Origin of the sequence: Halomonas sp. MCCC 1A13316 (genome assembly GCF_014931605.1) — a bacterium.
Classification (GTDB): Bacteria; Pseudomonadota; Gammaproteobacteria; order Pseudomonadales; family Halomonadaceae; genus Halomonas.
The window spans coordinates 1,529,898-1,644,985 of the sequence record NZ_CP053382.1 but is presented as its reverse complement, the minus strand read 5'-3'; the positions used below and the strand labels follow the sequence as shown (position 1 = coordinate 1,644,985).

Below are 115,088 nucleotides of genomic sequence, written 5' to 3'. Positions count from 1 at the left end.
CGTTGATGTCGCCGGGCTCTCCCTCATGCTCCACCAGCATCGTCTCGGGAACGACTTTCACACCGGTGACCCCGACGTGCTGGATACGCGCCGAGAAGCGCTTGCCTTCGTGGTCGACGACCACGCGTTCGCCGAACATGCATCGCCCCACCTGGTCGCGCAGCTCTTTCTTCTCCACCTGCTTTACGGTCATTGCGGCCTCCCTGTCCCACCGTGCTGAATCGTCAACTGAAGCGAGATGCCCCGCCCTTTGTCATCACTGTAGGAGACACGACGGTTTACGACATCCTCACCGCAGCTGGAGGGAGACCATTCACTGGCGCTATGCTGAAAACATCCTTGACCTCCTTTGACACCAGACCGGGAATCCCATGGCGCTCAGCAAGACCCAGTCCAGCTTCTACCGTCGCCTCTACCTCGCTCACCTGATCGAGCAAGGCGTCGCCAGCGTACCGGCCATCGTTGCTGCCACCGGCATGCCCCGACGTACCGCCCAGGACACGCTCAAGGCGCTCGAGGAACTGGATGTACGCTGCGAGTTCAGGTCTACGCCGGGCGAGCGCCACAACAGCGGGCAATACGCCATCATGGACTGGGGGCCTATCGATCGGACCTGGGTGGCACAGCATGCCGAACGCCTGCGTACTGCTTTGGGCTATCCAGCTCTGGCATGAGGCAAACCCGAGGGACAAGGCGGTTCCTGGCAGCGACGGTACTACTGCTGGCTGGCTGTGCCGCCCCGGTATTGCAGACACCTGGGACTGCCCCGAGCGAGCCCCAGTTGATGCCTTACCAGGTCATTGCCGAGGATGGCTACCGCTTGCCGCTGCGCCACTGGCCTGCCAAGGAGAGTGCCCAGGTGGTCGTACTGGCCGTACATGGCTTCAACGACCATGCCGGCAGCTTCGAGATCATGGCCAACGCCCTCACGCCGCATGGCATCGAGGTTTATGCCCACGACCAGCGCGGCTTCGGCACCACCGACCAGCGTCGCCTGTGGCCCGGCCACGAGCGGCTGCGTAACGACGTTATCCTGCTCGCCGAACTCCTGCGCGAGCGTCATCCCGACACACCGCTCTATCTCATCGGCAAGAGCATGGGCGCCGCGGTGTCGATGCTCGCCATGGCCGCCGAGGCGCCACCGCCGGTGGATGGCAGCGTGCTGATCTCACCCGCCGTGTGGAACGAGGAGACCATGCCCTGGTACCAACGCCTCGGGCTGTGGCTTGGCATACGCCTGATACCCCAGGCCACCTTCTCGGTGAGGACCACGCATCGTCTCGGCATCGAGCCGACCGATGACGAGGAGATCAAGCGACGCCTGGCCAACGACCCGCTGATTTTGCGCAGCGCCCGGGTCGATACGCTTTATGGCCTGACGCGCACCATGGGGCTGGCACTCGAGGCGGCTGAAGCGCTCCCGCCCCCCGCGCTGATACTGTATGGCGACGAAGACCAGATCATACCCATGAAGGCATACTGCGCCCTATTGCAGCGTCTTCCCGATGACGACGCCATACGCCTGGCACTCTATTCCGATGGCTACCACATGCTCACGCGCTACACCCGGCGCGAGCGGACCGAGCAGGATCTGGTGGCCTGGCTGCACGATCCCAGCAGCGAGCTACCCTCGGGCTTCGAAATGGCCCACAAGCAGGCCCACTCCACGCTGTGCGATGATGCCAGCGGGTAAAGGGCAGCGGGCATGCCCCCGAGCTGGCGGGGGACTTGCGAGGCCAAAAAAAGCGGCGGGCCAAGGCCCGCCGCAAGACACCGATCAGTCGCACTGACCGAGAGAGATGCCTGGTTGGATCAGATCTCGAAGCCGAGCCCGAAATCCTCCGCTGCGAGCGCCATCAGCGGCTCGGCGCCGGCCTGGATCATGCGGGCATGGGCCAGGGTGCGCGGCAACAGACGCTGGAAGTAGAAGCGAGCGGTGTTGATCTTGGCCTCGTAGAAGGCCGCTTCGTCGCTGCCAGCGGAGAGCGCCTCACGAGACTGCCTGGCTGCGCGTGCGAAGAGGTAGGCAAGCGTCACGTAGCCGGAGTACATCAGGTAGTCGACGCTCGCAGCGCCCACTTCCTCGCGGTCGCTCATCGCCTTCATGCCGATGCCCATGGTCAGCTCGCCCCACTCGGCATTGAGCTTGGCCAGCGGCGCGATGAATTCGGCAAGCTCGGCGTTACCCTCTTCGGCCTTGCAGAACTTGTGGATCTCCTTGGTGAAGACCTTGAGGCTCTCGCCCTGACTCATCAGTACCTTGCGGCCCAGCAGGTCGAGGGCCTGGATACCGGTGGTGCCCTCGTAGAGGCGAGTGATACGCGCATCGCGTACCAGTTGCTCCATGCCCCACTCCTGAATGAAGCCGTGGCCACCGAAAACCTGCACGCCTTCGTTGGTGGCCTCGAAGCCCACCTCGGTGAGGAACGCCTTGACGATCGGTGTCAGCAGGCTGAGCAGGGTCTCGGCATGCTCACGCTCCGCCGCATCCTGGCCATGCTCGACGACATCAAGCATCTGGGCGGTGTACAGCACCAGCATCCGCCCGCCTTCGGCGAATGCCTTCTGCGTCAGTAGCATGCGGCGCACATCGGGGTGGACGATGATCGGATCAGCGGGCCTTTCCGGCGCCTTGGGCCCGGAGAGTGCACGCATCTGCAAGCGGTCGCGGGCATAGGCCAGCGCGTTCTGGAAGCTCGCCTCGGTCAGGCCCAGCCCCTGGATGCCCACGCCCAGGCGCGCGGCGTTCATCATGGTGAACATGCATGCCAGGCCCTTGTTGGGCGGACCCACCAGGAAGCCGCGGGCAGTGTCGAAGTTCATCACGCACGTCGCGTTGCCGTGGATGCCCATCTTGTGCTCGAGCGAGCCACAGCTGACGCCGTTACGCTTGCCGGGATTGCCTTCATTGTCAGGCATGAACTTGGGCACCACGAACAGCGAGATACCCTTGGAGCCCTCCGGCGCATCCGGCAGCTTGGCCAGCACCAGGTGAACGATGTTCTCGGCCAGGTCGTGCTCGCCGGCTGAGATGAAGATCTTGGTGCCGGTGATCTCATAGGCACCGTCGGCGGTAGGCACGGCGCGGGTCTTGATCAGCCCCAGGTCGGTGCCGCAGTGCGGTTCGGTCAGGCACATGGTGCCGGTCCACACGCCTTCCACCAACTTGGTGAGATAGGTGGCCTGCTGCTCCTCGGTACCATGGTGACGCAGCGCATCGGCGGCGCCATGGGACAAGCCGGGGTACATGCCCCAGGCCAAGTTGGTGGAGCAGATCATCTCGTTGAGCGCCATGGCCAACGAATGGGGCAGCCCCTGCCCGCCGTGCGCGGAATCGGCGGCAAGGCTCGGCCAGCCGCCCTCGACGAACTGCTGGTAGGCCTCCCTGAAGCCCTTCGGCGCCTTCACCTCGCCCCCCTCCAGCAGGCATCCCTCCTGATCGCCGCTCTGATTCAGCGGCAACAGCACCTCGCGTGCGAAGCGCGCGCCCTCCTCGAGGATGGCGGCAACCACGTCGGGCGTGGCCTCTTCTCCGCCTGGCAGGCGGGCGTAGTGAGCGGGATAGTCGAGCATTTCGTCCATCACGAAACGAAGGTCGCGCAGGGGGGCCTGATAGTCGGGCATCTCTACTTCTCCAAAAGATCGCCTGGGCAAAAAGGTCGCCTGAAGTCGGTCGTGTGAAAGCGGCGGCGCCTCTTTCAAACATGTGTTTGAAACTAGCCTGCATGCCACGCTTAGTCAAGCGCTCGTTTTATTCTTGTCCCGACTATCTTTCGTGGACTCTCTCATGTCGCACCGGCAGCCAGACCCACCCCCGGGGCGCCAGTCGACAAACCTTGCCCATCCGTTTCGAGAGAGAGCGAAAAGAGAAAAATAATCTGCTGCAGCAGACAACATGGCTTACAAGTCGCACCATTAGAATGCGCAAAAAACGAATGAGTACAAATTTCTTGCGCACCAGTCAATGAATCGGACCATACCGTGAGAGCATGCCTGTATTACGGCGGGCAACGGTCAGGGCATGGCTTCCTCGAGCCTCTCGCGCAGCGTCTCCAGCCGCGCCTTGAGTTCGGCCAGCTCGTCTGGCGACTGGCCGCTGGCCATGATCACGCAGTCGGGTATCTCCTCGGCCTGCGACTGCATGTCCCTGCCCCGCTCGGTGAGAAACAGTTCAACGACCCGTTCGTCACGGCGACTACGCACCCGTTTTAGCAGCCCATCGGCCTCCAGGCGCTTGAAAACGGGCGTCAGCGAGCCGGTATCGGTCATCAGGCGCTGGCTGATAGCGCCGGCACTTTGGCCGTCTTCCTGTCACAGTGTGAGCAGCACCAGGTATTGGGGATAGGTAAGGCCAAGCCCCTTGAGCAGGGGCTTGTAGAACTTGGTCATCAGCAGTGAGGTCGTGTAGAGCGTAAAGCAGAGCTGATTGTCGAGCTCAAGGTCGGAGCCGGTCTCCTGGCTGGCCATGCGGGTGCTCCCCTGTTCTTGTCGTGCGTCTCGTTGAGCGCCCTACGCTAGCGTGCCAGCCAGTACCTGCCAAGTGCGGCCGCCAACGCTCACTGCATTCGAATGCCGCCGTCCAGGCGCACCACTTCGCCGTTGAGCATGGCGTTGGTGATGATCTGCTCGGCCAGGCGGGCGAACTCGTCGGGATGCCCCAATCGTTTGGGAAACGGCACCGAGGCAGCCAGCGCCTGGGCCGCTTCGTCAGGTATCTCGCTCATCATCGGCGTCTGGAACACGCCTGGCGCAATTGCCATGACGCGAATGCCGTGTCGCGACAGTTCACGTGCCGCCGGCAGGCTCATGCCTACCACGCCGGCTTTCGAAGCACTGTAGGCGCACTGCCCCACCTGGCCGTCGAAGGCGGCAACCGAGGCGGTATTGACGATCACCCCGCGCTCGCCGTCCTTGCTGGGTGCATTCTTGGCCATGGCGGCGGCGGCAAGTCGCATCACGTTGAAGGTGCCCACCAGGTTGATCTGCACGGTGCGCGCGTAGGCGTCGAGATCGGCCGGGTTACCTTCACGGTCGACCAGCTTGGCCACGCTGACCACGCCGGCACAGTGCACAACGCCGGCAAGGCCGCCTTCGCCGCCCAGTGCGACGGCCGCATCCACCGCCGCCTGCATGTCCTCGGCCGACGTCACGTCGCCGCGCACCGCGCGGGCGGCCTCGCCGAGCTTTTCGGCGTGCGCCTCGACGGTGTCGCTGAGATCGCAAAGCACTACCTGGCCACCGCCGGCGACGAGGCGCTCGGCTGTAGCCGCTCCCAATCCGGAGGCGGCGCCGGTAATCAGAAACGTACGATCCTGCACTTGCATCTAGTGTTTCTCCCGGTTCATTTCGCTGCCGGCGCGCCGGACTCCGCCTTTTCGGCGGCATCGGCGCGCAACTTGAAGCGTTGGATCTTGCCACTGGGCGTCTTGGGAAGGGTGTCGACAAATTCGATGACGCGTGGGAAGGCATGGGTGGAAAGCCGCTCACGCACGCGTTGACGGATCTCTTCGGCCAGCTCGTCGCTCGCTTCGAACCCCTCCCTCAGCACGACATACGACTTGATGATCTCGCCGCGGATCTCGTCGGGCTGGCCCACCGCAGCGGACTCAGCCACTGCCGAATGGGTCATGACGGTATTCTCCACGTCGGTGGGCCCCACGCGGTAGCCCGCAGTGGTAATGATGTCGTCGTCGCGGCCGGCAAACTGGAAGGTGCCGTCCTCGTTGCGGATCACCACATCACCGGTCAAGTAGTAGCCATTGGCGAATGGATGCTTCTCCTGCCAGGTGTAGCCGGCGAAGAAGTGCGCCGGTGAGCGCTCGATATCCACCGCCAGCACGCCCGGCTCCCCCGGCGGCAGCTCGTTGTACTCGGCGTCGAGGATGGCCAGGCGGTAGCCCGGCATGGGCACACCCATGGCTCCGACGTGTTTGGGATGCTCTAGGGTATGGTGGTTGCAGCAAGTCATGCCGGTCTCGGTCTGGCCGTAGTGATCCATGACAGGGCACCCCAGCGAGCGCTCGACCCAGGTCACCACCTCGGTGTTGAGAGGCTCGCCGGCGGAGCTGGCAACACGCAGCTCGAGGCTCTCGTGAGCAGTATCGAACAGGCCCGAGGCCTTCATCAGGCGATAGGCAGTGGGCGCGGCGGCAAAATTGGTGATGCGGTGCCGCTGCATGAAATCAAGAGCCCCGTCCGCGCTGAAGCCTGCCTCGCAGAAGTGCGTGGTCACTCCCAGCAGCAACGGGCCGGCAATGGCGTAGTAGAGGCCGTAGGCCCAGCCGGGGTCGGCCATGTTCCAGAAGCGATCGCTCTCGCGAAGGTCGATGGCAAGCTCCATGTAGAGCGCGAAGGCCGGCATGCCGGAGAGCGGCACCGCCACGCCCTTGGGCTTGCCCACGGTACCGGAGGTAAACATCTGCAGGAAAGGCGCCTCCGGCGAGAGCCGCGGCGGATTGGCTTCGATGGGTGAATGCCCCAGTGCCTCGCTCCAGTCGAGATCGGCATCGTGGCCTTCGCTCGGGCCGCCCACGGCAAGCACGGAGGGGCATTGCGAAAGGCCGTCGAACTTGAAGCGGTTGGCGTGATCGGTGATGACCAGCTTGGTGTCGGCGCGCCCCAACCGGTAGTCGACGGCGTCGGGGCCGAAGGCAGTGAACAGGGGCTGATAGACGGCGCCGATGCGCCAGGTGGCCAACACTGCCACCAGCAGCTCGGGTGAACGCGGCAGCATGCAGGCTATGCGATCGCCCACGCCGAGGCCGCGCTCGGCGAACCAGCCGGCAAGCCGGGCGCTGCCGGCTTCCAGTTCGGCATAGGTGAGTCGGTTGACGTTGCCCCGAGTATCCTCGTGGATCAGCGCCGGCACCTCACCGCGGCCGGCGCGCAGATGACGACCGCAGCAGGATTCGAAGGCGTTGAACTTGCCATCGCCATGGTCATCGAGCCGGGCGATGACGTCGTCGACGGAAAAAGCCTGGTAATAGGTGGAGTACTCAGGAAGCTGTTGGGTGCTCATGACTGCCCTCTTGTACCGGTTTATGCTTGTTGTTGAAACGCCGCCTCGGCTTGGCGCACTACCGAGGTTGGTTCGCGGTCCTATTCAGCTTTTGATTCTTCTGCTTAGATGCCGTTGACGTAAGCGTCAACCTAGCAAGCGCTCGGTACAAGCTAGAAGTAAAGACGGGGCAGGGCAACCCCCGAGACAGGGTTCCCGGGCTAGACCTTGGTCGACTGCCCAGGCTGGGAGTGGGTTGAAGGAGCAATCATCGCAACCAATTCGTGAGCCAAGTCCTCCGGCTTGCGCGGCCCTTCGGGATCGTACCAGCGCACCGTCCAGTTCAGCGCGCCCATGACGAAGCGCGATACCAGAAAGCGATCGCCATGAACGAGCCCGGCCTCCAAGGCTTCGTCTATGACCTGCTCCCACAGCTCCTCGTAAGCGTCGCGCAGATGGCTCAGGTGGTCTCGAGCAGCCGCATCCAGCCGCCGCCATTCATAGAGGGCGACGACATGCGCATTGCGATCGGTCAGCAGCGTTTCCAGGTGAGCCCTGGCCATTGCATGCAGGCGCTCGCTAGCCGAACCGCCGCATTCATCCAAGGCCTGCCGAGCCAGCATCAGAGCGTTCTGAGTGCCCTCCTCGATGACGGCCGCCAGGATCTCCTGCTTGTCGCGAAAATGGTGGAACAGACTGCCGGACTTGATGCCCATCTCTTGGGCGAGCATGCGCACCGTCGTGCGATCGAAGCCCTCCTGAACGAACAATTGTGCGGCCAGACGGGTCAATTCCTTACGGCGTGGGGACTCGTTAACGACATTCATCGGGTTTACACTAGCGCTTGCTTGGTTGATCTTGAGAAAAACACAGCGACGTCGGCAGGTCAACGCGACATATCGCAGAGAATACCCCGACGAGACGGCCGCAACGCCTGCTGAGCCGGCTCTCGTCAACGACAAACATAACGGATGATTCGACAGGAGAGTGCCACCATGAGCAGCCCCAACGATATCGTTTTCCTCTCCGCCGCACGCACCCCGATGGGCGGCATGCTCGGCAGCCTGGCAAGCCTCACGGCTCCTGAGCTTGCCGCCACCGCCATTCGCGCCGCCATCGAGCGCGCCGGCATCGAGTCCAGCGCCATCGACGAAGGCATCATGGGCTGCGTGCTGCCGGGCGGCGTCAAGCAGGGTCCGGCCCGCCAGGCCATGCGCCAGGCCGGCATTCCCGATGGCATCGGCGCGACCACCATCAACAAGCTGTGCGGTTCGGGAATGAAGGCCACCATGCTGGCCCATGACCTGATCCGTGCCGGTAGCGGCGAAGTGGTTCTCGCCGGCGGCATGGAGTCGATGTCCAACGCCCCGCACGTGCTGACCAAGGCGCGTACCGGCTATCGCCTGGGTCACGGCGAGCTGAAGGATCATATGTTTCTCGATGGCCTGGAAGACGCCGAGACTGGCAAATTGATGGGGGTATTCGCCCAGGATGTCGCCAGCGAGCGCGGCTACTCTCGCGAACGCCTCGACGATTTCGCCATCGCCTCGCTGGAGCGTGCCATGGAGGCCACCAATGCCGGTCACCTGAAGGCCGAGATGGCGCCGGTCACTGTCACCAGCCGCCAGGGCGAGAGCGTGGTCGAGCACGACGAGCAGCCGTTCCAGGCCAAGCTCGACAAGATCCGCCAACTACGCCCCGCCTTTGCCAAGGACGGAACCATCACTGCGGCCAACTCCAGCTCCATCTCCGACGGCGCCTCGGCTTTGATCCTCGCCAGCCAGGCCGCCGCCGACCGCCTTGGCAGCAAGCCGCTGGCCCGCATGCTGGGTCACAGTACTCACTCCCAGCATCCCAGCGAGTTCACCATCGCCCCGGTAGGCGCCATCGAGAAGCTATTGAAGAAACTCGACTGGAGCGTCGCCGACGTCGATCTGTTCGAGATCAACGAGGCCTTCGCCGTAGTCACCCTGCTGGCCATGGACGGACTCGATATTCCGCACAATAAAGTCAATGTGTTCGGCGGCGCCTGCGCCCAGGGCCACCCCATCGGCTCCACCGGTTCGCGCATCATCGCCACCCTGATCCATGCCCTGCGCACCAAGGGCGGCAAGCGCGGCATCGCCAGCCTGTGCATCGGCGGCGGCGAAGCCACCGCAGTGGCCATCGAACTGATGGATTAGAAGTTGTTTGACTGACCGATTGATCGATCGAGTCACTGCCTGAACGACGCCCGCCCCCATTGAAGGAGGCGGGCGTTTTTACGAGCGAGGTAAAGAAAGCCGGTCGAGGCGCAGGCGCTCGCGGGAATCGAATAGCCGTCGGCTGCCTACGGTCACCGCTGCCAGGGTGCCGAAGCCGGTCCCCAGCGTAATCGTGAACATGATCAATATCTGGTACTTCACCGCCAGACCCGGCGCGGTGCCGGCGAGTATCTGACCGGTCATCATCCCCGGCAGGCTGACCACCCCGGCGGCGGCCATGGCGTTGATCATCGGCATCAAGCCGCTGCGCATTGCCTCGCGACGAATATCGCCGATTGCCACCTGCCAAGGTTCACCGAGCATCAGCCGGCTCTCGATCACGCCACGCTGGCGCCAGGCAGTATCGGTCAGGCGATCCAGCGCCAGCGCCACGCCGGTCATTGTGTTGCCCAGCAGCATGCCCAATAGCGGAATGGCATATTGGGGGTGATACCAAGGGTCAGGGCCGATGACGACGGTCAGTGTCAGTACGGCGACGGTGAACGACGAGAGAAACATCGACAGCGTGCCGATGCCGAAGGCCCAACCGCCCAGCAACCGTCGCTTCTGGCGTGCCATCACTTCGCGTCCGGCAATCAGCAGCATCGCCAACGCCATCAGCACGACCCATACCAGCCGCTCGGCGGCGAACAGCGCCTCCAGCACCAGGCCGACCAGCGCCAGCTGAATAACGGTACGCAGCGCGGCCACCAGCAGGCTGCGGCTCATGCCCAGCCGCATTGCCGCTGTGCAGCCGGCAAGCACCACGACCATCAGCGCCGCCAGCGCCAGCTGCCACCAGGAGAGTTCGATCACGCCCATGCGACGTTCACCTCCTCCAGTCGCCCGCTCGCGATCCGCCAGTGGCGGCTGGCCACCCGGGCGATCTGTCCTCGGTCATGGGCCACCCATAGCGTCGGCCAGCCACGCTCGTGAATGCGCGCCGTCAGCCAGGCTTCCACCCGCTCGTTGGTTGCGTCATCCAGGTTGGCGGTGGGCTCGTCGAGCAGTAGAGCGCTGGGCTCGCGGCTCAAAGCCCGCAATAGCCCCAAGCGCTGCTTCTCGCCGGTGGAGAGGCGCCCCACCTGCCAGGCCAGGGCATCGGGAGCCAGCCCCAGCGCTTCCAGTTCCGCAGCTTCAGGCTCATGGATGAAGTGCTCGACCACCGTCTCCGCCCACCAGTGGCTTTCGGCCGGCACCAGCATCACTTGGCGCCGCCAGGCGTGGCCCGGCATCTGCGACTGGCCCTGCTCGCCCAGCCAGACCTCGCCAGCATGGGGTTCGAGATCGGCCACGGCCCGCAGCAGGCGGCTCTTGCCCGAGCCGCTGGCACCGGACAAACAGACGATCTCTCCGGGCTCGACGGTCAGGCTGACCTCGTCGAGATCGCCGATGGCAATACGGTCGAGTCGCAAGGAATCGGCTACGCTCAAGTCGCTTCCTCGTCGGGAATGAATGGCCGCATCATAGCAGGGCAATGAGCTCGATACGTCTCTTGACGTTGCCGACATATGGAAAAACATATATCTTCGCCAAGCCCTTACTTCCGACGGAGCGACGCATGGCAGACGACTCATTATCGCAGACGCCAACCACCACTGAAGGCATGGGCCTCTTCGAACGCTTCCTCTCAGTGTGGGTGGCGCTGGCCATCATCGCCGGGGTGCTGCTCGGCCAGTTCGCCCCGGCGGTTCCCGAGACGCTTTCACGGTTCGAATACGCCCAAGTATCGATTCCGGTGGCCATCCTGATCTGGGCGATGATCTTTCCCATGATGGCGCAGATCGACTTCTCCGCCGTGCTCGGCGTGCGCCGCCAGCCCAAGGGGCTGATCATCACCACCTCGGTGAATTGGCTGATCAAGCCCTTCACCATGTTCGCCATCGCCTGGTTCTTCCTGATGGTGCTGTTCCAGCCCCTCATCCCTGAAGAGCTTGCCAGCCAGTACCTGGCCGGAGCGATCCTGCTGGGGGCGGCGCCCTGCACGGCCATGGTCTTCGTATGGAGTTACCTGACCCGAGGCGATGCCGCTTACACCCTGGTACAGGTCGCCCTCAACGACCTGATCATGCTGTTCGCCTTCGCCCCGATCGTGGTCTTCCTGCTCGGCGTCTCCAACATCCAGGTGCCTTGGGATACCGTGGCGCTGTCGGTGGTGCTCTACATCGTCATCCCGCTCGCCGCTGGCTACCTGACCCGGCGCAGCCTGATCGCCCGCCACGGCATCGAGTGGTACGACAACGTCTTCATGAAGAAGGTAGGGCCGGTCACTCCCATCGGGCTGATCATCACCTTGGTGCTGCTGTTCGCCTTCCAGGGCGACGTGATCATCGCCAACCCGCTGCACATCGTGCTGATCGCCATCCCGCTGATCATCCAGACCTTCCTGATTTTCTTCCTCGCCTACGGCTGGGCCAAGGCTTGGAAGGTGCCCCACAACGTGGCCGCCCCCGGGGCGATGATCGGCGCCAGCAACTTCTTCGAGCTGGCCGTGGCCGCCGCCATTGCCCTTTTCGGCCTGCAGTCGGGCGCGGCGCTGGCTACGGTGGTGGGTGTACTGGTGGAGGTACCGCTGATGTTGGCGCTGGTACGTATCGCCAACAGGACTCGCCACCACTTCCCTGAGGCCGAGACGCAGCCAGCAGCCGAGGCCAGGGACTGACCCATGGCCATCGAGGTCAGCGACCGGGCTCGCGAGTGGCTGAAGAACAAGGGCGGAGTAGCCACGGTGCGCCTCTCGCCCCGTCACGGCTGCTGCGGCGGTGGCGCCGATATCGCGGTGGCCGAGGCCAGGGCCCCGGAGGCGCCGGAGCGCTACACCCGCCTCGACCTGGACGGCGTGGCCGTGCACATCGACCCGACGCTGGTCGACCAAGGCCTGAGGCTCGACGTCGAGGGCTTCCTGGGCTTGAGGCACCTCTTCGTGGAGGGCGCCTCTCCCACCCGCCCCAAGGAGTAATACCTTGTTCAAGCACATCCTGGTCGCCGTGGATTACTCTCCTGCCTGGCCGCTGCTGCAAGCGCGCCTGAAAACGTTGACCACCTGGGGCAACGAGCAGGTGGAGTTCCTGCTCGGCAGTACCGACGAGGCGATCGCCCGTGATGCCTACTGCCCGGTACTAGTGTTACCCAAAGAGATGGATTGATAGCACTCTTATTTTCTTGATGTCTGTCAGGACATGTCTAACAACTGAATGCTATAGGTGAGATGGCCTGTCAGGCGACCAATCTGGCCACCTGACCACACGACAGAGGAGCATGCTCATGTCATCGCGAGACGTTGTCATCTGCCATCCCGTTCGTACCGCCATCGGCACCTATGGTGGCAGTCTCAAGGAAACTCCCGCCACTGAGCTCGGCGCGCGCGTTATCCATGAGACCCTCACCCGTTCCGGCCTCGCTGCTGACAAGGTGCAATCGCTGGTGATGGGCCACGTCATCCAGGCCGGTTGTCGCATGAACTCCGCCCGCCAGGCCGGCATCGGCGGCGGTCTGCCGGTGGAGGTCCCGGCGCTTACCGTCAACCGGGTCTGTGGCTCAGGCGCCCAGGCCGTGGCCAGCGCCGCCATGGAGATCTGGAGCGGCATGGCCGACTGCACCATCGCCGGCGGTATGGAGAACATGGACCGGGCCCCCTATGTGATGCCCCAAGGCCGCTGGGGCGCGCGCATGGGAGACGTTACCATGCACGACACCATGCTGCTCGATGGCCTCAACGACGCTTTCAGCGGCAAACACTCCGGCTGGCACACCGAGGACCTGGTCGCACGCTATGGCATCTCCCGCGACGACCAAGACGCCTGGGCGCTTCGCTCCCAGCTGAGCTTCTCCAAGGCCCAGGAGGCCGGCCACTTCGACGCCGAGATCGCCGGCGTGGAGCTCACCACCCGCAAGGGCACCACCACCTTCGCCCGCGACGAGCACAACCGCGGCGACACCACCGCGGAGTCTCTCGCGAAGCTCAGGCCCGCCTTCCGCAAGGAGGGCACCATCACCGCTGGCAACGCCCCGGGGCTCAACAGCGGTGCGGCGGCGATGATCGTCGCCGAGCGCGGCTGGGCCGAGAAGCAGGGCCTCGCGCCCATGGCGCGGCTGGTTTCCTTCGGCGTCGGCGCTGTGGAGCCAGACTACTTCGGCATAGGCCCGGTGCCTGCGGTCCGCCAGGCGCTGGAGCGTGCCGGCTGGTCGGTGGGCGACCTGGACCGGGTGGAGATCAACGAGGCCTTCGCCGCTATCGCCCTGGCCTGCCAGCGCGAGCTGGGCCTGCCGCAGGAGATCGTCAACGTGGAGGGGGGCGCCATCGCCCACGGGCACCCCATCGGCGCCAGTGGCGCGGTGCTGACCACCCGCCTGCTGCATGCCATGCAGCGCAACGGGGAGCGTCGCGGTATCGTCACCCTTTGCATCGGCGGCGGTCAGGGCATCGCCTTGGCCCTGGAAACCCTCTGATGACCGGGCGCTGGCACGCCATGGCGTGCCAGCGGCGTTACCCTACTCACTGCACCAAGCGTTGCCCGAAGAGCATCGTATGACGGTCGATCCCAATCACCAGCCCTGCATCGAGCCTGCCTGACAAGCCCACCAAGGAAGAGCGAGATTTTTTGCATCGCGCCGGTATCCTTTTGTCACCTGCTGCGGTTCGCTACACTTCTTCGTCGAGGACACCACCAAGATCTTCGCGCTGCTGGTGGTGATGATCTACGTCATAGCCCTGATGCGCGCCTCGCTGAACCTTGAGCGGGTGCGTCACTCGATAGGCAGTGAGTTCAGGCGCTGCCTCAACGCCACGCCCACCTCCCACGGTTAGTATCACCCATTGGGCCGAGGGAGGCAGAAAATGTGAGTAGATGAGGTGCGCAGGCTGCGTCTTAGCACATCGCCAGACGCCGATCGGGCCGGTTGCCCATGTCAGCCAGACGAACCTGCAGGCTCGAGAGACGCTCGTCCTGGCCCTTTTCGGCCGCTGACAGCGCCTCATTCACCCACTGCGGTATCGTGTCGGCGAGCCGATAGTAGACCCACTGACCCTCACGCCGATCGCTGAGCAAGCCGCAGTTGCGAAGCTGAGCCAGATGACGCGACACCTTGGGCTGGGATTCTTCCAGGGCGTGAGTCATCTCGCAGACGCACAGCTCCTCCTCACGGAGAATCAGCAGGGTCAGCATTAGACGCGTCTCGTCACCGAGACACTTGAACAGTCTTGGGGGGTCAAGCGGGGTCAAGCGATATTCCTCATGCAAGAGACATTCATCATTCTACGTTAACACTCGCCGGTCCGACAGCAATGCCACGCCACCGGTGCCCCTGCCACGGCCCATCACGCCGTCTCCCGCGGTAGCGCTAGTGCCATCAGCGCGCTTGCCAGCACCAGCGCCGCCGCGATCCACAGGCAGGCGGCCAGCCCAAAGATCTGATAGACCCACCCCGACAGCAATGTCCCCAAGAGCCTGCCCATGGCATTGGCCATATAGTAGAAGCCCACGTCCATGGAGACCCCGTCGGCACGGGCGTAGTGAACGATCAGATAGCTGTGCCAGCTCGAATTGATGGCGAAAAGCACGCCAAAGGCGAGCAGTCCCGCCACCAGCCAGCCGACTTCGGCCAGGGGCAACATCGCCAACAGCGCCGGCAGGCCGGCCAGCGCCAAGGCCCAGAACGCGGTGATGCCGCGTGCCCCCCCTTTTATCAGGCCCGTGAGGCGGGGTGCCTGGGTCTGTACGCCCCCATAGCCGATTACCCATACGGCGAGAAGCCCCCCCACCGTCCAGTGGCTCCAGCCGTGCTGGTCGTAGAGGAAGACCGGCAACGCCACCACGAACCACACATCGCGCGAGGCGAACAGGCAGAGCCGGGCCGCCGAGAGCACGTTGATCGCCCGGGACTTGGAGAAGACCTCGCTGAATTTCGGCTTGCGCTTCTGGCGGCCCAGGTCGGCCTTCAGGCGCATCAGCGAGAGGGCCAGCACCGCGACGAGCATCACGGCCATGGCAATGACCGCACCGCGGAAGCCGATCAGCGTCAAGAGCAGGCCACCGAGGAAGAACCCGGCGCCCTTGAGCGCGTTCTTGGAGCCGGTGAGGATCGCCACCCAGCGGTAGAGAGCGCTACCGGCACTGGGCCTGTCCTTGGGTACCAGCACCTTCACCGCGCTCTTGGCGCTCATCTTGTTGAGGTCCTTGGCGATCCCCGAAAGTGCCTGGGCGGCCATCACCCACGGCACGGTGAGTGCCGTAGCGGGTACCATCAGCATGACCAGAGCAACGATCTGCAGCCCTAACCCCATGTTCATAGTGCGATTTAGCCCCAGTCGCGCCCCCAGCCAGCCGCCGACCAGGTTGGTGACCACACCAAAGGCCTCGTAGAACAGGAACAGCAGGGCCACTTCCAGCGGCGAGTAGCCGAGCTGGTGGAAGTGCAGCACCACCAGCATGCGCAGGGCGCCATCAGTGAGCGTTAAAGCCCAGTAGTTGCCGGTGATCAGCAAGTACTGACGCACCTCGAAGGGCAGCCCCCGCAGGCGGGGGGTGAACGATTCAGCCACGGCCCACCTGCTCATTCCCCACCTTGAGGGCCAGCTCCGCGGTACGGTTGGCGTAGCCCCACTCGTTGTCGTACCAGGCGTACAGTTTCAGCTGCGTGCCGTTGACGACCATGGTCGAGAGAGCATCGATGATCGAGCTGCGCGGGTCGGTACGGTAGTCGACCGAGACCAGCGGGCGCTCCTCGTAGCCCAATATACCGGCCAGCTCGCCCTCGGCGGCCGCCTTGAGCGCCGCGTTGACCTCCTCGGCGGTGACGCTGCGCTCGAGCTCGAAGACCATGTCGGTGAGCGAGGCGTTGAGCAGCGGCACGCGGATGGCATGGCCGTTGAGCTTGCCTTCGAGCTCGGGGAAGATGGCGGTGATCGCCTTGGCCGAGCCGGTCGTCGTGGGAATCAGGCTCTGGCTATTGGCACGCGCCCGACGCAGATCCTTGTGCGGCGTGTCGAGGATCGACTGGGTATTGGTGATGTCGTGTACGGTGGTCATCGAGCCGTGGCGAATGCCGAAGCTATCGAGGATTACCTTAACCACCGGTGCCAGACAGTTGGTGGTACAGCTTGCGGCGGTGACGATGCGATGCGTTTCTGGATCGTAGCGATCGTCGTTCACTCCCATCACGACGTTGAGGATACCTTCCTCCCTGACCGGAGCCGTGACGACCACACGGGAAACCTCTTGGTCGAGATAGGCTTGCAGCTTGTCCCGGCTCTTCATCTTGCCCGAAGCTTCGATGACGACGTCGCAGCCGGACCAGTCGCTGTCGGCCAATTCACGGTTATTGGTAAACGATATGCGTTTGCCGTCGATCACCATCGCCTTCTCTTCGGCCTGGAACCCCTGCCCCGGTAGCCAGCGGCCATGCACGGAATCGAACTCGAGCAGGTGGGCGAAAGTCGCCGCATCACCTCCCGGATCGTTGAGATGAGCGATTTCTACGTCGCCGCGCGTTACATGGGGCCACAGGCAACGCAGGGAAAGTCGCCCCATGCGGCCAAGGCCGTTGATACCGATACGAATCGTCATGACGTTCTCCGGGTTGGAAAAGATTTATCGGATCCTACGAGCCCTAGATATATGAAATTACATATATACAAAACTGCCGTGTCAAATTTATGTCAGCGGTCCCGACACCTTCCCGGTCGCCTGCTTCTGATAACTGATTGGACGCGACGAATGGCGCCTTGCCTCACCTGTTTGGCGCGGTGACGATAGAAAAATGAAGACTCGCCTCCGTCAGCGCCACCCCCTGGCCCTCATTGTTTTGGCCCAGCTCTGCGGCACGTCGCTCTGGTTCAGCGTCAACGGCGTTGGCCTGTCGCTCTCGCGCGACCTGGGCCTCTCCGAGGTCGACCTGGGCCGCTTGACCCTGGCCGTGCAGGCAGGCTTCATCGCCGGCACCCTGGCTATCGCCGTGACCGGCCTCGCCGATCGCTTCCACGCCAGCCGTATCTTTGCCGTCTCCTGCCTGCTGGGTGCCGTCGTCAATGCCGGTTTCGTCCTGGTCGCCGATCAACCGACGCTGGCACTCATGCTGCGCTTCGCCACCGGGCTGTGCCTGGCGGGCATCTATCCACTGGGCATGAAATTGGTGATCGGCTGGACACCCCGACACACCGGGGCGGCGCTGGCCTGGTTGGTGGGCATGCTGACACTGGGCACCGCCCTGCCGCACCTGCTGCGAGGGAGTACTCTGGGTATGCCCTGGGAGTGGCCTTTGCTGGGCGCCTCGCTGCTGGCCCTGCTGGGTGGCGCCATGGTTCACGCCCTGGGCGACGGCCCTCACCTGCCGCCACCGGCCGGCAGGGTACGCCTGACTGAAGGCCTGGCAGCCCTGGCCGCGGGGCGTTTTCGCGCCGTGGCGGGTGGCTATTTCGGCCACTGCTGGGAACTCTACGCCTTCTGGATGCTGACGCCTTTCCTGGTACATCGCGAGATCCAGAGACTCATGGCGTCTTCCGACCTGGTGGCCTGGCTGTCGTTCGGCATTATTGCGCTGGGGCTGGCGGGCTGCGTCGGCGGCGGCCGGTTGAGCCGGCATCTGGGCAGCCTGTGGGTGGCTCGTTGGGCACTGATGGCTTCCGGGACGATCTGCCTGACCTATCCGCTGCTGGGCTGGGCGCCGCCGGGTCTGTTGCTGGCGCTACTGTTCCTGTGGGGTCTTACGGTGATTGCCGATTCGCCGCAGTTCTCGGCCCTGGCAGCGGCCACGGCACCCCGCGAGCGCATCGGCTCGACACTTGCCGTGATGAATGCAGTGGGCTTCGCCCTGACCATTCCCGCCATTTCACTGACGACCTCGCTGTGGTCGCTGCAGGGCACCTGGGTACTGTGGTGGTTACTGCCGGGGCCGATTCTCGGCCTGTGGGCTCTGCGCGGGCTGGCCGACCCGGCCGTTTCGCCGTCGCCACCGGTACACCAGGAGTGAGCCGCTAGGCCGGCTCGAGTTCATGTTCGTCCTGGTGGCGTTGCCTGCCAGCGTCATCAACCACTGCAGCCATGCCCCACTGCTCGACACCGCACCATGGCGTACGCCACCGCTGTAAATCCGCTGGAAGGGCGAGCGTAGCGGGCAGTACGAAGCGCTTGGCTTGCTCCTGCATGTGCAGCGACTGGGCTTCGAGCTCCCTGGCATTACCAGCGGCCTGATCCACCAGTTGGCTGCTCTCGCGGGTTGCACCCTCCATCTGGCCCATGGCCCGGTTCACCTCCTCGATGCCGAGGCGCTGCTCGTTGGAGGCATGCACGACCTGCTCCATGAGCCTGTCCACCCGCTCGATGGCCTCGATGATGACACGCGTATGTTCGGCAGCTCGCAACGACAGGGAATTGCCCTCAGCCACGCTCGCCTGTGAGGCCTGGATGCGCTGCCGAATGTCCCGCGCCGCATCGGCGCTGCGCGATGCCAGGGCACGGACTTCGTTGGCCACCACGGCGAACCCCCTGCCCTGCTCGCCGGCACGCGCCGCCTCCACGGATGCATTCAGGGCCAGGATATTGGTCTGGAAGGCGATCGACTCGATGACACCCACGATGCTGGCAATCTCATCGGAGCGGCAGTGGATCTCGTCCATGGTCGCGATGAAGCGAGTGATGACAGCCTCTCCCTCGTGGGCACGCTGGGTCGCCGATTCGGCCGACTCACCCACCTGGCGGGCGCTGTCAGCATTGCTGGCCACGGTAGCCGTCAGCTGCTCCAGGTTGGCTGCGGTCTGCTCCAGCGCCACGACCTGCTGGCGAGTCTGCGCCGCCAGCGCCTGGTTGTGCCCGGCCATCTCTCGGCTACCCGAATGGACATAGTCGCTGCCGCTGCGCAGAAAACCCACGGTCTCGATGAGCGAGCGCTGCATGGTGGCCAGCTCGGCATACAGTTGACCGATTTCGTTGCGACCCCGCGCTTCTATGGGAGCGGCGAGGTCGCCCTTGGCGATACGCTTGAAATGCTCGACGATGCGACGCAGCGGTCGAATGACATTGACCGTGACGCCCCATATGACAGCTACCATCATCGCACCTGCCACGACCAGCGCCGCCAGAATGGCCCAGGTCATCCAGTCGGCCAGACGCTCGAAACGCAGCGTCAAGGCTTCTCCCTGGGCAGCCGAAGCGGCGAGAAAGGTATCGGCCGCCTCGATGAAGGCCTGGCCACTGTCGCTGACGCGAGACTGACCGGAGCGATAACCCGCATGGTCGCCCTCCTCGAGCAACAACATCTGAAGCTTCAGATTGTTGTTCACCAGCGACTGGTAGCGATCCGCAAGAGCTTCGACGTTCGCCTCGCGCTGCTCGGCCGGGGGAATGTCGAGAAATGCCTGGAAGGCGAGCTCGGCATCGGCCAGCTTCTCCTGCGCGCGCTCGAGTACCGGCTCCGGCAGCTCGAAGGCTGGCGCACGCATCAGTTCGGCGGCCCGATCCATATCCAGTCGCGCCTGCAGCACGCGGGTATAGGTGCGATTCAGCGCGCCAGCCTGCTCCACGTTGAGCCGATCAAAAGTGCCAAACGCATCACGACTCAAGTGATTGGAGACCAGCCCCAGCGCGCCGGTGCCGAGTATCAGTACGCTGAAAGCCATCAGCACCAGCGACCAGCTGAGCCGAACCGTCATGTCCTGGAATCGTTTCATACGCTCCCCGCGCATTTGGTTATCGTCCGGCACGGCCAAAGCTGGCCGCCCTGCGGGGTACATAAGTAACAGGCCAAGATGACAGTTCGGGGAAGGCAGGCAGAGGAGGACGAGACGGTAAGGGGGATATGCAGGAAAGGGGGCAGGTGCAATGGCCACCCTGCCCCACGTAATGACGAACGATCAGCCGTAGCGGCCGGTGATGTAGTCCTCGGCCTTCTTGGTGGCCGGGTTGGAGAACATCGTCTTGGTATCGTTGTATTCGAAGATCTCGCCCAGGTGGAAGAAGGCGGTGTAATCGGCTACCCGCGCCGCCTGCTGCATGTTGTGCGTCACCGTGATGATGGTGAACTGCTTCTTCAGCTTGTCCATCAGGTCTTCGATGGTGGCGGTCGAAATGGGGTCGAGTGCCGAGGTCGGCTCATCCATCAGGATCACGTCGGGCTGCACGGCGATGGCACGGGCTATGCAGAGGCGCTGCTGCTGTCCGCCCGACAGCGAAGTGCCCGGCTGGTGCAGCTTGTCCTTGACCTCTTCCCACAGGCCGGCATCGCGCAGGGCACGCTCGACCAGCTCATCCTGCTCGGCCTTGCGCCCGACCAAGTCGTGCATACGCGGTGCGTAGGCGATGTTTTCGTAGATCGACTTGGGAAAGGGGTTGGGCTTCTGGAACACCATGCCCACGCGACGCCTGAGGGCCACTTCATCCATCTTTCGCCCGTTGACGTCACGACCGTCCATCTCCACCAGTCCTTCGATACGCACGCCGGGGATCAGGTCGTTCATGCGGTTGAGGCAGCGCAGGAAGGTGGACTTGCCGCAGCCCGACGGGCCAATCAATGCGGTGACGTTCTTCTGGTACAGGTCGATGCTGAGGTTCTTCAATGCCTGGGAGTCGCCATACCAGAGACTGAGGTCGCGTACGCGAATGCTCAGTTCGTGGTTGGCATCCGGGTTGCGCGTCACCGGTTGACCGGCCTGGGGTTGAGACATGGGGGTGCTACTCCGCTCGGAAACTTGGATGTTCATCGATTCGTGACCTCCCTGGGCCTACCAACGGCGCTCGAATTTCTTGCGCAGGATGACCGCACTGGCATTGAGGAAAATAAGGATAGACAACAGCACCAGGATGCCGCCCGCGGTCTTCTCGACGAAAGCGCGCTCCGGCTCCCCGGCCCAGGTGAAGACTTGCGCCGGCAGCACCGTGGCAGCCTCGGTGAACGACGCCGAAACATCCGGAATGAAGGCAACCATACCGACGATGATCAGCGGTGCCGTCTCGCCCATGGCCTGCGCCAGGCCGATGATCGAGCCGGTCATGATGCCCGGCATGGCCAACGGCAGCACATGGTCGCGTACGACCTGCCAGCGCGAACAGCCGACGCCGAACGCAGCATGTCGGATCGAGTCAGGTACGCTGCGCAGCGCCGTCCGCGTGGCAATGATGATAACCGGCAGCGTCATCAGCGCCAGCGTCATGCCGCCCACCAGTGGCGACGAGCGAGGCACGCCGAAAAAGCTGATGAAGATCGCCAGGCCCAGCAGACCGAAAAGAATCGAGGGAATGGCCGCCAAGTTATTGATATTGATCTCGATGAACTGGGTCAGTCGGTTGTCAGGAGCGAACTCCTCGAGGTATATCGCAGTCATCACACCGATCGGAAAGGCAATGGCGAGTGTTACCAACATGGTCATCACCGTACCCACCGCGGCGGCAAGGATGCCCGCGCTCTCGGCCATCTTGGAGTCGCCGCGTGAGAAGAAGGCGGTATTGAAGCGCAGCTCCAGACGCCCGTCCTCGACCAGCTCGTCGACCACCTCCTGCTGGTTGCCGCGCAGCTTGTTCTCGTGCCCCTTGAGGTACTGATCCACTTCGCTGGTGGCCAGGACCCAGCGCGTCTCGCTGGTTCCCAGCAGCTCGGGGTCGTCGCGCAGCATACCGGGAATGAGGCGCTCGAAGGTACGGCTGACCAGCCTGGCCACATCAGGATCCATGGCGGCGCGTCCCATGCGGGTGGCGTCCTCGTTGTACTCCAGCTCGACCTGGATGTAGGCCTGCTGGAAGGCCGGCAGCCCCTTGCTCAGCATGTCGGCGAAGAACAGCACCAGGAACAGGCCTGCCAGCCCCAGCGCACTCATGGAGATCCATTTCAGCCGCGCCGACTTGCGATGGCGTTTGCGCAGCTGCGCGCTGATGGTGTCGAAGGGTTGACTCATCGGGTCGTTTCCTCGGCGTTACAGGTTGTTGACACGATACTTGGCGCGGAAGCGGCGAATCATCAGCACCGACACCAGATTCAAGCTAAGGGTGACGGCGAACAGCACCAGCCCCAGGGCAAAGGCCGAGAGCGTCTCCGCGCTCTCGAACTCGAGGTCGCCGGTCAGCGCGGCCACGATGCGCACCGTCACGGTGGTCATGTCCTCGAGCGGATTGGCCGTGAGGTTGGGACGCATGCCGGCCGCCATCACCACGATCATGGTCTCGCCCAAGGCACGCGACACCGCCAGTAGCGAGGCCGAAATGATGCCGGGCAGCGCCGCAGGTATGACCACGTCGCGAATGGTTTCACCCTTGGTCATTCCCAAGGCCAGCGAGCCCTGGCGCATGCTGTCGGGAACCGAATTGATGACGTCATCGGACAGCGACGAGATGAACGGGATGATCATGATCCCCATCACCACGCCCGGTGCCACGGCATTGTTGAACGAGGCGTCCAGGCCGAAGAACCCGGCGATATTGACGATGATCGGGGCAACCGTAATGGCGGCAAAAAAGCCGTAGACCACGGTAGGAATGCCCGCCAGCACCTCCAGGGTCGGCTTGGCCAGGGTACGCACTCGCTGCGGGGCGAATTCCGACATGTAGATGGCCGCCAACAAGCCGATGGGGATCGCCACCAGCATGGCGATGGCGGTGATCATGAACGTGCCGGCGAATAGCGGCACCGAACCGAACTGAGCGGCGCTTGCGGCATCGTCCGCACGTCCGGCCGCTGCCAGGAAGCTCGCGCCCGGGTTCCACACCGTGCCGGTCACGAACTCCCAGAAGCTGTGCATCTGGAAGAAGCGCAGTGCCTCGAAGATGATCGAGAACAGGATGCCGAAGGTGGTAAGGATTGAGATCAGGGCGGCACTGATCAGCAACCAGCGGATCACCCGCTCGATCGCCTGGCGAGCATGGAAGTCGGGGCGGATGCACGCGAGTCCGACGATGGCTCCCACAGCGGCAACTGCCAGGCTGCCGGCCAAAAGCATCAGAGTGGGGATCTCGGCCCCCAGCAGCAGCATGACGAAGGCGCCAACGACACTGACCAGCAGTGCCGGACCCGCGGTAGCGACAACCGTAAACCAGGCGTACTGATCGGGCTGGGCGTACATGGCCTGGCCCGAAGCCCGCACCTTGGCTGCCTTGGTTCGGCCCAGGACGAAGGCGATCAGTCCCAGCAGCAGCAGGCCGCCGATGAAAATTATCAAAAGTTGATTGGTCTGCATGACTCTCTCTCTGATGACTGTCGACGGCAGGTTGCCGGAACGTGCAACGGCCGGCAACCCGAGAGTTGCCGGCCGATCAGGCCTCCTTGCCCGCCACCTACCTTATTTCAGGTCGGAAGCCTGCAGGCTAACCCGCTCCTCGACCTTCTCGCGGGTCTGCTCGCGCTCTGACTCGAGCAGCGGAATCAGCCCCAGGTCGGTCAAGTAGCCGCCCTCGCCGATCATTTCTTCGGAAACAAACATTTCGACGTAATCGTAGAGCGGCGGCACGTCCTGGGCATGCTGGTTCTTGACGTAGAACCACAGCGAGCGGGCGATCGGGTAGTCACCGGCACTGATCGCCTCGGCCTCCGGCTCGACGCCACCAATGCTGGAAGCGCTGAGCGCCTCCTGATTCTCGACCAGGAAGGAGTAGCCGAAGATGCCGAAGGCGTCGGTATCTTCTGAGAGGCGCTGCACGATCAAGTTGTCGTTCTCGCCAGCATCGATGTAGGCACCGTCAGCGCGGATATCGGTATAGCCTTCCTCGCCGTAGACGTTCATCTCGCTGGACGCGGCCTCCATGACCAGCTCCTCGAAGGCGTCGCGGGTACCGGAGGTGGTGGGCGGGCCGTAGATGGAGATCTCGCGGTCCGGCAGCGACGAGTCGATATCGCTCCACTTCTGGTAGGGGTTGTCGACCAGCTCGCCATCCTGCGGCACCTGAGCGGCCACGGCCAGGAACAGCTGCTCAAGGGTGAGATCCATTGACTCGTTTTCGCTGGACTGGGCGAAGACGATGCCATCGGAGCCGATCTTCACCTCGGTCACATCGGTGACGCCATTCTCTTCGCAGCGCTCAAGCTCGGAGGACTTGATGCGACGCGAAGCGTTGGAGATATCGGGAGTTCCCTCGCCCACACCGTTACAGAACAGGCGGATACCACCACCGGAACCGGTCGACTCGATGACGGGAGTCGGATATTCGGTGACGGCACCGAACTCTTCCGTCACGTAGCTGGCGAAAGGGTAGACGGTGCTGGAGCCGACGATGCGGATCTGATCGCGAGCCTGCGCGACGCCTACCACGCCCATGACGGCAGCGGCGACGATGGTTGTCTTGAAGGCACGGCTCTTCATGGTGCGGTTCATGCGAGTCACTCCTGTCGATGAGAAAGGTATCTAGCCTTTGCACGGCATACGATGCCGCAGCTCCATGACAACTTCGTGACAATGTGACCGTTCTTATTCGCTGCATCAGATGAGCAGGCCCAGCGCGGCCAGCGTGCACAACGCCAATGACGCCCCCTGCAGCCGCCGGCGGTCGAGGCGATGTGCCACGCGGTTGGCAAGAGCGCTGCCGAGCAGCACCGACGGCAGCAGGGTCAGCGCCAGCCCCAGGTGCCACAGGCGCACCTGCCCGGCCAGCGCCAGGGTGGCAAGGGTCAGGCTCGAGGTGATCAGGAAAAATGCCGCCAGGTTACCGCGCAGTCGATCCGGCGTCAGGCCGTGCATCAGCAGGACCATGGGCGGACCACCAATAGCGGCCACGGTGCCGAAGATTCCCGACAGCACACCGGCGCCGAACAGGCTCGCACGGTTGACCGGCAGGCGCAGGCGGAACAGTGTGACCGCCACGGCGAACAGCACGCTGGCGGCGATCAGTTTCTCCAGCACCGCCAAGGGTGCCGTGAGCAGCAACCACAGCCCCAGGCCGTTACCGGGCAACCGCCCAGCCAGCGCCATGCCGAGCTCGGCCATACGCACCTCATGGCGATAATGCCGCATCATCAACAGCGATACGGTAAAGCCGAACAGTACCAGGGTTACCGGCACCAGCCGTGGATCAATAAGCAGCAGCAAAGGGGCTCCCACCACCGCCAGGCCGAACCCGGTGGCCCGCTGCACGAAAGCGCCCAGCGCCAGCACCAGGGCACAACTCAGCCATGTGCCGAGCGTCATGTCGATCCACGCCAGCCAAGCGTCAGGCATGCTCAACCCGAGCCGACAGCAGACGCAGCCCCAGGTTGCCGGCCAGCGACGCCCCCAGCATGGTGGCCACCATGGGCCAGGCGCTATCGATCTGGAAGGCGCCCACCAGCACGCCTGCCAGCGCCCCGCAGGAGAATTGAATGCTGCCCTGCAAGGCAGCCGCCGTGGCGCTCATGTGATGGAAGTGATCCAGCAGTGAGGAGATGGCATTGGGTGCGATCAGGCCGATGGTACCGGCGAACAGCATGATCAACGGCACCACCGTCCACAGCGACTCCAGGCCGGTGGCGACCAGCAGGGCGAGACCGGTCGCCGCCGCCAGTTGGATGGCCAACCCCAGGCGCAGATTCTGCTGTGGGCTGCGCCAGCGCAGCAAGCGGATGTTGAGTCGATTGGAAGCCGCCATGGTCACCACGTTGACCCCGAACACCAGCGGATAGAGCCCTGGGCTCAGCCCGTAGTGCTCCAGATAGAGAAAAGGCGAGGCGGTGATGAAAGCGAACAACCCGGCGAAGGACATGGAGGCAGCGCACACGTAGCCCATGGCCTCGCGGTGGCGCAGCACGCTGAGGTAGTTGCCCAGCATTTGACGTGGCGAGGCGCTTGGCGACCCGGGGGCTCGGGTCTCGGGCAGTCGTGTGCCCATCAGCCACATCAGGAAGGCGGCATAGCCGGCCAGGAAGATGAAGATCAGCCACCAGTCGCCAAGATAGAGCAGGCCGCTACCCACCACCGGTGCCACCAGCGGCGCCAGCAGCATGATGATCGCCATGGTCGACATCACCTTGGCGGCCTCTCGGCCGCTGAAGCAATCCCGCACAATGGCCGCCGAGTTGACCACCGTGGCCCCACCGCCCAAGGCCTGCACGAAGCGCCAGGCCAGCAGTTCCGACAGCGAGTCGACCGTGGTAATCACCAGACTGGCCAGGAAGAAGGCCACCAGGCCACCCAGCAGTACCGGCTTACGCCCGACCCGGTCGGAGAGCGGCCCGAACAGCAACTGGCCCAGGGCGAAACCGGCCAGGAAAGCGCTCAAGGAGAGTTCGGTATGGTGAATACTGGCGCCGATAGTGTCGGCCAGTGCCGACATGGCGGGTAGATAGGCATCGATGGCGAAAGGTGCCAGTGCCGTATTGGTTGCCACCAGCAGGGCCACGCGTCGGGGAGAGAGTGCCAATATAACTCCGTTGCGACCTCGAAAAGAGAAAGCTAGGAGGCTAATCATAGCGCAACTCAAGAGTCGTTGCCGCGCCAACGCGTCTGTTCGCCTTACCGCCCAATTGTTAAAGTGGCTCAATACCGACACTCAGGAGAGACTGCAATGGCAGAGGATCTGCTTAGCCAACTCAAGACGATGAGCACGGTGGTGGCCGACACCGGAGACATTGGTGCCATTCGTCGTTTTCAACCGACCGATGCCACCACCAACCCCTCGCTGATCCTTCAGGCCGCGCAGCACGAGGGGCGCCGCGAGCGGCTGGCGGAAATCGCACGGCAGGCCACCGACATCGACGACGCCCTGGATGCTGTCGCCGTGGAAATCGGCAGTGAGATCAGTAGCCTGGTACCCGGCTACGTCTCTACCGAAGTCAGCGCCCGGCTCTCCTTCGACACCGAGGCAACCCTGGCTCGAGCCCGCTCGTTGATCGAGCGCTACGATCGCCACGGCATCGGTCCCGAACGCATCCTGATCAAGATCGCCTCGACTTGGGAGGGTATCCGCGCCGCCCGCCAGCTGGAGCGCGAGGGTGTCCATTGCAACCTGACCCTGCTGTTCAGCTTCGCCCAGGCACAGGCCTGCGCCGATGCCGGCGTGACGCTGGTGTCGCCCTTCGTCGGTCGAATCCTCGACTGGTACCGGGCAGAGTGGCCGGATGCCGATTTTCGCGGCGACAACGATCCCGGCGTCAAGTCGGTCAGACGCATCTACGAGCACTACAAGGGACACGGCTACGGCACCATCGTCATGGGGGCCAGTTTCCGTAATGTCGGAGAGATCCTATCGCTGGCTGGCTGCGACCGCTTGACCATCTCCCCTGCTCTGCTTGGCGAGCTGGCCGAAAGCCATGACCGGCTCGAACGCCGACTGAGCCCGACCGACGCCGAGACCTCGCCGCCGGAGCCCCAGGATGAGGCGGAGTTCCGCTGGGAAATGAATGAAGATGCCATGGCCACGGAGAAGCTGGCCGAAGGTATACGCAAGTTCGCCGCCGATCAACGCAAGCTGGAAAAGCTGCTGGGCGAATTGCGCCAGTAACCGGAAGCGACAGACACTCGAGCAGGCAGGTGTGGCATCACGCCTGCCGAAACAGACAAGCCGAGCGAGCTAGTGCTTGTCGGTGTGGGAGGTCTCCTGCCCTTCCAGCATCTCGACCAGCGGCTGAAACTCTTCCCGATTGTGCTCGCTCATGCGCATCAGGATGCGATGTGCCTCGAGGATACGCTTCCGCATCTCCTCCATGTCGGCCGGAATCTCGGGCAAGTCGCTGAGTTCACTGGTTTCCGTGAGAGGTGCTTCGACCATGGCGAAATACTGGGCAAAACCCATAACTTCGAGCATGCGCTGCACATCGGGGTTGTTAACCACAATGGTCGGCTTGTAGAGAATCCTGTCCTTGACCGCCATGGCCACCTTGGCCAGAAACCCAAGGGCGGTAGAGTCCACGTTGGTGGCCTCGCGCAGATCGATGATCAGGGACTGCAGGCCCGGCGTACGAGCAAGCTGCTGGGCCTGGGTATCCAGCGTCGCGCATAGCGTCAAGCGTACGTCGCCGCACAGCTTGAGAACGAAGACACCGGAGTCGAACGCCGCCTGGACGCGGCCTTCATTCGTGATCATTGCCAAATCCGCTCAACATCATGATCGTCAGGTCATCGGGCAGTTCCTGTCCGCCGTCATCCCCTTCGGCATCGATGTCACGGGGAGAGTCCAGCATCAGGCTGTCGCGAAGCCGCTCCAACGTCGTACAGGTCAGCACACGTTGCTCGAGTTCCCTGAGCCGTGCGTCGAGCGTTTCGCCCGGCAGACACTCCAATATTCCATCCGAACACAACCATAACCGGAAGTTCGACGGTAACCTATACCTCAAACGTGGATACTCTACGCCGGGAAACAGGCCCACCGGCATGCCTTCGCCGGGTAGTTCCTGGACTTTTCCATCGGCCACCAGCAACGGCGTCGGCAATTGCGCGCCAAGCGAATAGTGAAGCTCCCGGGTCTGCTGGTCAATGACACCGACGAACAGCGTGGCATGCTTGCCTATCCCGGTATCCAGCAGCTCCCGGTTGAGTGCCGCCAACCAACGCGCCGGCAGTTCCTCCGGCTGGCTGGCGTCCCAGTCGCCCAACCAACGGTTGAACAGATACTTTAGCAGGACGGTGACAAACGCGGACGAGGCCCCATGGCCAGACACATCGGCGAAGTAGAATAGCGTGTAGCGCTCGTCGAAGCGCTGGAAATCGAGGAAATCACCCGAAAGATAGAGAGACGGGATCAGCCAGTAGTCACAGGTCACGCCACCGATGGTCTGAGGATGAGGCGGCAGCAGCTTGCGCTGGATCTGGCCTCCCGCCTGCTGGTCGAGTCGCAGCAGCGCCAGGTGTGTCTCGAGGCTCTCGTTGAGCTCTTCCAGATGGGCATTGAGCTGAGCGAGGCGCTCGCGATCCTGCTTGCGCTCATCCTCCAGTTGCCGCAGCTCGATCGCCTTGCGGATCATTCGTCGCAGCAGTTGGCCATGGCGCATTGGCTCTACGACGTAGTCCACCAGCCCCACGTCAACCGCGGTCAGCAGGTCGGCGTCGAGACGTGAGTCGCTGACCACCACAGTGGGCAGGCGCTCCGTCAGGCTCGACCACGCCAGGCTGGGAATGGCCTGGGCATGGGCGACGACCAACATCGTTTCCGCCGGCAAGTCCTCGAAGCGCTCCGCGGCATACACGGCCAGACCGTCGCGAGCGATGGTATCGGCCAGGGCATCGCGATAGGCGCCGGGCTCGTCGAGCAAGCCGATCAGCGGTTTGGGTGCATCCATCGGCTCAGGCCTCAATCGGCGAAGTCGGCATCGTCGAAATCGAAGTCGAATTCGTCGCTGGCGAAAGGATCGTCTCCCATCTCGCCGTCACTGACTTCGAAGCGCCGGCGCTGCAAGTAAGCATCGCGAATGAAGACATAGCGGTCTCCGCGGATCAACTCCTCCTGGTCGAGAAAGCCTGCCCGCGCGTCGACAATACGCAGCGCGGTCAGGCTATAGCGCACCTTGTCATCCTCGACGTAGGTCAGCGGGTAGGTATAGGCGTCCAGCGGCAGGCCGGACGTGTCCCTTACCGTGCTGGGCCCCAACAGCGGCAGCATGAGATAGGGCCCTTCGCCCATCCCCCAGACGCCCAGGGTCTGGCCGAAATCCTCCTCCTCGGCGGTAATGCCCATGTGAGTCGCGAAATCCCACAGGCCGACGATGCCCACCGTCGAATTGATCAGGAAGCGCGAGGTGGAGAGTCCGGCGTTGGCGGGCTTACCCTGCAGTAGACTGTTGAGCGCGGTACGGATTTCACCCAGGTTGGAGAAGAAATTGCCGACACCGGTCTGAACCGGATCGGGTGTAATGGTGCGGTAGCCGCGCGCAACCGGCTTGAGTACCGCTCTATCGATTGCCTCATTGAAGGAGAATACCCGGCGATTGAAGCCCTCCCAAGGGTCATCGGGGTGGCGATCCTCCACCGCTACCCGCCCGGCACAGCCGGCCAGCATGGCCACGGCCGCCAGGGCGACCAAGGCTCGTGAAAAAAAGCCGGTCTGCTTCACGACCATCGACTAAGTCTCCTGCAGGTTACCGTAAGCGGTGCCTTCACAACCGGCGCACCACAACGCAGCCGGCACTGTACCCGGCACCGAACGAGCAGACCACCCCCACGTTGCCCGATTCAAGATCGGCATGGTGCAGGTGGAAGGCGATGATCGATCCCGCCGAGCTGGTATTGGCGTAACGATCGAGGATGATTGGCGCCTGGCCGGGCTCGGGGTCGTGGCCCAGCACGCGCCGCGCAATCAGGTCGTTCATGTGGTGATTGGCCTGGTGCAGCCACAGGCGTGAGAGGTCGTTGCCCTCGAGCCCAAGGCTCTGCAGGTGATCGTTGATCAACGCCGCTACCATGGGACACACTTCCTTGAAGACGCGCCTGCCCTCTTGCACGAACAGTTTGTCGCTGGCCAGGGGATCGCTGTCCGTTACCCGGTTGAGGAAGCCGGCATTGTTGCGAATGGCGTTGGAGAAGCGCGTGGCCAGACGCGTGCCGAGAATCTCGAAACGGGTTTCCGACGTAGCCAGCGCGGCGTCTTCCAGCACGACGGCCGTACAGGCGTCACCGAAGATGAAGTGACTGTCACGGTCGCGGAAGTTGAGATGCGCCGAGCAGATCTCCGGATTCACCACCAGGGCGCGCCTGATATTGCCACCGCGTATGGCATTGGCCGCGAGGTCGATGGCAAAGGTAGCCGAACTGCATGCCACGTTCATGTCGAAGGCATGTCCCTGGGTTCCTAGCTGTGCCTGCAATTCGACCGCGACCGCCGGATAGGCCCGCTCCAGGTTGGAGCAGGCCACGATCACCATGTCGATCTCGCCGGGTTCGACGCCGGCCGTCTCCAGTGCCTGGCGCGCGGCGGCCATACCCATTTCGCACTGGATCGAGGGCTCGTCGTTGCTGCGCGAAGGCAGGCGTGGGCGCATCCGCTGGGGGTCGAGGATACCGGCAGCGTCCAGCACGTAGCGGCTGTGTATGCCGGACGCCTTGACGATGAATTCGCTGCTCGAGTGCTGGAGCGGTTCGCGCTCGCCCGCCTCGATGGCGGCGGCATGCCGCGCATTCTCCGCGTCCACCCAGGTGTTGAACGAGGCTACCAGGGCCTCGTTGTCAATGGCGTGCTCCGGCGTGAAGAGTCCCGTACCGGTAATCACGACGTCTGTCATTATCTTCTCCCTCGTGCGGCCGTGTCGCCGCTGGCTGAGCATCGGCTAGCCGATGCCTCATGTCTCTATTATCGGCACGTCAAGGTCAGCCTTGACCATGCCCCACCAGCTCCGCCCAGCGCCGCTCGAGGCGCTTGACGGAGACCGGCATGCGAGTGCCGAGCTGCTGGGCGAACAACGATACCCGCAGCTCCTCGATCCACCAGCCGAACTCCACCAGCTCGGGATACTCGTGGCCGCCGCGGCGCTGGCTCTCGCGTCGCGCCGCCAGGCGCATCTCGAAATCCTGCACCTCCTGCATGTGCATCTGGTCGCGCATGCGCTCACGCGGCGCCTTCTCCAGGCGGATCAGCGCCGCTTCCATGTAGCGCGGATACTCTTCGAGCCACTCGCCCGCTTCCCTCACGAAGCCGGGATGCACCAGCCGTTGCATCTGTGCCTTGATATCACTGTATACCAGCGCCAGCGCCAGATTCAGGTTACCCTTCAGCGCCTTTGCGATCGCCAGATGCCCTTCCAGGGCCTTCTTGAGCGTCGCTACCAGCTCCTCGGCATTGGGTATCAGCTCGGCACGCGTCGCCTCGAGCCGAACTTCGAGTTCAACTGACGAGCGCGGCAGCGGCGACATCGCCACACTGCGAGCGAAGACCGCCTCGACCACATCGTCCAGTAACTCGCGCTTGCTGCCCACTTTGGTAAACAGCAGAGCGCACGCTTCGAGCCCCTTGAGCCGCTGGATGGTTCTCACCTGATCCGGCAGGCGGGCCATGGCTAGCCTGACCACACCGCGGCGATGTGCCTGCTCGGCCTTGCCGGGATGATCGAACAGCTCGATGCGGAACGCCTCGCCTTCCGCCGGCACCAGCGCCGGGAATGCCTCGACCCTGATGCCTGCCTGGGTGGTCACTCGCGATTCGGGCAGCGGCGTCTCCGGCAGGCCGGCGACATCGGGCGCGTCGCTGACCTCGGCGGCCAGCGCCCGTGCGCCTTCGCCCGCCGCGGCTTCGAAGCGCCGCTCGAGCTCGCGCACGTCGCGCCCCTGGCCCAGCGTGTTGCCTTCATGGTCGACCACGTGGACGTTCATGATCAGGTGAGGCTCGAGCTGATCGTAGCGCCAGTCGTCTGGATGCACTCGAACGCCGGTACGGCGGCGCAGGAACTCTCCCAGCGCCTCGCTGAGCGGTACGTCGTCGGGCGTGAGCGTCTCCAATGCGGCATCGACCCAATCGGGAATCGGCACCACCTGACGGCGGACAGACTTGGGCAGCGACTTGAGCAGGGCGATGCATTTCTCGCGTAGAAGCCCCGGCACCAACCACTCGAGCCGTGCCCGAGGAAGCTGTGGGAGCATCGCCGCCGGCACCGTCAGGGTCACGCCGTCGTCCGGCGCGCCGGGCTCGAAGCGGTAATCGAGCGGATAGCGCACGCCGCCGAGCACGAGTTCGTCGGGATACTGGGTCTCGGTAACTTCCCCGGCCTCGCGTGCCAGCAGCGCGGCACGATCGAACTTGAGGACGTCAGGGCTCTTGGCCTCGGCTTTCCTGCGCCACGCCTCGAAGCCCTTGCCGTTGACGATATCTTCGGGAATCCGCTCGTCGTAGAAGGCAAACAGGGTCTCTTCGTCGACCAGTATGTCGCGCCTGCGTGCCCTGTCCTCGAGATCCTCGACCTCTTCCACCAGAGCGCGATTGTAGTCGAAGAATGCCCCCTTGGTACGAAATTCCCCTTCCACCAGGGCGCGGCGAATGAACAGCTCACGTGCCTCGTGCGGGGCGATCGGACCATAATGAACGCTGCGCCCGGTGACGATGGGCAGGCCGAACAGGCTGACCTGCTCCTTGGCCACCACCTGGGCACGTTTCATCTCCCAGTGCGGCTCGCTGTAGCTGCGCTTGACCAGATGCCCCGCCACCGGCTCGATCCACTGAGGCTCGATCCTGGCCACGGTGCGGGCAAACAGTCGAGTGGTCTCGACCAGCTCGAAGGCCATCAGCCACTTGGGCGATTTCTTGGCCAGCCCGGAACCGGGATGGATGACGAACTTGCGGTTCCGAGCGCCCAGGTATTCGCGATTCTCGGTGAGCATGCCCAAGTGCGAGAGCAACCCCGGCAGCAGCGCCTTGTGCAATTGCACGGCATTCTGTCGGCGCGCCTGGAGCCTCGCCTTATCTTGCTCTTCTCCTGCCGCCTGCTCGGGCAGTGGCGCAGGCGGAGGCACCTCGATCTCCATCTCGCGCAGCAACTGGCGCAGCTGCCGGAAGGTATCGTGCCATTCACGCAAGCGCAGATAGTTGAGATAGCGCTCCTTGCACCAGCGTCGCAGTCGATTGCCTGAAAGCTCCTCGCGCGCCGCCTCGAAGCCCTGCCACAGGTTGAGCAGGGCGACGAAATCGGAGTCCGGATCATGCCAGCGGCGGTGGGCCTGGTCGGCGGCTTCGCGCTTCTCCGCCGGACGGTCGCGAGGGTCCTGTACCGCCAGCGCCGACACCACCACCAAAACATCGCGCAGGCCGCCCTGCTCGGCACCGGCCAGTACCATGCGCGCCAGGCGCGGGTCGATCGGCAGCCGGGCGAGTTTGCGCCCCATCGGCGTCAGGCGGTTGCCCTCGTCCACCGCCCCCAGCTCGAACAGCAGGCGAAAGCCGTCCTTGACGAAGCGCGAATCGGGCGGGTCGACGAAAGGAAATCGTTCGATATCGCCAAGCTTGAGGGACAGCATCGACAGGATCACCGAAGCCAGGTTGGTGCGTCGGATCTCGGGATCGGTGAATTCGGGGCGAGAAAGAAAATCCTCCTCGTCATACAGACGAATACAGACACCCTCGGCCACGCGCCCACAGCGTCCCTTGCGCTGGTTGGCACTGGCCTGGCTGACCGGCTCCACCGGCAGCCGCTGGATCTTGGCTCGGTAGCTGTAGCGGCTGATGCGCACCAGCCCCGGGTCGATCACGTAACGAATGCCCGGCACCGTGAGCGAGGTCTCGGCAACATTGGTGGCCAACACGATGCGCCGCCCGGCGTGAGGGGCGAAGACGCGGTTCTGCTCGGCGTTGGAGAGCCGCGCGTAGAGCGGCAGGATCTCGCTGCCCTTGAGGTCGGCACGCCGCAGGGTGTCGGCGGTCTCACGGATCTCTCGTTCGCCGGGCAGGAACACAAGGATGTCGCGCGGCCCGTGGAACCAGCGCTTGTCGCGCTCGATCTGTTCGATCTCCTCCACCGCGTGAAGTATGCCTTCTTGCAGTGTGCGATCGGCTTCGTCGTCGGTTTCGCGTACCAGCGGGCGGTAGCGTACCTCCACCGGATAGGCGCGCCCGGAGACCTCCACCACCGGGGCAGGCTCCGACTCGCCATCCGCACCGGGCAGGGCGAAGTGCTCGGAGAAGCGCGCCACGTCGATGGTGGCGGAAGTGATGATTACCTTCAGCTCGGGCCGGCGCGGCAGCAAGCGCTTGAGATAGCCGAGCAGGAAGTCAATGTTGAGGCTGCGCTCGTGGGCCTCGTCGATGATGATCGCCTCGTAGCGACTGAGATCCGGGTCGTGGCGGGTCTCGGCCAGCAGAATGCCGTCAGTCATCAGTTTGATCAAAGTGGCGTCGCCGGTATGGTCGGTGAAGCGCACTTGGTAGCCCACCTGCTCGCCCAGCGGCACCTCGAGCTCCTCGGCCAGCCGCGTGGCTACCGAGCGCGCCGCCAGGCGACGCGGCTGGGTGTGTCCGATCAGGCCACGGCGCCCCAGGCCCAGCTCCAGGCACAACTTGGGCAGTTGGGTGGTCTTGCCCGAGCCGGTCTCGCCGGCCACCACCACTACCTGATGTTCACGCAGCGCGGCGAGGATCTCGTCGCGGCGCTCGGCCACTGGCAGCTCGGGGGGGTAATTCAGCGCTACCGGCTGTGCTCTACGCCTTGCCGCCAGTGCCTCGGAGCGCTCGATGTCACGTGCCACCTCGGCCAGCCCACGGTCCACCGCCTTGCCTTCGCGCAGGCGCCGCTTCAAGCCGTTGAGCCTGCGCGATAGCGCCCCGCGATCGCGCAGCATGACCTCGCCCAGCGCGTGCTCGAGGCGGGAAAGCTCGCTCTTGCCATCGGTGACGGTGGAACCAGTGGTGATTGCGGTACTCACGAAATGCCTCTTGCCAAGGAAAAAACCTGCCCGCCCCGATGTGTCGGAGCGGGCAGGTCATTGTAGCGCTGCTGGCCGAAGGTCGGCCAATTTCAGGTGAACTCGGTCGGAGCCAATCGCACAGCCCTAGCGTTCCGCCTGCTCGTCGCGTAGCTGACGCCGCAGCACCTTGCCGACATTGGTCTTGGGCAGCTCGTCGCGGAACTCGACGAACCTGGGTACCTTGTAGCCGGCCAGCTCCTTCTTGCACCACTCGCGCAGGCCTTTCTCGTCAAGGCTCTCGTCCCGGGCAACCACGAATAGCTTGACTGCTTCGCCGCTGTTCTCATCGGGAATGCCCACGGCTGCCGATTCGACCACGCCCGGGTGCTTGGCGACCACGTCCTCGATTTCATTGGGATAGACGTTGAACCCCGACACCAGGATCATATCCTTCTTGCGGTCGACGATCTTGATGAAGCCGTCGTCCTGAAGCACGGCGATATCACCGGTGTGAAACCAGCCGTCATCGTTCAGCACCTTGGCGGTCTCTTCGTCCAGGTTCCAGTAACCTTTCATCACTTGGGGTCCCCGGACGCAAAGCTCGCCCGGCTCACCCAGCGGCAGGGTGTTGCCATCGGCATCGACCACCTTGACCGAGGTGCCCGCCACCGGCTTGCCGATGGTACCAAGCTGAATGGAATCGACAGGGTTGAAGCTGACGATCGGTGACGTTTCGGTAAGCCCATAGCCCTCGGCGATGGGACACCCGGTGATCTCCTCCCAGCGGTTCGCCGCTGCCTTGGTCAGCGCCATGCCACCGGAAATCGTCAGGTGCAGGCGCGAGAAGTCGAGCTTGCGGAAGTCCTCTCGGTTGCACAACGCGTTGAACAGGGTATTGAGGCCAATGAACCCCGTGAACTTGATCTTCTGCAGTTCCTTGACGAAGTTGTCCAGATCGCGCGGGTTGGTGATCAGGATCGAGTGGTTGCCGGTTTCCATCAGGAACAGGCAGTTCACCGTGAAGGTATAGATGTGATAGACCGGTAGCGGTGCGATCACCACCTCCTTGCCCTGGGATAGGCCCGGCCCGATAGCACCTTCGGCCTGGAGCATATTGGCTACCAGATTGCAGTGGGTGAGCATGGTTCCCTTGGGCATACCGGTGGTGCCCCCGGTGTACTGCAGCGCGGCGATGTCGTCGAGCCCCCGCTCGACCTCGCTATGCTGGCGCGAAGCCCCCTCCTTCAATGCCTTGCGGAACGGCACCGCCATCGGCAACGAATAGGACGGCACCATTTTCTTGACGTGCTTGACCACGGCGTTGATCAGGAAACGCTTGGGGAAGCCGTGCAGGTCGCCGAGTTCGGTGACCAGCACGTGCTCGATGTCGGTACGGTCGAGCACCTTCTCGAGCTTGTTCGCCATGTTGGCCAGGATAAGGATTGCCCGAGCGCCGGAGTCCTTGAACTGATGTGCCATCTCGCGCTCGGTATAGAGCGGGTTGGTGTTGACCACCACCAGCCCGGCACGCAGCGCGCCGAAAACGGCCACCGGGAACTGCAGCACATTGGGCAGTTGGATGGCGATACGATCGCCCGGCTTGAGTCCGGTCTCATGCTGCAGCCAAGCGGCAAAATCGGCCGAGAGGCGATCGAGCTCCGTAAAGGTGAGGGTCTGCCCCATGCAGGTGAACGCCGGGTTGTCGGCAAAGCGTTTCACCGCTGCATGGAAGACGTCCATCAGCGATCGGTACTTCTCCATGCCCTTCAGCTCGGGACCGTTGAGGATACCGGCGTTGGCTTGCTCACTCATTGGTGCTATCTCCACAGCATCATCGACGGTGGTCGCTCACCTCTCGACCTCGTCCGTTGTTATTTTGACCAAACCATAACGATATACCAGGCACCACTCGGCTGTAAAACGGACGATTGAAACGACTGTTCAATCACGATCGCCCAAAACTAAGCGCCTATATGACTAACAAACTGGGCAAAAGGTTGTAGAAAGGCAAGCCACCCGAGCGGATAGCTATGAGCTTGCGGAAGAAGACGGCTCGGCAACGAGGCGAGCGACGATACGACCATGGCGCCATACCAACAGCTCACCCGGCTCCATGCGAACCCAGGCCTCGTTGCAAGTCAGCGGCTCGGTCGCAATCACCGAGACGATGTCGTGGCGCGTGGTGTGCTCGTCGAAGTTGACCGTAAGCTCGGCATCGGAGAGTTCGGCGCTGCCGAACGGTGCCCGGCGAGTGATATGGGCCAGCTTGGTCGAACAAAAGGTATAGAGGAACTCGCCATCGGCCAGCAAAAGATTGAACACACCCTTGGCCCGCAGCGTCTCGCACAGTTGATGAAGCAACTGCCAGAGCGCCGAGTGACGCTCGCTCAACGTAGTGTCACACGCCGTCAGTCCGGGCGCCTCGGGAAAGCGCTCGCGCAGGGTGGCGAGCAGCCAGCAGAAGGCGTGTTCGCTGTCGGTGTCGCCCACCGGCCGATAGAAACTCAGCGGCAATGCCTGCCACTCCGCGAGCTGGCCGTTATGCGCATAGCACCAGGTTCGGCCCCACATTTCACGGGTAAAAGGGTGGGTATTGGCCAAGCGCACTTCACCGACATTGGCCTGGCGGATATGGCTGATGACGATATGCGACTTGATCGGATAGTCGGTGATCAGCCGGGCAATGGGAGACCGTACCGAGGGGTGCGGGTCGCGAAAGTCGCGATAGCCACCCGCCTCGTAGAAGGCGATTCCCCAGCCGTCGCGGTGTGGCCCGGTACCGCCACCACGATGCAGGAAACCGGTGAAGCTGAAACAGATATCGGTGGGCACGTTGGCGCTCATGCCCAGCAATTCACACATGCGGCTCCTCCCGTGGCGTCACGCGACGCCTCCGTGTCATTTTCCACAGCAGCAACAAGAGGACGAGGGCAAGCAGCAGGCCGCCCAACAGCCAGCGCCGATGCGGCTCACCCAGGGCTTCTTCGAGCGGCCCGGCCAGCAAGGGGCGCCACTCCTTCCAGCGCTCCTGAGCGATCTGCGGCAGCTCCTGCATGCGCCTGACGATACGCTCGACCGGCTCCGGTAGCGGCGATCCCGTCGAGCGAGACTCACGCACCGGCGACAGCTCCTCGTGGAAGCGCGCCACCTCCAGGGCCGGGCTGGCATCGACCTGGTCGATAGCCGTGTCCACCGAAGGGAACAGCATCAGGCGCGGCAGATACAGCTCGTGCGTCTCGCCCTCAAGGGTGACTTCGCCGCGCAGGATCAACGGTACGCTGAGCGCCGTATCCAGCTCGGGCAGGGCCATGCTCCAACGCCGCTCGGCAATGGGTTCTGCCTCGAGCCGAGCGCCCTGGAGCTGGCCGTACAGGCGGGTATTGGCACCATCGAGCTGGGGATGCTCGGCCGCTAGGAGAACTCGCTGGCCGGCCACATCATGCTGTGCGGCAATTGCCGGCAATACGTTGATGGGTTGCACCCGCTGGCGGCGGAAGCCCTGGCCTTCGGCGCGCACGACGAACTGGGCGTTTCCGGCCAGGGCCGGTGCAGGCAAGCGACCGACGAATCGCGCCTCCTGCTGCTTGAGGGCCACGGCCGACTGTACCGTACCCGTGGCATCGTGCAACTCCGCCGTCAGGCGCAGGTGCGCCGGCAACTCTTCGACGGCCACCGCTTCTCCCTCGCGTGCGAGCCAGGCTTCCACCGGCACGTCGAACCCGAGATAGAGCGTGTCCGGCACACCGGCCGTCTGCAGGCTGAGCGGCGACTGGATGGTGACGCGGCTGTCCTGACCCGGCGAGCCCTCCAGGCGCCACTGCCCCGGCTGGGGATCGGGTACCCGAACGAGGTCATAGCGTGATTCGCTTCGCCACTCGGCCCCCTCCGGGGGGGAGTCGGCGGAATAGCGTTGGCCATCCGGCCCCACCATTTCCGTGGCCTCCTCGCCGCGGAACAGCAGCGCAGTGAAGCTGCGCAGTCCCGGCTCGATGAGAAAACGCTGGTCGGTGACCGGCACCTGATCGCTGGGGAAGATGCGATCGACAATGGCAAGAAAAGCACCGAGCAAGGCGTCCGGGGCTGCGACAGGCGCTGAAAGCCCACCGGTCATTTGCGCCAGACGCTCCACCAGGTCGAGGTCGGCGTCGTCGGAAAAGGCGATCGCATGCACTACGATGCCCTCCTCGGCCAGCCTCGGACCGAGTTCCTCAAGCAGCGCCTCCCGCGAAGCCCGGTCGATGGCCGGCTTGCTGCCGCGCCAAGCGGGCAGATCGATCCTGCCATCGGTGAGCAGCACCAGATGACGCGGGCCTGAGACAGCCTCGGCGTCTGCCGCCTGATAGATGGCGGACTCGATGTCGGTGTACTGCTGGTAGTCGAACAACAGGCCGGATAGCGCCCTGGCGCGATCACGCCATTCGAGGTTGGCCGGACCGGACTGCAATGGGTTGGCCACTCGCTCGCCGAAGGTCCAGACCCCCGCCCTGGCCCCGCTGGGCACCAGCGTGACCAGTAATTCCAGCGCCTCCGCAGCGAGCTGGTCGGGGTCATTTTGACGCATGCTGCCGGAGACATCGATAATGACCCGAATCTCCGGCTGCTCTTCGAGCGGTGCAGCTGATAGGCAGCTCGACATGACCAGGCACCCGGCCAGACCGACCAGCCAGTGCCATACCTTGTTCCACTCCCTCCCCATCGGGGCTCCCTAGCCGATTTTCGGCTCCCGGCGCTTGCCTGGCTGACGCGGCTGTTCGCCGCGCTGGCCATTGCGCCTGCTATTATTGTGCTGCTTGTTATCGTCCTGCTTCTTCCCCTGCGCGTTTTCGCTGGGCATGGCATCCGTGCGGAACCACCAGGCCTGCAGAATGCCAACGGCAATACCCAGCAGCGCTCCGGCAGCTACCAGCAAGCCGGAAGACATCAGTACCGAGCCATTGCGTTCGAGGAAGGCAACGGCCGCCACCACCACAGCTGGCGCCATGCCGGTATGGAATTCCCCTTCTACCAGCGGCAGCCGGAAGCGGGTCGGCATCAACAGAATACCCGCCACCATCCAGGTAATCGGAAGGCGCAGCAGGCGTGGCAGGAAGGCCAATCCCAGGTAGCCGGTCACCAGCACGACCAGCGACAAACCCAGATAGGTCAGCCATAGTAGGGACATCGAATCGGATGTCAGCATCGATACCTCGTTTTACGCGTCACGGCCCGCCCCTTGACGGATCGTACAGGATGGAAAGTCACCTTGAGTATGGTACACGCGACCCAATGAAAGCACAGCCGCCACATCATTCGTCTATCACTGCAACCAACAGCGAGCCCCCTCCTTCACCAGTCGAACGGTTTAGACGCGCCGAAGATCCCGAGTGGCACTGGTTGGAAGAACGCGACGATGCGCGCGTTCAGGCCTTTCTCGAAGCCGCCAACGAGGAATCCCAGGCCTGGATGGCGCCCCTCGAGAGCCTGGTCGAGCGGCTCTATCACGGCCACCTGGCACGACGTGAGCTGGCGGTTCACGGGCTGCGCACTGCGCTCGATCACCATACCTACTGGAGCGAGACGGCAGTCAATGCGGATTATCCGGTGTGGTGGCGCCATCCCAATGGCCGTGAGGAACAGGCAAGCGTCTTTCTCGACCTGGAGGCTCGCGCAGCGCCAGAGCACTACCTCGAACTGGGTGACATAGCGCTGTCGCCCAACGAACGCTGGCTGGCCTGGACCGAGGACACCAATGGCGACGAGCGCTTCTCACTCTATCTCAAGGCACTGCCCGACGGCGAGCCACACCTCTTGCTGGAGGAGATCGGTGCGGAGCTGGCTTGGGCCGAAGACAACGTCACCCTGCTGTTCACTCGTTACGATGCCACACAGCGCCCGGACAGCATTTGGCGCTTGCCACTCAGTGAAGGCCAGGCCGGCGAGCCTTCACTGATATTGCGCGAGGACGATCCCGAGTTCTGGCTCGGATTGGGCAAGACCCGCTCCCGCCAGTGGCTGGTGCTGGAGATTGCCTCCAAGGACACGAGCGAATGCCACCTGCTGCCGGCCCTGTCGCCTGAGCAGACACCACGCTGTTTTCGACCGCGAGAGAAAGGTGTTGAGTATGGACTGGAGCACCGTCCCGGGCATTTCTACGTTCTGCACAACCGCAACGCACCACATTTTCGCCTGGACGTGGCCGACGAGCACGACTTCGAGGCTCAATGGCAACTGCTGATCGATCATCGCGATGACACCACGCTCGAGGACGTCGAGGCCTTTGACTGGGGCCTGGCCATCAGCGAGCGCGACCACCATGAGGCTCAGGTCCGCATCCGCATCGTCGAACTCGATGCTTGCCACCGCACACGGTGCGACGAGCACCTGACGCTGCCGGAATCTCCCTGCAGCGTTATGCTCGGCGACGTGCCACATTTCGACAGTCGCCGTCTGCGCCTGCGTGAAGAGTCCTTCGTCATGCCGGTACGCTGGCTCGAGCACGACCTCGACAGTGGGGAGCGAGTCGTCCTCAAGTCGCAGCCGATCCACGGCAACCTGCAGCCGGCAGACCTCTGCTGCGAGCGGATCTGGGCGCGTGCCCACGATGGCGAACGCATACCGGTATCGGTGGTGATGCGTGCCGACCTTGCCGGCCACCCCTTGCCCACCCTGCTCTACGGCTATGGGGCCTATGGCGAAGTCCTCGACCCCTGGTTCTCGGTTGCCAGGCTCGAACTGCTCGCCCGCGGCGTTGCCTTTGCCGTCGCCCACGTTCGCGGTGGCGGCGACCGGGGTGAGCCCTGGTATCTGGCAGGCAAACTAGAGCACAAGGAGAACAGCTTCCGCGACTTCCTGGCGGCGCGCAACGCATTGGTGGAAAAAGGACTCAGCGACGGCGAGCGCATCGCCGCCTACGGCGCCAGTGCCGGCGGGCTACTGGTCGGAGCCAGCCTCAACCTGGCGCCCGAGGCGTTCTGTGCGGCCGTGCTCGACGTCCCCTTCGTCGACGTGTTACGCACCATGGAGAATCCCGACCTGCCGCTGACTACCGCCGAGTATACTGAGTGGGGCAATCCCGACGATCCGGGCGCACGCAAGCGTATCCGCGACTACTCACCGTTGGACAACCTCTCCCCCCAACCCTACCCCACGCTTTTCCTCCAAGGCAGCTGGCACGACTCCCGGGTCCCCTATTGGGAACCTGCCAAGCTCTATGCCCGACTGACCGAGATGGACTCCGCACGCGGCCCCGTGCTGCTGCGCACCGATATGGCTGCCGGGCATGGCGGTGCCTCGGGCCGGTTCAAGGCATGGCATGACAATGCACGCCAGGACGCCTTCATTCTCTGGGCCTTGGGGCTAGCCAACAAGGAAGCTTAAGCGCCGCATAAAGAAGACCCGGCCATAGGCCGGGTCTCTTCAAGGGAAGCAAAATCAGGCGCCGCCTCCTCCGCCCCCCCCACCACTACCGCCACCGGCACCGCCGCCGCTGCCACCTCCAGCGCCGCCGCTTGCTCCACCGCTGTCGCCGCCGGAGCCACCACTGCTCCCGCCGCCGGAGCCACCGCTGTCACCGCCACCGGAACCACCGCTGTCACCACCGCCGGAGCCACCGCTGCCGCCACCGCCGGAGCCGCCCCCACCTTCGCCCCCACCATTGCCTGAACCACCGATGCCACCGGTGTCGCCACCACCAGAGCCGCCGCCGTTATAGCCGCCGTTATCGCCGCCGCCGTTGTCGCCGCCGCCGTTGTCACCGCCGCCGCCGCTGTCGCCGCCGCCGTTGTCGCCGCCGCCGCTGTCGCCGCCGCCGTTGTCGCCGCCGCCGCTGTCACCGCCGACGCTATCGCCGCTGTCACCGCCGTCGCTATCGCCGCCGCCGTTGTCGCCACCCCCGTAGTCGCCGTCGCCGTTGTCGCCGTCGCCGTTGTCGCCGTCGCCGTTGTCGTCGCCGCCGCTGTCGCCGCCGCCGCTGTCGCCGCCGCCGCTGTCGCCATCGCCGCTGTCACCGTTGTCGACGCCGCCGTTGTCGTCGCTATCGGCATCGGGTGTAGAGCTGCGCCCGGCGAGAACTAAACCTCCCCCCTCGCCGCCAAGGGAGCCATCCAGGCCAGCCCCCAAGCCCCCAGCGCCTGGCGGCGGCAACCATTTCAGCAATTCGTCCAGCTCCTCATCGCTCAGCACGACACCTTCATTGAAGAGAGCGTGCCAGCGCGCGGCCATCTCCTCATCGCTGAGAGGCTCGGTCCAGACCTGTGACTGTGCCAGGGCGCTCGTCGTCACGATGGCGCCAAACGCCAGCCCTGCCGTTGTCATCCATACCCGTTTCATGATCCCCTCCATTCAGCTTGCATAGCTAGCCAAGCCATTCGAATCGCCCACCTCCGCAACACAAAGTTACAGATAGCAACACGCAGCATCATGGGGAACGGGAAAAATGACCATCAGCAGCTAGGGTGAAATGGTGTATCAAGCGACTGATGCGAAAAAGAAGGCCTGAGACTTAAGCCATGGCTGGAGCGGCACCAGCCACGCTCAGTCTTTGGAGGGGTCAACCGTCGATCGGCAGTATGGCAATGATATAGTCTTCCAGCTCATCTTCGGGCACGTCCCGCTGGGAAACGGCAAAGCTGCGCACGCTGATCCCCTTGCGATGCACCCGATCCGGGTCGCCGGAGATCAGCGGATGCCAACCGGCCAGCCGGCGCCCCTCCGCAATACGGCGATAGGCACAGGACTTCGGCAACCAGCGGAACTCGTCGACACGCTGTGGGGTGAGCCGAGCACAGTCGGGCACACGAGCCTGACGATTGGGGTAGTCACTGCAGCGACAGCTGTGAAGGTCCAGTAGCTCGCAGGCCACGCCGAGCACGGCGAGATCTCCGCTCTCGTCGTCCTGGAACTTGAGCAGGCAACACTGGCCACAGCCGTCGCACAGTGCCTCCCACTCCTCGGCGGTGAGTTCCTCGAGGTCGAAGCGCTCCCAGAAACGTTCACGCATGGTCAATAGCGAGCTTCCGTAGGCGTCCGATAAAGGTCCAACAAATATTCGTCCTTCACCGGCGGCATTTGCAGATAGAACCCCTTGTCGCGGATGGCGGCCATGACATCGCTTGTCTTGGCGCGCGCCAGTGTCTTCTCAGGTGTAAGGATCACGGTCATGGTCGAGACCGGCTTGCCGAAGCGTTCGAGCAATGCCTCGGGCACCTCGGCAAGCCCCTGGCGCTTGTCCACGTAGAGATACATTTCGTCCTTGCGCGAGCTCTTGAAGATCTCACACAACAACTTGTCGCCTTGCATGCGGTCATCCGTCATTCGGCTTTCACCTCGTCCAGTGCCTGTGCCAGGGGGGCCGAAAGGCACTCGCCACGCCACCCCTGGGGAAGGGGCAGCGGCTCGGCGGCCAGGTCGGCGGCGATCATGGCCTCGAGGTCGCGCCTGCGCATCAGTACTTCCGGCGCCAGACCCAGAGTCTCGGCACGCTCGTTCACGACCCGCTTGAGGGCCTTCATGCGTCGCTTGTAATCCGCCCCCAGCGGCGAGGGCTGTACAGGCGGCAGCGCCGCCTCCTCGCATTGGTGCGCCTGCTTCACCAGCGCCAACAGCGTGTCGCCATCACGCTTGATCTGGCTCGGCTTGATGTCTTCGATTTCGGCGAGCTGATAGCGATTCTCGGGCATCCGTTCGGCGATGCCGTAGAGCACCCGGTCGCTGAAAAGCCAGCCCCGCGGTAGATTACGTCGCCTCGCCTCACCCTCGCGCCAGGTTGTCAGCAGCCGGTACGCCTCGATCTGGCGCGGCGCAAGCCGCCACAATTGGCGATGACGGCGGTACCACTGCTCATCGGCCGCGTCGCTGCGTAGCGCCTGGGCCAATAGTTCACGACAGTCGGCCTCGAGCCATTCGCGCCGCCCTTGCTGCTCCAGCGCTTCTCGCTGGTATTTCCAGACCTCGAGCAGGAAGACGACGTCGAGCGCCGCATAGAGCCGCTGGGAATCGCTCAACGGGCGCTGCAGCCAGTCGGAGCGGGTCTCGTCCTTGGGCAGGGTCTCGCCGGTCCAATGTTGCACCAGGCGCTGGTAGCCCATGGCCGCATCCTCCCCCAGCAAGGCCTGAGCCACCTGCGTATCCACCAGCGGGGCCACCGTGACACCGGCCCAGTGCGCCAGCACTTCGAGGTCTTCACTGCTGGCATGCAGTAACTTCAGCGGCCCCTCGCCAAGCAATTGGCGAAAGGACTCGGTACAGCCGACCGTCAGCGGATCGACCAGCCAGACCGGACCACCGACGGAAAACTGGATCAGCGCCGGGACCGGGTGAAAGGTCTTTTCGCGAAAGAACTCGGTATCCAGCGCGATGACCTCGGCCTGCGCCACCTCGGCGCATGCGGCATCCAGTGCCTCGGGTGTGTCGATCCAGCGTATCTCGGGGGTCAGGGTCATGCGTTCGTCCAGCAGGGGAAAACAGTGAAGCGGCGTCAATCGCCACGAAACGGCAGGCGTCCGTTAAAGGCACGACTGAGGGTGCCACCGTCGACATATTCGAGTTCACCGCCCATGGGTACACCATAGGCCAGACGCGAGAGCGTGACGCCGTGGGGCGTGAGCTGAGCGGCAATATAGTGCGCCGTGGCCTCGCCCTCCACCGTCGGATTGGTGGCCAGGATCACCTCGCTGACTCCGCCCTCGGCAACGCGCGCCTCGAGCTGTTCGAGCCCGATGTCCTCGGGGCCGATGCCATCCAGCGGCGAGAGATGACCATGGAGAACGAAATAGCGGCCTCGAAATCCGCCAGCCTCCTCGATGGCCAACTGATCGGCCGGCGACTCTACCACGCACAGCAGGGCGTCGTCGCGCCGGCTGCTGGTGCACAGGCCGCAGACCTCTTCCTCGGTGAGAGTGCGGCAGCGCTGGCAATAGCCCACCTGCTCGATGGCCTGCTCGAGTACGGCGGCGAGGCATCGCCCGCCGTCGCGGTCGCGCTCGAGCAGGTGCATTGCCATGCGCTGCGCTGTCTTGGGGCCTACGCCCGGCAGTACCCTCAGCGACTCCATCAGCCTCTCGACGAGGGGGGAAAAACTCATTCGATACCTCTAACGATGGTTAACGCCGCATGGCAGAGCGCAGCCGGTCTCAATCGAGTCAGAAAGGCATCTTGAAACCCGGCGGCAGGTTGAGCCCCGCCGTGGCCTCTTCCATCTTCTCGCGCGAGCTGACCTCGACCTTGCGCACGGCATCGTTGACCGCCGCGGCCAGCAGGTCCTCGAGCAACTCCTTGTCCTCCTCCATGACGCTGGGGTCGATGTCGACCTTGCTCACGTCGTGCCGGCCGTTCATCGTCACCTTGACCATGCCGGCGCCGGCTTCGCCGGTCACCTCGGCCTTGGCGACTTCCTCCTGAACGCGCTGCATCTTTTGCTGCATTTCCTGGGCCTGTTTCATCAGGTTGCCCATTCCGCCTTTCATCATGATCGTTCCTCTCGCTTGGCAAAGTGAAACTGTTGGTATCAGGCCCTTGGCGCCATTTCCGCCGGCTTGACGCTCGATTCGATTAAGCGTGCGCCGAAGGCATCCTGCAACTGCCGGACATGCGGGTCGCGCTGCAGGGCTGCCACGGCCTCTGCGTGACGCTCGGCGGCGATCCGTTCAGCGCGCTGCCGGGGCGTTTCCACCTCCGCTGGCAATGGTCCCGGCACTATTGCCAACTGGCGCGACACACCAATGGTGGCCAGTGCCTCCTGCACGCGGCGCACATGAATTTCGGCGTTCATGGCCTCCTGAGAAGGGTCCAGGCGCAGCGTCAGCCGATTGCCGTCATCGGCTTCGACCACGCAGTGGGCCGCAAGGTTGCGCGTCAGCCCTCCCAGACCCAGGCTGTCGAAGCGTGCCAGCCAGTGATCATGGCAGAGCAGCTCGTCGCTGGCCGCAACGGCCTGGGGCTCGGGAACCTCGGCATTCGATTCCTCGACGGCCGGCGCTTCGACGTACGGCTCCGGGGCTTCCAGTACGACAGTGTCGTCCTCCTCCGCCCTTGGCGCCATTTCCTGTCGGGTCGCGGATGCCTGTACCGACGGTTGTTCGATCGCTGCCATCGTTGTGGCGTGGGCTTCTCGTGAGGTGCCGGGCGCCCTCGGCGCGGGGGCGTCCGAGGCGCGGGAAAGCTCGCCCAGTGGCGGTGCCGTTGCCTCGTCGGCCGGCTCCTCCCAGGGCGGAGGTGGCTCAGTTCTTTCATCTTCGACGTCAGGCTCTGGTGCACTCTGTGCTGGAGCCGTCTCGGCCGGAGGTTCGGGTTCCGGCGGCCCGGGTTCCGACGATGCTCGATCCGCTGGCGCGGCAGCCGAGCTACCGGTGGGCTGAGCATCGCTCGGCGGCTCGCTCCCGCCGCCCGCGGACGCGACGGGAGTGTTGCCACCGCCTGCGCTGCGCAGCGGCAATGGCGTCTTCGCCGGCTGCGGCACACCCTGAGGACGGAAGGCGAGCATACGCAGCAGGGTCATTTCCAGCGCCGTGCGCAGGTCGGGGGCATGAACCATGTCGCCGCGCCCCTGGATGCCGATCTGATAGTAGAGCTGCACGTCCTCGGCAGTGAAGCGCGACGCCAGGGCCAGCAAGGCTTCCCGATCGCCGTGGCCGTTGTCCACCGCATCCGGCACCATCTGCGCCACGGCCAGGCGATGCAACACCGCCGTCATGTCGTCGAGCACCGCGGCGAAATCTGGTCCCTGCTCGGCCAACTGGGTAATCTCGCTCAATAGCCGGGGCGCGTCCGTGTCGGCCAGGGCCTCGACCAGCGCCAGCACGTGACGATGGTCCAGGGTACCGAGCATGGCGGCGACATCGGCATGACGAACCTGACCCTGGCCGAAGGCAATGGCCTGGTCGGTCAGACTCATGGCATCGCGCATGGAGCCGTCAGCGGCTCGACCCAGCAGCCACAAGGCGCTCTCTTCGCAGCCGATACCCTCGGCTTCGAGCACCTTGGCCAGGTGGGTGACGATGCGTTCCGGCGGCATGTTCTTGAGTGTGAACTGCAGGCAGCGCGACAGCACCGTGGCGGGCAGCTTCTGCGGATCGGTGGTGGCGAGCAGGAACTTGACGTGGGGCGGCGGCTCTTCCAGCGTCTTCAGCAGCGCATTGAAGCTGCTGGTGGAGAGCATGTGCACCTCGTCGATGAGGTACACCTTGTAGCGTCCCTGGGTTGGGGCATACTGCACGTTGTCGAGCAGTTCGCGCGTGTCTTCGACCTTGGTGCGCGAGGCGGCATCGACTTCGATAAGGTCGACGAAGCGCCCCTCGTCGATGGCACGGCAGCTGTCGCACTCGCCGCAGGGCGTGGAGGTGATGCCGTCATCACCATACCCCTTGGCGGTACAGTTGAGGCATTTGGCAAGTATTCTTGCCAGGGTCGTCTTGCCGACGCCTCGCGTGCCGGTGAACAGGTAGGCATGGTGCAGACGCCCCTGGTCGAGGGCGTTGACCAGCGCACGCTGGACGTGCTCCTGGCCGACCAGTTCGTGGAACGTACGCGGTCGCCACTTGCGGGCCAGAACCTGATAGCTCATTGCAGCACGTATTCCTTGCAGCGGGGCTGGCGGGCAGCCGGTCGGAGCAGGGCCTGCTTCGCCCCGGCGAGAAGTCCGCTCGACGAGCCGAACGTGAAAACTCCCATTCTACCGGCTGATGCCGAAGGCGCAAAGCTCGCCCCTCACGCAGAGCGCTGGCAGCACCGGGTGAACGCTGTGCCAAAGGTGTCCAATCCGCATGCTGTGCTAGCATGCGCTGATTATTTTCGACGACTTGCGGAGACAACATGGTTGAGCCACGCTGCGCCTCCTATTACACCGCATCGATCCATCAGGAGTCGGACTACCCCCGGCTGCAGGGCGAGGTAAAGGTCGATGTCGCCATCGTCGGCGGCGGCTTCACCGGAGTGGCCACGGTGCTCGCCAGGTTCGCGAGGTAGTGCGCACCGAGCTTTACCACGGCGGGTTGCTCAACCGCTGCAACCTGCACCTGCACCTGCATCCGCTTAACTTGTGCCTGGGCGAGGCTCGCGTTGCCGAATCGCTGGGTGCAACGATCTTCGAGCAATCGCCTGTCGTTCGCATCGAGCATGGGGCCTCCCCGGACATCGCCGCCGAGCTGCGACCGCGCTTGGAGGCCACCTTCCCCCAGCTAAGAGGAACGCCGCTCGAGCATGCCTGGCAGGGCATGGCCGGCATCGTGATCAATCGCATCCCGATGCTGGGGAGGCTATCCGACAACGTCTACTATGCCCAAGGCTATTCGGGGCATGGGGTGGCTACCTCGCATATCGTTGCAGAGATCATGGCCCAGGCGATTGCCGGCCACATGGAGGAGTTCGACACCTTCGCCGCCTGCCGCCACGTCAGGGTGCCATTCGGCGATGCGCTGGGCAGCCCACTGCTGGCCGCCGGCATGTGGTACTACCAGATGCTCGAGCACTAGCGCTAGGCGGCTTGCCGGCTGCAAGCTTCCTCTAGCCCAAAGACTCATCCAGCACCGTGCCCGGATAGGTCGCGAGCAGCGACCTGCCCCGCTCACGCAGGAAATCGAGCACCCTAGCCTGCTTCCAGTCGTCGCGATAAGCCAGGCCAAAGCTGAATTCCATGGCCGGCGAGAAGGGTCGCATCTCCACGCCATCGCGCGGGGCAAGCTGATCCTGAGCGGTGATCGGGTTCATCACCGTGATACCGACATGATTGGCCACCAGTGCGGTGATGGTGCCGATGTTGGCCTCCGTCTTGCCGGCGATCTGGACGCGGTGCCGGGCAACCAGCTCGAGCAGCGGGTTGGTGCTGATACTGGGCTGGTTGCTGATCACTAGATGCTGGTCGCGTAGATCCTGTACGTCGATGCGCTCCTGCGCGGCAAGGGGATGCGCCTGCGGCATCAGGCACAGCGCCTCGCTGGTGAACCAAGGCTCGACACGCAGAACTCGCGAGGTGATGGGCAGGGTGACGAAACCAATATCGGCATGGCTCGACTCCACCGCCAGCTGCACCTCATGGCTCGACATCATGTCGAGACTGACGCTGAACTGGCGGTTCTCCCCCAGCAATGTCGCCACCAGCCGAGGGACGAAGCCGAACGAAAGGCCCGGCACTGCGGCAATACGCAGCCGTGAGGTGCCGAACTCCTTGAGCGCCAGCACGCTGTGGCGCAGCTCCTCGATGTTGCCCATCAGGCGCAGGATCTCTTCGTAGAGTTCGCGTGCCTCAGGCGTGGCCAACAGGCGGTTCTTCTCGCGCAGGAACAGCTGAATCCCCAGGTTCTCCTCGAGCTGTGCCAGCGAGCGGCTCACGCCGGACTGGGTGATGCCCAAGGTGCGCGCCGCCTGGGAGGCGGTACCGGCCTCGAACAATGTCTTGAAGATAGCCAGCGCCTTGAGCGAGTGGATATTAACGTCTGCCATGAGTAAAACTCATCGAATTCGTTATAAAGATCATATATTGAAATAGCTACCGCTCGCTACTTAGACTGCAGACAACCGTTCACGATTACATAACGACAACCGGACGTTGACATGAGCCCATCTCCGCTTTTCTACCAGGCCGGCCCCGCCCTGCCCGAAGTCAGCCACGCCAAGGGCGTCTACTTGTGGGACGAGACCGGCAAGCAGTACCTCGACGGCTGTTCCGGGGCCATCTCCTGCAATCTCGGCCACGGCCGCGACGATATTCGCGAGGCCATGCTCGACCAGCTCGACCGCGTCGCCTTCACCTACCGCACCCAGTTCGAGAATGCCCCTGCGGTGGCCCTGGCCGAAGCGCTGGTGGAACTCACTCATCGGCAGTTGGAGAAGGTGTTCTTCGTCTCCAGCGGCTCGGAGGCAGTAGAGTCGGCGCTCAAGCTGGCACGGCAGTATTTCGTTGCCAAGGGCGAGCCCCAGCGCCGCCGCTTCGTCTCGCTGCGCCCCTCCTACCACGGCAGCACCCTGGGTGCGCTGGGTGTGACCGGCTACGAACCGCTCGAAGCGCCTTTCGCCGACATCGTCAACGCTTCGCTCAAGGTACCCGGTCCCGACTTCTACCGTCATACCGACACAGGCGACGCCCGGCACGTGGAACGCGTATTGGCAGAGACCCGCTCTGCTATCAAGGCAGCCGGCCCCGAGACGATCATCGCCTTCGTGCTGGAGCCGGTAGGCGGCGCCAGTACCGGCGCACGCATGCTCGACAAGCACTACTTGGATGGCATCCGCACCCTGTGCGACGAGTTCGGCTGTCTGTTGATCTTCGACGAGGTGCTGACCGGTGTCGGCCGCACCGGCGCCTGGTTCGCCTACCAGCACTACGGCGTGATGCCGGACCTGCTCGCCACCGCCAAGGGACTCGGCGCCGGCTACTATCCGGTGGGAGCGGTGCTTTCCCGGGTCGATATCGTCGACACGGTAATGGAGTCGGGCGGCTTCCAGCACGGCCATACCTATGCTGGCAACCCGCTGGCCTGCGCCACGGGGCTGGCCGTGATCGAAGCCATGCAGCGCGAGCGCGTGCTCGACAACGTGGCGGCTCGCGGCCGCGAGTTGAAGAGAGGCTTGCTGGCACTCAAGGCCCGTTTCTCCTGGATAGGCGACGTGCGCGGCCTGGGGCTGCTGTGGGGCGTGGAGCTGGTGGCCAATAGCGAAACCAGGAGCGCCTTCCCGGCCGAGCAGAACCGCTTCGCCCGGATCACGGCACTGGCCAAGGAAGAGGGGCTTTTGATCTACCCGCGACGCACCCTCAACGGCGTGGCCGGCGATCACTTCCTGGTCACTCCTCCTCTGACCATCGGCGCTGACGATATCACCGAGCTGTTGGCCCGCCTCGAACGTGCCATGTGCCGCTTCGACCTCGAGCTCAAACGAGAAGCGGCGCGTACGGATGCCATGAGTGACGCTCCTTGAACGTGCTCCCGACCCACGACAAAAGGCTCCCTGCATGACGCTACTCAACCGCAAATATCGCGCCATCGACGAGGCCATCGCCGCGATTCCCGACGGCGCCTCGATCATGGTGGGCGGCTTCGGTTCGCCGGGCACGCCTTTCGCCCTGATCGACGAACTGCTGGCCCAAGGGCAAAGCGACCTCACCCTGATCAAGAACGACGCCAACGAGCCGGGCATCGGTATCGGCAAGCTGATCGAGGCCGGTCGCGTACGCCGCCTGATCACATCGCACATCGGCCTCAACCGCGATGCCATCGCGGCGATGAACCGCGGCCAGCTCGAGGTCACCCTCTTTCCGCAGGGAATACTGGCCGAGAAGATCCGCAGCGCCGGCGCCGGCCACCACGGCTTTCTCACCGACATCGGCCAGGGCACCGAGATCGCCGCCGGTCGGCGCGAGATCGAACTGGACGGTCGCACCTGGGGCATCGAGCCGGCGCTCTACGCCGACTTCGCCCTGGTCCATGCCGAACACGCCGACCGCTACGGCAACCTCATCTATCGCGCCACCGCCAGCAATTTCAACCCCTTGATGGCGATGGCCGCCGATACCGTCATCGCCCAGGCTTATCGGGTCGACGAACCCGGCAGCCTGACACCCGAGGCGATCCATACGCCTTGCGCCTTCGTCAGCCTGGTGGTGGCGGTCGACCCTGTCACCAGCGAACAAGGGAGGCGTGCCCATGTCGGCTGACCAGCAGCGCATTCTCGCCCGAGCCGCCCGAGAGGTGATTGCGGGGCAGATCGTCAACCTGGGAATCGGCCTGCCTACGCGGCTGTTCCATTACCTGCCGGAGGATATGGAGGTCCTGGTGCACTCCGAAAATGGCGTGCTGGGTTGTCGTCCACGCAACGAAGACGAAGAACCGGACTGGGACATGATCGACTCCGGTGGCGCCTACATCGCCACTCGCCCCGGCGCCAGCGTGTTCGACAGCGCCATGTCATTCGCCATGATCCGCCGCAGCCGCGTGGACCTCACCTTCATGGGGGCCTTCGAGGTCGACGCGCTGGGCAATTTGGCCAACTGGAAGATACCCGGCAAGTTCTCGCCCGGTATCGGCGGGGCCATGGAGCTGGCACAGAAGGTCAAACGCCTGGTGATCCTGTGCTCGCACAATGACAAACAAGGCAATGCCAAGATACTGCACCGCTGCCGCCTGCCGCTGACCGCCGAGCGTTGCGTGTCGCGCATCATCACCGACAAGGCAGTGATTGACGTGACACCGGAAGGACTGGTCGTAGTGGACATTGCCGAGGGCCTGAGCGTTGCTGAACTGCGCGAGGCCACCGAAGCCGAACTGATCGTCGACGAAACTCGACTGGGGAGGTTCTGATGCTTACCAGCACCGAGAAGCGAATCGTCGAGCGCTGCGAGGCATTGTTGGACGAGACCCTTGCGCTGACCCGCGACCTGGTACGCGGCTACAGCGTGCTGGGCCAGGAGCATGGCGCGCTGGATACCATGGAGCGCTGGTTCGAGCGCCTCGACCTGCCCAGCACCCGGGTGCCGCTCGATGCCCCCGGCTTTGCCGGCCACCCTCACCGCGCTCCGACCGAGTGGGACAACACGGGGCGCTATAACCTGGTGGCCCAGCTCAATGCCGGCGCCGCGGGGCCGCACTTGGTGTTCAACGGCCACCTCGACGTGGTACCCGCCGAGCCCACCGACATGTGGACTCGCCCGCCCTGGGAGCCGTGGGAAAAGGATGGCTGGCTCTATGGTCGCGGTGCCGGTGACATGAAGGCCGGCATCGCCGCCATGACCCTGGCCGTGCATGCCGTGCGCGAGGCCGGCGTCACCATCGATTTCCCGCTGACTTTACAAACGGTGATCGAGGAAGAGTGCACCGGCAATGGCGCCCTGGCCTGCCTGCACCAAGGCTACAGCGGCGACTTCGTGCTGATCCCTGAGCCTTTTGGCGCACAGATCTATGCCGGCCAGGTGGGCGTGCTGTGGTTTCGCATGCGCCTCGACGGGGTACCCGCCCACGTGCTCGATACTCGCGCCGGCAACAACGCCATTGAGGCCATCCTCGCCTACCTGCCCGCCTTCAAGGCGTTGGAAGCCGAAATCAACGGCCTCACGCGCCAGCCCCCCTACGACGATATCGATCACCCTTTCAATCTCAGTATCGGCAAGATCGAAGGTGGCAACTGGGCTTCAAGCGTACCGGCCCATGCCATCCTCGAGGGCCGCGTCGGCTTCCCGCCGGGCATGAGGCCCGACGATGTCATGAACCGTGTGCGCGAGTGCATCGCAGCGCACCATGCCGAGCTCGGCGATGGCAGTCCTGCGCCGCGCGTGGAGTTCCACGGCTTTCGGTCCGAAGGTCATCTGGTCGACCTCGAGGCGCCGGGCATCGCGCTGCTCTCGCGCTGCCACGAGGATCTGCTCGGCGAGCCGCCGAAGACCTATCTCTCGACCTGCACCACCGACCTACGCGCTTTCCATGTCAGCGGTGAGATCAACGGCACCTGCTATGGCCCGGTGGCCCAGCGGATACATGGTGTCGACGAGTGCGTCGAGATCGACTCGATCCGCCACGTTCTGACCACCTACGCGCTGTTCATCCATCGCTGGGCACAGCTGGCCAGCGCCAAAGGAGGTGCGGCATGAAGGATGCCTATCTCGTCGACTACGCCCGCAGCGCCTTCACCCGCGCCCACCCGCGCAAGCCGGAGGTGGACGCCTGGGCCGACACCCGCGGTGACGCCCTGCTCGCCCAGGTGATCGATGCCCTGCTCGCCCGCGCCGACCTCGACCCGCAAGCCGTGGAGGACCTCAGTATCGGTTGTGCGCTGCCGGTCAAGGAGCAGTGGAGCTTCGGCGGTCGCTACCCGCTGTGGTTGTCACAACGTCTGGGGCCGCAGGGGCGTGATTGTGCCACCCGTCAGATCGATCAGCAGTGCGGCTCGGGGCTTGCCGCTCTGCGCAGCTCCGCTCGGGAGATCCAGGCTGGCGACATCGACCTCGCCCTGGCCGGCGGCTTTGAAAACATGACTCGGGTGCCCATGGGCCCAAGCCTGTTCAAGGAGGGCACGCTGACCTCGCCCGAAGTGCTGCACGGCGCCGAATGGCTGGAACTCGACGTGGCGCTGAACATGGGTATCACCGCCGAACGCCTGGCCCAGGCGGCCGGCATCAAGCGCGAAGCAATGGACGAGTTCGCGCTCGCCTCTCATCGTCGCGCCGCCCAGGCCGAGGCCGAGGGCCACTTCTCCGGCGAGCGCCTGTCGCTTGTCGGAGCTGCCGGAGCGGTCGTCGAGCGCGACGCCAATATTCGCCCCGATACCAGCCTCGAACGCCTGGCTGGGCTCGACCCGGTATTCCTCGAGGAGGGCCGGGTCACGGCCGGCAACAGCTCGCCGCTGACGTCAGGTGCTGCCGCGGCTCTGCTCATGTCGTCCGCGGCCGTGGAGCGTTATGCAGCCACGCCTCTGGCGCGCATCGTCGCCTTCGCCGACGTGGGAGTGGCACCCGAGCATATGGGCACCGGCGCCGCGGCGGCAGCCCAGCAGGCGCTAGCTAGGGCCGGCTTGCATGCAGACCAGATCGATGCCTGGGAAATCAACGAGGCCTTCGCCGCCGTGCCGTTGCATGCGATAGGCAAGCTCGGGCTCGATTCATCCCGGGTCAATGTCTGGGGCGGCGCTCTGGCGCTTGGCCACCCGCTGGGCGCCACGGGCGTGCGTCTGGCCGGCACCCTGGCACGCATCCTGGCCCATCGCGGCGGCCGCTACGGCTGTGCCACCGCTTGCGTGGGCGGCGGCCAAGGGATTGCCGTGATCCTAGAACTTATGTGACGTCCCAGGGAATGCTTGGTAGTGTCAATATGAATTTTCAACAATATAACTGGAGGTGATAAGTCACCAAGGCCCGGCTCCGCTTCGAAAGCGAGAATGGCAAAGAGCAATAAGGCAAGACGCGACGCAGGTCGCAAACCCACAGCAGAACTCACAATGAGCAGGAATCGACATGACAAATCATAAAAAGCTTTTCCATCATCCTCTCGTCGCCGCCATGACTCTCGGCGCTATTACCCTGGCGAGCTTTGCGGCCCAGGCACGAGACTTACCCGAGATTCAGAACGACACCTTTCAGGTCGCAAATTCGGGGGCGTACCCCCCTTTCAGCTACGTCGATACGTCCGGCAACCTAGTCGGCTTCGATGTGGATATCGCCGAAGCCCTGGCAGATCGGATGGGTGTCGAGGTCAATATCCAGACCTCTCCATGGAATGGCATCGTCGCCGCCCTGGCCGGGGGTCGCTTCGACGCCTGCATCTGCAGCATGAGCGTGACGGAAGAGCGCAAACAGGCGGTCGACTTCACCGACAGCTACTACAGCTCGGGACTCTCCATCTGGGTTCAGGAGGGCACCGACGACGTCGCCAGCATCGATGATTTCGAAGGCAAGTCAGTCGGTTCCACCCTCGGCGAAACAGGCAATCAATGGGCCACCGAGAACGGCGAAGGGAAATGGCGCAACCAGACCTTCCAAGGCTTGCCCGATATGCTCAATGCGCTCACCACGGGACGCATCGACGTCATGATCGCCGATGACATTCCTGTCTACGTGGCGCTCAACGAGCAGGACCTCGACATCAAGCAGGTCGATGTCGGCGAGCTGCCAAGCTGGCCTGCTGCCATTGCCATTCAAAAGAACAAGCCACAGCTCCGTGAGGCCCTCAACTCGGCGCTGGCCGAGATCAAGGCGGACGGTACCTACCAGGAGATCGTCGACAAGTGGATCGGCGAAGGGGTCGAATTCGACTCGTGATCCTGAAGCAGCAGGGCGCGAGCCCTGCTGAACCAATCACCATCACAACACAACAACAGGGCAAAGGAGCTCATGGACATCAACCTGATGATCGAATTAACGCCGTTGCTGTTAAAAGCGGCCTGGGTGACCATCGATATATCGGCTCGTGCCCTGTTTTTCGGTTTTTTCATCGCCTCTGCGCTGGTGGCGCTGCGAACCTCACGAATCCCTCCCGTTCGCTGGCTGGCTCGCTCCTACATCAGCGTCGTTCGCGGCACCCCCTATTTCGTGCAGCTGCTGCTGGTCTTCTATGGCGGGCCCGCCATCGGCCTGCGCCTGGACCCTTTCACCTGCGGCGTGGTAGTTGGCGCTTTCAATATCGGCGCCTACATGAGCGAGGCCATTCGAGGCGCCATCGAATCGGTCGACAGCGGGCAGAACGAGGCGTCACGCTCGCTGGGGTTCGGACGCTTGGCGACGCTCCAGTACATCGTCCTGCCGCAGGCGGCCGGCTTGATGATTCGCTCCATCGGCGTACTGTCCATCATTCTGGTCAAGAACTCTTCGCTGGTTTCCATCATCTCGGTGGTCGAGCTGACCTACCAGGCCCAGCGTCTGATCGGCTCCACTTACAAGCCCCTGGAAGTCTTTACGCTGAGTGCCCTGATGTACATCGTCATCATCTATGCGGTCATGGGTATCGTTGAGTTTCTCTATCGGCGTGCCACGCGATACACCTACCTATAAAACCGACATAGCCGACCGACAATAGAACAAACAGGAAAAGCTTCCATGGAATTCGACTTCAGCCCCGTCATCACCTACTTCCCGACACTTTTGAAAGGGGTGGGAGCCACACTGCTGATTGGCCTTGTGGTTGCCATCATGTCGATCATCGGCGGCCAGATCGTTGCCGTGATAACGCTCTACACCAGGAAAGCTGTGAACTGGCCGCTGCGCTTCTTCATCTGGCTATTCATGACCACACCGCTGCTACTCCAGCTTTACTTTCTGTACTTCGGCATGGGGCAGTGGATATTGATTCCTGCCATCGTAGTCGGCGTTCTGGGTCTCGGCTTTCACTATATGGCCTACAACGCCGATATCTTCATTGCCACTATCAAGTCGGTCTCGAGTGGACAGTACGAAGCCTCGAGGTCCCTGGGCTTCGGTCATCTCGCCACCATCTTCTACATCATTCTTCCCCAGGCTTTCTATCGCGCCCTCCCCCAGCTCGGCAACAACATGATCATCATGGTCAAGGACATCTCGGTGCTCTCCGCCATTGGCATCGCCGAACTGGTCTACATGTCGCAGTATGCGATCAGCGTGACCTTTCGTCCTTTCGAGTTCTATATCACGATCGCGGTCATTTATTACCTGATCAATATCGGGATGGAAACCGGCCAATCCTGGGTGGAGCGCCGTGCCGCCATTCGCCGCTGAGGAAAATTTCCTAACAAGGATCTGACATGACAACAGCAACAACAGACACACCCATGGTCGAGCTCAAAGGCGTCAAGAAAAGATTCGGCAGTCTTGAAGTGCTCAAGGGGATCGACCTCAAGGTCGACCGCGGCAAGATCATTTCCATCATCGGCCCATCGGGTTCGGGAAAAAGCACGCTGCTACGATCGATCAACAACCTGGAAGTGATCGATGAAGGCTGCATCCTGTTGGATGGCGTTCAGGTCAATCGACCGGACCTGAAGGGCCTTGCCTTCGAGCGGCACATCAACCATATACGCCAGAACATGGGCATGGTCTTCCAGCACTTCAATTTATTCCCTCACCTTTCGACGCTGGAAAACGTGACGCTGGCGCCAAGAAAACTGAAGGGAATGGAGACGAAAAAGGCACGGGAGCTGGGCATGGAGCTGCTGGAGCGCGTGGGACTCGCAGACAAGGCCTCGGCCTATCCCAGCTCCCTCTCGGGAGGTCAGAAGCAGCGCGTCGCCATCGCCCGCGCCCTGGCCATGCAACCCAAGGTCATGCTCTTCGACGAAGCGACCTCGGCTCTTGACCCCGAACTGGTGGAGGAAGTGAACCACGTCATGAAGAGCCTCGCCGAGGAACACATGACCATGCTCATCGTCACCCATGAGATGGCCTTTGCACGTGATGTGTCCGACTGGGCAATGTTCATGGACGGCGGCGTGGTGGTCGAGGAGAACACCCCTGATCATTTATTCACCAACCCCGACCAGGAGCGCACCCGCAACTTCCTGCGCAAACACTTGGGCAACCAAGCATAGGTACCTGGACGCTACCAAGTGATAGAGCAAAGACAGGTTGCCAAAAACGCAGCGGGGAGGCCAATAGGCCTCCCCGTTTGCTTGCCTCCACGACCACTGGGGTTCAGGCGCAGTCCGCTGCCCCTTCGCCGAACATGTCGAACAGCAGTTCCCGGCCCATCGCAGTCAGCACCAAGCGTCCCTGCTCGTTGTAGGCGGCGGCTTCGCTGCTCTCCAGTACACGCTGGCAAGCCGGCCACTCTCGTGAGGCCTCGCGCAACTGACGCAGGGCGCGGCTGTCGAGCCCGCGGAAGGGAATCGTGATGGTTTCCAGCACGTGACCTTGCTGGTAGAGCAGGAAGGCAGCGTTCGACAGGCACTGGCGCAAACTGCGCTGAATGGACGTGTTGGGCGTGGTGTCGATCGGCATGTGCGCATCCTCTCCCATGAGTTTTGCTGCGCTGCATATTAACACCAAAGTCTATTGCGACCAAGGTCTAACAAGCCGGACACGACAGCCCGAGACGCCCGCTTGAAAAAAGGCACGCGCCATTACGCTTCGGAAGGCGAGTTACAACCGGACGACAAAAAACAACGAAACGTGATTCGAAAAGCAGCGTGAGCGAGGCCAAAGGGAGGGAAAAGCGGAGCCGAAAAGCAGGGGCCTAAAATGGAGGCGGCCCCGACAGCCACATCCCGGCACACGCGTCCACCACTACCGTTGCTCCCTTCCGGGCCTGGCGGGGTTTGCGGTTTAGCGTTGCGGGAGGACCGACGGGACCACCACGATACGACGCCTGTCTGGCAGGCCTCGAACTCGGTTTGCATCAATGGCTTGCCGAGTGCGCGTGCACTATACCAGCGGTGCCGGGGGCGGGCAAGGATCGCGACTCGGACAGCTCCCGCCCTGTGAGGGTCACCTCAAATCAGCTAGGGTAGAAAGAGCAAGGGAACACGAGGAGTAAGACACTGCACCTGAGGAGATGCCCCATGGAAAAGAATCCCGACAAGGGCTATATCGCACTGCTCGGCTGGAGCCTGAACGCCATCGAGGCCGCCGAGAATTTCGACCGCCGCTATGTTGTTGTGGCACCCGACTGGGCCAAGGAGTACTGCGAGAAGCATGAAATCCCCTACGTCTCTTGGCACTTCGAGCGACTCAATGACAGCTCGCTGGATATTGCAGAAAGGCTCAAGGATATGGGCGTCGACGTTGCCATCCCCCTGTTCGAGGAAACCGTTGAATGGGCAGGCGCCATCAACTCGGTACTGCTCGACAACCCTCGCCTTTACGGCCAGTCGCTGCTGCTGCGCGACAAGGCGCTGATGAAGCGGCGTGCCCAGTTAGGTGGGATCCGCGTGGGCATTTTCGAGGAAGCGCATGACAAAGGCGACGTGATCCGCTTTCTCAAGCGCGTCAACCAGACCCTGCTCAAGCTCGACGGTGACCCCAACGACCCCATTCACCTCAAAGCCTTCGACAAGGCCGGCTGCCTGGGACACCGGGTGATTCGCACCCCGGACGAGGTCGATACCATCCCCGACGAGGAGTTCCCGGTGCTGATGGAGTCGCACCTGGACGGGTGGGAGTTTGCCGTCGAGGCCTGGATCCACAACGGCAAGATCGCCTTCCTCAATATCTCGGAGTACGTCACTCTGGGCTATTCGGTGTTCGTGCCCGCCTCGCCGGAGCTCGAGCAATACCGACCGCAGATCACCGCCCAGATCGAGAAGCTGGTCAAGACGTTCGATATCGAGTTCGGGTTGATCCACCCCGAATACTTCGTCACGAGCGACGGCGAGATGTACTTCGGCGAGGTCGCCTACCGCCCGCCGGGCTTCAAGGTGTTCGAACTGCTCGAACGCGTGTACGGATTCAATGCCTACCAGGCCAGCATGCTGGTGTTCGACCCCAAGACCACGTCGGATGAGGTCAAGGCCTTCTTCCCCAAAGAGGTGGAGGATGCCAAGTGCTATGCGGGCTGTTTCGGTGTCTATCCGCGTCGTCGCGTGGTGAGTCGGCTGGAGATCCCCGAGGAGGTCGAAGACGACCCGTACTTCGAGTCGCACGAACTCACGCCCCCCATGGAAGAAACCGTGACCAAACGCACCGCCTTCGGCACCCACTGGGGACTGATCTACTTCAAGGGCGATGACCCGCATCGACTGCGGGATATGCTCAAGCATCAGGAAGAGCTTGATTTCTATGTCTGAACAAGGCGTCATGGACACGACAGATTGATCAGAAAGGAGTCGGCGTGGGCACCAACCGAGACACGCAGGATAACGGCCAGTCCCCGACGAGTGACGACAAGCTCCAGGGTCTGCTGGTGCATCTCGACGAAGCGACTGCCCTGCTCGGCGAGGCGCGTGACTTCGCCAAGCCGGGCAAGCTTCCCCGCGTACTGGACACGGCGCGCCGGGTGCTGTTTCAGCCCGGCGGCGCCGCTGCTCTGGAAACCCGCGCCAGGTCCCTCGAGCGAGCGGGCGTATTTCTCGGCACGGACTGGGCGACGCCGCAGTACCTATTGCCCGGCCTGACCACCCATGCGCTGAAAAGTGCCGACCCTAATACCGTGGTGATCGAGGCATTGAGCGAGTTGCGTCTTCTCGCCGTGGCCAAGGGCGACTATCCGCATACCCAGATATCCGCCGAGCAGGCCCACCATTACCTGACCCAGGTGATGGCGCTCAACCTATGGCTGCTGTTCAGCGCGCCCAGCGAGGCCGAGCGGGAAACCCAGGGGAGACTGGCGCAGATCCCCCGTCATCTGTTTCGCCACCTGGCCGAGCGCATCGGCTACGAGCACATCATCGACAAGTTGATCGAGGAGATCTGGCGCATCCTCCAGCAGCGCCCGATCCAGGTGGAAAGCGTCAAGCAGATGATCACTCAAATTGCCATCTGCCAGGCCGATCCCGATATCGACTTGGGCGCCAGCGGACAGGGAGCCGACCGCCTGGTCAGCTCACTGTTCGGCCCTACCCGGGCCAGCCGCGAGGATCCCGGCATCGAGATCTATCGTGAACGCCTGTCGAGCATGGACAACAGTGCCCTGCAGGGCGAGGCTACCGGCTTCGCGCGTGCCATGCACGATACCGGACTGGTATCGCCCTATCACCCGGTACTGCTGCGCCACCTGTTGGACCACGGTGACCATCTGCTGTCCGAGGCGCTGGGGCTCTCGTCGACCGGGCGTGATTGTCTGCTCTGCTACCGAGAGCTTGCCCACGCCCTGATTCGTAGTGCGGTGCATCCCGCCACGCCCCAGGCGGCCTACGGCCTGGCCCTGATGCTGGAGCGCGGCATTCTCTATCAGCCTCCCGTGGCCCCCGCCATGTGGCGACAACTGGGACTGTCGCTTTCGGAATGGTCGCAGCAGCGCTTGACCCTGGCCTTCGGCGACGCCGTTTCGCCACGGGCGCGCCTGCTGGAAGGCGTGCTGTGCATGCTCGGGTTGCCGCTGGGAGTGGGCCAGGGCAACAACCCGACCTGCCAGTCGGCGCGGGCGCTCTCCATGTGGGCCTACAATGACCCGGACTATCTGCTGCAGATGGTGGCCTGGGCGGCACGCGACGATGACATCATCATGCACTTCGAGGGTATGCCGCTCTCATCCATGGCCAGCCTCTCCGGCGTTGCCGATAGTCTGCCCATGGATCTCGACCCTGTGTCGCTGATCGTTGTGCCACACCTGGACCGCATATATGCAGAGATGGGTCGGCGCTGCATCGGCCGAGAAGGCGATCCGCATCGATGGGTGAATCCAGAGTTCCACGGCTGGTGGTCGGGCCGGGGCTTTCGCATCAATGTCGATGTCGCTACAGGACAGCTGCACGAGTTGGATGACTTCCTGCGCCATTTTTATGCCAGTTACCACCCCTACTACAACAGCAACCAACCCCTCATACACCCGCAGCCGGCCGGGATTGCCGTCACCGACAGCGCGGCGCGCTTCATCGGCTGGCACGCCATCACCATTTTGCGGGTATCGCTGGACCCGTCAGATGTGATGCGGGTGTACTTCTTCAACCCCAACAACGACAGCGGCCAGGACTGGGGCGATGGCGTGCGTGTCAGCACCGCCGGGAACGCCGAGCGCTTCGGCGAGGCGTCCCTGCCCTTCGAGCAGTTCGTCTCACGTCTCTACATTTTCCATTACGATCCGCTGGAACGTGGCGAACTGGCCCGGATCAGCCAGGAGGAGCTCGACCGGGTGACGCAGTATATTCATCGCAGTTGGGGGGCCGACCGGTTACCAGACTCAGAATTGCAGGCCAATGCAGGCCCCCGTCCGCAGGACTACTGATCGAGGCGCCCTAACATCCAGCGCGCCCAGAAAGGGGCGAACAACATCAGTGCCACCATGCGCAGCAGGTGGTGGAAAGCGACGAAGACGGGGTCGAGATCCAGCGCCACCGCCAGTATGGCCATTTCGCCGATGCCGCCAGGAGCCAGTGCCAGCAGGGCAATGTCCCGTGGCACGCCCACCAGGCGATGGATCAATTCGGCAAAGCCTGCCAACACCGCCAGCGCCAGCAGGGTGGCGACGAAGGCCTCGCCGAGATAGCGCCATAGCCGCGCCGAGGAGAGCCCACGGAAGCGCGAGCCTATGGCGCAGCCGAGCACCCACAGCATCAGGTTCATGCCCCAATCCGGCAGGCTCAGGCTGGCGATGCCGAAACCGGAGAGCACGCCGGCAAAGAGCAGCGGGGTAAGCAGCGATGGAGTGGGAAGCCGCAAGCGACGCCCTAGCGGCAAGAGCAACGGCAGGACCAGCAGCAGCCAGGGTGAGGAGAGTTCACGGTCCACGGCGGCAGCCACCTCGTCACCGCTCGCGCCCTCGTAGAACCAGAACAGCGGCGGCAGGATCATGATCACCAGCACGACGCGTAGCGACTGGGCCACGGCGATTCGCCGCGGGTCGCCACCGCACTTTTCGCCCATTAGGATCATGGCCGTCATGGCACCGGGCGCCGAGGCGAACCAGGCGCTCACCGAGTCGAAGCCGCAACGTCGATACCAAGCCGCCGCTGCCGTCGTCGAGACGGCCACGCCAAGCAGCAGCAGCATGGCGGAAAGCGGCCAGTCGAGCACCCGCTCGGCTAGCTGCGGCGTCACCTGGCTGCCCAGCACCAGGCCGAGAACGCCGAGGAAGACTTCACGCAATGGCTCGGGTATTCGCACGTCGCCCCCCGACGCCGAGACGATCAGGTTGGCCGTCAACGGGCCCAGCATCCATGCCAACGGCATCCCGATTAACTGGAAGACCAGCCCACCCATGGCACCGAAGGCCAGCGACCTGGCCAACGCCCTGCCCATGTCTCGACCCACGCGGCCCCCTTCTGTTAACTGGCTAACTAAACGATTATGCCATAATGGCCAACCCGCTTCTGGCTGCCGGAGTCATGCCATGCCCCGCCTTGATCAACTGCTCGTTTTCCAGGGCCTGGCCCGTTCGCGCACGCGCGCCCAGCGGCTGATTCGTCATGGCCGGGTCAGCGTGGCCAGCAGTGGTCGGGTGCTCGACAAACCGAGCGAAAAACTGGCCGAGGACTGCCGCCTCACTGTGACCGAAGACCCAGAGGAGCGCTATGTCTCGCGGGCAGGATTGAAACTCGAGGCACTGATCGAGGTGCTAGGGCTCGATCTGAAGGGAAAACTGGTACTCGACGTGGGGCAGTCCACCGGCGGCTTCACAGACTGCGCCCTGGCCTTCGGCGCTCGCCACGTGGTCGGCGTCGAGGTGGGACATGGGCAGCTCGACGCCGAACTGCGCGGCGATCCCCGCGTCACCTGCCTGGAGGGGCTCAACGCCCGGGCCATGGCCACCGAGCCTCGCCTGCATGAGGCGCTGGCAGCCCAGGCGGTCGAAGCGCCCGACATCGCGGTGATGGACGTCTCGTTCATCTCGCAGACCCTGATCCTGCCGCAAATCTCCGCCCTGCTACGGCCCGGCGGCGAGCTGCTGAGCCTGGTCAAGCCACAGTTCGAGGTAGGGCCGGGTGGCGTCAACTCACGCGGCATCGTGGCCGACCCGATGCGCTACGCAGAAGTGCAAGACAACATCCGCGCCTGCTGCGCCGAACTGGGCCTGGCAATCTGCCACTGGCAGGAAAGCCCGATCACCGGAGGCGATGGCAATCGGGAGTTCCTGCTGCACGCCGTGAAGCATTAGCGGCCGATCAGCGTCCGCCATCGCTCCCATCACCGCTATCGATATCGATATCTCCCGGATCGCCGCCCGCTCCGGGCGGTGGAAACAGTTCCCCGCAGTCGTCGGAAGGCGTCAGCGTCTGCACCTTCTTTTTTGCCCCGTCATCGGCACGATGCAGCCAGACATCGAGCTGGTTGAAAGCGATGTCGATGCCATACTCGGCGAACAACTCACCGACCCGACAGTTGATCTCGTCGGTGGCAAAGAGCCGATCACCCAGCGAGTTGACGAAAATGCGCAGTTCGAAGGTGAGCGTGCTCTCGCCATAACTCATGAAGAAGACTTGCGGCTCGGGATCTCCCAGCACCCGCGGATTCTCGTCGGCAACATGACGTAGCAAGCGGTGTACCAGACGCTGATCCGAGCCGTAAGCGACACCGAAGCTGAGTACGACCCGGGTGATGGTGTCCGACAGCGACCAGTTGATCAGTTGGTCGGTGATAAAGGTCTTGTTGGGGATGATGATCTCTTTGCGGTCGAAGTCGGTCACCGTGGTGGCCCGAATGCGAATTTTGCTTACCGTGCCGGTGAGGTTGCCCAGGGTGATGGTGTCGCCGATACGCACCGGTCGCTCGAACAGGATGATCAGGCCCGAGACGAAGTTGGCGAAGATCTCCTGCAGGCCGAAGCCCAGGCCTACGCCCAGCGCCGCCACCAGCCACTGCAGCTGGCTCCAGGCCACCCCCAGGGTGGCCAGCGCCATTACCAGCCCGGTGCCTACGATGGTGTAGGAAAGCAGTGTCGAGATGGCGTAGGCGCTACCCTGCTTGAGCTCCAGCCGCGATAGCACCATGACCTCGAGCAGGCCCGGCAGGTTGCGCGCCATTACCAGGGTCAGCACGAAGATCAACACTGCGGCAAAGATATCGGCAACCGACAGCGCGCTGGTGACGAGTTCTCCCCCTCCTTCCTTTCCCGCATCCCAGATCGCGACATCCTTCAGATAGCCCAGCACCGTGAGCAGGTCGGACCACACCAGGTAGAACAGCAGGACAAAGCCGATCAGCAGGAACAGTTTGGAGAGACGCAGCGACTGCTGGTTGATCTGCTCCATGTCCAGCGGCGGCTCCTCGACCACTTCGAGTCCGCCCTCGGCACCCTCCTGGGCCTGGGCACGACGCCGTGTCAACGCGCGCTTGAATGCCAGACGTCGGGCCGCCACGGCCAGGCCGCGCACCACCGATGCCTCGACCAGGATCCACATCGCCAACAGGTAAAGCGTAATGACGAAGCGGCCGATCAGGCTCAGCGCGGTGTATTCGAAACCGGAAACGATCAGCCCCACCAGCACAAGCGGTACGGCGGCCATGATCAGACCCAGTATCAGGCGGAACAGCTTGACCCCGAAAAATGGTGTATGGGCAAGGATGAGCCGTGCCAGCAGAACGCTCATGGCCACCATACCGGCCAGCAGCAACGTCAGTGCAATGGGACGCGTGGTCAAGCTGATTTCGCCATCGCGGGCCAGCGCGGAAATCAGCAATACGGGTATCAGTGTCACACCGAGCCAGCCGAGCAGCCAGCGCAGTCGCGAGACATAGCCCGATGGCCAGTAGAAGTGCTTGGTTGCCACTCCGTCGCGTACCAGCAAGCGTCGCGACCAGGCGATGAAGGCCCAGGCCAGGGCCAGATGCAGAAAAGCCTGGCCCAGGCCCGACGAAATACCTGCTTCGATGCTGCTCAGCGAAGCGCCAATGCCGGCCAGGGTCAGCGGCCCTGGCAAGGCCAGCAGGGCGTTGAGGCCAATCGCCAGCGGTGTATGCGCCTGGGAATCGCTGCGCAACCGACCGATCTGCTCGTGCAGCATCGCCAATCGGCGCTGTATGCGACGGCGTAGCCCCAGCAACAACCCCGCCACCAGCAGGAGAGGGGCACCTGCCAATGCTTCTGCCCCGGGGATACGCCAGTGCACCGGCAGCACTCCACGCCACTCGCCCTGCTGCCATTCAGTGCTCAGGTTAGCGGGGAGGTGGCGGAACCAGGCCAGGTCCAGCGGTCGTGTATTGGCAATCCAGAACAGCTGCTCGTCGATGGTGGTGCGCAGCTCACGCGAGGTTTCCAGCAGCTGCTGCTGGTTGAGTTGCAGCTCGATGGCCGCACTCAGCAGGCTGCCGTAGGTCTGCTCGAGCTGATCGACCAGTTGACGGCGCGAATGATAGAGGCCCTGCAGTGATTCCACCAGTGCCTCGCTTACCTCGATCCCGGCCTCCTCGAGGCGCTGATTGGCCAGGCGTTCGCTCTGGCGCAGGGCATCGCGCTGGCGCACCAGATCGAACTGACGAAGGCGCAGGTCGGCAATCTCGTCCTGCAGGTTGCGCCTGGCATCGATCTGGGGCAGCGAGCGGCGCTGCTCACGCAGGATACGTGACAGCAACAGGCTGCCGCGTATCGCCTCGATCTGCTCGTTGAGGCTACGCTCGAGCTGGCGTACATGATCGAGCTGGCTGCGAGTCGCCAGGCTCTCGCGCACCAGTCCGTTGTAACGATCATTGGCCCGCAGCAGTTCGAGGCTGAGATCGCGATTGATCTGCTGGGCACGCTCCAGCACAGGATGGCCGGCCTCGAGCAGCGGGTCGTCACGCGCGGCATCGGCAATCGCCTGTTCCGTGGCCATGCGGCGCTGGCGGTCGATCACGCTCTGCAGCAGCGAAAGCTCGGCTTCCTGGCGCGCGATCTGCTGGGTCAGCAGGTCGCGCCGTTGCTGCGCCAATTCGCGCAGTCGCGTGTTGCTGCCCAATTCGCGCTGGCGCAGGCGCAGCGTCCGCTCGGCCAGGTGCCGCTCGACCTTGAGCTGCCACAGCTGCGGTGAATCTTGACTGACACCCTGGCCCTCCAGCGCGTCGAGCTCGCGACGCGTACGCTCGGCTTCCTGCATCGCCTCGGCAATGGCCTGCTGCGCACGCTCCGGCAGGGTCTGGGCGGAGAGCAGTTGGGCGTTGACGTCAGCCAGACGATCCTGCTGTTGCTGCAGCTCGAACACCGCCTCCTGCTGGCGATACTCCAGTTCCTCCAGCGGGACGTCATCGAGTTCGGCGATCGTGCGATCGAGCGCCGCCTCCTCCTCTTGAAGCAACTCCCGCTCCAGGCGCAGCAGTTCGCCAGGTGCCTCCTCGAGCCGCTGCTCCAAAGCCTCGAGCCGCTCCTCCACCCCTTGCAACTGCTCGAGGGCGCTCAACGTAGCCTGCAAGGCATCGATATCGCGCTGTTCGGCCTCGGTTACGCTGACGCCTTCCTCGGGGCGAAGTTCGGTCAGGCGTTCCTCCACTACCCCTCGCTCGGGCAGGGTGTCCTGGGCCACTACACGACCGCAGACGAGCAACGACATCAGCAGCAGGACGAACCATGCGGGAAGGCGCCAGGCCGGTCGGCCCGCCCAGCAGCGACGACAATGCACTTGATAAGCCAATTCTTTCACTCTTGCTTCCAATGGGAGGGTATCTTGCGGCTTCGTGCTGATTCTCGGCCCCGCAGCAGCGCAAGGCAATGGGAAGCCGTTTCTATTCCCATTCCGTCCATGTTTGGCGGGGGCGGCTCGGCTCATGGTTGACTTAAGGCCCGAACATGGTAGAAACGGCGTTCACAGTCACGCTTCCTTCGGTCCCGCTGCCATGATGCTTAGTCGTACGTCTTCCCAGGCACTTCTTGCGTTGCTGCTGGCCGGGGCCACCAGCAGTGCCACGGCCCAAGAGGGCCAGCTCACCGCAGAAGAGCGCGCGGCGATAGAAGCGCGCATCGAAACGCTCGGTCAGGAGCTGGATTCGCTGCGCCAGCGGCTGACCCAGGATCAGTTGCAGTCCGGCGAACGCCGGCTCGGCCTGGGCGAGGTGCTCACCATCGCCTCGGAGCAAGAGCTGCAGCCCGTGGAGGAACGCCGCCAGCTCGAACGTGAGTCATCGCGCAACCCCTTTGCGATTACCACTCACCGACGCAACTACCTGCTGCCGCTGAATTACGACCGCCGCCCCAATGAGGCGGTCTTCGGTGACGTCGACCAGGACGGGACACCCGACCGCGCCGAGGTCAAGTTCCAGTTCAGTGCCAAGTTCAACCTGATCGAGCGACTCTTCGGCGACTACGGCGGCGATCTCTACTTCGCCTACACCCAGCGTAGCTGGTGGCAGGCCTACAATGCCGATTCCTCTTCGCCGTTCCGCGAGACCAACTACGAGCCGGAGTTCTTCATCGACTTCGAGAATCGCTGGTCGCTGCTGGGCTGGACCAACATCAACAACCGTGTGAGCTTCAATCACCAATCCAACGGTCGCTCGGGCGACATGTCACGCAGCTGGAATCGCGTCATTTTCGAGTCGACTTTCCTCAAGGACGACTGGCTGGTCAGCGTCGCCCCTCACTGGCGAGTGCCGGAGTCGGAGAGCGACGACGACAATCCCGATATCGAACGCTACATGGGCTATGGCGAGGTCACCGTTGCCCATCGCATGGGTGACAACGAAGTGGCCGTTCAGTGGCACGGCAATCCCAGCGCCGGTCACATGGGAACCCGCCTGGATTATTCCTGGCCGTTGCGCGGCAATGTTCGCGGTCATATCCAGTACTTCTACGGCTACGGTGACAGCATGATCGACTACGATCACCGCACCCAACGCATCGGCATTGGGGTCAGTCTCAACCCCATCTTCTCGGGCAGCAGCACCCTGATTCCGGAGTGACCTCGGTCAATCATGAAGCGAAGCGACGTTGAAGTCGTAGTCGCTAATGCTATGCTGAGCCTGTGATCTCATTTCACGTCATAGGAAGACCGCCATGGCATCTCGCACCCCGCATACCGACGAAACCACCCGGCAGCTGAAGGACGACCTGCATCAGTTGAGCCGCACCATCGAGGAACTGGTGAGTGCCACGGCTGACGATTCGCGCAGCAACGTCAAGGAACTCCGCGAGCGCGCCGAGAAGCGATTGAAGGACACACGCGAGCGTATCGAAGCCCGCGGTGAACGACTCTACGGCGAAGCCCGCGATAGCCTGCACCACCAGGCCGACGCCTGCGACCGCTACGTGCACGATAACCCCTGGACCAGCATCGGCATTGGCGCCGCGATGGGCGTCGTCATCGGCATGCTCATCGGGCGCCGCTGATGGCGTCGAGTGACGGACCGGTACAACGCCTGTTCGAAATCGGCAAGCGCCTGCTGGCAAGCCTGGTGGCCACCGGCGAGACGCGTCTGCGTCTCGCCGTGCTGGAACTCGAGGAGGAGCGCGCTCGGCTCGTCACCCTGCTGCTGCTGCTGGGTCTCAGCCTGGTACTGATGCTGTTGGGGCTGAGCATGCTGGCACTGCTGGTGGTGGTTCTGTTCTGGGATACCCACCGCCTGGCCGCCATTCTTCTCTGCGCCGCCACGCTGCTTGCCGGTGGCAGTCTGACCGCGCTGATGGCACTGCGCCTGGCCCGTCGCCACACCCTGCTCAAGGAAACGCTGGCCCAGCTCGCCCTGGACCGCCACCTGGTGGAGGAGCACCGTGACACGCAGCGTCAATGACCGGCGCCTCGAGCCGTCCCGCGCGCAGCGCAAGGCTGAACTCGTCGCCACCATAGAACAGCAGCGCATCGACATCCTGGTCGCGGCGGATCGCTGGCAGCACGCCTCCGCCTCCCTCGATGCAGGCTGGCAACGCCTCAAGCGCTACCGGGGGGTGATATACCTGGCCGGCGGTGCCCTGCTGGTCGGCGGCGCACGCAAGCCAAGCTCGCTCATCCGCGTAGTAAAACGACTCGCTGCCGGCGGCCTGCTGCTCAACCGCGCACTGCGCCTCCTGCAGCAGGTCCGCTGACTTCGGTGAAGGCCCCGAGTGGTACCGCTTTATAGCTGTGCCTCAGCATGATGACGCCGGTGGGTGACGCCCGGCACCCATTTCATCCAGCTCTCGCCGCGCTTGAGACGTTTCTCGACGAAGCGCCGTGTACGGCGCTGGCCTTCGCTGGTGTCGGAAGACCATACCGCCAGGGCCGCCAGGAACAGACTGGTCAACGCCATCTCCTCCACCTGGGCACGGCGAGTACCGTATCGCGCCTCGAGCCGAGCCGCCTCGCGCAGCCACTGGACGGTACGCGACAAGTCGAAGACCATCGGCACCCAAGTATGCGGATGCGGCAGGTGCGCCTTGGATCTCAACATCTGCACGGTGACCCGCCGATGGGCGGCGAAGGTGTCGAACCAGGCCTGCAGGCAGTGTTCGATGCGCACCCGCTCCGGCCAGTCGTCGAAGGTATCGGGCTTGGTCGCCAGCATGGCGCGCCAGCCACGCCGGAACCAGGCATTGGCCACGTCATCCTTGTCGCGAAAGCGCTCCAGCACTACGGACATCGGCAGTCCGAGGCTATGCGCCACCTCGGAGAGGCGAACCGCCTGCCAGCCCCGCTCTTCGGCTTGGCGCACGGCTTCGTCGACGATACGATCGGCGAACGGAGACACCTCGGATTCGGCAGAATCCTGAATCGCAATCATGGTCATGGCGCGAGCCCTCTGCTTCCAGCGTGGTTCTGTCATGCAGCATAGACCGGATTACCTTCAAGGCCATCAGGCGGCACGCTCCAGGTAATGGATGCAAAACAGCGAGTCGCGGTCGATCCAGTGAGCCCTCGGTTCGAAACCGGCGCGGCCGGCCAACTCGCGGAAGCCAGCGACACTGTACTTGTAGGAGTTCTCGGTATGCAGGCTCTCGCCCTCCTCGAAGTCTACCCGCTCCCCCGCCACGCGGATGGCCTGATCGCGCAAGCTCACCAGGTGCATCTCGATGCGGGAATCGGCCTCGTTGAAGAAAGCCTGATGACGAAACGCCTGAGGCTCCACCTCGGCCTCGAACTCGTGACGCAGTCGTTCCAGCAGGTTGAGGTTGAATGCCGCTGTGATGCCTGCGGCGTCGTTGTAGGCGGCATCGAGAATCGCCCGGTCCTTGATCAGATCGACGCCAATGAGCAGCCCTCCACCGACAGGTAGCAACGTGGTCAGCCGCTTTAGAAAACCTTCGGCCTCCTCGGGCGTGAAATTGCCAATGCTCGAACCGGGAAAGAAGGCCACCGGACGTTCGCCTGCCAGGCCGTCCGGCCAGGCCATGGGGCGCGAGAAGTCGGCGCAGGCGGCATGCACCTCGAGCCAGGGATAGTCCGTCGCCAGGCGGCGCGTACTCTCGAGCAGGAAGTCGCGAGAGATATCCACGCCCAAGTAACAGGCCGGATGCAGCGCCTCGAGCAGCAGCCGCACCTTGCGGCTGGCACCGCTGCCCAGCTCGATGAGTGTGGCGTCGCGGCCGACCACCTCGGCAATATCGGCGGCGGCGGAGCGCAAGATTGCCTCCTCGGTGCGGGTCGGATAGTACTCGGGCTGCACGCAGATGGCATCGAATAGCTCGGAGCCGCGGCGATCGTAGAAGAACTTGGGGGAAGTATGCTTGGGCGTTGCGCTGAGCCCGGCCAACAGCTCTTCGTAAAGCGAACCCGCCGCCTCTGGCGGGTGCTGGTCGTGAAAGCGTACGAGCGAATCCATGTCATGCCTCCCTGGCGAGACGGAAACCGGAGAACGCCCAGCGGGCGTGTGGCGGAAAGAAGTTGCGATAGGTCGGGCGAATATGATCGGCCGGCGTGGCACAGCAGCCGCCGCGCAGCACCATCTGCCCCGACATGAACTTGCCGTTGTACTCGCCAAGCGTGCCCGGCAGGGTGCGAAATCCCGGGTAAGGGCGATAGGCACTGCCGGTCCACTCCCAGACGTCGCCGAACAGCTGGCTCAGGCTCTGGGCCTGGGCCGGTGCGGCTACCGGCTGAAGATGGTCGCTCTCGACGAAATTACCCTTCATGGCCACGTCGCGTGCGGCCACCTCCCACTCCGCCTCGCTAGGCAGGCGTGCCCCGGCCCAGCGGGCATAGGCATCGGCCTCGTAGAAGCTCACGTGGACCACCGGCGCCTGCGGATCCACCCGGCGCATTCCGCCCAGGGTGAAGTGGTACCAACCGTCGTCGCGCTTCACCCAGTACAGCGGCGCCTGCCAGCCGTCCTGACCGACCTGCTGCCAGCCGTCGGAAAGCCACAGCTCCGGGCGCGAGTAGCCACCATCCTCGATGAAAGCCAGGAACTCACCGTTGGTCACCGGGCGATTGCCCAGTTGGAACGCCTCGAGAAACTGGCGATGCACAGGCCCCTCGTTGTCGTAGGCGAACCCGGACTTCAGGTCGTCACCGATGGAGCGGATGCCCGCTGGGTAGCCGAGCCAGGCCAGCTCGCCAGGCGCGTCTTCCAGCGGCGGCGACAGGTCGTCACGATAGGCGGGGCATAGCGGGTTCTGGGCCAGGATGTGCTTGATATCCATGAGCAGCAGCTCCTGATGCTGCTGCTCATGGTGCAGCCCCAGCTCCACGCGACGCAGTATCTCCTCGACATGCTCGGGCGGCGGCGATTCGAGCAGTTCCGCCATTGCCGTATCGACATGGGCACGAAAGCGGTAGACATCGGCCACTGTGGGGCGTGACAGCGTTCCACGCCGGGGCCGTGGGAACGGCACACCGTGGGTCTCGTAGTAGGAGTTGAAAAGAAAGTCGTAAGCGGAGTCGAGCGTTCGATAGCGGGACTGGAAAGGGACAAGGATGAAGGCTTCGAAGAACCAGGTGACGTGGGCGAGATGCCACTTCGGCGGGCTGACGTCATCCATGCTCTGGATCACGTAGTCCTCGGTGCAGAGCGGCTCACACAGCTGCTCGGAGGCTCGGCGAATGCGCTGGTAGCGTCTCATCCACTCCTTGGTGTGCAGGGTATCTGGCGTTTCCAGCTGGTGTGGGCTTTCCCACTGTTGGGCTTGGGGGGGCATGGCGCACTCCTGTGACGAACCACATCCATGGGGAACCAATTCTCCCAAGCCTAGCAACCCCTCCCCAGGCGCCCGGTTACGTTGCGTAAAATTTTGTCATTCGAATGCCAAAAGGCCCTGGCGAACAAGGCCGCTGGCGAACAAAGTGCGCGTAACCCGACCAGCAAGGCAGTTTTCAGGTACCCAGGCTCAGCCTAAAGCGAATTGCCACACGCCACGCCCGAGGCCCAGGCCCACTGGAAGTTGTACCCGCCGAGCTCGCCGGTAACGTCGAGCACCTCGCCGATGAAACGCAGCTGCGGCAGACCCTCGACGCTGAAATCCTTCGACGAGATGGAAGCCGTGTCGACACCGCCCAGGGTCACCTCGGCGGTGCGCCAGCCTTCGGTCCCGGCAGGCTTGAGGCGCCAGTGGCCGAGGCGTCCGTGCCAGGACTCGATGCGGGTATTGGAGAGTTCGGCCAGGACGGGATCCTCGCCGTGCCACTCGGTCAACGCCTGAGCCAGGCGCCGTGGCAGACGTTCGCCGAGCCAGGTGGAGAGCTGGCGACGCGGTGTGTCACGACGCGCCGACGCGAGCGCTTCGCCGACCGATATATTCGGCAACAGGTCGATCTCGAGTTCGTCGCCGGGCTGCCAGTAGCTCGAGATCTGCAGCATGCCCGGTCCGGACAGGCCGCGGTGGGTGAACAGCATTGGCTCGCGATAGCGTCGCTCACGCCCCGGCCCCAGGCGCTGGCCGGCACGCACGGTGCTCACCGCCACGTCGCAGGCCACACCGGCCAGGTCGGCGGCGCGCGCCTTCCACTGTGAGGTCAAGGTGAAAGGCACCAGTGCCGGGCGCGTCTCGGTCACCTCCAGGCCGAACTGGCGGGCGATGTCGTAGCCGAAGCCGGTGGCGCCCATGGTGGGGATCGATAGTCCACCACTTGCAATCACCACTGCACCGGCTTCGATGCGCCCCGTGGAAGTGACGAGCCGCATGCCCCCGCCGGTTGGCTCGATACGCTCGACGGCTGTTTTCAGGCGCAGCTCCACCCCGGCCCATTCGCATTCGGTAAGCAGCACGTCGAGTAGCTCCTTGGCGGAGTGGGCGCAGAACAGCTGGCCCGGTGCCTTCTCCACGTAATCGACGCCATGCCGCTCCACCAGCTCGACGAAATGCTCCGGACGGTAGCGTTTCAGCGCCGAAATGCAGAAATGCGGGTTGGACGAGAAGAAGTTGGCCGGCCCGGTAGCCAGGTTGGTGAAATTGCAGCGCCCTCCCCCCGACATCAGAATTTTCTTGCCGGGCTTGTTGGCATGATCGAGTAGCAGCACGCGCCGCCCGGCATAGCCCGCCGTGAGGGCGCACATCAGCCCGGCAGCGCCGGCGCCGACGATCACGACATCGAATCCTGGAGACGGCATGGCTTGTCCGTTGGGAGAAAAAGAGCAGATTCTAGCAGAACCCTCCGCCGCGTAGCCAAGCCGTGACGGCCTAACCGGCTGATGTTCCTAGTTCTCGTGAACTTTATTCCAAAATTCCTGATGCAGTTTTTTTGGTAAATGCGTACGACTAAAGGATGAGAAATATAATCCAGGCATTTCGTCACATTCAATTACAGTGGATAAGACACACCCATCACAAAACATTACGCTAATCCATTCTCAATTAATAAATATTTACAACTAGAAAGAACCAAAAAAGAACTCATAAAGCGTTATCACGCAAGGGACTCAGGAGGGACACTGCCAATGTCCACCCATGCCTACGTTCTCGTTGTGCTCCGTACACTCAATGATCCGATAGAACAAGATTATGTCCGCGCCCTGCGAGACAAAGGGTATCCGATACAGTTCGTAAAGAACGATCAGGATCCGCTTCCCATCCTGCTTGCACACCCACCAATCGCTGCCTGCTTCGAATTCGACTATCCCGACCTGAAAGGCCTGACCGACCTGAGACAGGCCAAGCAGCGCGCCGCCTCGGTTCCCCTGCTCATGATCACCCAGGCACACTCCGAAAGCCTGGCCGTCTGGGCCTTTCGAACCCGGGTATGGGATTACTTCGTGCAGCCGGTCGATCTCGTTCGCTTGCTCACAGTGGTGGAAACACTGGATAAGCTGCGTCAGCCCACCGCATCCCGGGCGGTAGCGCGCAAGGCACACGATGTAAGCAACCAGATCCCGCCGGAAGCTCGACTGCGCTGTGTCGCTCCGGGGGGGCCGCAGGCGCAGCTGGCTCTCGCCATCAGCTATATCGAGCAGCACCTGCACCAGAAGGTCGCACAGGCGGAAGTGGCCGAGCGCTGCGGGATGAGTGCCTTCCAGCTCAGCCGGTTGTTTCGAAAGCTGACCAACACCACCTTCCAGGGATTCCTGCTCGAGAAGCGCATCACCGAGGCGCAGCGCCTGCTGGCGAACCCGAAGGTCTCGATTACCGATGTCTGCTTCAGCGTCGGGTTTCGCGATCTCTCCTATTTTACGCGTACCTTCCAGAAGTATGTCGGCCAGACACCGACGCTCTACCGCCAGGACCTGCTTCGCCGCGGCACGTTCACCGCACCGCTGCTCCCCGCCTCGTCCAGGAGTTCCGCTTCCATCCCTGACATATCGCGCCAAACGCTGACCTCGCCGGTCGATTTCATCCATGACTGACTGCTGAAGAAAAAGGGCGCTGACCGCAAAGGCAGGGAGCCGGTCAGCGCCAAAGAGGACATCAGTTCACCAGGACCGGAATCTCGGCCAAAATCCCAAAATTTTCCCCGCCGGTCTGCCCTTTAGGTTCGTGAACGCTGCAACTGGGCAGGAAGTAGATGCTCATCTTGCGCCAATCCGCTGGGTCACCATTCTGAAACTGCAGCCCAAAGTGCTCGGTAAAATCATCCCAGCGCTCTTGCCCATCCGTACTGGCGTGCTCCCAGGAACCTGGCCACTCGACGTCTTCGGAATCAGGAGCGAGATCCATGCGCTCAGGCGCAAATTCATCGATCTTGGTCTCCTGGGCATTGCTTACGACCCAGACAATATGCACCGTCACAGCGCCCACCAGCCGATTACTGGGTGCGACGCCATCCTCGCAATCGATAACTGGCAGTGTCAGCGTCCAGGTAATCTCTCTATTCGTCTCATCTACCCAACGGTCATGAAAGGCTTGAAATGCTGTCTGCACTTGGCCATTGTTGGTGGCGATATCCTCGCCGAAGTACATTTCGTTTTCATTGCCATCTCCCTCGACAAGATCGCGAAGTTCATTTGCATTGGTGGCACCTGTGGTATCATGCTCGAAGTTGGTCCAGCCTCCTGTCTGGTCGCCGTCGGGTATGAAGCGACCCACATCGCATGAGTAGTTACCACTGGGATCCAGCAGCGCCTGTTTACACAACGCAATGGGCTGATCGACATCCTGTGGCCGCAACGTCCCGGCAAAGCCGATATAGGCCACCGAGCGGGCTGTTACTTCTACATTATTTATGCCCAAGACACGCGCAAAAAACGTTTCGACAGGCGTCTTATTCCGTTCCGTCACCACCTGCACAGCATTGATAAAATTGATGTTTTTATCCAGCTCTTCCGTAGACGCCTCTTCCCCAAAGAGATCCACCGGTTCGACAGCACTCATGTTGGGCGTAAAGGCCTGATTAGCGAAACTCCAGTGGCCTCTTACCGTTTCCTCAACACGCACCTCTACCGGTGAATTCTGGCTATTGTTGGCTTCTGCCGCCTCCCTTGCCCGAACCTCAGCGCTCTTGAAGGGATCGTTCGGATCATCCGGATCGTAGGCTTCCATACCATCATTAACCCAGGAGCCATCTTTCACGTACAGGAAGCGTGCCCCCGCTAGGGAGCCCGCATCCGCGGCGTTATGCAGCTCGTTTCTGGCCACATAGAGATTTCCGACATCTACGGCAAGCGCCATGAAACCCAACAGGACAACGAGAGAAACGGCCACGAGAACGACCGACACCCCCTTCTGCCGCTGTCTTGCACCCCAGCGGCGCGTAACCCGAACCATCTTGACATTATTCATGACTACTCAGCCCGCATGCTGGTGACAGCCTGGATCTCGATGAGATCCCCCAAGGTACCGATGAAGCCCGGCAACAGAAGAAATTGGTAGGAATAATCAACGGTCACCTCTACCTCGTTACCTGGCGGCATATTGGCATCCGAGCGTACAACGCTGATGGCCAATTCCGCCGGGCCACCCAGCGAAATCAGGTACTGCTCGGCATACCCGCAAACAGCGCTTCGGACATCTTCATCCTCACCTTGTTGCGACTCATTGCATTTAAAAGAATTTGCCTCTGATGCATTCCGAGGCTGGGGGCGAAAGAGTATCCCCGTCCTAGCACCTTCACGACTCGCGTTGGTCAATACCGCCTTGTCATAAAGCGCAACGCTGAACTCGATCATGCCGAACAGCAGGATGAACAGCAGTACAGCCGTGAGCGCAAACTCGACCACTTCCGCCCCTTGCTGCTTATGTAACGAGCGCACCCTTTTCATGGCCGCCTCTCCCCTTCATGCCCTAGTTGGCAGTCTGCGTGTTACTGCTACGCCGCATCAGGTTGTCCAGGTTCCTGGCATTCTGGCTTGCCGTAATGTAATAGGCTGGCGACAGGCGCATTGCTTCCTCGAAGAACCCCATGGCATCCTCGTAGCGCCCTTCCAGCATCGAGATGTAGCCGATGTCGTTGTAAGCCTTGGCGCGGTCCCCATTGCGCGCCACCGCCTCGACCGCCGTTTCGAAGTCCCCCTCGCGGGCGTATACCAGGCCAAGGTTGCGCCAGGCCAGCTCATAGCCGGGGTTGGCACTCACCGCGCGGCGCAGCGATTGCCGGGCGCCATCCCAGTCGCCGGCCAGGTAACGGGAATAGCCCAGGTTGTTGAGCACCAGCGGCGTATTGGGGCCGGCCTCGAGCGCTTTTTCGTAGTGGCCCCGAGCCAGTTCGAACTCGCTGCGTATATCGGCGATCACGCCCAGGGCGTTGTGCGCCTGCCAGGGCGCACCGGGCCGCGACACCAGCGGCTGAAGGTGCTGTTCGGCAGCGTCGTACTCGCGCTGTTCCAGCAGGGCGACGCCCAGTGCCGTGCGCGCCCCCACGTGGCTGTCGTCCACCTCCAGCGCCCAGCGGTAAGCCTTCTCCGCCAGGTCTTGGTTGCCCCGCCCATGGTGAATGATCCCCACGTAGTAGAGCGGATCCGCCTGGGGGGTCCTTTCCATGCGCAGGCCGCGCAGGTACTCGAATAGAGCACGGTCGGGATCGCGCGCGCGCATCGCGGCGGCACCGTTGCGGTAGGCCTCTTCCGGCGATGCGACGGGAAACGCCGTACCGTACTCCACAGGGGAAGCATCGCTACCCAGCGCCGCGTAGGGATCCGAGCCTGTCGGCCGGTCGGTCGTCGCACAGCCAGCGAGACCTAGGGCCAGCAGGAAAACGGCACAGTTCGCCTTCTTCTTGAGATTTTTCATGTCATGTACCTCTTCAGTTCTCGCCCCGTCACGGTAACGGCGTTTGTCACTACAGTCCCTGCCGGGAAAACGCTGCGATCACGCCCAGAATCGGCGGCCCCAGTGTCACCAGCAGGAAGCTCGGCAGAATGCAGAAGATCAGCGGGAAAAGCATCTTGGTGCTGACCTTGGCGGCTCGCTCCTCCGCCTGCTGGGTGCGCTTGTCGCGCAGTTCCGCGGCGAACAGGCGCAAGGTCAAGGCGATGCTGGTACCGAAGCGCATGCTCTGCAGCAGGGTGGTGACCAGCCCGCGGACGTCCTCGACGCCGGTGCGCTCCTCGAGGTCACGCAATGCCGTCCTGTTATCCATGCCGGCCCGGGTCTGCAAACCGTAGAGGTGCAGTTCATCGGCCAGCTCCGGGTGGCTGATCTCAAGATCGCGCGCCACGCGCTGGATGGCGGCTCCCAGGCCCAGCCCCGCCTCACTGCATACCACCAGCAGATCGAGAGCATCAGGCAGGCCACGGCTGATCAGTTTCGAGCGCACCTTGATGGCCCGATCAAGCCAGAAGCGCGGCAGCAGATAACCCGCTACCGCCAGACAAGCAATCAATAAGGCCCCTATGTTGAGCGGAATGCGCAGGAAGGGCAGCACCATCAACATGGACAGCGGAGGCACTACAGTGAATAGCAGGCGAATGCCGAAGAAGGTGTTGAGCGCCCCTGGCGTGCGCTTGCCGGCGCGGCGGAGGTCCCGCGCAATGCGGCTCCTGGCCTCTTCCTCAGTAGGCACCAGGCGCTCGCCCATGGGGCCGAGCCATTCGCGAAGGCCCGTTTGGGCACCCGTCGTACCACCAGCCGCCGCTGTTTCCAGGCGGCGCAGGCGGCGGCGCAATGGATCGGAAAGACCCATCACCACCATCATCAGCGCGATAAGAAAGGCAAAGACCGCCAACCCAAGCAGGCCAGCAAAACCTAGCCGTGCCGCCGCTGGGTCACCCAACCAATCACTCATTGGCTGCAGCCATATCAGGAGAGTTTCCATTTCATCGCCTCCTCACACCTCGACACGCACGATCTTGCGCAGCCACAGGATGCCGATGACCACCATGACGAAAGCCACCACGACCAGTTGGCGGCCCAAGGGGTCCTCGGTGAGCATCGGTATGAATTCGGGATTGATCAGCATGAGAATTCCTCCCAGGGCGAAAGGCAGCAGCGAAAGAATCCAGCCAGCCATTCGCCCCTCGGCCGAGAGGGTGCGCACCTTGCGCTGGAAGCGGAAGCGTTCGCGCACCACGGCAGCTAAGTTGTCGAGCAGCTCGGCGAGGTTGCCACCGGTCTCCTTCTGAATCAGAACCGAGGTGACGAAGATCATGACCGTCACGCTCTGCACACGCCGCAGCAGGCCAAGCAAGGAGCCGCGCACATCGCCGCCATAATTTATTTCCATGAAGGCAATGCGAAACTCGCTGGCGACGGGATCTGCCAATTCCTCAGCCACCAATTGCATGGCGTCACTGAAGGGATGACCGGCGCGCAGGGCGCGGGCCATGATGATCAACGCATCGGGCAACTGCTCCTCGAAACGTGCCAGGCGACGCTTGCGGGCGCGTGTCAGGCGCATGAAGGGGAAGGCCGCCACGCCCAGACCCAGCAGCACGCCAAGCAACGGCTGAGGCAGCAGCAGATAGCCGGCCACCCCGCTGACGCCGCCCAGGCAAACCGAGTAGAGCACTACCCGATAGGCAGGCGTCTCCTGCCCAGCCTGTTCGATGAGCTGATGCAGACGCTCCATGCCTGGCAGGCGTTCCAGTAAACGCTCCAAGGGGGAGAGTTCGCGCAGGTACTTGCTCTGTATCAGCGTTGCGGTGCCCTGCTGAGCATCGCTATTGATCGCCCGTAGGCGCTTCTTTAGTCGCTTTTGCGCCTGGCGATTCTCGCCGAAGGCGGGCACCAGGAAGCTCTGCATTAGCAGGAAGACGGCAATGAAGATCATGCCGACGACAATGATCTCGTCGGAAAGCTCGATCTCAAGCAGGCCGCTCAGATCCATGACCGCACGCCTCCCGCGTTCTGAAAGATCTCCAGGCCCGGATCGAGCCCGCGCCGCTTGAGGTGATCGTGGAAGCCCGGCACCACGCCGGTCGCCACGTAGCGGCCGACCACCTTGCCCTCGGCATCCACCCCTTCGCGGTCGAAGCGGAAGATCTCCGACATGGTGATGATCTCGCCCTCCTGGCCATTGACCTCCTGCACGCTGACCAGGCGGCGCACGCCATCCTCCTGGCGCTCGACCTGCACTACCACGTCGATGGCCGAGGCGATCTGCGAGCGCAACGCCTGCGGTGGCAACTGAAAGCCGCTCATGGCCACCATGTTCTCGATGCGCGTCAATGCATCGCGGGGCGTGTTGGCATGGATGGTGGTCAGCGAGCCGTCGTGGCCCGTGTTCATCGCCTGCAGCATGTCGAAAGCTTCGCCCCCGCGTACCTCACCGACGATGATTCGGTCGGGACGCATGCGCAGGCTGTTGCGCACCAGGTCGCGCTGGCTGATCTCGCCCTTGCCCTCGATATTGGGTGGGCGCGTCTCGAGCCGCCCCACATGTGGCTGTTGGAGCTGCAGCTCGGCGGAATCCTCAATGGTAACGATACGTTCATCGTGGGGAATGAAGCTCGAGAGCACGTTGAGCAAGGTGGTCTTGCCGGCACCGGTACCGCCGGAGACCAGCACGTTGAGTCGTCCATGGACGACCTTCTCGAGCAGGCGGGCGATTTCCGGCGATACACTGCCGTACTCGATCAGGCTGTCGATACCCAGACGTTCCACGGCGAAGCGGCGTATGGAGAGAATGGGTCCATCGATGGCCAGCGGCGGGATGACCGCGTTGACCCGCGAACCATCCTTGAGGCGCGCATCGACCATGGGGGAAGACTCGTCAACACGCCGCCCGACGCTTGAAACGATACGATCGATGATGCTCATGAGATGAGCGTCGCTGTCGAAGCGCAGCGTGGTCTGTTCCAGCTTGCCGCGCCGCTCCACGTAGATGGGTGTGGTGCCGTTGACCAAGATGTCGGAAATCGACTTGTCGGCGAGCAGGGTTTCCAGCGGGCCCAGACCCAGCACCTCGTCCTGCAGTTCGGTGACGATACGCTGGCGTACTCCGGCGTTGAACGGCAAGGTCTCCTTGCTCATCAGCGACTCGCACACCTGCTGCACCTGCAGGCGCGCCTCTCGTTCGTCCAGCGTGCTCAGCAGGGTCAGGTCCATTACCTTGACCAGCTTGCGGAAGAGCTTCTGCTTGTACTCCTGCTCCTCCTGCGACAACCGGCCGGCACCGCGCCCGGCCCAGCCGGCGCGTAATTCGCTATTGTGATCGGAAACTGTACGCTCGCGCGGAATCATGGCCTTTCTCCTGAGTGCACCCCGTTGATGCCTGTTCGTTCCGGTCAGTCATCAGTGAACTTGTCGCTTCTCGTCGAAACCCTGTCGGCTTGCTCAGTGCCGGAGAGGCAGCGCCCAGCCCAGCAAGGAGCGTTTTCTGACTGCGCCATGCCCCGATGGAGCATCCAGCGCCTCGACCAACGCCTTGATCTGGCGTGTCAGCGGTGCCTTGGGGGCGATGTCACGCAGGGGGCTGCCCATGTTGATGCTGTGGCTGGCGCGCTTGAAATCATTGGGCAGGGTGTGCAGCGACAGCCCCGGCAAGGCATTGCCGATGGCATTGAGGTCGACATCGTTCTTCCTGTCGTAGCGGTTGACCACTACGCTGATCCGCGCCGGCGAGATCCGAAGCTCATGAACGAGCACATCGCGCAGACGCTGGGCGTCATGGAGATGGGCCACGCTTTGTTGCATCACCATCAGCACGCGGTCGGCCCGCTCCAACACGCAGGCGGTTGCCCCATTGATCCAGCGTGGCAAGTCCACTACCACTTCGTCATGGGCCTGACCCAGCACCTCCAGCACCTGTTCGACTCGCGCCTCGGGCACCTCAGCCAAGCTGGCACGGTCCTCTGGCGATGAGGCGAGTAGCCCCAACCCGCTATCGTGCTGTTGTACGTAGGCTGCCATGGCCAGTGCATCCAGGTTGTCGGCGGATTCCAAGGCCCGTACCAGGCCGTGATCGGGTACAAGGTTGAAATAGAGCGGAAGGCAGCCGAATTGAACGTCCATGTCGACCAGCACCGTGCTGCGGTCATTGCGGGCCAGCCGGTGGGCCAGGTTGGCCGCCACCAGGCTGGCGCCGGAACCGCCCTTGGCGTTGATCACCGCTGTTGTGCGGCATTCCCGCCCTGAGACCTTCGGGCGATCGCGTGCCAGCTCACGCAAGAACTGGATGATTTCGCCGTCGTCGATTGGGGGGGAGAAAAAATCACGAGCACCGGCGCGCATGGCAAGCCGGATCAGCTCCACATTGCCCTTCGGCCCAACCACCAGTAGCGGTGGACGCTCGCTGGCCGGTCGTTCGCAAATTGCCATGAGTTCCGCCTCCCAGTGATCGCCGACCAGCAGTACCAGCGCATCGGGCAGCGGCGAGACCCCCTCCAGGGGATCGATGTTGCCATTGACCATCAGCCGTGAGTTCACCTGGATATCGCCTTGGCTGCACAAGAGCGCCTCCAGGGACCGCAGCTGCTCCTGGGACCTTCCCGTCAGCTGAATCTCGAGCTGTCTGCGCATCGTGTCACCTGCTTGTTATCGAAGTTGCTGGCCTCAAGCCAATCCTGTTGCGCTCTTGTTGCGGCCGGCAGTGTGGCTGGGCAGCCCGTTTCACTGCATGGCGCCTGGCGCCAGCGGAGCCCCAGCGGGCGGCAAGCGATAGGTACGCATTGCCTCGGCCGCCTTGGCACCATGCAGCGGCGGTACGGCATCACCCGGTTCATAGGTCTGGATTTCCCTGGTATGTCGAACGGTGTCGCCGTAGGGGGGCAGATCGGCCCCCGGCCGCGGTGCCGTGCACGCTGAAAGCACCAGGGCGAGGGCTAAAAATCCCAAGCAGCGAATGGCCCCCGCGGCATTGCCGCCCCGGTGCGCAGTAACTCTCTTGATGTGGTAATCGGTCATGGTGCATTCCCCTTGGCTAGGCCGGAGTAGCATTAGTGAGCAGCGTTCAGAGGTCATGGCCGAAACGCCCTTCGGTACCGCCTTCCCGACGGCTCGACATCATTTCCAGGTCCAGGCTCGAGGGCCGCGGACGCTGGCTGCCACCCTCCTCGAGGGACCGGAAGCTACCCAGCAGATAGAATTCGAGATCGCTCGGCGGGACGAAGGAACCGGTGGGCAGGCGCACCTGATCGGGCGAAAAGGAACGAGCCAGACGCGGGGTGACGAAGATCACCAGTTCGGTCTGCTCCTTGATATATTCCTGGCTACGAAACAGTGCCCCCAGCACCGGTACCTCTCCCAGCCCGGGCATCTTGGAGACGTTCTCGCGCAGGCTCTCGTTGAGCATGCCGGCGATGGCTATGGTCTGGCCGGTGGCCAGCTCCACGGTGGAGCTGGCGCTACGCTTGGACAGCGCGGGGACGAAGAACTGGGTGCTCACTCCGCTGCCGACCCCCACCTGCAGGCTATTGGCCGGCACCAGGTCGGAAACGGAGACATCCACCTGAAGATTGATCGTGCCGGAGTCCAGCACCACCGGCAGGAAGCCAAGCCCTACCCCGAACTCCTTGTGCTCGATGGCCACCTGACCGTCGCCCTGAGGCACGGGAATGGGAAATTCGCCGCCGGCCAGGAAGCGAGCGGGCTGTCCGGTCAGGGTGGTCAGGTTGGGTTCGGCGAGGATCTTGGCCACGCCCTCGCGGCTGGCGGCGTCCAGCACCAGGTTGAGCAGGTAGTCGCCTCGCAGGTAGCTGGCGAAGATGCCGGTATCCGCAATGGTGGCCGTCGCGGGGGCAAACTCATCGACAACCGGGCCGATCGGCGTTCCACCGCCGAAAACCGGCAGCCGGCCTCCCAGGCCTTCTGCCCCCTCGAAAACGGCATCGGGAAAACTCGCCCCCCCGCTGACCGCTCCGCCGCGGAATGCCGACGAACCCACGTTGAAGACGTTGAAGTTGGCCTCGAGCCGCTTGACCAGCGAACGCGACACCTCTGCCACTTTGACGTCGAGCATCACCTGCTGTGCCCCGCCCACCTGCATCAGGTTGAGTACGATGCCCTCCTCGCCGCCGGCGTAGCGATTGGCCAGCCGCAACGCGGTCTCGAGGCGCTCGGCGCTGGAGACTTCGCCGCTGAGCACGATGCCATCCTGGGCCGAGCGCACCTGGATGCTCTCGCCTGGCAGCAGTTCGTGAAGATTGCTCTTGAGCGTCTCGAGGTCATGGGTGACGGTCACGTTGAGGGTGCCCTCGATATTCTCCGACTGGTCCCACAGCACCACGTTGGTGGTGCCGGTGGACTTGCCCAGCACGTAGATCTGCCGCGAGCCCATCACCACGATATCGGCGATCTCGGGATTTCCCACCGACACCACCCGCACCGCCCGGGGGAACTGCAATACCTGGGCCTTGTTCAGTGCCACCGCCACCGCAACCGTTCGACCCTCGATTGGCATCGCCACGCTGCGCGTTGACTCCTGAGCCTCGCTCTCGATGTCCCACCCCAGGACGGTTACTGTCAACAGAGCCCATAACAGCCCCTTCCAAGCCTCGTTTCGAATGACCATGTCGATTCTCCCTGCCTGACTGCTAGTGAGTCGTGGCAACACGCCGGTATCACCACATTTTTCTTATCCAGACGGCACCGCCGCCTTGTCTCCTGCCGCTTCACTGTCGGCTTCAGTTGCGTACGGTCACGGTGCTCGACTGGGTGCCGCGGATCACTGTCACCCGGCGCGGCGCCTGGGCGACGGTGGTGCGCGGTGACGGCGGCGAGCTACGCTCGCGGGGCGGCTCGACGCCGAGCAACTCACGTTGGGCCGCCAGCAGGTCGGGTTTCTCTTCTGGATCCAACGGGTTGCGCAGGGTCAGCTGCACTTTGCCCTCCTGGGTAGCCTTGACCAGGGTTTCCGCCTGGGAGGGAGCCACCTCCAGCGTTACCGCGCGCACGATGACCGGGCCGTCGCGCTCCTGGCTGGCGATCTGGTCCACCGCCAGTACCTTGAGGTTCTGCAGCACCGTCTTCGACTCGAAGCTGTCGCGGCTGCCGTTGCGCTTGCTGGAAACCACGTCCACCCGGTTGCCCGGCAGCAGGAAGCCGGCCACGCCGACCACGTCATCGACGCGTACGCTCATGGCCCGCATGCCGGGGTCGAGCAGCGCCGCCAGGGCGCTGCCGCCCAGGTGTTCGGCCACACGGCCCTCATGCAGGATCTCGCCGGCATAAATCACCTGGTTACTGACCCGCCCCACCACACCCTCAATTTCATTAAAACTGCCAGGCGGTACCGAGTCGGGCGGCAGCCGCAGTACCTTGAGGTCGCTTGCCTGTACCGTGGTGCCGAAGGGAATCTGCAGCGCGGCCACTACCACCTGGCCGGCCTCGGCCAAGGCATCGTGCTCGTCACTTTGCTGCTCCATCCAGCTCATGGCGATCAGGGCCGCGCCACCGGCCATCAATATCGAGATGACAAACATCGTGGCAATGCCTTTCTTCTTCATGACGCACTCCTCCCGCTCGTATTGCCGTCACCGCCTAGGCGGTCGCTGTCCGAGAAATCACCGAAATAGGTTTGCCAGGCCCAGGCGAGCACCTCCCGGTCGGGTGCTTCTTCGCCCCAGTAACGCAGTCGATCTACCGCCAGCCCCAGCAGGTCGCGTGGGTGGCAGGCCAGCAGCGGCACGCCGAGGCGTGCGTGCAGCTCGAAGATCACGAAATCGACTAGGGCCGGATCGAAGGGAATATCGCTCGCGCGGCACTGCTGGGCCCAGATCTGCCGGTAGGCATCCTGTTCCAGCGGCGCGAAACGGATCTTGTAGCCGATGCGGCGCAGAAAGGCGGCGTCGGCCAGGGACAGCGGGTCGAGGTTGGTAGAGAACACCAGCGCCACGTCGAAAGGTACGCTGAAGTGGTAGCCGTTCGAGAGCGCCAGGAAGTCTCGCCGTTCCTCCAGCGGCACGATCCAGCGGTTGAACAGCTCCGTAGGGGTCATGCTCTGGCGGCCCAGGTCGTCGATGATCAGCATGCCGTTGTTGGCCAGCAGTTGGACCGGCGCCTGGTGGATATGGGTGGCGGCGTCGTACTGCACCTCGAGCCGCTGCATGGTCAGTTCACCACCGGTGACGATACAGGGGCGATGGCAACGCACGTAGCGTGGGTCATGGCCATGCTCCAGGTAGAGCTGCGCGGCGCGCGGTGATTCGTCCGGCGCTTCAAGGGAATGGTGCACGGCGGGGTCGAAGCAGCGCAGCGCCTTGCCCCCCACCAGGATGGCGTGGGGCACCAGTACCTCCCCCGGCAGAAGCCGCACCAGCCGGCGGGCGATGTAGCTCTTGCCGGTACCCGCCTCGCCATGGATGAACATGGCACGGCCGGAGTGCAGCCCGGGGCCGAGCTGGTCGAGCAGCGCCGGGTCGATCACGGTGTCGGCAAAGGCCTCTCGCACCGTCTCGCGGCGGATGCCCACCTCGCTGAGCGCCTGCCCGCGAATTCGCGCGCTATATTCCTCCAGAGTGACCGGCGCCTTGCCGCTGTAGCCGTCGCGGGTGAGCGCCTCCAGCGCCGAGGCGCGGCCGCGGTCGGTAAGCCCGAAGCGCAGCGCCCCGCTTCCCCCCTGGCCGCGCACCTCCAACCGCCCCTCCTCGCGCAGGAAGCGGCACACCTCTTCCACCACACTGCCGGCCAGCGCACTCTCGCGGCTCAGCTGATGCAGGTCGAGCACGCCCTGCTCGAACAGCTGCTTGACCAGCAGGTCGCCCAGATAGAGCACCGACAGCCCCGTTTCCGCCACCGTACCGGGGCGCGGGGCGCGTCGTGCAGCCGCCTGGCCGTGGCTGATATCGTCAAGGGGGATGGCTTCCGAGAGCATGATCGGCCTCACTTTTTCAGCGTAACGCTTAGTTAACGAATGGCCTGGAAATGGCCGCTGGGTTCCTTTTCTTGTTCTTGTTTATACTCACTAGCCCAGCGGCCATTGCCAGATCATCCATCCTGTCGTCCCCAATGCAATCGCCACGGCAAAGGGAAACTTTCGACCCATCACCTCGCCTTGTTCCGGTTTGATATAAATAGGCCTTCCGGTTGCCACTAGCACCCTTGCCATCAATCCATAACGCGTCATTGGCGAAGCCGTCTGGCGAAACAGCACGGCAAACAGGAGATAGCCAATGGCGATCATCGAGCCCGCCATAATGCTGGCGAGTGCGGCCTGAAACGCTCCCAACGGCCCCATAAAAGTGCCCACCGCCGCCATCAGCTTGGCATCGCCGGCACCGGTAAATCCCAGCAGGTAACCGGGCATGAATACCGCCAAGCCCACCAGCAATCCGTAGGTGGCGGCCAGGATACCGCCCGAGCCTGACAGCACTCCCTGCAGCAGCAGCCCGGCAGCAGCCCCGGCCAGAACAAGAGGATTAGGGATACGCCTCTGTAGTAAATCCCAGATGGCGGTGGCTCCTACCAGGAGCACAATGCAGCCACCAATAATAAGTGCCCTTTCATCCATCCCGTTAACCCTTCTATTTTTGAGAAAAAAGAGGGGGCAACAGCTACCCCCTCAGCCCAAATACACGTTACGCTGCGGGAGTCGTACCAGCACCGCTAAGCGCATCAGTAATGGTCTTGAATGCTGCTGTTATTTCTGCGCTCAAAAGCGTATATCCAGCAACAAAAGCCGCAACAATTAGTGCACAAACCAACACCCACTCGACCACCTCAGCGCCTTCCTCATCCTTCCAGAAACGCTCGATCCCTTGCATCAGCTTGTTCATGTCGTTTCTCCTACCTTTTTGTCAGTCAACTTGGGTTGCGTCGTTCAAGGAGCGCCGGGGTTACTTGCGCTCACATGACTCAGCATCGTCGTTACAAAGGGGTTACGCTTGGAGGATCTTGCAAAGCAATGGAAGGATCTTGCAGTGGCAGGCAAAAAGAGGCCTGATCGGGCACAAATTGAGCTTCCTGTACACTCTCTGTACAATTAAGAGCGCATGGTAGAACCATTATTGTGAATTTGTTGTCACTTTCGGTGCCGACAAATTGAGTAGGCTGTCAAGGAAGCGCCTACGGATGCGGCGCCCTCTCGCCACTGCCGAGTTACGACAACGAGCCCTCATGAACCCAACGCCCCTCTACTCCCTCGCGCTGGCCCGATGCCTGGCCACGCTGACCGGCCCGCTCTGCCTGGCCCTTGCCCTGATCTCAGGCCTCGTGCTTGGCCCTCATTCGCGCGTGGCCGCCCAGGAGCATCCGGCGGTGATCGCCGCCCGCGCCATCGTCGAGCCCTGGTCCGACCCGCTGGAAGCGCTCGGCACCCTGCGGGCCGACGAGAGCGTGACGCTCTCGGCCACGGTGACCGAGATCGTTGCCGAGCTGAACTTCCGCGATGGCGAGGTGGTGGAAGCCGGCCAGCTGTTGATTCGCCTGGAGGATGGTGAGGAACAGGCCCAGCTGCGTGCCGCCCAGGCGCTGCGCGACGAACGCCGCAGCGCCGTGGAGCGCCTGACCCAGTTGCAGAACCGCAACATGGCGCCGCGCGCCGATGTGGAGGACAGCCAGGCGCGGCTGCGCCAGGTGCAGGCGGAGATCCAGGCGCTGGAGGCACGGCTGACCAACTACCGGATTCGCGCGCCGTTCTCCGGCCGGGTGGGGTTTCGCAATATCAGCGCGGGTAGCCTGGTCACGCCGGGTACGGAACTGGTCACGCTGGACAAGCTTGACCTCATGAAGCTCGACTTCAGCGTGCCCGAATCGTACCTGGCGATTCTGGAGCCGGGGCTGCCGCTGACCGCACGCAGCGCCGCCTTCCCCGACGAGCGTTTCGAGGGCGAGGTCAGCAGCATCGGCTCGCGGGTCGACCCGGTGAGCCGCAGCATCACGGTGCGGGCGAAGCTCGACAACCCCGAACTACGCCTGCGCCCCGGCATGCTGATGGAGGTGGTGCTGCAGCGCAATCCGCGCCAGGCGGTGGTAGTCCCCGAGTCGGTACTGGTTCCCAGCGGGGACAAGCAGTACGTGCTGGTGATCGACGAGGCCGACGAACACCGCCTGGTGCGGCGCCAGGTGAGAGTCGGCGAGCGCCGCACCGGTCAGGCCGAAATTCTGGAAGGGCTCGCGGGCGGTGAGTTGCTGGTCAGTCACGGCCTGCAGCGCGCCCAGGAAGGCGATCGGGTACGCGTGCTGGGTATCGCCGACGATGATGCCTCGGTGCGCCAGATCCTCGAGGCCAATCGCCCCGAGGAAGACGCCTGATGCGGCTCTCGGATATCTCCGTCCAGCGCCCGGTGCTCGCCACCGTACTGGCCCTGTTGATCATCGCCTTCGGCCTGCTGGCCCTGCAGCGACTGCCGCTGCAGGAGTACCCCTCCATCGACCCGCCGGTGGTCAGCATCGAGACACGCTACCCCGGCGCCTCGGCGAGCGTGGTAGAAACCCGTATTACTCAGGTGCTGGAAGATCGCATCGCCGGGGTCGAGGGCATCGAACTGATTACCTCCACCAGCGAGGATGGCCAGTCGCGCATCGACATCGAATTTCGCCTCGACATGGATATCGACGCAGCGGCCAACGACATGCGCGATCGCATCTCGGGAGCGCTGCGCAACTTGCCTGATGAAGCCGACCCACCGGAAGTGCAGAAGACCGATTCGAGCGAAGAGGTGGTGCTATGGCTCGCGCTCTCCGGCGCCGGCTATACCATTTCCGAGCTGACCGATTACGCCGAGCGCTACCTGGCGGATGGCTTCTCCGTACAACCCGGGGTGGCGCGCGTGCGCGTGGGTGGCGGCAGCGAGTACGCCATGCGCGTGTGGCTCGACCGCAACGCCCTGGCCGCCCGCGATCTGACCGTGAGCGACGTGGAGAGCGCCCTGCGCGCCGAGAACGTCGAACTTCCCGCGGGTTCCATCGAGTCGAGCGAGCGACAGTTCGTGGTACGCCTGCCGCGCAGTTTCGCCGAGCCGGTGGACTTCGAGCGCCTGGCCCTGGCGCGCGGCGAGGGCGGTTACCTGGTGCGCCTGGGCGACGTGGCGCGGGTGGAGATCGGCTCGGTGGAGGATCGCTCGATCTTCCGCGCCAACGGCGTGCCGATGGTGGGCCTGGGCATCATGAAGCAATCCACTGCCAACGTGCTCGAGGTCTCGCAGGGGGTCCAGGCGGAGCTGGAGCGAGTTCAGAACGGCCTGCCCGACGGCATGTCGCTCTCGCTCAACTACGATGCCTCGGTGTTCGTCTCGGGCGCCATCGAGCAGGTCGTGCTCACCCTGTTCATCGCCATGGGGTTAGTGGTGGTGGTGATCTTCCTGTTCCTGGGCAACGTGCGCACCACACTGATTCCCGCCGTTACCGTGCCGATCGCCATCGTCGGTTCTTTCATGGCGCTCGCGCTGATGGGCTTCTCGATCAACCTGCTCACCCTGCTGGCCCTGGTATTGGCGATCGGCCTGATCGTCGACGATGCCATCGTGGTGCTCGAGAACATTCATCGGCGCATGCACGACTACGGCGAAACCCCGTTGGTCGCCGCCTTTCGCGGCAGTCGCCAGATCGCCTTCGCCGTCATCGCCACCACGCTGGTGCTGGTCGCGGTATTCGTCCCACTGGGCTTCCTGCAGGGCAACGTGGGCCGGCTGTTCTCCGAATTTGCCCTGACCATGGCCGCCGCGGTGGTGATCTCCAGCGTGCTGGCCCTGTCGCTGACGCCGATGATGGCGTCGAAGATCCTCAAGCCCTCGATGCATGACGGCCGTATCGCCCATGGTGTTCAATGGCTGCTGGAGCTCTCGCAGCGCCTCTACCGCACGCTGCTGGTCGGCGTGCTCAAGGCCCGGCTGCTGGTGCTGGCGCTGTTCGTCGGGCTGATCGCCGCCACCGCGTGGCTCGCCGCTCAGCTGCCCAGCGAATACACCCCGCAGGAGGATCGCGGCAGCTTCATCGTTCTGGTCAACGGGCCGGAGGGGGCAACGTTCGACTACACCATGGATTACATGGACGAGATCGAGACGCGCCTCTCTTCGCTGATCGACAGCGGTGAACTGCAGCGGGTCGTGGTCCGGGCACCGCGAGGATTCGGCAATATCGAGAACTTCAATAACGGCTTCGTGATCGTCAGCATGGCCGATTGGGGGGAGCGTCGCGACGCCTGGGCGATCATGAACGACGTGCGGCGCATGCTCGCCGACCTGCCCGGCGTACAGGCCTTCCCGGTGATGCGCCAGGGTTTCGGCCAGCGCATCAGCAAGCCGGTGGAATTCGTGCTGGGCGGCGGCACCTATGAAGAGCTCGCCGAGTGGCGCGACCTGTTGATGGGGCATATTCGCGAGGACAACCCACGCCTGATCGGCCTGGACAGCAACTACAAGGAGACCCAGCCGCAGTTGCGCGTCGAGATCGACTACACGCGAGCCGCCGACCTTGGCGTCACCGTGACCGAGATCGGCCGGACTCTCGAAGTCATGCTGGGCGGGCGCAACGTGACCCGCTACCTCGACAATGGCCAGGAGTACGACGTGATCGTCGAGGGCGATCGCGCCAATCAGTCGAGTCCCCGTGCTCTGGATAACATTCAGGTGCGTTCTGCCCGCACCGGGGAACTGATCCCGTTGGCCAGCCTGGTGAGCTTCTCCGAAGAGGCCGGCGCCAGCACGCTCAACCGCTTCAATCGCCTGCGCGCCATCACCATCGAGGCCAACCTGGCCGACGGCTACGCGCTGGGCGACGCGCTGGAGTACCTGGAAACCGCAGCCAACGAGGTACTGCCGGGCCAGGCCCAGACCGACGTCAGCGGCGCATCTCGCGACTACGATCGCGCCAGCGGCGCCACCCTATACCTGCTGATCCTGGGCGGCCTGGTGGTCTTCCTGGTACTGGCGGCCCAGTTCGAGAGCTTCGTTCATCCGTTCGTGATCATGCTCACCGTGCCTCTGGCCATGAGCGGTGCCATGCTGGGGCTCTATGTCACCGGACAATCGCTCAACATCTACAGCCAGGTGGGCCTGGTGATGCTGATCGGGCTAGCGTCGAAGAACGGCATCTTGATCGTCGAATACACCAACCAGCTGCGCGACGAGGGCATCGCCTTCCGCGATGCCCTGCTGGAAGCCTCCGTGACGCGCCTGCGGCCAATCCTGATGACGGCGGTCACCACCATGGCCGGCTCCATCCCGCTGATCGTCTCGACCGGCGCCGGCGCCGAATCGCGCATGGTGATCGGCACGGTGATTCTCGCCGGCGTCGCTGCCGCCACCCTCTTCACCCTGTTCGTGGTGCCGGTGGCCTACGACCTGCTGGCTCGCCATACCGGCTCGCCCGGCGACGTACGCCGACGCCTGGAAGACGAAATGGCACAGGCGAGCAGCGAATCAACGTCCACAGGAGGAGATCGCTAACGCAGCACCGGCAGCCGTGACGTCGTCTGGCGCTGTTGCCGATTGACGGTGCACAGCATAGCGGCCCCGGCCAACAGCAGCGACCCGGCGATCAGCCCGACCTGGTTGCGGTGCGTCGTCAACCAGAACTGTTCGCTGCGGTTCTTCGACTCGCGGCCAAAGCGGCCCCGGGCTCCCATGTCTCCACTGACCGGCTGCCACAGATTATCGGGGCGGTCGGGATCTTCGGCTTCCGAGGTCTGCTGGCCACTCACTGCCGTCCGCGCCATGAAGCGATCCATCATCCCGGGCGCCAGCTTGTTACCCCAGATGGTGAGCAACGACGATACACCGACATAGACTTGGCGCCGGCGTTGATGCGCGGCCCAGTAGACGGCACGTGCCCCCACTTCGGGCTGATAGACGGGCGCCACAGGACGCGCGCGCCGGAGCAGATGGCTCTTGCACCAGTCGAACTGAGGCGTATTGAGCGCCGGCATCTCGACCAGGGTGACATGCACGTCACTGCCATCATGCATCAGTTCGCAGCGCAGCCCTTCGGTCATGCCCTTGATGGCATGCTTGGCGCCGCAATAAGCGGTCTGCAGAGGAATCGGCCGATAGGCCAACGCCGAGCCGACCTGCACGATGGTGCCCCGATTGCGCGGCCGCATACGCTTGAGCGCAGCCATGGTCCCGTGTACGTAGCCCATGTAAGTGACGTCGTTCACCCGCTTGAACTCTTCCGGGCTCATCTCGTGCAGCGGCGAAAACACCGTCGTCATCGCGCCATTGACCCAGATGTCGATGGGGCCGAGTCGTTGCTCGATATGGCTAGCCGCATGCTCGACCTGATCGGCATGGGCCATGTCGGCACTGATGATGACCGCCCTGCCGCCCAAGGCCTCGACTTCACTCTTGGCGGCTTCAAGGCGACGCTGGTTGCGCGAGATCAATCCCACGGCGGCTCCGTGACGGGCAAATTCCCGCGCTACGGCGCGTCCCAGGCCGGCGCCCGCGCCGGTAACGACAACCACTTCGTGTCGATCTTGCATGTGCACCTCCTTTGCCTTGCGCCCGGTATTCGCTGCCTATCGCCTGGCCCGGCGATGCCAGTACCAGGCCGCCAGTCCACTGGCGGCCAGGGCGCCAGCCACGGTGGCCGTGCGCCGATTGGTCCGACGCCGAGCCTGGGCGCGGCGCCGTATAATGCTCTGTTCCGCCAGTTCGCTGGGCGACTCCGGCCGAGCGTCCATGGCCATGCGCAGCACGTCGGCGATATGCAAGGCGTGCCTATCGGTGGTATCCGCAATCTGCTGGCGGCAGCTGAATCCGTTGGCGATGATCAAGGTGCCCGGCTGGGCCTCGCGTACCCGCGGTAGCAGTACCCGTTCCCCGGCGCCGATCGACACCTCGTACTTGTCGCGATCGAAGCCGAACGAGCCGGACATGCCGCAGCAGCCGGAATCAGGTATCTCGTAATCCAGTCCCATCCACTCCATCAGCGTCTTCTCGGCATCCAGGTGAATGATGGCCTTGTGATGGCAGTGGCCATGTACCAGCGCCTGGCGTGCAAAGCGTGGTGGCCGGTAGTGCTCGGCACGCTGCACCAGGAACTCGCTGAGCATCAGGCTGTTTTCGCTCAAACGCCGCGCCCGGTTGTCGTCCGGAAAGAGGTTGATCAGCTCGTCGCGAAACACCGCAATGCACGACGGCTCCAGGCCGATAATCGGCATGTTCATCTCGATGGCCGAACCCAGCGTGGCCATCACTCGCCGAAGGTATGCCTTGGCGTCGTCGAGCATGCCGAAATCGTACAGCGGCCGCCCGCAGCAGAGCCCTTCGGGCGGAATCACGACGCGATAGCCTGCCGCCTCGAGCACCTCGGTGGCGGCCTGGGCGGTATCGGGATAGAAGTGATTGGTGAAGGTGTCCGCCCACAGCATCACCGGCTGGGCATGTTCGTTGACGATGGGCCGCCTGGCGAACCAGGCCTTGAAGGTTTCGGGGGCATAGGCCGGTGCCTGGCGCTGCTGAGGCATGGCGGTGATGGCCTTGACCATGTTGCTCAGCGGCGACGTCTGAGTGACGAGATTGACCAGTGCAGGCATCTTCGACGCCAGCCGCGACCAGCGGTCGATGTAGCCGAAGGCGTAGTGATTGAGCGGGCGCCGATGCCCTTCATAGTAGTGCGACAGGAACTCGGCCTTGTAGGTGGCCATGTCGACATTGACAGGACAGTCGTTGAGGCAGCCCTTGCAGGCCAGGCATAGGTCGAGCGACTCTCGCACCGCTTCCGACTGCCAGCCATCGCGAATCAACTCGCCGTTCATCATCTCGAACAGCAGGCGCGCCCGACCGCGCGTGGTGTGCTTCTCTTCGCGGGTCACCATGTAGCTCGGACACATGGTGCCGCTGTCACTGCGACACTTACCGACTCCGACGCAGCGAAAGGCGACCCGCCCGAAGCTGCGCTCATCCTCGGGAAAGCGGAAGTGAGTCGCAACCGGCTCCGGTCGGTAGTTGACTAGTCGCAGGTTCTCGTCGAGCCGATAGGGATCGATGACTTTGCCGGGATTCATCTTCCACTGCGGATCCCAGATGCGCTTGAACTCACGAAACGCCTCGATCAGTTCGGGGCCGTACATTCTCTCCAGCAGTTCGCCGCGCGCCTGACCGTCACCATGCTCTCCCGAGAGCGAGCCGCCGTAGGCGACCACCAGGTCGGCGGCCTCCTGCGCAAAGGCGCGATACTGGCGTACCCCCTCCTCACTCTGCAGATCGAAGTCGATTCGTGAGTGAATACAGCCCTGCCCGAAGTGACCGTACAAAGCCCCGACGTAGCCATGCTTTTTGTAGAGCGCCTTCAGATCGCGTACATAGTCACCGACGCGCTCCGGGGGCACGGCCGAATCTTCCCAGCCGGGCCAATGCGGTGCCTTCTTGGGCGGCGGGAACGCCGTCGCCCCCAGCCCGGCCTTGCGCACTTCCCAGATGCGGTTGGCTTCGTCTTCGTCGTCGACGATACGGTAAGCCGTCGGCGCGCTCTTGGTACGCTGCAACTTTTCGAACAAGCGCCTCGCCTGGGCACAGGTGTCCTCGGCATCTTCCCCGCCGAACTCGACCAGCAGGAAAGCGTTTCCCTCAGGCATCCTGTCGAGAGTCGCCTCGTTCATATGTTGATCGACTTCGTGCTGGAACAGCCGCTTGTCGATGGCCTCCAGCGCGATCGGCGCTGCATCGATGATAGTCGGCACATGATCGCCGGCGATCTCGATACTGTCGAAGCCCACCACCATCAGTGTCCGGTGCCGGGCATTGACCGTCAGCTTGAGCGTGGCATGCAACACCGTCATGCAGGTGCCCTCGGTACCGCACAGGGCGCTTGCCAGGTTGAAACCGCGCTCCGGTAGCAGGTCGTCGAGGTTGTAGCCGGATACGCGACGCGGCATGTGCTCGATCTGCGGGTAGCACTGGCGAATTTGCTCGCTGTAGCGGTCGCGCAGATTCTTGAGCTTGAGGAAGATTTCACCTCGGCGCCCGCCTTCGGCGATGATGGCGTCGATCTCCTCCTCGCTATAGCCATCCTTGAGCGTCATGCGCTCACCGTCATAGGTGAGAATATCCAGCGAATGCACGTTGTCGCAGGTACGCGGGCCATGGCCGTAGCACTGCGCCTGGACCGAATGCACCCCACAGGAGTTGTTGCCGATATTACCGCCGATGGTGCACCACTCGTGGGTGGAGGGGTCGGGTGGAAATACCAGGTTACAGGGGCCCAGCGCCTGGTTGACCTTGTCGTTGATCGCTCCCGCCTCCACGGTGACCCGCCTGTTCAGCTCGTCGATATCGACGATACGGTCCAGATACTTGGAGTGGTCGATCACCACCGCATGGTTGACGGTTTCCCCCGACAGGCTGGTACCGGCGCCGCGCGACAAAATGGGCACACCATGTGAGTGACAGATGCGGTGAATGGCAATGATGTCGTCTACCGAGCGGGGGATGGTGACGCCGATCGGCGGCTGACGATAGTTCGAGGCGTCGTTGGCGTAGAGCGCCCGGCTACCATCGTCAAAGCGCACCTCCCCTTCGATTGCCTCGGCCAGTTCCCGAGCCAGTTGTAGGTATGCTTCTGCCTCGTCACGGTACTGCGAGCGAGATGTGCTGATCATGTCGTTCATCGCCAATCCCTGAGCATGTGAAGGTAAGAGCCAAAGAGTTCAGCCCAACCGGTAGCGCTCCGCCTCCTTGTGCTTGAACGTCAGCCCCAGCCCGGGCAGCGAGAGGTCCGGTTGCAGGTTTCCCTCGCCATCGGGAACGACGCCCCCCTCGAACAGCATCGCTTCGATCCGTGCGTGATCGTGGAAGTATTCAAGGTGGCGTAGCGGCGTCGTACAGCAGGCGGGATGCAGGTGCAGCGCCGGTGCGGTATGGGAGGAGAGAGGCAGTTGATGGGCCTCGCACAGCGCGGCGACGTCGAGGAAGCCGGTAATGCCGGCGCAGCGCGTCAGGTCGGCCTGCAGCACGTCTACTGCGCCCGCCTCGAGCATGCGCCGGAAATAAGGCAGGTCATAGCCGTACTCGCCTGAGGAAACTTCCATTCCACCAGGCACGCGATCGCGCAGCATGCGCAGACCCGCCAGGTCGTCCGAGCTTACTGGCTCCTCATACCAGCTCACTTCATGGATATTGAAGGCTTCGGCCATGGCCAGTGCCTGCTTGCGGGCATAGGCTCCATTGGCATCGACGTAAAGTTCGGTTGCGGGACCGATCGCCTCGCGCGCCAGGCGGATGCGCTCCAGGTCGCATTCGGGCTGGCGACCGATCTTCATCTTGACCCGTCGAATTCCTGCTTCGACCCAACCGCCCAGTTGCGCCTGAAGCCGCTCGCTGGAGTAGGAGGTAAAACCGCCGCTGCCATACACCGGCACCGACGGGCGCACAGCCCCCAGCAGCCTCGCTAACGGAACGTCGAGCAGGCGCGCCTTGAGATCCCACATCGCCACGTCGATGGCCGCGATCGCCATTGAGCTGATTCCCGGCCGACCGAGATTGCGGATTGCGTCCACCATCTTCAGCCAGCCCCCGCGCACCGCCAGTGCATCATGCCCTTCGACGAGTCCGGCCAGCTTGTCGTGGATCAGCGTGGCGCAGGCCCGGTGCCCGTAGGTATAACCGAGCCCATGCTGGCCGCCGGCACGTAGTTCGACGAGCACCAAGGTGGTGGAGTCCCATTGCAGCGTGCCATCGGACTCCGGCGCATCGGTCGGAATCTCGTAGACCGAGACTTCCAGGGCTTCGATGGGGATGTGTGGTTCCAGCATCGCAGCTCCTCCTCACCCGAGCGAGGCTCAGTGCTTGCGCACCTTGGGTACGAACTCCCGTGCGAATTGCTTGAAGGAGGCCTTGATGGTACCCAACGCATCGGGATCGCCGTGCAACAGCGCCGACATGTAGGCCTGCGCCTGCTCACGCTTGATATGTGGAGGAATGGGCGGAATATCGGGGTCGGTGACAACCTCCAACACTACCGGACGATCGGCTGTCAGGGCGCGATCCCAGGCACCTGCCAGTGCCTCGGACTCGGTGACCTTGATGCCCTTGAGCCCGATCAGCTCGGCATAGTCCGCGTACGGGAAATCGGGGATGTTCTGCGATGCCTCGTACTTCGGATCGCCCTCCATGACGCGCATCTCCCAGGTCACCTGATTGAGGTCCTGGTTATTGAGCACCATGATGACCAGGCGCGGGTCGCTCCAGCGCTGCCAATACTTGGCAATGGTCACCAGTTCGGCGTTGCCGTTCATCTGCATGGCGCCGTCACCAACCATGGCGATGGCGACTCGCTCCGGGTAGGCGAACTTTGCGGCGATGGCGTAGGGCACGCCGTTGCCCATGGTAGCCAACCCTCCGGAGAGAGAGGCCATCATGCCGCGGCGCAGCTTGAGATCGCGCGCATACCAGTTGGCGGCGGAGCCGGAATCGCTGGTCAGAATGCAGTTGTCGGGCAGTTTCGGCGATAGTTCCCAGAACACGCGCTGCGGGTTGACCGGATCGGCATCAGCCATGGCGCGCTCTTCTAGCACTTCCCACCATTGGGCAATGCTTTTCTCGATATGCTCGCGCCAGTCGCGGTCGGTCTTCTGCTTGAGATGAGGCAGAAGCGCCTGCAGCGTGGCAGCACTGTCACCGACCAGATTCACCTCCATGGGGTAGCGCATGCTCACCTGCCCGCCGTCGATATCGATCTGTACGCCGCGCGCCTGTCCCTCCTCGGGCAGAAATTCCGAGTAGGGGAAACCGGAGCCGATCATCAGTAGCGTGTCGCAGTTCGACATCAACTCCCAGCTGGGGTTGGTGCCCAACAACCCGATCGAACCGGTGACGAAAGGCAGGTCATCGGGCAGCGCCGCACGCCCGAGCAGCGCCTTGGCCACCCCGGCGCCCAGCTTCTCCGCGACCTGGATGACCTCGTCGGTGGCGCCCAGCGCCCCGGCACCGACGAGAATGGCCACACGCTCACCCTCGTTGAGCACGGCAGCGGCCTGGCGCAACTCCTCTTCGTGAGGAACCACACGTGGGCGTACATAGCCGACGCCGGAATGCACGGTGCCGTGCGCTCGCGGCGGTGTTTCAACGGCTGGCTGGCTCTGCAGGTCGTTGGGCACGATGACTGCCGTCACGGTTCGCTTCGAGAGCGCTATTCGGACCGCGCGGTCGATCAAGTGGCGGACTTGAGCGGGGCTGGTCGCCATATGCACGAATTCGTGGGCGACATCCTTGAACAGCGAGACGAGATCCACCTCCTGCTGGTACTCGCCACCCATGGCGGCCCGCGCCTGCTGGCCGACGATCGCCACGACGGGTTGATGGTCCTTCTTGGCATCATAAAGCCCGTTGAGCAGGTGGATGGCACCAGGCCCCGAAGTGGCAGTACAGACTCCCACTTCACCGGTGAACTTGGCATGGGCACAGGCCATGAACGCCGCCATCTCCTCATGACGCGTCTGGATGAACTCGAAGCGATCGTCCGCCCGGTTCAAGGCTCCCATGATGCCGTTGCTACCATCGCCCGGGTAGCCGTAGATGCGCTTGACACCCCACTCGCCCAGACGTCTGATGATGAAGTCACCGACTTGTTCGCTCATGCTTGCTCTCCCATAGCTTTCATTCGTGCTCGGATTCGACGCGACCAAGCACCCTCTTTCCATGGAAATCATTAGAGCTATAGTCATCTGTATCAAAATGGTCAATCTGGCTAGGAGCGGCGGTTTCGCTTCGCTTGCTTTCTCCTGCTGATCTAATATTTTCTTTTTCTAGCAGCTAGTTATCGAAAAAATATTATAATTCCTGGTGGAATAACAAAACTACTAGCGCTTTTACCAATGGGAGGCAGAAAGCCAAATGAAAGAGATTAAAAGGCCGTCCTTCTTGCCTTCGCTGATGTAAAGAAAAGCGGATTTTTGTTCTTTTTTGACATCAATGGCTCGACTCGCACCGCTCAAGATGTCGCAGTTCGTAACGACATGGAAGCGCACAGGAGGGAACCGCAGTGAAACAGGCGACACGGAGGATCGAAGATTACGGGTTCATCGGCAACATGCGAACGGCCGCACTCATCGATCGCGATGCCTCGATCAGTTGGCTGTGCCTGCCACGGTTCGATTCGGATGCTTGCTGCGCTGAATTGCTGGGAAATGGTGACAATGGTTATTGGTGTATTCAGCCCTCCGAGACGGTGCTGAACCGTTCGCGCCATTACCGCGGCGAGACGCTGGTGCTCGAGACGCTCTTCGAGACAGAGCACGGTCGCGTTGCAGTCATCGACTTTATGCCGGTTGCCAGCGTGAGCGATAACGAAGTGAATGTCATGCGTGTCGTCGAAGGACGTAGCGGTTGCGTGCCGATGCACTGCCATGCGGCCTTTCGCTTCGGCTATGGCCGTCTGAAACCCTGGCTGAGCCAGGAAAAAGACTGCATTTCCGCCATGGCGGGCCCCGATGGCTTGCGTATGGCAGCCCCCATCGACCTTCAGGCTCAAGGCAGCGACATCGTTGCCTCCTTTGAGGTTCGCGCCGGTGAGCGAGTACCGTTCGTGTTGACCTGGTATCCCTCTTTTCGCAGCGTCCCGCGCCACCGGGATGCGCTGCGCTCTCTCGAAGACACCGAAGGTTGGTGGCGCGAATGGAGCTCACGCTGTCAGGTTGCCGACCGCTATCGCGAGCCGGTGGTGAGATCCTTGATCACGCTCAAGGCGCTCACCCACATCGAAACCGGCGGCATGGTGGGGGCCCCGACCACGTCCCTGCCCGAGCAGCCCGGTGCCGGCCTAAACTGGGACTATCGCTACACTTGGCTGCGTGATGCCACGTTCACGCTCTACGCCTTGCTCTCCTCGGGCTACAGGGACGAGGCTTACGCCTGGCGTGAGTGGTTGCTGCGCGCGGTAGCCGGCGACCCCGGCAAGTTGCAGCCACTGTACGGTCTGGCCGGAGAGCGGCGACTCTACGAGCACGAAATCGATTGGCTGGAGGGCTTTAACGGCTGCTGGCCGGTACGCACTGGCAACGATGCCTTCCGACAAAACCAGCTCGACGTCTATGGCGAGGTGATGGACGGTCTACACCTCGGTCGCATTCACCAGATCGAGCCTTCCTGCGACATGTGGGACATCCAGTGCAACATGATCGATTTTCTCGAGCAGCACTGGTGTGAAAAGGGGGCCGGCCTGTGGGAGAGCCGCGAACCCGCCCGTCACTACACCCACTCCAAGGTCATGGCCTGGGTCGCAGTGGATCGGATCATCAAAGGCGCCGAGCACTTTGGCCTCCCTGGCGACGTCCAGCGCTGGCGGGCGCTGCGTCAGCGCATCCATGACGACGTCTGCACCCACGGCTTCAACCGCGAGCGCAACAGTTTCGTTCAGTACTATGGTGCAGATGCGTTGGACGCCTCGCTGCTGTTGCTGCCACAGGTCGGCTTTCTTCCCATCGAGGATCCACGCATTCTCGGCACCATCGAAGCCATACGAGCCGAGCTGGTGCATGACGGTTTCGTCTACCGCTATTCTAACGGCGATGAGGATCGCCACCTGACGGAAGGGGAAGGCGCCTTCCTGGTCTGCAGCTTCTGGCTGGTGGATACGCTGGAACTGCTCGGTCGGCACGACGAGGCGCGCGACCTTTTCGACAAACTGCTCAGCGTGCGTAACGACCTCGGCCTTCTCGCCGAGGAGTATCACCCCATCGCACGCTGCCAGCTGGGCAATTTTCCGCAGGCTTTCTCCCACGTCGGGCTGATCAACAGCGCACATAACCTCAGCAAGGACACGCCGGGCCACAAGGGGCCGGCAGAGGAGCGCAGCGACGAAGGCGGTTGACGCGAAGCGGCGAGGTAGTACGACAATAATGTGCAGAGTACGACATCTCACGACGCAAGCCACCTACAAGGGGCAGCTTGCGTCATGGCTGACAACGTCAGGACTCTCAGCAATCGCCGAGACGCTCGCCCTCGATAGTGGTTTCCAGTTGCATCTGCCCCATCGGCGATTCGGTATCGATGTTCACATTGCCCTCGACGCGCTCACCCAGGAAATCCATGCGTCCATCGATATTGGCTTCGCCACCCTCGGCACGACAGACCATCTTGTAGTCGACACCATCCGCCGAGACATTGTGCTCGAGCAGCTCACAGCCTTCCTCCACTTCGAGGAACTGGAAATCTGCGTCGTCCAGATCGCCCTGGACGATACACTCCTGATAGCTGTCGGTCTGGTCGGGAATCGGCACATCGCCCTTGACGGACGTGGTACTGGAAAACTGCCACTGACCCGGCACGATGTTGGGCGACTCGGCCAGAGCCGTGAGCGGAAGGATCAGCACGGCGGCGGCAAGCAAAGGACGAAATGACATGAAAAGCTCCGTTGTGGTGGTAGGCAGGACAGAGAAGCGAGCTTCTCGGCGACATGACACGCTCAGCTTACCCCAGCGACGGCAGGAAAAGGAGGAAGCTGCATGAAGCCGTGCTTCATCAGGAGGAAATGGTGCAAGCCTGCTCGGACAACTCCAGCTCTTCCAAGGCCAGCGGACGGCCGAACAGATAGCCCTGAAAGGCCTCGCAACCATGTTCCAGCAGCCAGCGGTGCTGCGCCTCCGTCTCGACTCCCTCGGCGGTGACCGCGAGCCCCAGACTGTTCGCTAAAGTGATCGTTGTCGTGACGATGGCGGCATCAACCGGGTCGTCGAGCACGCCATCGATGAACGACTTGTCGATCTTGAGTTCATCCAGGGGGAGCCGCTTCAGGTAGTTCAGCGATGAGTAGCCGGTACCGAAGTCGTCCAGGGAAAAACGTATACCGAGCTTGCTCAGGCGCAGCATGATGTTGCGCACCCGCTCCGGCTCCTCCATCAGCAGGCTCTCGGTGACTTCCAGCACCAGCCGGGCAGGGTTGGCGCCCGTTCCTTCCAAGGTATGCTGAACGCGAGCAACGAAGTCGGGCTGGTGGAACTGCACCGAGCTGACGTTGACGGCGATCGTCAGCCCCTCCTTGCCGCTCTCCTTTGCCCATGCGGCCAGTTGGCGGCAAGCGGTCTCGAGCACCCAGTAGCCGACCGGCAGTATCAGCCGGTTCTTCTCGGCAAGCGGAATGAAAAGCGCCGGGGGTACCAAACCACGCCGTGGGTGTTCCCAGCGAATCAAGGCCTCGACGCCCGTTATCTTCGCATGATCATCCACCTGGATCTGATAGTGCAGGCGCAGCTCGTTACGTGCCAGCGCCTGGTGCAGGTCGGCCTCGAGATGTACCCGCTCCATCACATCGGCCTGCATGTCGGCATTGAAGAAGCGCAGGGTGTTGCCACCCGCGGCCTTGGCCTGCTGCAGGGCGATATCCGCCTGTCGCATGGCACTGTCGACGTTCGCCTGGCCGTTGGCGAACAAGGAAATACCGATACTCGCCGAAATGGGCAGGGTCAGCGCCTGGTCGTCGTCGGTCTGGGCGCTCATGATCTGTCCCAGCAACTTCTCGGCCACGCGCTCGGCGGCATGGGCGGCCTGCTCCACCTCGAGGCCGAGGTCATGGATCATCAGCACGAACTCATCGGCTCCCAGCCGCGCCAGAGTATCGCTCTCACGCACGACCTCTGTCAGTTTCTGCGCCACCTGGCGTAGAAAACGGTCGCCCCGCTGTAGCCCCTGGGTTTCATTGACGACCTTGAAATCATCCAGGTCGATGAACAGCAAAGCCGCATAACGCTCGGTTCGCCGAGTGCCCTTGACCACCATCTCCAGGCGGTCGAGCAGCAGGCGGCGATTAGGCAATCCCGTCAGGGAATCGTAGAACGTCAGCCGATGCTTGCTTTCCTGGATATCGCGGTATTCGGTAACGTCGGTAGAGAAGCCGCAAAGCGCACGAATCGTTCCATCGGCTCTGCGCAACGGCAGCTTGATCGACAGAATGGTGAAGACGGTTTCGTCCTGTGCCTTCACGTACCCCTCTTCCACCACGACTTTCTCGCCCTGCTCCAGGACTCGCCGGTCATTGAAGCGCAGCTCTGCTGCCGTGACCGAATCGAAGATGTCACTGTCGGTCTTGCCCAGGACTGCCTCGGCCGGCAGGCCCACGATCTCGCTGCCCTTGCGGTTGACATACTGGTAGCGAAAGTCGCTCGATTTGACGTAGATACAGGCGTCGACGCTGTCGAGGATGGTCGTCAGCTCTTCATGGCTGGCCCGCAGCCTTTCGACTTCACTCAACAGCCGGCGTCTATAGGCCAGTCCCGCCAGAACCAGAACCGACACCACGACCAGCAACATCACGCCCCAGCCGGCAGCAGGCATGGCGGCGGCTCCAGCGGAGGCGGACGCAGCCGACGGCAGGCCGGCCCATAGCCCGGCGAATATAGAACGACGAGCCTTGACCAGCCAGTCAGATTTGGACATCCCGTCACCCATTGAAGGATACGCTTATCTATAGCAGACAATTCTAAACCAATTGACCATGTGCAACCGGCTATGCCAGCGCTGTCACTGATCGTTGTTCCTCTGCTCTATCGGCGCCGCCCCTTCGTTCCCATGGCAGCCGACCTTCCATCATCGCCTCAGTTGTAACGAAGCAAAAGCAAAGAATTCGCCCTTATATGGCGGCTTTTCCAGGCTTGAAGGACAGACGGTGAGTCGATGGCTGTGATTCAGGAAGGGTCGCGCAAAAGGAGGGACACAAAACAAGAGCCCGGCCTTGCGGCCGGGCCAACCTTTGCTTCCTTGCTTCTCTCCCGGTCATCCTGACCGGGCATCCTTGGGTCATTGAGTCGTCCTGACTCGGCTTCCTTGCGGAGCTTCCCTGCTCTTGCTTACTAGCATGGCAGTAGTGCAGCAAAATGCAGTTAACGTGGGATATGCGCCGTTGTAAGAAATCACTGACAAGCGGTGTAGTAAAATCGCTTACGACCGTAGCATGAGCTTGGTTAATACTTTTCATTCGTGCAGTGCGCGAATCGCTGCCCTACCCGGCGGCCAGACCGCCAGCCACCTGCATCAAGTGCCCCGTGAGAAGATATGCTGACTCGTGACACAGCCATCCTGCTTGTCAGTCATTTCCGCCGACGTGATGGCACTTCCACCTCGATGCGCTCTGCCAGGTTAACGAGACTGTCGTGAAGCAGTTGCAGCATGTAGCCGGGGTTGTGAGCGAAAGCGCCGGGGTCCTTCTTTGCGAACTGATAATTGTAGGCCGCCTTCAACAGGCGCGGCGTCCAGCTCTGGTAGCGGTTGGGGAAAATGGCTTCGTCGGGACTGATGCTGCCGTCGCCATCGGTGTCGGCGAAGAAATAGGGGAAGGTATCGGCGGCGTAGCCGACCGGCCTCCCTGTCACCTCTTCGGCGTAGAGGACGATTGCCTCGCCGAGACGGGTTCGCAACGTCTCGATTTCACCGAGAACGCCTTCGGCTGTATCCCCGTCGCCATCGAAGTCGCCGTGGCGGGTGCGAATCGCGGTGATATCCTCGACACCGCGATGACAGGTCAGGCACGTCTCGGTCGCTACCTCCGTGCTGTGCGGTTGATGGCAGGAAGTGCAAGTGCTTGCGCTCGGCACGTGGTCGAAGCGCCCGAGATAGTCGCGTCCGGCATACTGGTAGCCACCGCGAACATGCGCGCCGTGCATCGTCGCCGCTGCGACCGCGTAATGGACGTTGATGAATCCCAACTCGGAAACGACAGCATCCTCGTCGAGGCCCTCGACCTGCGCAGCGACCGTGTCGGTGGACGCCCGGCCCTGATGACAAACCGTGCAGACCGCCGACTCGCCCAGCGCCGCAACGCTGACGCCCGACGGAAACGTTACCTCGTCGAGCTCATGCGCGGCAGTCGTATGGCAGGAGGCACATCCGATCGGAGCATTGATCGCCGCCGGGGCATCGACGACCCCCGCTGCGCTGCCGTCTGCACCCAGGTAATCGACGAAGCCCGGCTCGGAGTGGCAAGCCGCGCAGCCAGTCGGAACCTCACCCTCTGCGTTCCAGTGCGTGAATGAAGGTGACCGATAGTCACCGTGCGGAGCCGCGAGCCACGCCTCGACGATCGCAGCGAGTTGTGCATCATCATCCTGCGCCAAGGCAGCGGGTGCCACGGTAGCAGATGTCAGGGCGAGAGTCGCAACGACCGCGATGCAGTGGATACCTTGGCTGAACATAGGTCGATCTCCCCTACTGCGCCGAATGATCCCCGCCATGGGCACCTGCGCCCCGTGCTGCCCTGGCTTGGTCTATCTTCGAGCTTAGGTGACGGAACGATACAAGGAAACACAATGACGAGCTCCGACGATAGCAGCATCCGCAGCGCCGACCGTAAAGCGAGTCAACTGCCGGGCACCACGCTCGCCGCGCTCTATCTCGGCATCGTTCTGCTGCCACTCGTAGTAGCCCTGTTCGGCCGCGCCGCACCGGCCGATCCGTGGGAGCGCACGGCGGCGGCACTCGGCATGATCGCTGTCATCGCGATGGCGATACAGTTCGTGACCTCGGGCCGCTTCAATAGCGTCTCGCGCCATCTCGGCATCGACAGGATCATGGCCTTCCACAAGGTCGCGGCGTGGTGGGTGCTGTTAGCGGTGCTCCTACATCCTCTGCTCTATGTGCTGCCAACGTGGTTTGAGTCACCGGCGCTGGCGCGAGAGCGGCTCGAGTTCTACCTGACCTCGCCGCACTACCGCAGCGGCGTCTTCGCCTGGGTCGCCTTCGCACTATTGCTCGTCACCTCACTGCTGCGCGAGCGGCTGCCGTGGCGCTACGAAACCTGGCGGGCCACGCATCTGCCACTCGGTGTCGTGGCGGTGATGGGCAGCGTGCATCACGCCCTCGCGACAGGCCGATTTACTGCTGCGTCGCCGCTGCCACCCTTCTGGCTCACGACAGGCGCTGCCGTTGCGGTGGTGGTCGGGGTGCTCTATGGCTGGCGCTGGTTCAGGCTGCATAGGTATCCGTGGAAGCTCGCCAGCGTCTCGCGCGTGGCCGACCGGATGTGGGAGCTGCACGTCGAGCCCACTCCCCGCACGCCATCCCTGGCCTACCGCGCCGGCCAGTTCGTCTGGCTTACCGTGGGAAGGCGACGGTTTCCTCTCTTTGACCATCCCTTCTCGCTCTCCAACAGCCCCCGCGATCCCGGGGTCAAGCTGATCATCAAGGAGGCGGGGGATTTCACGAGCACCTTGGGCGCGCTCGCGCCCGGCACACCACTCGGGCTCGACGGCCCCTACGGAGAGTTCGTGCTGGAGGGCCACGATGCCGAGGCCGTGATACTGATCGCGGGCGGCGTCGGCATCGCGCCGATCCTGGGTCTACTGCGCGACATGGTGGCGCGGGGCGAGCGACGTCCCGTTCGGCTCGCCTACGCTGTGGGCGCCCCCGCGAATTTCGCCTGCCTCGGCGAAATCGAGGCGGCACGCGCGCGTCTCGACCTACGCGTGCACCTGCTTTCCGAAACCTCTGGCCCCGACTACCGTGGCGAGATCGGCCTGCTCGACCGGGATCGGCTACACACACTCCTCGAGGGGCTCGATCCGGCACGGTCTGTAGTGCTCATGTGCGGCCCCGGCGGGATGGTCACGGCGGTCTCGGATGCGCTTCTCGACCTCGGCATGCCAATGCATCGCATCCTCTATGAGCGCTTCGACTACTCCACCGGACCATCGCGCCAGGATCGCCACCGCACCCGCCGCTTAGCCGCCATCGGTGGCGGCCTGGCAGTGGGGGTCGCACTGTTCGCGCTGGCCAGCAGCTGAGCGCACAAACAGAGCAACGTGCGACGTAGCGCCTCAGGACTTGCCGGCAGTAAAGCCGCCATCGACCATCAGGTGCGTCCCGGTAACGAAGCTGGCCTCGTCGCTGGCCAGGAACAGGAAGGCGTTGGCGACCTCTTCCGGGCGGCCCAGGCGGCCGATGGGGTGCAGTCTTATCAGCCCCTGCAGCAAGTCGTCATCCAGGGCCTCGAGCAGCGGAGTGTCGATATAGCCCGGACCAATGGCGTTGACTCGTACGCCCTTCGGCGCCGCCTCGATAGCGAGCGTCCGGGTCATGTTAACCACCCCGCCCTTGGCGGCGGTATAGGCGGCGGCCTGAGACTGGCCGAAAATGCCGAGGATAGAGGCGCAGTTGACGATGCTGCCGCCACCCTGGCCGTACATCACCCGCAAAGCGGCCCGGGCCACGCGGAAGACCCCATTGAGATTTATGTCGATGATCCTGAGGTACTCTTCGTCGGTCACCTCATCGGAGGGGCAGATGCCGCCGATGCCAGCATTGTTAAATACGGCCTCGACGCTTCCGAGCTCGGCGACACTGTCCGCGAACAGGCGGTCGACCTGAGCGGTGTCGGTGACATCGCACGCCTTGAACAGGCAGCGGCTGTCATACAGGTCACCGAGCCGGGCGGCCTGAACCTGGCCATTACTGCCCTCGAGATCGGCGATGACCACGCTGGCACCCTCCTGCAAGCAGCGCTTCACGCTGGCCAGGCCGATACCGCTGGCCCCTCCTGTGACGATGACATTCTTGCCCTTCATGCGCATGTTCTTTCCCCTGTCGATACTCTTTTTAGCACGACGAACGGCCGCACCGGTGTGGCCAGTGTAGCCAATCACCTTGTCGCGAGAACCATGCTCAGCTCCAGCTTCCGGCACATTCTCATCATGTCTTGATCCGCATCAACTCGGCCCAGCGGGTGGCTTAGTGCAAGGTGCACCGCTCAGCACAACGCATGCTACCGTGAAGAAACATTCATCAGGACGCCCGCCATGCCCCACCCCCTGCTCTCCCGCCAGCCCTTCACCGCGAAGGGCAAGGTGGTCTCCGCTCGCGAGGCCGTGAACCTGATCCGTGACGGTGACGCCCTGGCGACCGGCGGCTTCGTCGGCATCGGCTTCGCCGAGGGGCTCGCCGTAGCCCTGGAGGAGCGCTTCCTTGAGACCGGCGAGCCCCGAGACCTGACCCTGATGTATGCCGCCGGCCAGGGCGACGGCAAGGAGCGCGGGCTCAACCACTTGGGCCACGAGGGGCTGGTGGCGAAGGTGATCGGCGGCCACTGGGGGCTGGTGCCCGCCCTGCAGAAGCTCGCCATCGAGGGGCGCATCCAGGCCTGGAACCTGCCGCAGGGGGTGATCTCGCACCTCTTCCGCGACATCGCCGCCGGCAAGCCGGGCACCCTGACCCGGGTGGGCCTGGGCACCTTCGTCGACCCGCGTCTGGGCGGCGGCCGGATCAATGATGTCACCCTCGAGGAGCGTGTCTCGCTCCTGCCCATCGACGGCCAGGAGTACCTCTTCTATCGGGCCCTGCCGCTGCAGGTGGCTCTGCTGCGAGGCACCACCGCCGACACCCTGGGCAACGTCAGCATGGAGCGCGAGGCCCTGACCCTGGAGGCGCTGGCCATCGCCACGGCGGTGCGGAACTCCGGAGGCGTGGTGATCGTGCAGGTGGAGCGCCTTGCCGAGCAGGGCACCCTGCACCCCAAAGACGTCAAGATCCCCGGCATCCTGGTCGACTGCGTGGTGGTCTGCGAGTATCCCGCCCACCACTGGCAGACCTTCCACACCGCCTACAACCCGGCCTTCTCCGGCGAGATCCGCGCGCCCATGGCAAGCCCCGAACCGCTGCCGCTCTCGGCCCGCAAGGTCATCGCCCGGCGCGCGGCCTTCGAGCTCAGGCCCAACAGCGTGGTGAACCTGGGGATCGGCATGCCCGAGGGCGTGGGCGCGGTGGCGAGCGAGGAGCGCCTGCTCGAACACCTGACCCTGACCGCCGAGCCCGGGGTGATCGGCGGGCTGCCGGCCGGCGGGCTCGACTTCGGGGCAGCGCTGAACACCCAGGCGATCATCGACCAGCCGGCCCAGTTCGACTTCTACGACGGCGGCGGGCTCGACATCGCCTTTCTGGGCATGGCTCAGGTGGACGGCGCGGGACACGTCAACGTCTCGCGCTTCGGCCCGCGGCTGGCCGGCGCCGGCGGCTTCATCAACATAAGCCAGAACGCCCGCAAGGTGGTGTTCATGGGCACCTTCGTGGCCACCCGTGAGGCGCTGGCCATCGTCGACGGGCGGCTCGAGGCGCCCCCCGGCGGCCAGGGCAAGTTCGTCGCCGAGGTGGAACACCGCACCTTCAGCGGGACCCTGGCCGCCGCGGACGGCAAGCCGGTCTGCTACGTCACCGAGCGGGCTGTGTTCGAGCTCACCCCTGAGGGGCTCGTCCTCACCGAGATCGCTCCGGGGGTCGACCTGGAGCGCGACGTCCTGGCGCTGATGGCCTTCACCCCGTGGATGCCCGAGCCGCCCCGGCTCATGGACGCGCGCATCTTCCACGAAGCGCCCATGGGACTCGCCGAGGAGCTGCTCGATCGGCCCCTGACGCAGCGCTTCAGCCTCGACGAGGAGGAAGACATCCTCTTCATCAACTTCGAGCACCTGCGCGTTGCCTCCCCGGAGGACATCGACGCCATCGAGCAGGAGGTCGAGCGCCGTCTCGCCCCGCTAGGCCGCCGCGTCCAGGCCGTCGTCAACTACGACCACTGCCGCATCGACGACGCGCTGCTCGCCCCCTACACCGAGATGGTGCGCGGCCTCGAGCAGCGCTTCTACAGCCGGGTAACCCGCTACACCACCAGCGGCTTCATGCGCCGCAAGCTCGGCCACGCCCTGGAGGCGCGCGCCGTCTCGCCGCACATTTACGAGAGCGCCAAGGAGGCCCGCCAGCACCTCAAAGGGTGAAGGATGACAGGCTCCGACCCGGAACGAGCGAGGCGGCCCCGTGAGGCCGCCTCGCTCGTGATCATGAAAGGGCTGCTGGCATCAGAAGCGCAGCTCGACTCCCAAGGTGGCGCGGTGGTCCTCATAGTCCTCGTTGGAGAAGGTGCCGTCGTATTTCAGCGATATGGTGGTCGGCATGCCACCGGTCTCGAAGCTAGCATCGAACCCGACGCCGGCGCGGATATAGTCACTGTCGCGGCCGTCGATGGGGGTGCCGAAAGGCACGGCGCCACCGGTGAAGCTGGTGTCGACGCTGGCGGCATCGTCTTCAAATTCCTTCACCCAGTGCATGTGGGCAGTCGGCCTCAGGAAGATGTCGTCACGTACCATGGGCATGGATATCTCGCCGCCCAGCCAGAGGGTCCGGGACTCGAAGCTCATGTCATCCACGCTCATGGAGAGCACGCCGGCACCGCGCTCCTCGTAGCCGTCGACATCCAGGTCGAGGTACTGGTAGCGCGCGCTGGGACCGGCGATCACAGGGCCGAGCACGAAGTTGTAGCCGCTCCGCAGAGTGAGGCTCAGCTGCTCTCCGTCGGTGCTGCTCTCGGCCCGCTCGCTGACGGTGTCGCCAATAAGGATGTTGCGCTCATTGTCGTAGTCAAGCCAGGAGTAGCCGAGCACCGCATCGGCGTAAAGGCCGGTGGCACCGCCGTAGCCGCCGAACGCCAACAGCGAGGTGCCGTCGACTTCGAGCGTGCCGCGCCCATCCACGACTTCGCCGTCGTTCTCGCCGTAGGCCACGGCAACACCGGCCCTCAGCTCATCGGTGAAGCTGTAGTCGGCGCCAAGGGTCAGCGAGTAGCCGGAGTAGTCGGCACCGGCGCCGTTCTCGGTGCTGTCCAGATCACCGGTAGAGGCAGATCCGGAGATGAAAACGGTGGAGCGCTCGCTCGCTGCGAACGTGGCATCGCCATTCTCGTCGAACGCCATGGCCACGTCGGCGGCCGAGTCGGTGGCTGCCATCATGGCGTAGTCGGCCTGGCCGCTGATGTTGGCCTGGGTGCCAGTGACCTGGGTGACGCCCAGTGCCGGGTCGCGGAGGGCCTCCAGGTGCTGCAGGATCCCTTCCATCTTGTCGCGGCCCAGCAGCATGCCCTGAGTACCGTAGTTGCGCAGGTAGCTCGTGCCGGCACGCTCCAGCGCCTGCTGGCGAGCAGCTACCGTCGGCAGCGCCTCGATGGCATTGATGATGACCTGATAATCCGCGTACTCCGGCTTCAGGTTGCCCTGCGCATCATAGAAGCGGAAGGGAATCTCGGTGGAATCCAGCGAGCCGGCCACCGCGAACTGATAGTCGGTGCCCGCCGCGGTGACGATGGGCGAGAACATCGGCACGAAGCGCACCGTGAGCTCGCCGAGGCTGATATCTCCGATATCGAAGGAGTAGTTCAGGTTGGCGTTTGCCAGATCCTCGATGACGTCGGTGTAGTGGTTGCCATCGGCCAACAGCTGCTCGATCAGGGCGGGATCCACGACGTTGCCATCGCCATCCAGCCAGGCATCGCCGGCCTTCCAGTAGAGTAGCGTGGTTTCCGGACCCTTGAGAAAAAGTGAATGCCCTTGCGTGTTTTCTACTGCCGGGGAATCAACTCCCCACTCGATGGCTGACTCGCCGCTCCCCAACGCGGTCCGACCGCCACCTTCCTATCTGGTGACAAATCACGCCGCCCAGGCATGACCCACCTTTTGTTCAAAACTAAAATCGTAAAGAAGCCTGCAAGACAGGCCGCGGCTCAGCCGCGCCCTCCACCGCCGCCCTGATTCATCAGGCGGCCACTGCCGCCCTGGCCGCGGGGGCTGCGCTGCTGCTGCTGAAGGATCTGCTGTCTCATCTGATGGCGATGCTCCTGGCGGATGCGTTGGCGCTCGGCATCAGAACCGGCCCCCCGCATGCGCTGGTAGTACCCTCGTCGCTGTTGCTGGTTAAGCATCGGGTAGCCTTAGATGCCGTCTGGGTCGAAGCCGCGTTGCTCGGCACGCTGGCGCATGTGGTTAAGATGCTCGGCCTGGATGCGCTGGCGCTCTTCCATGGTGCGCGCCTCGCGCATCTGCTGCTGGAGCTGGTCGCGCTCCTGCTGGTTGAGCATCGGCCCGCCGTAGAGCCGCTCCTCGTCGGTGACGTTCTGGGCTTGGGCGAGGCCGATGGAGAGGCACAGCGCCGCCACCGGCAGGAGCCGCAGGCCACGCGTGATGAGGGAAACTGATGCCATGCTTACCTCCTCTGCTGGAGAACCAGCAGAAACCTAATGAAATAATTACTACGCACTTGATATTAGTCTTAAGTCGTAAGTGGCAGCCATGGTTTTAGGAGTCAGGCGGAAGGAACCGTCGCTCTTCTTGATATACATCAAACCGGAAGGGGAAACGAGTCCACAGGCCGGTCCGTCCGAAGAGGTGGCCTTGGAAGGCGTGGCAGCCATGCGCTACCAGCCTGGCCCGCTGGGCCTCGGTCTCGACCTCTTCAATGGCCACGCTCTGGGAGAAGTTA

The 115,088-nt window shown here is 63.3% G+C and carries 100 protein-coding genes, 1 other RNA gene and 1 pseudogene (1 of these 102 only partly in view); 34 read left to right on the top strand and 68 right to left on the bottom strand.

What is annotated here, in order from left to right; genetic code table 11:
* Positions 1 to 193: the 5' portion of a hypothetical protein gene (locus tag HNO52_RS07660; RefSeq protein WP_197568557.1), read on the bottom strand. The gene continues 68 nt to the left of window position 1, outside the view; 193 of the gene's 261 nt are visible here — the first part of the coding sequence; its start codon is at positions 191 to 193; its stop codon lies beyond the left edge, outside the window.
* Between the two features lie 178 nt (positions 194 to 371).
* Between HNO52_RS07660 and HNO52_RS07655 the strand changes: the two genes are divergently transcribed.
* Positions 372 to 674: a winged helix-turn-helix domain-containing protein gene (locus HNO52_RS07655; RefSeq protein WP_197568556.1), complete on the top strand. Its 303-nt coding sequence runs from the start codon at positions 372 to 374 to the stop codon at positions 672 to 674.
* A 110-nt stretch (positions 675 to 784) separates the two neighbouring features.
* Positions 785 to 1,693: an alpha/beta hydrolase gene (locus tag HNO52_RS07650; protein WP_232090637.1), complete on the top strand. Its 909-nt coding sequence runs from the start codon at positions 785 to 787 to the stop codon at positions 1,691 to 1,693.
* Positions 1,694 to 1,812: 119 nt separating this feature from the next.
* Here HNO52_RS07650 and HNO52_RS07645 read toward each other — a convergent pair whose 3' ends face one another.
* The 6 genes and pseudogenes from HNO52_RS07645 to HNO52_RS07625 form a co-directional block, all read right to left on the bottom strand.
* Positions 1,813 to 3,624, bottom strand: a complete 1,812-nt coding sequence (locus tag HNO52_RS07645) for an acyl-CoA dehydrogenase C-terminal domain-containing protein (RefSeq protein ID WP_197568555.1) — start codon at positions 3,622 to 3,624, stop codon at positions 1,813 to 1,815.
* Between the two features lie 390 nt (positions 3,625 to 4,014).
* A pseudogene (locus HNO52_RS21315) lies at positions 4,015 to 4,296 on the bottom strand (MarR family winged helix-turn-helix transcriptional regulator); the annotation flags it as partial.
* A 15-nt stretch (positions 4,297 to 4,311) separates the two neighbouring features.
* A complete protein-coding gene (locus HNO52_RS21310) occupies positions 4,312 to 4,467 on the bottom strand; it encodes a winged helix DNA-binding protein (protein WP_332107664.1) in 156 nt (51 codons plus the stop codon).
* A gap of 89 nt (positions 4,468 to 4,556) precedes the next feature.
* The gene (locus tag HNO52_RS07635; RefSeq protein WP_197568554.1) at positions 4,557 to 5,324 is read right to left on the bottom strand and encodes an SDR family NAD(P)-dependent oxidoreductase; all 768 of its coding nucleotides are present in this window, start codon (positions 5,322 to 5,324) and stop codon (positions 4,557 to 4,559) included.
* Positions 5,325 to 5,341: 17 nt separating this feature from the next.
* Positions 5,342 to 7,018, bottom strand: a complete 1,677-nt coding sequence (locus HNO52_RS07630; RefSeq protein WP_197568553.1) for an AMP-binding protein — start codon at positions 7,016 to 7,018, stop codon at positions 5,342 to 5,344.
* A 200-nt stretch (positions 7,019 to 7,218) separates the two neighbouring features.
* Positions 7,219 to 7,824, bottom strand: coding sequence for a TetR/AcrR family transcriptional regulator (locus tag HNO52_RS07625; RefSeq protein ID WP_197568552.1), 606 nt, complete (start codon positions 7,822 to 7,824; stop codon positions 7,219 to 7,221).
* 168 nt (positions 7,825 to 7,992) lie between these two features.
* Between HNO52_RS07625 and HNO52_RS07620 the strand changes: the two genes are divergently transcribed.
* Positions 7,993 to 9,180, top strand: coding sequence for an acetyl-CoA C-acyltransferase (locus HNO52_RS07620; protein ID WP_197568551.1), 1,188 nt, complete (start codon positions 7,993 to 7,995; stop codon positions 9,178 to 9,180).
* A 78-nt stretch (positions 9,181 to 9,258) separates the two neighbouring features.
* Here the strand turns inward: HNO52_RS07620 and HNO52_RS07615 are convergent, their stop codons facing one another.
* Complete coding sequence (locus HNO52_RS07615; protein ID WP_197568550.1) at positions 9,259 to 10,062, bottom strand: ABC transporter permease; 804 nt, start codon at positions 10,060 to 10,062, stop codon at positions 9,259 to 9,261.
* Positions 10,053 to 10,673, bottom strand: a complete 621-nt coding sequence (locus tag HNO52_RS07610) for an ABC transporter ATP-binding protein (RefSeq protein ID WP_232090636.1) — start codon at positions 10,671 to 10,673, stop codon at positions 10,053 to 10,055. Before HNO52_RS07610 ends, HNO52_RS07615 begins: the two co-directional genes overlap by 10 nt.
* Before the next feature lie 128 nt (positions 10,674 to 10,801).
* Here HNO52_RS07610 and arsB point away from each other — a divergent pair, with 128 nt between their 5' ends.
* From arsB to HNO52_RS07590, 4 genes are all read left to right on the top strand, one after another.
* A complete protein-coding gene (gene arsB / locus HNO52_RS07605) occupies positions 10,802 to 11,902 on the top strand; it encodes an ACR3 family arsenite efflux transporter (RefSeq protein ID WP_197568548.1) in 1,101 nt (366 codons plus the stop codon).
* A 3-nt stretch (positions 11,903 to 11,905) separates the two neighbouring features.
* Positions 11,906 to 12,199, top strand: a complete 294-nt coding sequence (locus HNO52_RS07600; RefSeq protein ID WP_197568547.1) for a CC/Se motif family (seleno)protein — start codon at positions 11,906 to 11,908, stop codon at positions 12,197 to 12,199.
* A 4-nt stretch (positions 12,200 to 12,203) separates the two neighbouring features.
* Positions 12,204 to 12,386: a universal stress protein gene (locus HNO52_RS07595; RefSeq protein ID WP_197568546.1), complete on the top strand. Its 183-nt coding sequence runs from the start codon at positions 12,204 to 12,206 to the stop codon at positions 12,384 to 12,386.
* 118 nt (positions 12,387 to 12,504) lie between these two features.
* On the top strand, positions 12,505 to 13,689 hold the full coding sequence (locus tag HNO52_RS07590; protein WP_197568545.1) for a thiolase family protein: 1,185 nt from the start codon (positions 12,505 to 12,507) through the stop codon (positions 13,687 to 13,689).
* A 419-nt stretch (positions 13,690 to 14,108) separates the two neighbouring features.
* Here HNO52_RS07590 and HNO52_RS07585 read toward each other — a convergent pair whose 3' ends face one another.
* From HNO52_RS07585 to HNO52_RS07575, 3 genes are all read right to left on the bottom strand, one after another.
* Entirely contained in the window at positions 14,109 to 14,405 is a 297-nt protein-coding gene (locus tag HNO52_RS07585) for a metalloregulator ArsR/SmtB family transcription factor (RefSeq protein ID WP_232090776.1), read from the bottom strand.
* Positions 14,406 to 14,557: 152 nt separating this feature from the next.
* Positions 14,558 to 15,796: an organoarsenical effux MFS transporter ArsJ gene (arsJ, locus tag HNO52_RS07580; protein ID WP_197568543.1), complete on the bottom strand. Its 1,239-nt coding sequence runs from the start codon at positions 15,794 to 15,796 to the stop codon at positions 14,558 to 14,560.
* On the bottom strand, positions 15,774 to 16,805 hold the full coding sequence (locus tag HNO52_RS07575) for an ArsJ-associated glyceraldehyde-3-phosphate dehydrogenase (protein ID WP_197568542.1): 1,032 nt from the start codon (positions 16,803 to 16,805) through the stop codon (positions 15,774 to 15,776). The genes arsJ and HNO52_RS07575 overlap by 23 nt, the downstream gene beginning before the upstream one ends.
* 193 nt (positions 16,806 to 16,998) lie before the next feature.
* On the opposite strand from HNO52_RS07575, the gene HNO52_RS07570 reads away from it, so the two are divergent.
* Positions 16,999 to 18,207 carry an MFS transporter gene (locus HNO52_RS07570; RefSeq protein WP_197568541.1) on the top strand — a complete coding sequence of 403 codons (1,209 nt, stop codon included), beginning with the start codon at positions 16,999 to 17,001 and terminating at the stop codon, positions 18,205 to 18,207.
* 4 nt (positions 18,208 to 18,211) lie between these two features.
* Here HNO52_RS07570 and HNO52_RS07565 read toward each other — a convergent pair whose 3' ends face one another.
* The 7 genes from HNO52_RS07565 to HNO52_RS07535 all read right to left on the bottom strand — a co-directional run bounded on the left by HNO52_RS07565 (position 18,212) and on the right by HNO52_RS07535 (position 26,543).
* Entirely contained in the window at positions 18,212 to 19,903 is a 1,692-nt protein-coding gene (locus HNO52_RS07565; RefSeq protein ID WP_197568540.1) for a methyl-accepting chemotaxis protein, read from the bottom strand.
* Between the two features lie 183 nt (positions 19,904 to 20,086).
* Positions 20,087 to 20,896, bottom strand: a complete 810-nt coding sequence (gene pstB, locus HNO52_RS07560) for a phosphate ABC transporter ATP-binding protein PstB (RefSeq protein ID WP_442907143.1) — start codon at positions 20,894 to 20,896, stop codon at positions 20,087 to 20,089.
* A 57-nt stretch (positions 20,897 to 20,953) separates the two neighbouring features.
* Positions 20,954 to 22,120 (bottom strand): phosphate ABC transporter permease PstA, encoded by a 1,167-nt coding sequence (gene pstA, locus HNO52_RS07555; RefSeq protein WP_197568539.1) that lies wholly within the window; start codon positions 22,118 to 22,120, stop codon positions 20,954 to 20,956.
* An 18-nt stretch (positions 22,121 to 22,138) separates the two neighbouring features.
* Positions 22,139 to 23,395, bottom strand: coding sequence for a phosphate ABC transporter permease subunit PstC (gene pstC / locus HNO52_RS07550; protein WP_197568538.1), 1,257 nt, complete (start codon positions 23,393 to 23,395; stop codon positions 22,139 to 22,141).
* Positions 23,396 to 23,497: 102 nt separating this feature from the next.
* Entirely contained in the window at positions 23,498 to 24,526 is a 1,029-nt protein-coding gene (locus HNO52_RS07545) for a substrate-binding domain-containing protein (protein WP_197568537.1), read from the bottom strand.
* A 105-nt stretch (positions 24,527 to 24,631) separates the two neighbouring features.
* Complete coding sequence (locus HNO52_RS07540) at positions 24,632 to 25,366, bottom strand: sulfite exporter TauE/SafE family protein (protein ID WP_197568536.1); 735 nt, start codon at positions 25,364 to 25,366, stop codon at positions 24,632 to 24,634.
* Positions 25,359 to 26,543 carry a Bcr/CflA family multidrug efflux MFS transporter gene (locus HNO52_RS07535; protein WP_197568535.1) on the bottom strand — a complete coding sequence of 395 codons (1,185 nt, stop codon included), beginning with the start codon at positions 26,541 to 26,543 and terminating at the stop codon, positions 25,359 to 25,361. The genes HNO52_RS07540 and HNO52_RS07535 overlap by 8 nt, the downstream gene beginning before the upstream one ends.
* Positions 26,544 to 26,687: 144 nt before the next feature.
* On the opposite strand from HNO52_RS07535, the gene tal reads away from it, so the two are divergent.
* Entirely contained in the window at positions 26,688 to 27,623 is a 936-nt protein-coding gene (tal, locus tag HNO52_RS07530; RefSeq protein WP_197568534.1) for a transaldolase, read from the top strand.
* A gap of 69 nt (positions 27,624 to 27,692) precedes the next feature.
* Here the strand turns inward: tal and HNO52_RS07525 are convergent, their stop codons facing one another.
* The 9 genes from HNO52_RS07525 to HNO52_RS07485 form a co-directional block, all read right to left on the bottom strand.
* Positions 27,693 to 28,205, bottom strand: a complete 513-nt coding sequence (locus HNO52_RS07525; protein WP_167118982.1) for an STAS domain-containing protein — start codon at positions 28,203 to 28,205, stop codon at positions 27,693 to 27,695.
* On the bottom strand, positions 28,192 to 29,397 hold the full coding sequence (locus HNO52_RS07520) for a PP2C family protein-serine/threonine phosphatase (RefSeq protein WP_197568533.1): 1,206 nt from the start codon (positions 29,395 to 29,397) through the stop codon (positions 28,192 to 28,194). Before HNO52_RS07520 ends, HNO52_RS07525 begins: the two co-directional genes overlap by 14 nt.
* A gap of 11 nt (positions 29,398 to 29,408) precedes the next feature.
* A complete protein-coding gene (locus tag HNO52_RS07515; protein WP_197568532.1) occupies positions 29,409 to 30,173 on the bottom strand; it encodes an MlaA family lipoprotein in 765 nt (254 codons plus the stop codon).
* Positions 30,174 to 30,210: 37 nt separating this feature from the next.
* Positions 30,211 to 31,332: a beta-ketoacyl-ACP synthase III gene (locus HNO52_RS07510; RefSeq protein WP_197568531.1), complete on the bottom strand. Its 1,122-nt coding sequence runs from the start codon at positions 31,330 to 31,332 to the stop codon at positions 30,211 to 30,213.
* An 85-nt stretch (positions 31,333 to 31,417) separates the two neighbouring features.
* The gene (hrpA, locus tag HNO52_RS07505; protein ID WP_197568530.1) at positions 31,418 to 35,452 is read right to left on the bottom strand and encodes an ATP-dependent RNA helicase HrpA; all 4,035 of its coding nucleotides are present in this window, start codon (positions 35,450 to 35,452) and stop codon (positions 31,418 to 31,420) included.
* 126 nt (positions 35,453 to 35,578) lie between these two features.
* The gene (locus HNO52_RS07500) at positions 35,579 to 37,246 is read right to left on the bottom strand and encodes an AMP-binding protein (protein ID WP_197568529.1); all 1,668 of its coding nucleotides are present in this window, start codon (positions 37,244 to 37,246) and stop codon (positions 35,579 to 35,581) included.
* 216 nt (positions 37,247 to 37,462) lie between these two features.
* Positions 37,463 to 38,296, bottom strand: coding sequence for a class II glutamine amidotransferase (locus HNO52_RS07495; protein WP_197568528.1), 834 nt, complete (start codon positions 38,294 to 38,296; stop codon positions 37,463 to 37,465).
* Complete coding sequence (locus tag HNO52_RS07490; protein WP_197568527.1) at positions 38,289 to 40,130, bottom strand: vWA domain-containing protein; 1,842 nt, start codon at positions 40,128 to 40,130, stop codon at positions 38,289 to 38,291. Before HNO52_RS07490 ends, HNO52_RS07495 begins: the two co-directional genes overlap by 8 nt.
* Positions 40,131 to 40,139: 9 nt before the next feature.
* Complete coding sequence (locus HNO52_RS07485) at positions 40,140 to 40,613, bottom strand: hypothetical protein (RefSeq protein WP_197568526.1); 474 nt, start codon at positions 40,611 to 40,613, stop codon at positions 40,140 to 40,142.
* Between the two features lie 86 nt (positions 40,614 to 40,699).
* Here HNO52_RS07485 and HNO52_RS07480 point away from each other — a divergent pair, with 86 nt between their 5' ends.
* Positions 40,700 to 42,790: a S9 family peptidase gene (locus HNO52_RS07480; protein ID WP_197568525.1), complete on the top strand. Its 2,091-nt coding sequence runs from the start codon at positions 40,700 to 40,702 to the stop codon at positions 42,788 to 42,790.
* 54 nt (positions 42,791 to 42,844) lie between these two features.
* On the opposite strand, the gene HNO52_RS07475 is transcribed toward HNO52_RS07480, so the two are convergent.
* The 7 genes from HNO52_RS07475 to dnaX form a co-directional block, all read right to left on the bottom strand.
* Complete coding sequence (locus HNO52_RS07475) at positions 42,845 to 43,741, bottom strand: hypothetical protein (protein WP_197568524.1); 897 nt, start codon at positions 43,739 to 43,741, stop codon at positions 42,845 to 42,847.
* Between the two features lie 220 nt (positions 43,742 to 43,961).
* Positions 43,962 to 44,411 carry a YcgN family cysteine cluster protein gene (locus HNO52_RS07470; protein WP_197568523.1) on the bottom strand — a complete coding sequence of 150 codons (450 nt, stop codon included), beginning with the start codon at positions 44,409 to 44,411 and terminating at the stop codon, positions 43,962 to 43,964.
* A 2-nt stretch (positions 44,412 to 44,413) separates the two neighbouring features.
* Positions 44,414 to 44,725 carry a YcgL domain-containing protein gene (locus HNO52_RS07465; RefSeq protein WP_197568522.1) on the bottom strand — a complete coding sequence of 104 codons (312 nt, stop codon included), beginning with the start codon at positions 44,723 to 44,725 and terminating at the stop codon, positions 44,414 to 44,416.
* On the bottom strand, positions 44,722 to 45,852 hold the full coding sequence (rnd, locus tag HNO52_RS07460) for a ribonuclease D (protein WP_197568521.1): 1,131 nt from the start codon (positions 45,850 to 45,852) through the stop codon (positions 44,722 to 44,724). The genes HNO52_RS07465 and rnd overlap by 4 nt, the downstream gene beginning before the upstream one ends.
* Positions 45,853 to 45,887: 35 nt before the next feature.
* The gene (recR, locus tag HNO52_RS07455; protein WP_197568520.1) at positions 45,888 to 46,493 is read right to left on the bottom strand and encodes a recombination mediator RecR; all 606 of its coding nucleotides are present in this window, start codon (positions 46,491 to 46,493) and stop codon (positions 45,888 to 45,890) included.
* A 58-nt stretch (positions 46,494 to 46,551) separates the two neighbouring features.
* Positions 46,552 to 46,878, bottom strand: a complete 327-nt coding sequence (locus HNO52_RS07450) for a YbaB/EbfC family nucleoid-associated protein (RefSeq protein WP_197568519.1) — start codon at positions 46,876 to 46,878, stop codon at positions 46,552 to 46,554.
* A 38-nt stretch (positions 46,879 to 46,916) separates the two neighbouring features.
* Complete coding sequence (dnaX, locus tag HNO52_RS07445; protein WP_197568518.1) at positions 46,917 to 48,971, bottom strand: DNA polymerase III subunit gamma/tau; 2,055 nt, start codon at positions 48,969 to 48,971, stop codon at positions 46,917 to 46,919.
* Positions 48,972 to 49,219: 248 nt separating this feature from the next.
* On the opposite strand from dnaX, the gene HNO52_RS21010 reads away from it, so the two are divergent.
* Complete coding sequence (locus HNO52_RS21010) at positions 49,220 to 49,372, top strand: hypothetical protein (protein ID WP_232090635.1); 153 nt, start codon at positions 49,220 to 49,222, stop codon at positions 49,370 to 49,372.
* Positions 49,372 to 49,878, top strand: coding sequence for an NAD(P)/FAD-dependent oxidoreductase (locus HNO52_RS07440; protein ID WP_232090634.1), 507 nt, complete (start codon positions 49,372 to 49,374; stop codon positions 49,876 to 49,878). The genes HNO52_RS21010 and HNO52_RS07440 overlap by 1 nt, the downstream gene beginning before the upstream one ends.
* Positions 49,879 to 49,909: 31 nt before the next feature.
* Here the strand turns inward: HNO52_RS07440 and HNO52_RS07435 are convergent, their stop codons facing one another.
* The gene (locus HNO52_RS07435) at positions 49,910 to 50,845 is read right to left on the bottom strand and encodes a LysR family transcriptional regulator (RefSeq protein WP_197568517.1); all 936 of its coding nucleotides are present in this window, start codon (positions 50,843 to 50,845) and stop codon (positions 49,910 to 49,912) included.
* A gap of 111 nt (positions 50,846 to 50,956) precedes the next feature.
* Here HNO52_RS07435 and HNO52_RS07430 point away from each other — a divergent pair, with 111 nt between their 5' ends.
* From HNO52_RS07430 to HNO52_RS07390, 9 genes are all read left to right on the top strand, one after another.
* On the top strand, positions 50,957 to 52,318 hold the full coding sequence (locus tag HNO52_RS07430; protein ID WP_197568516.1) for an aminotransferase family protein: 1,362 nt from the start codon (positions 50,957 to 50,959) through the stop codon (positions 52,316 to 52,318).
* A gap of 34 nt (positions 52,319 to 52,352) precedes the next feature.
* On the top strand, positions 52,353 to 53,054 hold the full coding sequence (locus HNO52_RS07425; protein WP_197568515.1) for a CoA transferase subunit A: 702 nt from the start codon (positions 52,353 to 52,355) through the stop codon (positions 53,052 to 53,054).
* Complete coding sequence (locus tag HNO52_RS07420) at positions 53,044 to 53,697, top strand: 3-oxoacid CoA-transferase subunit B (RefSeq protein ID WP_197568514.1); 654 nt, start codon at positions 53,044 to 53,046, stop codon at positions 53,695 to 53,697. Before HNO52_RS07425 ends, HNO52_RS07420 begins: the two co-directional genes overlap by 11 nt.
* Complete coding sequence (locus HNO52_RS07415) at positions 53,697 to 54,980, top strand: ArgE/DapE family deacylase (RefSeq protein ID WP_197568513.1); 1,284 nt, start codon at positions 53,697 to 53,699, stop codon at positions 54,978 to 54,980. Before HNO52_RS07420 ends, HNO52_RS07415 begins: the two co-directional genes overlap by 1 nt.
* Complete coding sequence (locus HNO52_RS07410) at positions 54,977 to 56,167, top strand: acetyl-CoA C-acyltransferase (RefSeq protein ID WP_197568512.1); 1,191 nt, start codon at positions 54,977 to 54,979, stop codon at positions 56,165 to 56,167. Before HNO52_RS07415 ends, HNO52_RS07410 begins: the two co-directional genes overlap by 4 nt.
* A 172-nt stretch (positions 56,168 to 56,339) precedes the next feature.
* The gene (locus HNO52_RS07405) at positions 56,340 to 57,143 is read left to right on the top strand and encodes a transporter substrate-binding domain-containing protein (protein WP_232090633.1); all 804 of its coding nucleotides are present in this window, start codon (positions 56,340 to 56,342) and stop codon (positions 57,141 to 57,143) included.
* 72 nt (positions 57,144 to 57,215) lie between these two features.
* A complete protein-coding gene (locus HNO52_RS07400; RefSeq protein ID WP_197568511.1) occupies positions 57,216 to 57,872 on the top strand; it encodes an amino acid ABC transporter permease in 657 nt (218 codons plus the stop codon).
* Positions 57,873 to 57,917: 45 nt separating this feature from the next.
* Complete coding sequence (locus tag HNO52_RS07395) at positions 57,918 to 58,571, top strand: amino acid ABC transporter permease (RefSeq protein WP_197568510.1); 654 nt, start codon at positions 57,918 to 57,920, stop codon at positions 58,569 to 58,571.
* A 26-nt stretch (positions 58,572 to 58,597) separates the two neighbouring features.
* Entirely contained in the window at positions 58,598 to 59,380 is a 783-nt protein-coding gene (locus tag HNO52_RS07390; protein ID WP_269476079.1) for an amino acid ABC transporter ATP-binding protein, read from the top strand.
* Between the two features lie 103 nt (positions 59,381 to 59,483).
* On the opposite strand, the gene HNO52_RS07385 is transcribed toward HNO52_RS07390, so the two are convergent.
* Together HNO52_RS07385 and ffs are read right to left on the bottom strand one after the other, a co-directional pair.
* Positions 59,484 to 59,789 carry a hypothetical protein gene (locus HNO52_RS07385; RefSeq protein ID WP_197568509.1) on the bottom strand — a complete coding sequence of 102 codons (306 nt, stop codon included), beginning with the start codon at positions 59,787 to 59,789 and terminating at the stop codon, positions 59,484 to 59,486.
* A 250-nt stretch (positions 59,790 to 60,039) separates the two neighbouring features.
* An RNA gene (ffs, locus tag HNO52_RS07380) (signal recognition particle sRNA small type) lies at positions 60,040 to 60,136 on the bottom strand.
* 213 nt (positions 60,137 to 60,349) lie between these two features.
* On the opposite strand from ffs, the gene HNO52_RS07375 reads away from it, so the two are divergent.
* Together HNO52_RS07375 and HNO52_RS07370 are read left to right on the top strand one after the other, a co-directional pair.
* Positions 60,350 to 61,573 carry an ATP-grasp domain-containing protein gene (locus HNO52_RS07375; protein ID WP_197568508.1) on the top strand — a complete coding sequence of 408 codons (1,224 nt, stop codon included), beginning with the start codon at positions 60,350 to 60,352 and terminating at the stop codon, positions 61,571 to 61,573.
* A 44-nt stretch (positions 61,574 to 61,617) separates the two neighbouring features.
* On the top strand, positions 61,618 to 63,669 hold the full coding sequence (locus tag HNO52_RS07370; RefSeq protein ID WP_197568507.1) for a hypothetical protein: 2,052 nt from the start codon (positions 61,618 to 61,620) through the stop codon (positions 63,667 to 63,669).
* On the opposite strand, the gene HNO52_RS07365 is transcribed toward HNO52_RS07370, so the two are convergent.
* Positions 63,663 to 64,682: an AbrB family transcriptional regulator gene (locus tag HNO52_RS07365; RefSeq protein ID WP_197569137.1), complete on the bottom strand. Its 1,020-nt coding sequence runs from the start codon at positions 64,680 to 64,682 to the stop codon at positions 63,663 to 63,665. The two genes, HNO52_RS07370 and HNO52_RS07365, sit on opposite strands and share 7 nt — an antisense overlap.
* 91 nt (positions 64,683 to 64,773) lie before the next feature.
* Here HNO52_RS07365 and HNO52_RS07360 point away from each other — a divergent pair, with 91 nt between their 5' ends.
* A complete protein-coding gene (locus tag HNO52_RS07360) occupies positions 64,774 to 65,538 on the top strand; it encodes a TlyA family RNA methyltransferase (protein ID WP_197568506.1) in 765 nt (254 codons plus the stop codon).
* 7 nt (positions 65,539 to 65,545) lie between these two features.
* On the opposite strand, the gene mscK is transcribed toward HNO52_RS07360, so the two are convergent.
* Complete coding sequence (gene mscK / locus HNO52_RS07355; protein ID WP_197569136.1) at positions 65,546 to 68,902, bottom strand: mechanosensitive channel MscK; 3,357 nt, start codon at positions 68,900 to 68,902, stop codon at positions 65,546 to 65,548.
* 283 nt (positions 68,903 to 69,185) lie between these two features.
* On the opposite strand from mscK, the gene HNO52_RS07350 reads away from it, so the two are divergent.
* From HNO52_RS07350 to HNO52_RS07335, 4 genes are all read left to right on the top strand, one after another.
* Positions 69,186 to 70,247: a phospholipase A gene (locus tag HNO52_RS07350; protein ID WP_332107663.1), complete on the top strand. Its 1,062-nt coding sequence runs from the start codon at positions 69,186 to 69,188 to the stop codon at positions 70,245 to 70,247.
* A gap of 94 nt (positions 70,248 to 70,341) precedes the next feature.
* Positions 70,342 to 70,674: an ElaB/YgaM/YqjD family protein gene (locus HNO52_RS07345; protein WP_197568505.1), complete on the top strand. Its 333-nt coding sequence runs from the start codon at positions 70,342 to 70,344 to the stop codon at positions 70,672 to 70,674.
* A complete protein-coding gene (locus HNO52_RS07340; protein ID WP_197568504.1) occupies positions 70,674 to 71,075 on the top strand; it encodes a phage holin family protein in 402 nt (133 codons plus the stop codon). The genes HNO52_RS07345 and HNO52_RS07340 overlap by 1 nt, the downstream gene beginning before the upstream one ends.
* Entirely contained in the window at positions 71,056 to 71,367 is a 312-nt protein-coding gene (locus tag HNO52_RS07335) for a YqjK-like family protein (protein ID WP_197568503.1), read from the top strand. Before HNO52_RS07340 ends, HNO52_RS07335 begins: the two co-directional genes overlap by 20 nt.
* Before the next feature lie 29 nt (positions 71,368 to 71,396).
* Here HNO52_RS07335 and HNO52_RS07330 read toward each other — a convergent pair whose 3' ends face one another.
* The 4 genes from HNO52_RS07330 to HNO52_RS07315 form a co-directional block, all read right to left on the bottom strand.
* Positions 71,397 to 72,047 carry a TetR/AcrR family transcriptional regulator gene (locus HNO52_RS07330; RefSeq protein ID WP_197568502.1) on the bottom strand — a complete coding sequence of 217 codons (651 nt, stop codon included), beginning with the start codon at positions 72,045 to 72,047 and terminating at the stop codon, positions 71,397 to 71,399.
* A 66-nt stretch (positions 72,048 to 72,113) separates the two neighbouring features.
* The gene (egtD, locus tag HNO52_RS07325; protein ID WP_197568501.1) at positions 72,114 to 73,079 is read right to left on the bottom strand and encodes an L-histidine N(alpha)-methyltransferase; all 966 of its coding nucleotides are present in this window, start codon (positions 73,077 to 73,079) and stop codon (positions 72,114 to 72,116) included.
* 1 nt (position 73,080) lies between these two features.
* Positions 73,081 to 74,394, bottom strand: a complete 1,314-nt coding sequence (egtB, locus tag HNO52_RS07320) for an ergothioneine biosynthesis protein EgtB (RefSeq protein WP_197568500.1) — start codon at positions 74,392 to 74,394, stop codon at positions 73,081 to 73,083.
* Positions 74,395 to 74,588: 194 nt separating this feature from the next.
* Complete coding sequence (locus tag HNO52_RS07315; protein ID WP_197568499.1) at positions 74,589 to 75,803, bottom strand: BaiN/RdsA family NAD(P)/FAD-dependent oxidoreductase; 1,215 nt, start codon at positions 75,801 to 75,803, stop codon at positions 74,589 to 74,591.
* Between the two features lie 327 nt (positions 75,804 to 76,130).
* On the opposite strand from HNO52_RS07315, the gene HNO52_RS07310 reads away from it, so the two are divergent.
* On the top strand, positions 76,131 to 77,033 hold the full coding sequence (locus HNO52_RS07310; RefSeq protein WP_197568498.1) for a helix-turn-helix transcriptional regulator: 903 nt from the start codon (positions 76,131 to 76,133) through the stop codon (positions 77,031 to 77,033).
* Positions 77,034 to 77,094: 61 nt separating this feature from the next.
* Here the strand turns inward: HNO52_RS07310 and HNO52_RS07305 are convergent, their stop codons facing one another.
* From HNO52_RS07305 to HNO52_RS07245, 13 genes are all read right to left on the bottom strand, one after another.
* A complete protein-coding gene (locus HNO52_RS07305) occupies positions 77,095 to 78,405 on the bottom strand; it encodes a pilus assembly protein TadG-related protein (RefSeq protein ID WP_197568497.1) in 1,311 nt (436 codons plus the stop codon).
* Positions 78,406 to 78,407: 2 nt separating this feature from the next.
* Entirely contained in the window at positions 78,408 to 78,884 is a 477-nt protein-coding gene (locus HNO52_RS07300; protein WP_197568496.1) for a TadE/TadG family type IV pilus assembly protein, read from the bottom strand.
* A 22-nt stretch (positions 78,885 to 78,906) separates the two neighbouring features.
* On the bottom strand, positions 78,907 to 79,851 hold the full coding sequence (locus HNO52_RS07295; protein ID WP_197568495.1) for a tetratricopeptide repeat protein: 945 nt from the start codon (positions 79,849 to 79,851) through the stop codon (positions 78,907 to 78,909).
* A 49-nt stretch (positions 79,852 to 79,900) separates the two neighbouring features.
* Positions 79,901 to 80,875, bottom strand: a complete 975-nt coding sequence (locus tag HNO52_RS07290; RefSeq protein ID WP_197568494.1) for a type II secretion system F family protein — start codon at positions 80,873 to 80,875, stop codon at positions 79,901 to 79,903.
* A 12-nt stretch (positions 80,876 to 80,887) separates the two neighbouring features.
* On the bottom strand, positions 80,888 to 81,886 hold the full coding sequence (locus tag HNO52_RS07285) for a type II secretion system F family protein (RefSeq protein WP_197568493.1): 999 nt from the start codon (positions 81,884 to 81,886) through the stop codon (positions 80,888 to 80,890).
* Complete coding sequence (locus HNO52_RS07280; RefSeq protein WP_197568492.1) at positions 81,877 to 83,241, bottom strand: TadA family conjugal transfer-associated ATPase; 1,365 nt, start codon at positions 83,239 to 83,241, stop codon at positions 81,877 to 81,879. The genes HNO52_RS07285 and HNO52_RS07280 overlap by 10 nt, the downstream gene beginning before the upstream one ends.
* Before the next feature lie 93 nt (positions 83,242 to 83,334).
* On the bottom strand, positions 83,335 to 84,519 hold the full coding sequence (locus HNO52_RS07275; protein ID WP_197568491.1) for a CpaE/TadZ family protein: 1,185 nt from the start codon (positions 84,517 to 84,519) through the stop codon (positions 83,335 to 83,337).
* Between the two features lie 90 nt (positions 84,520 to 84,609).
* On the bottom strand, positions 84,610 to 84,903 hold the full coding sequence (locus HNO52_RS07270; RefSeq protein WP_197568490.1) for a hypothetical protein: 294 nt from the start codon (positions 84,901 to 84,903) through the stop codon (positions 84,610 to 84,612).
* Positions 84,904 to 84,949: 46 nt separating this feature from the next.
* A complete protein-coding gene (locus HNO52_RS07265; RefSeq protein ID WP_197568489.1) occupies positions 84,950 to 86,509 on the bottom strand; it encodes a type II and III secretion system protein family protein in 1,560 nt (519 codons plus the stop codon).
* A 112-nt stretch (positions 86,510 to 86,621) separates the two neighbouring features.
* A complete protein-coding gene (gene cpaB, locus HNO52_RS07260; RefSeq protein WP_197568488.1) occupies positions 86,622 to 87,443 on the bottom strand; it encodes a Flp pilus assembly protein CpaB in 822 nt (273 codons plus the stop codon).
* A complete protein-coding gene (locus HNO52_RS07255) occupies positions 87,440 to 88,810 on the bottom strand; it encodes a DUF8689 domain-containing protein (protein ID WP_197568487.1) in 1,371 nt (456 codons plus the stop codon). Before HNO52_RS07255 ends, cpaB begins: the two co-directional genes overlap by 4 nt.
* A gap of 90 nt (positions 88,811 to 88,900) precedes the next feature.
* Positions 88,901 to 89,446 (bottom strand): A24 family peptidase, encoded by a 546-nt coding sequence (locus HNO52_RS07250; RefSeq protein WP_197568486.1) that lies wholly within the window; start codon positions 89,444 to 89,446, stop codon positions 88,901 to 88,903.
* A gap of 67 nt (positions 89,447 to 89,513) precedes the next feature.
* Positions 89,514 to 89,711 (bottom strand): Flp family type IVb pilin, encoded by a 198-nt coding sequence (locus HNO52_RS07245; protein ID WP_197568485.1) that lies wholly within the window; start codon positions 89,709 to 89,711, stop codon positions 89,514 to 89,516.
* A gap of 340 nt (positions 89,712 to 90,051) precedes the next feature.
* Here HNO52_RS07245 and HNO52_RS07240 point away from each other — a divergent pair, with 340 nt between their 5' ends.
* Entirely contained in the window at positions 90,052 to 91,188 is a 1,137-nt protein-coding gene (locus HNO52_RS07240; RefSeq protein ID WP_197568484.1) for an efflux RND transporter periplasmic adaptor subunit, read from the top strand.
* The gene (locus HNO52_RS07235; RefSeq protein ID WP_197568483.1) at positions 91,188 to 94,322 is read left to right on the top strand and encodes an efflux RND transporter permease subunit; all 3,135 of its coding nucleotides are present in this window, start codon (positions 91,188 to 91,190) and stop codon (positions 94,320 to 94,322) included. The genes HNO52_RS07240 and HNO52_RS07235 overlap by 1 nt, the downstream gene beginning before the upstream one ends.
* Here HNO52_RS07235 and HNO52_RS07230 read toward each other — a convergent pair.
* Genes HNO52_RS07230 through HNO52_RS07215 form a run of 4 tightly spaced genes read right to left on the bottom strand, consistent with a single transcriptional unit; the run spans position 94,319 to position 101,452 of the window.
* The gene (locus HNO52_RS07230; protein ID WP_197568482.1) at positions 94,319 to 95,356 is read right to left on the bottom strand and encodes an SDR family oxidoreductase; all 1,038 of its coding nucleotides are present in this window, start codon (positions 95,354 to 95,356) and stop codon (positions 94,319 to 94,321) included. The genes HNO52_RS07235 and HNO52_RS07230 overlap by 4 nt on opposite strands.
* 36 nt (positions 95,357 to 95,392) lie before the next feature.
* Positions 95,393 to 98,476, bottom strand: a complete 3,084-nt coding sequence (locus tag HNO52_RS07225; RefSeq protein WP_197568481.1) for an FAD-binding and (Fe-S)-binding domain-containing protein — start codon at positions 98,474 to 98,476, stop codon at positions 95,393 to 95,395.
* Between the two features lie 48 nt (positions 98,477 to 98,524).
* Positions 98,525 to 99,628: an enolase C-terminal domain-like protein gene (locus HNO52_RS07220; protein ID WP_197568480.1), complete on the bottom strand. Its 1,104-nt coding sequence runs from the start codon at positions 99,626 to 99,628 to the stop codon at positions 98,525 to 98,527.
* Positions 99,629 to 99,655: 27 nt separating this feature from the next.
* Complete coding sequence (locus tag HNO52_RS07215; protein WP_197568479.1) at positions 99,656 to 101,452, bottom strand: thiamine pyrophosphate-requiring protein; 1,797 nt, start codon at positions 101,450 to 101,452, stop codon at positions 99,656 to 99,658.
* A 404-nt stretch (positions 101,453 to 101,856) separates the two neighbouring features.
* Here HNO52_RS07215 and HNO52_RS07210 point away from each other — a divergent pair, with 404 nt between their 5' ends.
* The gene (locus tag HNO52_RS07210; protein WP_232090632.1) at positions 101,857 to 103,683 is read left to right on the top strand and encodes a glycoside hydrolase family 15 protein; all 1,827 of its coding nucleotides are present in this window, start codon (positions 101,857 to 101,859) and stop codon (positions 103,681 to 103,683) included.
* Between the two features lie 106 nt (positions 103,684 to 103,789).
* Here HNO52_RS07210 and HNO52_RS07205 read toward each other — a convergent pair whose 3' ends face one another.
* The 3 genes from HNO52_RS07205 to HNO52_RS07195 all read right to left on the bottom strand — a co-directional run bounded on the left by HNO52_RS07205 (position 103,790) and on the right by HNO52_RS07195 (position 107,995).
* Positions 103,790 to 104,215, bottom strand: coding sequence for a DUF3617 domain-containing protein (locus tag HNO52_RS07205; RefSeq protein WP_197568478.1), 426 nt, complete (start codon positions 104,213 to 104,215; stop codon positions 103,790 to 103,792).
* Positions 104,216 to 104,333: 118 nt separating this feature from the next.
* Entirely contained in the window at positions 104,334 to 106,244 is a 1,911-nt protein-coding gene (locus HNO52_RS07200; RefSeq protein WP_232090631.1) for a putative bifunctional diguanylate cyclase/phosphodiesterase, read from the bottom strand.
* A 650-nt stretch (positions 106,245 to 106,894) separates the two neighbouring features.
* Positions 106,895 to 107,995 carry a hypothetical protein gene (locus HNO52_RS07195; protein ID WP_197568477.1) on the bottom strand — a complete coding sequence of 367 codons (1,101 nt, stop codon included), beginning with the start codon at positions 107,993 to 107,995 and terminating at the stop codon, positions 106,895 to 106,897.
* 288 nt (positions 107,996 to 108,283) lie between these two features.
* Between HNO52_RS07195 and HNO52_RS07190 the strand changes: the two genes are divergently transcribed.
* Positions 108,284 to 109,582 carry a ferredoxin reductase family protein gene (locus tag HNO52_RS07190; RefSeq protein ID WP_197568476.1) on the top strand — a complete coding sequence of 433 codons (1,299 nt, stop codon included), beginning with the start codon at positions 108,284 to 108,286 and terminating at the stop codon, positions 109,580 to 109,582.
* Between the two features lie 33 nt (positions 109,583 to 109,615).
* On the opposite strand, the gene HNO52_RS07185 is transcribed toward HNO52_RS07190, so the two are convergent.
* Positions 109,616 to 110,362, bottom strand: a complete 747-nt coding sequence (locus HNO52_RS07185) for an SDR family NAD(P)-dependent oxidoreductase (protein WP_197568475.1) — start codon at positions 110,360 to 110,362, stop codon at positions 109,616 to 109,618.
* A 231-nt stretch (positions 110,363 to 110,593) separates the two neighbouring features.
* Here HNO52_RS07185 and HNO52_RS07180 point away from each other — a divergent pair, with 231 nt between their 5' ends.
* Entirely contained in the window at positions 110,594 to 112,558 is a 1,965-nt protein-coding gene (locus HNO52_RS07180; RefSeq protein WP_197568474.1) for an acyl CoA:acetate/3-ketoacid CoA transferase, read from the top strand.
* Positions 112,559 to 112,639: 81 nt separating this feature from the next.
* Here the strand turns inward: HNO52_RS07180 and HNO52_RS07175 are convergent, their stop codons facing one another.
* From HNO52_RS07175 to HNO52_RS07165, 3 genes are all read right to left on the bottom strand, one after another.
* The gene (locus HNO52_RS07175) at positions 112,640 to 114,223 is read right to left on the bottom strand and encodes an autotransporter outer membrane beta-barrel domain-containing protein (RefSeq protein ID WP_197568473.1); all 1,584 of its coding nucleotides are present in this window, start codon (positions 114,221 to 114,223) and stop codon (positions 112,640 to 112,642) included.
* Positions 114,224 to 114,333: 110 nt separating this feature from the next.
* A complete protein-coding gene (locus tag HNO52_RS07170) occupies positions 114,334 to 114,531 on the bottom strand; it encodes a hypothetical protein (RefSeq protein ID WP_197568472.1) in 198 nt (65 codons plus the stop codon).
* 9 nt (positions 114,532 to 114,540) lie between these two features.
* Positions 114,541 to 114,810, bottom strand: coding sequence for a hypothetical protein (locus HNO52_RS07165; protein ID WP_197568471.1), 270 nt, complete (start codon positions 114,808 to 114,810; stop codon positions 114,541 to 114,543).
* Between the last annotated feature and the right edge of the window lie 278 nt (positions 114,811 to 115,088).

Coding starts and splice junctions, on each gene's coding strand:
- pstA (WP_197568539.1), bottom strand. CDS start 22,120: ATGAGTCAACCCTTCGACACCATCAGCGCGCAGCTGCGCAAACGCCAT.
- HNO52_RS07630 (WP_197568553.1), bottom strand. CDS start 7,018: ATGAGCACCCAACAGCTTCCTGAGTACTCCACCTATTACCAGGCTTTT.
- HNO52_RS07185 (WP_197568475.1), bottom strand. CDS start 110,362: ATGAAGGGCAAGAATGTCATCGTCACAGGAGGGGCCAGCGGTATCGGC.
- HNO52_RS07465 (WP_197568522.1), bottom strand. CDS start 44,725: ATGACGGATGACCGCATGCAAGGCGACAAGTTGTTGTGTGAGATCTTC.
- HNO52_RS07220 (WP_197568480.1), bottom strand. CDS start 99,628: ATGCTGGAACCACACATCCCCATCGAAGCCCTGGAAGTCTCGGTCTAC.
- HNO52_RS07180 (WP_197568474.1), top strand. CDS start 110,594: ATGCCCCACCCCCTGCTCTCCCGCCAGCCCTTCACCGCGAAGGGCAAG.
- HNO52_RS07655 (WP_197568556.1), top strand. CDS start 372: ATGGCGCTCAGCAAGACCCAGTCCAGCTTCTACCGTCGCCTCTACCTC.
- HNO52_RS07300 (WP_197568496.1), bottom strand. CDS start 78,884: ATGAAAAGGGTGCGCTCGTTACATAAGCAGCAAGGGGCGGAAGTGGTC.
- HNO52_RS07200 (WP_232090631.1), bottom strand. CDS start 106,244: ATGTCCAAATCTGACTGGCTGGTCAAGGCTCGTCGTTCTATATTCGCC.
- HNO52_RS07475 (WP_197568524.1), bottom strand. CDS start 43,741: ATGAAACGGGTATGGATGACAACGGCAGGGCTGGCGTTTGGCGCCATC.
- HNO52_RS07515 (WP_197568532.1), bottom strand. CDS start 30,173: ATGGTCGTGAAGCAGACCGGCTTTTTTTCACGAGCCTTGGTCGCCCTG.
- HNO52_RS07430 (WP_197568516.1), top strand. CDS start 50,957: ATGAGCCCATCTCCGCTTTTCTACCAGGCCGGCCCCGCCCTGCCCGAA.
- pstB (WP_442907143.1), bottom strand. CDS start 20,896: ATGTCTCAACCCCAGGCCGGTCAACCGGTGACGCGCAACCCGGATGCC.
- HNO52_RS07170 (WP_197568472.1), bottom strand. CDS start 114,531: ATGCTTAACCAGCAACAGCGACGAGGGTACTACCAGCGCATGCGGGGG.
- HNO52_RS07235 (WP_197568483.1), top strand. CDS start 91,188: ATGCGGCTCTCGGATATCTCCGTCCAGCGCCCGGTGCTCGCCACCGTA.
- HNO52_RS07450 (WP_197568519.1), bottom strand. CDS start 46,878: ATGATGAAAGGCGGAATGGGCAACCTGATGAAACAGGCCCAGGAAATG.
- HNO52_RS07650 (WP_232090637.1), top strand. CDS start 785: ATGCCTTACCAGGTCATTGCCGAGGATGGCTACCGCTTGCCGCTGCGC.
- pstC (WP_197568538.1), bottom strand. CDS start 23,395: ATGCAGACCAATCAACTTTTGATAATTTTCATCGGCGGCCTGCTGCTG.
- rnd (WP_197568521.1), bottom strand. CDS start 45,852: ATGACCCTGACCCCCGAGATACGCTGGATCGACACACCCGAGGCACTG.
- HNO52_RS07315 (WP_197568499.1), bottom strand. CDS start 75,803: ATGCCGTCTCCAGGATTCGATGTCGTGATCGTCGGCGCCGGCGCTGCC.
- HNO52_RS07420 (WP_197568514.1), top strand. CDS start 53,044: ATGTCGGCTGACCAGCAGCGCATTCTCGCCCGAGCCGCCCGAGAGGTG.
- recR (WP_197568520.1), bottom strand. CDS start 46,493: ATGAGTTTTTCCCCCCTCGTCGAGAGGCTGATGGAGTCGCTGAGGGTA.
- HNO52_RS07250 (WP_197568486.1), bottom strand. CDS start 89,446: ATGGATGAAAGGGCACTTATTATTGGTGGCTGCATTGTGCTCCTGGTA.
- arsB (WP_197568548.1), top strand. CDS start 10,802: ATGGCAGACGACTCATTATCGCAGACGCCAACCACCACTGAAGGCATG.
- HNO52_RS07310 (WP_197568498.1), top strand. CDS start 76,131: ATGTCCACCCATGCCTACGTTCTCGTTGTGCTCCGTACACTCAATGAT.
- HNO52_RS07500 (WP_197568529.1), bottom strand. CDS start 37,246: ATGAGTGAGCAAGCCAACGCCGGTATCCTCAACGGTCCCGAGCTGAAG.
- HNO52_RS07280 (WP_197568492.1), bottom strand. CDS start 83,241: ATGATTCCGCGCGAGCGTACAGTTTCCGATCACAATAGCGAATTACGC.
- HNO52_RS07305 (WP_197568497.1), bottom strand. CDS start 78,405: ATGAATAATGTCAAGATGGTTCGGGTTACGCGCCGCTGGGGTGCAAGA.
- HNO52_RS07540 (WP_197568536.1), bottom strand. CDS start 25,366: ATGCCTGACGCTTGGCTGGCGTGGATCGACATGACGCTCGGCACATGG.
- dnaX (WP_197568518.1), bottom strand. CDS start 48,971: ATGAGCTATCAGGTTCTGGCCCGCAAGTGGCGACCGCGTACGTTCCAC.
- HNO52_RS07520 (WP_197568533.1), bottom strand. CDS start 29,397: ATGGATGCACCCAAACCGCTGATCGGCTTGCTCGACGAGCCCGGCGCC.
- HNO52_RS07600 (WP_197568547.1), top strand. CDS start 11,906: ATGGCCATCGAGGTCAGCGACCGGGCTCGCGAGTGGCTGAAGAACAAG.
- HNO52_RS07490 (WP_197568527.1), bottom strand. CDS start 40,130: ATGGGGAGGGAGTGGAACAAGGTATGGCACTGGCTGGTCGGTCTGGCC.
- HNO52_RS07395 (WP_197568510.1), top strand. CDS start 57,918: ATGGAATTCGACTTCAGCCCCGTCATCACCTACTTCCCGACACTTTTG.
- HNO52_RS07470 (WP_197568523.1), bottom strand. CDS start 44,411: ATGCGTGAACGTTTCTGGGAGCGCTTCGACCTCGAGGAACTCACCGCC.
- HNO52_RS07615 (WP_197568550.1), bottom strand. CDS start 10,062: ATGGGCGTGATCGAACTCTCCTGGTGGCAGCTGGCGCTGGCGGCGCTG.
- egtD (WP_197568501.1), bottom strand. CDS start 73,079: ATGGATTCGCTCGTACGCTTTCACGACCAGCACCCGCCAGAGGCGGCG.
- HNO52_RS07625 (WP_197568552.1), bottom strand. CDS start 7,824: ATGAATGTCGTTAACGAGTCCCCACGCCGTAAGGAATTGACCCGTCTG.
- HNO52_RS07570 (WP_197568541.1), top strand. CDS start 16,999: ATGAAGACTCGCCTCCGTCAGCGCCACCCCCTGGCCCTCATTGTTTTG.
- HNO52_RS07285 (WP_197568493.1), bottom strand. CDS start 81,886: ATGGATCTGAGCGGCCTGCTTGAGATCGAGCTTTCCGACGAGATCATT.
- cpaB (WP_197568488.1), bottom strand. CDS start 87,443: ATGAAGAAGAAAGGCATTGCCACGATGTTTGTCATCTCGATATTGATG.
- HNO52_RS07215 (WP_197568479.1), bottom strand. CDS start 101,452: ATGAGCGAACAAGTCGGTGACTTCATCATCAGACGTCTGGGCGAGTGG.
- HNO52_RS07390 (WP_269476079.1), top strand. CDS start 58,598: ATGACAACAGCAACAACAGACACACCCATGGTCGAGCTCAAAGGCGTC.
- HNO52_RS07635 (WP_197568554.1), bottom strand. CDS start 5,324: ATGCAAGTGCAGGATCGTACGTTTCTGATTACCGGCGCCGCCTCCGGA.
- HNO52_RS07295 (WP_197568495.1), bottom strand. CDS start 79,851: ATGAAAAATCTCAAGAAGAAGGCGAACTGTGCCGTTTTCCTGCTGGCC.
- HNO52_RS07590 (WP_197568545.1), top strand. CDS start 12,505: ATGTCATCGCGAGACGTTGTCATCTGCCATCCCGTTCGTACCGCCATC.
- mscK (WP_197569136.1), bottom strand. CDS start 68,902: ATGTCGTTGCTCGTCTGCGGTCGTGTAGTGGCCCAGGACACCCTGCCC.
- HNO52_RS07350 (WP_332107663.1), top strand. CDS start 69,186: ATGATGCTTAGTCGTACGTCTTCCCAGGCACTTCTTGCGTTGCTGCTG.
- HNO52_RS07435 (WP_197568517.1), bottom strand. CDS start 50,845: ATGGCAGACGTTAATATCCACTCGCTCAAGGCGCTGGCTATCTTCAAG.
- HNO52_RS07255 (WP_197568487.1), bottom strand. CDS start 88,810: ATGCTCTCGGAAGCCATCCCCCTTGACGATATCAGCCACGGCCAGGCG.
- HNO52_RS07565 (WP_197568540.1), bottom strand. CDS start 19,903: ATGAAACGATTCCAGGACATGACGGTTCGGCTCAGCTGGTCGCTGGTG.
- HNO52_RS07485 (WP_197568526.1), bottom strand. CDS start 40,613: ATGCTGACATCCGATTCGATGTCCCTACTATGGCTGACCTATCTGGGT.
- HNO52_RS07275 (WP_197568491.1), bottom strand. CDS start 84,519: ATGCGCAGACAGCTCGAGATTCAGCTGACGGGAAGGTCCCAGGAGCAG.
- HNO52_RS07585 (WP_232090776.1), bottom strand. CDS start 14,405: ATGCTGACCCTGCTGATTCTCCGTGAGGAGGAGCTGTGCGTCTGCGAG.
- HNO52_RS07365 (WP_197569137.1), bottom strand. CDS start 64,682: ATGGGCAGGGCGTTGGCCAGGTCGCTGGCCTTCGGTGCCATGGGTGGG.
- HNO52_RS07225 (WP_197568481.1), bottom strand. CDS start 98,476: ATGATCAGCACATCTCGCTCGCAGTACCGTGACGAGGCAGAAGCATAC.
- HNO52_RS07190 (WP_197568476.1), top strand. CDS start 108,284: ATGATCGCTGTCATCGCGATGGCGATACAGTTCGTGACCTCGGGCCGC.
- HNO52_RS07405 (WP_232090633.1), top strand. CDS start 56,340: ATGACAAATCATAAAAAGCTTTTCCATCATCCTCTCGTCGCCGCCATG.
- tal (WP_197568534.1), top strand. CDS start 26,688: ATGGCAGAGGATCTGCTTAGCCAACTCAAGACGATGAGCACGGTGGTG.
- egtB (WP_197568500.1), bottom strand. CDS start 74,394: ATGCCCCCCCAAGCCCAACAGTGGGAAAGCCCACACCAGCTGGAAACG.
- HNO52_RS07230 (WP_197568482.1), bottom strand. CDS start 95,356: ATGCAAGATCGACACGAAGTGGTTGTCGTTACCGGCGCGGGCGCCGGC.
- arsJ (WP_197568543.1), bottom strand. CDS start 15,796: ATGAGCAGGTGGGCCGTGGCTGAATCGTTCACCCCCCGCCTGCGGGGG.
- HNO52_RS07205 (WP_197568478.1), bottom strand. CDS start 104,215: ATGTCATTTCGTCCTTTGCTTGCCGCCGCCGTGCTGATCCTTCCGCTC.
- HNO52_RS07375 (WP_197568508.1), top strand. CDS start 60,350: ATGGAAAAGAATCCCGACAAGGGCTATATCGCACTGCTCGGCTGGAGC.
- HNO52_RS07545 (WP_197568537.1), bottom strand. CDS start 24,526: ATGAACCGCACCATGAAGAGCCGTGCCTTCAAGACAACCATCGTCGCC.
- HNO52_RS07345 (WP_197568505.1), top strand. CDS start 70,342: ATGGCATCTCGCACCCCGCATACCGACGAAACCACCCGGCAGCTGAAG.
- HNO52_RS07385 (WP_197568509.1), bottom strand. CDS start 59,789: ATGCCGATCGACACCACGCCCAACACGTCCATTCAGCGCAGTTTGCGC.
- HNO52_RS07290 (WP_197568494.1), bottom strand. CDS start 80,875: ATGGAAACTCTCCTGATATGGCTGCAGCCAATGAGTGATTGGTTGGGT.
- HNO52_RS07525 (WP_167118982.1), bottom strand. CDS start 28,205: ATGATCACGAATGAAGGCCGCGTCCAGGCGGCGTTCGACTCCGGTGTC.
- HNO52_RS07340 (WP_197568504.1), top strand. CDS start 70,674: ATGGCGTCGAGTGACGGACCGGTACAACGCCTGTTCGAAATCGGCAAG.
- HNO52_RS07575 (WP_197568542.1), bottom strand. CDS start 16,805: ATGACGATTCGTATCGGTATCAACGGCCTTGGCCGCATGGGGCGACTT.
- HNO52_RS07400 (WP_197568511.1), top strand. CDS start 57,216: ATGGACATCAACCTGATGATCGAATTAACGCCGTTGCTGTTAAAAGCG.
- HNO52_RS07240 (WP_197568484.1), top strand. CDS start 90,052: ATGAACCCAACGCCCCTCTACTCCCTCGCGCTGGCCCGATGCCTGGCC.
- HNO52_RS07165 (WP_197568471.1), bottom strand. CDS start 114,810: ATGGCATCAGTTTCCCTCATCACGCGTGGCCTGCGGCTCCTGCCGGTG.
- HNO52_RS07360 (WP_197568506.1), top strand. CDS start 64,774: ATGCCCCGCCTTGATCAACTGCTCGTTTTCCAGGGCCTGGCCCGTTCG.
- HNO52_RS07245 (WP_197568485.1), bottom strand. CDS start 89,711: ATGAACAAGCTGATGCAAGGGATCGAGCGTTTCTGGAAGGATGAGGAA.
- HNO52_RS21310 (WP_332107664.1), bottom strand. CDS start 4,467: ATGGCCAGCCAGGAGACCGGCTCCGACCTTGAGCTCGACAATCAGCTC.
- HNO52_RS07645 (WP_197568555.1), bottom strand. CDS start 3,624: ATGCCCGACTATCAGGCCCCCCTGCGCGACCTTCGTTTCGTGATGGAC.
- HNO52_RS07510 (WP_197568531.1), bottom strand. CDS start 31,332: ATGACAGACGTCGTGATTACCGGTACGGGACTCTTCACGCCGGAGCAC.
- HNO52_RS21010 (WP_232090635.1), top strand. CDS start 49,220: ATGGTTGAGCCACGCTGCGCCTCCTATTACACCGCATCGATCCATCAG.
- HNO52_RS07330 (WP_197568502.1), bottom strand. CDS start 72,047: ATGACCATGATTGCGATTCAGGATTCTGCCGAATCCGAGGTGTCTCCG.
- HNO52_RS07415 (WP_197568513.1), top strand. CDS start 53,697: ATGCTTACCAGCACCGAGAAGCGAATCGTCGAGCGCTGCGAGGCATTG.
- HNO52_RS07495 (WP_197568528.1), bottom strand. CDS start 38,296: ATGTGTGAATTGCTGGGCATGAGCGCCAACGTGCCCACCGATATCTGT.
- HNO52_RS07270 (WP_197568490.1), bottom strand. CDS start 84,903: ATGACCGATTACCACATCAAGAGAGTTACTGCGCACCGGGGCGGCAAT.
- HNO52_RS07620 (WP_197568551.1), top strand. CDS start 7,993: ATGAGCAGCCCCAACGATATCGTTTTCCTCTCCGCCGCACGCACCCCG.
- HNO52_RS07410 (WP_197568512.1), top strand. CDS start 54,977: ATGAAGGATGCCTATCTCGTCGACTACGCCCGCAGCGCCTTCACCCGC.
- HNO52_RS07425 (WP_197568515.1), top strand. CDS start 52,353: ATGACGCTACTCAACCGCAAATATCGCGCCATCGACGAGGCCATCGCC.
- HNO52_RS07265 (WP_197568489.1), bottom strand. CDS start 86,509: ATGGTCATTCGAAACGAGGCTTGGAAGGGGCTGTTATGGGCTCTGTTG.
- HNO52_RS07480 (WP_197568525.1), top strand. CDS start 40,700: ATGAAAGCACAGCCGCCACATCATTCGTCTATCACTGCAACCAACAGC.
- HNO52_RS07195 (WP_197568477.1), bottom strand. CDS start 107,995: ATGTTCAGCCAAGGTATCCACTGCATCGCGGTCGTTGCGACTCTCGCC.